Here is a 101,108-nt window from a genome sequence, read left to right as displayed (position 1 = left end):
GTCCCGACGAGGCCCACCCCACCCTCCTCCCGGCGCAGCAGGAACACCCTGGCGCCGGCGGCCTCGAGCTCGGCCACGCGACCTTCGACCCCCTCCTCGTGCCTCATCGCCCTGACCCCGCCGGAGCGCGGGCAACCGTACCCCGCCAGCACGATGACCGCGACGTAGATGCCAGAGGCCCTGAGCCGGCCCACACAGGCAGCGAGCCCATCATCCCCGCCACGCGAGACGACTATCACGCCGTCCCCCGGCTCCCGTTCCCCCGAGGCCAGGAAGGAGGAGAGAGGCTTCGATCCATCGGCCACCACCCCGGCCAGAAGCCTCATGTGTCCCTCGTACGGGGTACCAAAACCCGTGCGGGAGGCCCGCCCATCGTTGCAGAGCAGCCTGAACGGAGACCCCATCGCGTGCAGGGCTGCAGCGACGGAGGCCGCCGTGGAGATCGCATCCTCCACCTCCCGCTCCGGCGCCCGCAACCCGCGTCGCTGCAGGTCCAGGGCCACCGTGTAGCGGGCGGGCACAAGTTCCGAGAACTCCCTCACGTAGAGCTCACCGGTCTTGGCCAGGCTCTTCCAGGACACATGCCGCAGATCGTCACCGGCCCGGTACTCCCTGAGCCCGGTGAACTCGCCCCCGGGGCTCGTCCGCCGCGGGTGGGCCGGCCCCCCACCATCATCACCCTCGAGGAGCACACCCGGCACCTCCCACGTCCGCGGGTAAACGACCACCTCGCCGCCTGCAGTAAATCTCCAGGAAAAGCGCAGCATCCCGAAGAGGTCCTCTGAGACCACCTCCGCCGGTCCCAGCCGGTATATCCCACGCCGGCCGAAGGTCACATCCACCTCGAGCCGGCCACCGTCCCCGTTCTCCCACCTGAAGACCTTCCTCTCCGGCAGGAGGTCTCTTACCTCCACGACCCGATACCAGGCCTTACGCCCACCCTCTACCAGCAACCCGACACGCGCCGTACGACCGGCAACGAAGCTCCCCCCGGCCGGGAGCGCGCGGAGGTAGCGCAGGCTGGCACCCCCCCAGAGCCCGGTCAGCAGACCCGCGAGCAGCACGGCGAGGAGGGCGTAGGCGAGCTGGAAGAGCTGGGTGGTCCCGAAGGTCACCGCGAGCCCCAGGACCGTCCCGCCCGCAACGAGCGCCTGCCAGCCGCGGGCCGTGGGGCGCACCGAAGGCCTCGCCCTCTCCCTCCCGGCCGGCACCCCTCCCCCTACACCGCCTCGGTCACCGGCACCGAGCGGAGTACGTCTTCGACTATGGCCCGGCTCACGCCCTCCACCCCACCGTACCCGTTCACCCGGGAGGAGACGGGGATGATCCTGTGCCCGAGCACGCTCTGTGCCATCTCCTTCACGTCGTCCGGGATGCAATAGGAGCGCCCGAGGCAGGCCGCCCGGGCCCGGGCCGCCGCGAGCAGCATCCTGCTCGCCCTCGGTGAGGCACCCAGGTGGGTGGATTCGTGCTCGCGGGTGGCCGAAGTCACGGAGACCACGTAGCGCAGCACGGCCTCGCTCGCGTGCACCGCCTCGACCATGCGCCGCATCTGCAAGACCTCCTCCGGGCCCACCACCGGCTCCACCTCCATCACCGGATCTCCGGAGAGCCGGAGCATCCTGCGTTCGGCCTCCTCGTCGGGGTAGCCGAGCTCCATCTTCACCATGAAGCGGTCGAGCTCCGCGTGCGGCAGCGGATAGGTACCCTCGTGCTCGATCGGGTTCTGGGTCGCCAGCACTCCGAATGGCTCGGGCAGCTTGCGCGTCCTGCCGTCCACGGTCACCGACCTCTCCTCCATAGCCTCAAGCAGGGCGCTCTGGGTCTTGGGCGAGGCACGGTTTATCTCATCGGCGAGCAGTACGTTGGCGAAGACCGGTCCGGCCCGGAAATCGAAGCTGCCGGTCGCCTGGTTGTAGACGTTGAGCCCGGTCACGTCGGTCGGCAGGAGGTCCGGCGTGAACTGTATCCTGCGGAAGGTGCCCCGAATCGCCCGGGCCAGTGACTTGGCCAGGAGCGTCTTTCCCACGCCAGGCACGTCCTCTATCAGGACGTGTCCACCGGCGAGCAGCGCCGCCACCGCCAGCTCTACGTTGGATCGCTTGCCGCTTACGGCACGCTCGACGCTCTCTACTATACGTTCTACTCTCCCGGCGAACGCCTCGTAGTCCAAGAGAACCCCGCCACAATATCTAGGGATAACACGGGAGAGATTATACAGCAGCCACCAGATGCCCCTCCCTCAGAGGGCCGCTTCTTCGGAGAGGCGCTCCCCGTAGAACTGCTCGACGTAGCGCCGCTGGACGCTGTTGAGTTCCCGCGAGTACCACACCATGACCACGTACCGCGGCTCCTTGGGGGTGCTCCTGGGGTACATCCCGCACTCCATCGGGAGCTTGTTGCCCTTCCTGGCGTTGCATTTGGTGCAGGCAGCCACCACGTTGTCCCAGGTGTTCCCCCCGCCGCGCGAGAGGGGCTTGACGTGATCCCTGGTCAGCCGCTCCCCGCGGCCCAGCTCCTTCCTGTGCCGGCCGCAGTACTGGCAGCGGTACCCGTCGCGCGCGAAGAGGACGGCGTTGGTGACGTGCCTGCGCAGGCGGCGCGGGATCTCGACGAACTTCACGAGGCGTATGACCAGCGGGTAGGGATACTCGCTCTTCTCCGAGCGGAACTTGCGCTCCAGAGATGCCTCGACTATCTCGGCCTTCTCCGAGACCACGAGGATGATGGCCCTCTTGACGGGCACGAGGGCCAGCGGCTCGTAGCTGGCGTTCAGGGTCAGGCACCGCGCCACGAATAGTATTCTAGCATACCCCACTACCGGCTCGTGCTACATTATCTCCGGTACGCGGCACACCCCGAAAGGAGGCAGGAGGTCAGAAGGTTTCGCAGGTCCGCGCTGCCTGCTCTCGCCTTCCTGATGGGCGCTGCGATCCTGGCGGGCGTAATCCGGGCGCGCAGACATCCTTCGGAGTTCTCCTACGGGCTGGGTCGTCTCGTGCTGAAGCTCCCCCGCCCCTTCGTCGACAGAGACCGGCTGCGCCTTCTACTCGATCCCAGGCCCGGCGAAAGGCTGCTGGAGGTGGGTCCGGGAACGGGGTACTACACGCTCGATGTCGCCGGACTCTTGAAACCAGGCGGTACCCTCCACGCGCTCGACGTCCAGCAGCGGATGCTCGACCATACGCTGCGTGCGGCCCGGGAGCGGGGGATCGACAACATCGTCGCCGGCTGCGGAGACGCGCGCTCCCTTCCCTACGGCGACGACACCTTCGACGGAGCCTACATGGTGGCGGTGCTCGGCGAGGTCCCGGACCAGGAGGCGGTCCTGCAAGAGCTGCACCGGGTTCTCAAACCCGGCGGGCGCCTCGTGATCGGCGAGTCGCTACCCGACCCGCACATGGTCCCTCCCGACGCCCTCCGCCGCCGCGCCGAGGGAGCGGGTCTGCGATTCGAGCGGCAGCTCGGGGGCAGGGGCGCCTATCTGGCCCGCTTCACAGCCCGATAGCCTTAGTCTTCGGCGCCGCGAGGACGGCCTCGAGGATCGGCGCGGCGGACCACCTCAGCGGATCGGCGGCCGGAAGCCCGGTCTCGTCCGAGAGAGCACCGAGCGCTTCTTTAGCCTCTCTCTTGGAGAGAGCAGAGGTATTGGCGCTTATGGCGACGACGGGGGCAGGCTTGACCAGCGCGGCGACCTCCTCGTAGAGCCGCGCCGCGCGCGAGACCTCCGGCCGCGGGACGCCGGGGACTATCTCCCCGCCCGAGAGGTCGGCGCAGAGGATCAGGCAGTCCGGGCACGAGCCGTGCAGAAGCCCTAAAGTGACCCCCGAGTAGGCCGGGTGCGCGAGCGAACCTTGACCTTCGACCAGGATCAGGTCGGGGTCGCTTCTCGCGGCCTCGAGCACGAGCTGCTCGGCGGCGCCGGCGATGAAGTCCGCGACGACCGCATCGACGCAGATCCCCCATCCGGAGACGACGATCCCCGTCTGTCCCGTCGCGGCGAACTCGGTCTTCACCCCGGCCTCCCTCGCGGCCCGCTCGACCTCAAGCGTCGCGGTCATCTTGCCGACCGCGGCATCGGTGCCCACGGTGAGCGCGACCTTCGGCTCGACCGAGAAGCCCTCGCCGGAGAAGAGCGGGATGTCCTCTGGGGGCTCGCGCACGTCCCAGACCTTTGCCCCGGGGAGCTCCCGGCCGAGGCGCTGGTGCAGCCCGCTCACGATCTCGACCCCGGCCGCAGCGGCCTCCTTCAGGCTCTCCATCCACTCCTCAGGCAGCCTCCCCCCCGCCGGGGCGAGCCCGACGAGGACCGAGGTCGGAGAGAGCTCGAGCGCCTCGCGGATCGAGGCGACTATCGGGGCGTCGCGCCGGGCGTCGGGCAGCACCTCGAGCACCCGCCTCCCGGCGAGCGTGGAGTCGACGACGCAGACGACCTCGTCCGAACCGTAGCGCAAAACGCCATGGGCGGTCTTCGCGTGCCGGTCGGTGAAGCAGCCCTCGGCGAAGAGGGCGTAGCGGCGCTTCCTTTGCTCCCGACGCAGCCTCATCGGAGCTCCACCCCGAGCCCCGGCACATCCGGGACGATCAGACGCCCCCTCTCGAACACGAGCCCCTCGAAGGGGTCGTCGGCGAGGAGCATCGGCCCGTCGAGGTCCACGTAGTCCACGAGCCCGGAGAACTGGGCCGCCGCGGATATGCCGAGCGAGGTCTCGACCATGCAGCCGACCATCACCCGCATGCCGCAGGCGCGGGCGGTGTGGATCATCTCGAGCGCCCTGCGGATGCCGCCGCACTTGGCGAGCTTGACGTTGACCCCCGAGACGCACCCGACGAGGGGCGGGACGTCGGCGGCGACGAGCGCGCTCTCGTCCGCGATCACGGGGACCGGGTAGGCCGCCCGGGTCACCTCTTCGAGGGCCTCCCTGCCCTCAGAGGCGGCGACCGGCTGCTCGATCATGGCCACCCCGATCTCCCTGAGCTCCCGCACGGCTTCAACGGCCTCCTCCGGCGGGAAGGCCTCGTTGGCGTCCGCCCAGATCTCCGCCTCCGTCTCCCCGGAGAGGGCCCGCAGCGTCTCGATGTCCCGCCAGCCGCCGAGCTTCACCTTGAAGATCGGGTACCCCGCCCGGGAGTGGGCCCTGGAGAGCGTGGTCTCCCTGTCCGCTATCGCCAGGGTGTAGGCGCTCGCCGGGCGCGGCCGGGAGAGCCCCAGGAGCCTCCAGACCGGGATTCTGAGGCGTTTCGCCGCCAGATCGTGCAGCGCGGCGTCCAGGGCGGCGAGCGCGCTCGCGGAGAGGTCTTCGTTGAGCCGGAGCGTTCCCTCTATGTCCCAGGGATCCTCCACACGCACGGACTCCAGGGCGGCACGGTCAGCATCGGGGTCCTGGCCGTAGTAGCCGGTCGAGGCCGCCTCGCCGAGCCCCACCATCCCGTCTTCCTCCAGGCGCAGCACAGCCCGCCGGAAGGTGTCCGAGGAGCTGCGGGCGATGGCGAAAGTCTCCCTGGTGTGTACCGTCAGTATCTGTGTGGATATCTCCAAGGGGCTTCGGATCTCCTTTCAGGTGGTTCCGGTCGTTTCCGCGGCCCGGCGCCATTTTATCCCCACCGAGATGACGTCTTCCAGAAGGATCGTGAAGAGGATGCGACCACGGTTTATACTTTCTTTTCGTAGCATACGTTTTCCGCTATGCCATCCGAACAGGAGCAGGACGCTTGGCTGAGAAGAAGGCAGAGATCCTCGTGGTGGAGGACGACCGGGTCATCCTCGACACGCTCGCGTACAACCTGGCGCGGGCCGGCTACTCCGTAAGCAAGGCGATGACCGGGGCCGAGGCGCTCAAGCTGGCCAGAAGCCGCCGTCCGGACCTGATCCTGCTGGACATCATGCTCCCCGGGGAGTCTGGGATAAACGTGTGCCGCAGGATCCGGGAGGAGGACGAAGAGGTGGTCATCGTCATGGTCACCGCAAAGGACGCCGAGCGGGACAAGGTCAAAGGTTTCGAGGCCGGAGCGGACGACTACGTCACCAAGCCCTTCGGGATGAAGGAGCTTCTGGCCCGGATAAACGCACACCTCAAGCGCAGCGGTGTCATCGGCAGCCGGGGCAGGATCATCGAAGCCGGAGACCTGCAGCTCGACACGAAGAACTTCATCGCCAAGGTGGCCGGCGAGCCGGTCTCGCTCAGGCTCAAGGAGTTTGAGCTCCTGGCGGCTCTCGCGGCCTCCCCTGGAGAGCTCAAGAGCCGGGAGGAACTGGCCAAGGAGGTCTGGGGGCACGCCGGGGTGGGCTCATCACGCACGATAGACGTGCACATCCGGAGGGTCAGGGCGGCACTCGGCAAGAGTTCTTCCTACGAGTATATTCACACGGCCCGGGGGCTCGGCTACCGCTTCGAGGCCAGGCCCCGCCAGGAGAGCGTGCAGCGGGCAGTCAAGGAGGACTAGGCACGGGCATGCTCAAGGACGGACCCAGAGAAGACGAACTCGAGGTAAGCGCGCGGGAGCTCCGGCGGATCAACAAGATCCGCCGGGACTTCGTCGCCAACGTCTCCCACGAGCTCAAGACCCCGGCGACCAGTCTGCGGCTCCTCGCGGAGAGCCTGGTGGAGATCATCGACGAAGACCCGGATCAGGCGCGCTACTTCGCCCTGCAGCTCAAGAGCGAGACCGATCGCCTGAGCCGCCTGATAAGCGATCTCCTCGACCTGACGCACCTGGAGAGCGAGGAGAAGGTGACCGACCCGGAGCCGGTCGACGTGCGCGGAGTCCTGATGGGGGTGCTCTCCCGCATGAGACCCTCCGCACGGCGCAAGGGCCTGGCGCTGCGCTGGCGCAGGGCAGGCGACGCCGCGGACTACACGGTCATGGGAGACGAGACGCAGCTCGGCTCGATGTTCGCCAACCTGGTCGACAACGCCATAAAGTACACCCCGGAGGGCGGGAGCGTGGAGGTCTCCGCCGAGGCGGACGAGAAGTCGGTGCGGGTACGGGTCGCCGACACCGGCATCGGCATCCCCGAGAAGAAGCTCCCGCGCATCTTCGAGCGGTTTTACCGGGTGGACAAGGCCCGCTCCAAGGAGACGGGCGGCACGGGGCTCGGGCTCTCGATCGTGAGGCACGTGGCCGAGAACCACGGCGGGAAGGTCACCGTCGAGAGCACCGAGGGAGAGGGAACGACGTTCACCGTCTATCTTCCACGCGAGGACCAGACCCGCTAAAGCACTCCCCCGCAAGATCCGATAACGGGTTCGATGGGGCTCTGAAGCTCGGGGAGATGAATTGGCAACAGAGGAGAGCTTCCGCAACCTGATCGACGTCTCCTTCGAAGGCATCGTCATCACGCGCGGCGAGCGGGTGATCGAAACCAACCGGGCCTTCGACGAGATGTTCGGCTACTCTCCCGGCGAGACGGCGGGCATGCCGGTCTCGGAGTTCGTAGCCCCGGAATCACGCCAGACCGTGCTGGAGCGTCGGTTCAGCGGACACACCGAACCGTACGAGGCGGTCCTCAAGCGCAAGGATGGCACGACGTTCCCGGCCGAGGTAAGGGGCAGGAGCGCGCTCTACCGGGGGGAAGAGGTCCGGGTCACGGCGGTCCGGGACATCACCGAACACAAGAGGGCCAAAGAGAGGCTCCGGCGAAGCGAGGAGCGCTTCAGACGGCTCTTCGAGCACTCCTCCGACGCGTTGGTGGTGCACGACGAAGAAGGCAGGATCGTCGACTGCAACCTGACCGCTTGCCGCTCGCTCGGCTACACCCGCGAGGAGCTCCTCGGCATGCGGGTGCAGGACTTCGCGACCAACCTGGTCGGTCGTGAGCAGAGGTCCGGGCAGACGCTCTGGGAACGCGCGCTCGCGGGAGAACCCGGGGCCCCGGTCGGCGTGCACATCGGGAAGCACCGCAGAAAGGACGGCACGAGTTTCCCGGTCGAAGTGAGGGTGGCCCCGATAGACTACGAGGGAAGGCGCCTCATCTTCGCCTCGGCCCGGGACATCACGGAACGCGTCAAGGCGGAGGAAGAACTCAGGCATCGGACGCGGCTCCTGGAGCTCGCGCGGGACGCCATACTCGTGCGAGATCTGCAGGGCAGAATCTCCTACTGGAACCACGGGGCCGAGGAGACCTATGGCTACAGCCAGCAGGAGGCCACAGGAAGGATATCCCACGAGCTGCTCGAGACCCGCTTCCCGGAACCGCTGCAGGAGATAGAGGCCTCCCTGCTCGAAAAAGGCCACTGGGAGGGAGAGCTCTTGCATACCGCACGCGATGGCACCGAGCGGGTGATCATCAGCCGGTGGACCCTGGAACGAGGAGACCCGCCGCGCGTGCTGGAGATAAACAACGACATAACCGAACGCAAGCGGGCTGAGGAAGCTCTCAGGGAGGCCGAGGCCCGCTATCGGGCACTTATCGAGCAGATGCCAGCCATCACCTACATAAACCCGCACAACCCCGGCGGCCCAAGCGCCTACATAAGCCCGCAGATAGAGAAGATCCTTGGATACTCCGTCGAGGAGTGCGAGAAGGACCCGGACCTGCTCGACCGGGCTCTGCACCCCGAAGACCGCGAGCGGGTGGAGGCGGCAGAGGCCCGCGCCCGGGCCACCGGCGGACCACTGAGCATGGAATACAGGATGTGCACCCGCGACGGCAGAGAGGTGTGGGTGCAGGACGAGCTCGTGCTCGTCAGAGACGAGGATGGCAGGCCGCTCTTCTGGCAGGGCATCCTGCTGGACGTGACCAGGCGCAAGCGGGTCGAAGAAAACCTCAGAAAGAGCGAGGAGCGCTACCGTTCGATCCTGGAGCAGATACAGGACGTCTACCTCGAGACCGACCTGGAGGGCAACTTCAAGTTTTTCAACCACGCGCTCGTCGAGGGTCTCGGCTACACCGAGGAGGAGCTCCGGGGGATGAGCTACCTCCGGTGCACGGAGAGAAGCTACGTGCCGAAGATCAAGGAGGCGCTCCAGAGAGTCTACACGACTGGCGTACCCGTCAGGAACCTGAGCTGGGAGATCATAAGGAAGGACGGCAGGAGGCGGCACGTCGAGTCGACGGTATCCCTGATCACCGACGAGGACGGCCGCGGGAGGGGCTTCCGGGGCATCATACGCGACGTCACCGAACGCGAACGCCAGCGGGCCCAGCTCGCCCGGCTCGCCTCCTTCCCGGAGCAAAACCCCAACCCGGTGCTCGAGATCGGCCTCGACGGCAGCGTCACCTACATGAACCCGGCGGCCAGAAGCCAGTTCCCGGACCTCGTACAGGCTGGATCCGGACACCCGCTGCTCGAAGGGGTGGATGAGCTCGCCGCGCGCCTCAAGAACTCGGAGGAAGGCGAGATCAAACGCGAGGTATCGGTCGGGAACGCGGTCTACGAGCAGAAGGTTTCGATCTCCCCTACCGGAGAGACCCGGGTGTACGTCAGCGACATCACCGAGCGCAAGCGGAACGAAAGGGAGCTGGGAAAAGCCCGCCGCGCTGCAGAAGAGGCCAGCCGGGCCAAGAGCGAGTTCCTCGCGAACATGTCGCATGAGATCCGCACGCCGATGAACGGCGTGATCGGGATGGCCGAGCTACTTCTCGATACGGATCTCACCCCCGAGCAGCGCGACTACGCGGAGACGATCCGCTCCTCGGGAGAGACGCTGCTCGCCGTGATCAACGACATCCTCGACTTCTCGAAACTGGAGGCCGGCAAGGTGCAGCTCGAGACGCTGGAGCTCGATCTCCACGAGACCGTCGAGGAGGTGACGGCCCTGTTCGCCACGCTCGCCCACAGGAAGGGCATAGAGCTGGCCGGTTTCGTCGAGCCCGACGTCCCGACGAGGCTGCGCGGGGATCCCTTCCGGCTGCGTCAGATCCTGACGAACCTGATCAGCAACGCCGTGAAGTTCACCGAGGAAGGGGAGGTCTTCGTGCGGGCGAGCCTCGCCCGGGAGCCCTCCGAGAGGGTGCGGGTGCGTTTCGAGGTGAAAGACACTGGCATCGGGATGAGCGCCGGAGAGATCTCGAAGCTCTTCCAGCCCTTCACCCAGGCGGACTCCTCGACGACCCGCCGTTACGGGGGCACGGGGCTTGGGCTGACGATCTCGCGACGCTTCGTCGAGATGATGGGCGGCAGGATCGGGGTGGAGAGCGAGCCCGGGAAGGGCAGCACCTTCTGGTTCGAGGTGCCCCTCGAGAGAGCCGGAGAGACGAAGGATCGGCAGGTGATCCCCGGCGACCTGAGCGGCGCCCGGGTCCTCATCGTCGACGACAACGCCACCAACCGCACCATCCTGCTCAAGCAGACCACCGCCTGGGGACTGGAGAACGCGAGCGCATCCGATGGTCGGCAGGCGCTCGCCATGCTCGGCGACGCCGCGGCGGCGGGGAAACCCTACGATCTGGCGATCCTGGACATGCAGATGCCGGGCATGGACGGGCTCGAGCTCGCCCGCAGGATAAAGTCTGAACCGTCCCTCTCATCGACCCGGCTCGTACTGCTCACCTCCCTGGTACAGGGGGGGATGGGACCCAGGGCGCGTGAGTGTGGGATAGACGCCTGCCTCACCAAGCCGGTGCGCCAGTCGCAGCTCTACGACGCGCTGGCCACGGCCCTCGGCAACAAAGAGGTACAGGATCATCAGCGGACGGAACGCCCGGAAGTCCGCAGAATGGCGGCACTCCCGGTCCTCGTCGTCGAGGACAACCCGGTCAACCAGAAGGTGGCGCGGAGGATGCTGGAGAAGCTCGGGTACGACGTCGAGGTCGCCTCCGACGGCCAGAAGGCGCTCGAGGCCGTCTGTGGGAACCGCTACGCCGCCGTCCTCATGGACTGTCAGATGCCCGTCATGGACGGCTACGAGGCGTCCCGGGAGATCCGCCGCCGCGAGCAGGAGGGGGAACGCTTCAACGAGAGCGGGCACCTGCCGATCATCGCGCTGACCGCGGGCGCGCTCGCCACCGACCGCGAGAAGGCGCTCGCCGCCGGAATGGACGATTACATCCCCAAGCCAGTAAAGCCCGATGAGCTGCAAGAGGCACTCGAACGCTGGCTCCCGGACGAAGGAGAACCCCCGCTCGACCCCACCATCCTCGACAACCTGCGCGAGCTGGCCGGCGAGGACGACCCAGACCTCGTCTCGGAGCTGGTCGAGATGTACCTGGAGGACGCCCCGCGCAGGATCGAGGAGATCCGACGCGCCCTGCACGCCGGCGACGCCCACGCCCTGGCACAGGCCGCCCACACCCTGAAGGGCAGCTCCGGCAACATGGGCGCCACACGCGTGCAGGAGCTCGCCGCCGGGCTGCAGGAGGCCGGCGACTCCGGCGATCTCTCGGGCGCGGAGGAGAAGCTCGCCTCCCTCGAACGGGCGTTCGATCGGGCGAAAGCGGCACTCCTCGCGCTCGTGCGGTAGGGGCTCATCCTTCAGCGGTCCATATATATAGAATAGTTTCAGAGAGCGTTGCACAGACGAGAGCGGAGGCAACATGCCCGAACCGATAGACCTCTACTACTGGCCGACCCCGAACGGACACAAGATCACCATATTCATGGAGGAGACCGGCCTCCCGTACAACATCGTCCCGGTGGACATCACCGCCGGCGACCAGTTCCGGGAGGAGTTCCTCAGGATAAGCCCGAACAACAAGATGCCCGCCATAGTCGATCCGGAGGGACCGGATGGTAAGCCCATGAGCCTCGCCGAGTCGGGGGCCATCCTGATCTACCTGGCCGAGAAGACCGGAAGGCTCCTCCCCTCCGCCCCGCGCACCCGCTACACCACCCTGCAGTGGCTGATGTTCCAGATGGGGCACGTCGGCCCGATGCTCGGCCAGGCGCACCACTTCCGCAAGTACGCCCCGGAGAAGGTCCCCTACGCCATAGAGCGCTACACCAACGAGGCTGCCCGGCTCTACGGGGTGATGGACCGCCACCTCGAAGAGGTCGAGTACTTCGCCGGGGACGAGTACACGATCGCGGACATCGCCATCTACCCCTGGCTGATCTCCCACGAAGACCAGGGCCAGAGGATGGAGGACTACCCGAACCTCGCCCGCTGGTTCGAGAAGGTCGGCTCGCGTGAGGCGGTCCGGCGGGCGCTCAAGGTGGGTAAAGACCTGAGGAAACCCCTGGAGGAGCTCGACGAGGAGCGGCGCAACCGGCTCTTCGGCATCAAGAGGGGCTAGTATGGCGGCGAAGGAACGGGGCTTCACCGCGGAGCTCTGGCGTTCTATCGAGGACATCTACGCCGCCATCCTCGCCCACCCGTTCATCGGAGGGCTCACCGACGGGACCCTCACCGAGGAGCGCTTCCGCCACTACGTGATACAGGACGCCCTCTACCTGCGCGACTACGCCCGCGCCCTCGCCCTCGCCGGGGTGCGCTCCCCCGACGAGGACGCCCTGGTGATGTTCGGCGAGCACGCGACCGGCGCGATAACCGTCGAGCGGAGCCTGCACGAAGGGTTCTTCCGGGATCTCGGAGTCTCCGAAAAAGAGCTCGACGAGACCCCCCTCTCCCCCACGAACCTCGCCTACACGAGCTACCTGCTGCGCGTCGCCTCGCTCGGTGACTACCCCGAGGTACTCGGTGCGATCCTGCCCTGCTACTGGATCTACGCCGAAGTCGGAGGCTCCCTGCTCGAGCGCGGCTCGCCGAACCGGCTCTACCGCCGCTGGATCGAGACCTACGGCGGGGAGGACTTCGGGGAGCTGGTCGCGGCCGTGCTCGACCTGACCGATCGCGTCTGCGAGGGGCTGAGCCCGGAGCGGCTGGCGGCGGTCAGAGAGGCATTCGTGACGACCAGCCGCTACGAGTGGATGTTCTGGGATGCGGCCTGGCGGCTCGAGGGCTGGCCGGTGTAGGGGCTAGCCCTTCTCCACCCACTCTCCCCGCTCGTTCTTCTCGTACTTCTGCTCCACGGCGCTCCAGGCCACCCGGTGCGCCCGGCTCTCCTCGCCGTATTGCTCCTCGGCCGAGTTGAACGCCTCCTTGTAGATCTCCTGCGCGTGCTTCGGGAGGTTGCTCCTCACGCTCTCGGGCAGGTCCGTGATCCTCTCGTAGGGCATCTTCCGTCTCCTCCTCGCCTGCAGGGACACCATCTCTTCTACCCGCGAAGAAGAGATCCAATCCTACCCGAAGTGGTCCCACCCGGAGAGTCCCTCCACGGGCTCCCCTCTCCTGATGAAGCTCACCCCCTCCTCGACGACCTCCCCGACCACGCTCACCGGCACCTCCGAGACGGAGGAGAGTTCCTCCAGCACCCGCTCCGGCGCCGCGATGAGAAGCTCGTAATCCTCACCACCCGTCGCAGCGAGAACCTCCGGGTCGCGCCCGAGTGAACAGGCCAGCTCGCGCACGTCCTCCGGGACGGGGAGCCTCTTCAGATCCACCCGGCACCCGACCCCGCTCCTCCGGCAGACGTGCCGCACGTCGGAGGCGAGCCCGTCGGAGAGGTCTATCATCGCGTGTACCCCCAGGCGGGAGGCGAGCCGGCCGGCTTCGACCCGTGGCTCTGGCCTGAGGTGGCGCCGCACGAGCCGCTCCGGCTCCCTCTTCCCGCCCTCGAGCGCGAGGAACCCCGCCGCGGAGGCCCCGAGCTCCCCGGTCACCGCGAGAAGGTCTCCGGGGCGCGCCCCGGAGCGCAACACCGGCGGATCCGGAAGCTCCCCCACCACCGCCACGTCCACCGTGAGCACATCGGCCGCGGTCGTATCGCCGCCCAAAGGGTAGACCCCGAACTTTTCGCAGGCGGCGAGCACCCCCTCCATGCAGCCGAGCGCCACCCCGGAGTCCGGCGCCCCGCCGGAGACGAGGATGAAGCGCGGCACCCCGCCCATCGCCGCCACGTCCGAGACGTTGACCGCGACCGCCTTGTAGCCGACGTCCTCCGGGGCGGCCCACCCCTTGAAGTGGTGCCCGAAGACGAGCATGTCGGAGGCGAGCGCCCAGCGAATCCCCCCGAGACGCACCACCGCGCAGTCGTCCCCGAGCGGGACCTCGACCTCCCCGGGCCGCGCGCCGAGCCGGGCGGCGATGCTCTCTATGAGCTCGAACTCGTTCATCCCCGCTCCCGCAGGAGGTGCCGCACGGCCCACCAGAGCGCATCGGACTCCCGCTCCGTGTACCAGGTGCGCAGAGAACGCCACTCATCTTCGGTGACCCAGCGGCAGGCGTCATGCGCGCCGGCCTCCGGGGTGATCTCCCCGCCGGGATGACGGGCCAGAAACCCGACCCCCGCGTAGAGTTCCGGATCGTCCGGGGAGCGCCAGGGCTCGACCCGCGCCCACCACGGCAGCTCGGGCTCGGCGCGGATGCCGGTCTCCTCGTGGAGCTCGCGGCGGGCGCAGGCTACGAAGTCCTCCCCCGGCTCGAGCGCCCCGCCGGGGTTCTCCCAGAGACCAACCGGTGGCTTCCTGCGCCGCAGCAGGAGCGCCCGTGGCTCTTCTCCCGAGAGATCGACGAGCACGGCCCCGGAGCCCAGGCGGGCGCTCACCACCCCTTCGACGGTCTCCCGCGGCGGCGGAGGGGCAGGGGCGGACTCCTCCGGCAGCGCCCGGAGGATCTCCGGGACCCTCAGGATGTCCTCGCGCGACCACCAGCTCGGGACACCGAGCCACTCCTCGACGGTGAACCACCGGGCGCCGGAGTGTTCGGGCGTGATCCGTGGTTCCTCCTCCCCGACCCGGCCGGCGTAGGTGACGCTCGCGAGCGGCTCGCCGTCCGCGCGGGTCCCGACCCACGTCGCGAGCATCATCTGCGGGGCGACGAGGAGCCCCGTCTCCTCGTAGACCTCGCGCACCGCCCCCTGCTCGAAGGTCTCGCCGGGGTGGAGCCTCCCGGCCGGCGGCTCCCAGGTCCCGGTGGCCGGGCGCAGTAACAGGAGCACCCGACCGTCGCGGCGGACCGGCAGGATCCCGGCGGCCAGGTTCGCCCGCACCATCATGGGAGTAGCGAGCGCAGCTCGCGGGCGGCCGCCTCGGGATCTTCGGCGTCCATCAGGGCCCGGACGACGGCGAAGCCGGGCGCACCGGCCTCTGCCACCTCGGGCGCGGTCTCGAGCGTCACGCCGCCGATGGCGAACCAGGGCACCGGAAGCCCCTCGCTGGCGAGCCTCCTCACGAGCTCCAGCCCGGCGACCTCGCCCTCCGGCTTGGTTGGGGTGGCGTAGACCGCCCCGGCCCCCAGGTAGTCCGCGCCCTCCTCGACGGCCTCCCTGGCTTCCTCGAGGCTCCCGGCCGAGCGCCCGACGATCGCCGCCTCCCCGAGCACGCGGCGGGCCTCGGAGATCGGGGCGTCCTCCTGCCCCAGGTGCACCCCGTGCGCGCCGCTCTCGCAAGCGAGCTCGATGTCGTCGTTGACCGTGAAGATCGCCCCGGCCCGCTCGCAGAGCTCCTTCAGCTCGAGCGCGAGCGGGAGGAGCTCCTCCCGGGAGGCCTCCTTGTCCCGAAGCTGCACGATGTCCACCCCGCCGCGCAGGGCGGCCGCAACCCGCTCGACGAGATCCTCGCGCGGCGCGGTCACGAGCAGAAGACGCGCGGATCCGAGCCTCTCCTTCATCACCCCACCTCCTCCGGAAACCAGGCGACGACCTCCAGGTATCTGGCGAAGTGCAAAAGAGGCTCCCCGGAAGGCTCCTCGAGCCCCACCTGGGAGGTCATCTCCAACCGGTCCACGTCGACCTCGGCGGGCTGCAGCGGCCAGGGGCGGTGACGGATCGCGGCGCGCACCAGCCTCCCGCCCCTCCCCGCGGAGTACAGCAGGTAGCGTCCGGTGAGAAAGTCCTCGAGCGAGCCGGGGGTGGCCTCGAAGACCGACCCTCTCGGGCGGTAGCGCCCGGCGAAGCGCGCAGGCGCTGCCCCCCGGTGGGTGCGGACGCTCTCGTAGCGGACCCACCCGCCCTCCGGGTGGCAGGACATGCGGGCGTCGAAGTACGGCAGGCCGTAGAAGGTCCTCGCCAGGCGCACGGCGAGCCGGCTCGCCGCGTCCAGGCTGAAGAACCACACCCCAGCTTCTCCGTCCGCACCGACGACGTAGGTGCGCAAATTGATCTCCGGGAAGTCGGAGATATGTTCCACGGCCGGCAACGGGCGCGGACGCACCCCGCTCATCCGGAAAGGAACCACCCCGAGCCAGGCACTCCCCCCGAAGGTATCCACCGCGAGGGAGCCGGGGATCATGGGACGCAGCACCTCCTCCGGCACCGGCCAGTGCATGAACAGCAGGTCGTGCCAGCGCATCGAGAGCGCCCACGGACCACGCGGGACCACCGGGGCACGCACCACCGCCCGGGCGCTCAAGACGAAACCTCCTCCACGCGCAGCCTGCCCTCCAGACCCTCCGGATTCCCCGCGAGCGAAGCTATCGCGTCGAGCAGGCGCGGCTCGAAGGTGCCGGGACCGTCGGCGAGCGGCGCGGCGGCCTCCCCCGCAAGCCCGAAGAAAGCCAGCGCCCCCGCGACCGTCTCCACATCTCCCCCACCCACGGCGGCGAAGCACCCGATGACCGCGGTCGAGGCGCAGCCGCTCCCCACGACCCGCCCCATCAAGGGGTGCCCGTTCGAGACGGCGAAAACCCGTCCCCCGTCGCTCACGTAGTCGGTGGGGCCGGTCGCGGCCACCGTCGTGCCGAGCGCGCGGGCGGCCCCGCGGACGGCCTCCTTCGCGTCCCCGGAGAGGCTCTCGACCCCGCGAACCTCGGCCTCGAGCCCGGCGAGGGTCGCTATCTCCCCGGCGTTGCCGCAGACGGCGGCCATCTCCACCTCCGAGAGGAGCCTGTGCGCCATCCGGGAGCGGAATGAGGTCGCCCCGGCGCCCACCGGGTCGAAGACGACCGGCACCCCGCGCCGGTTGGCCTCCTTCCCCGCCCGGAGCATCGCCTCTATCCACTGCGGGTCGAGCGTGCCCATGTTGATTACGAGCGCGCTGGCGGAGGCGACCATCTCCTCGACCTCCTCCACCGCGTGCGCCATCACCGGCAGCGCCCCGGTGCAAAGGGTCACGTTCGCGACCAGGTTGACCGTGACGTAGTTGGTCAGATGGTGGACGAGGGGCTTCTCGTCCCCGATCCTGCGCAGGACCTCCTCCGCTCTCATCCCTCTCCCTCCATGAGCGGCCCGAGCACGTTCACCGGTCCCGCCCCGCGGCCTATCCCCGTGAGACCATACTCGACGGCCTCGGAGGCGATGGCGCGTGCCCTCCGGGCCGCCTCCTCGAGGCCGAAGCCGTGCGCGAGGAAGGCGGCCAGAGCCGAGGAGTGGGTGCAGCCGGAGCCGTGGGTCGCCCCGCTCTCGTGCACCGGGCCTTCTATCTCCACGAAATGCTCGCCGTCGTAGAGCAGGTCCTCACCGGAAGCGCGGTGCCCGCCGGTGATGATCACCGCCCCCGGCCCCAGCTCCGCGAGGTCGCGGGCGCACCCGTGGACCTTCTCCGGGTCTTTCTTCCGTCCGGCGAGGACGAACGCCTCGTCGAGGTTCGGGGTGATGACGTCGGCGAGGGGCAGGAGCTCCTCGCGGTAGGCGTCCACGGCCTCCGGTTCGAGCAGCGTGGCCCCGCTCTCGGCGACCATCACCGGATCCACGACGACGTTCTTGAGCCCCAGCCGCCGGATCGCGCCCGCCACGGCCGAGACGATCTCGGCGTTGAAGAGCATCCCGGTCTTCACGGCGTCCGCCCCGATGTCCGAGACGACCGCCTCGATCTGCTCGATCACCACCTGCGTCGGCAGCGCGAATATGCTGCTCACCCCGACGGTGTTCTGAGCCGTGATCGCGACTATCGCGGTGGTTCCGTGCACCCCGCAGCGGGCGAAGGCCTTGATGTCCGCCTGGATGCCCGCCCCGCCTCCGGAGTCGCTCCCGGCTATGCTGAGCGCGGTCTTCATCTCTCCTCCCTAAGCATGCCTCGACAACTCCAGCTGCCGCCGCGAGGGCCGCGCCGCCCCGAGCGCCCGCAGCAGCACGACCACGACGGCGAGCGTGATCAGGAGACTCGGCACCAAATACCCGGCGTTGTACGCGGCGGAGTAGAGGTATGGGTTCCAGCCCTTAGGGGCGTAGGAGGCGAAGAAGGCGACCCCGCTTATGAAGTGGCAGACGAAGCGCCCGGCCACCGCCGCCACCGTGCCGGGCACCGCCCCGCGCGGGGTGGGCCGGAAGAGCCCGGCGAGCCCCATCGCGGCGAAGGGGAGCGGGTAGTCGAAGAGCACCTGCACCGGGTTGAGGACGTAGGGGTCCAGGATCAGGTCGAGGATGCCGTACGCCGCGCCCGCAACCGCCCCGACGCCGGGGCCCTGACGCAGCGCGAGCAGGACCAGCGGGATCATCTCGAAAGAGATCGAACCGCCCTCCGGCATCCTGAAGAGTTTCACCAGCCCCAGCACGAACGCGAGCGCCACCGCCAGCGCCGCCTCGGTGAGCACCCTCGTGTCCCTGAACCCGCTCACGGCCCTCCTCTCACGGGGTGCGCCAGGCTTCTCTCCCTGCGCCGGCATTACCCGGATCAGGTTCGACGGGTCGGCGCGTCCGCGCCCTCTCAGCCTCGCGGCTCCCCGGATCTCGTTCCTCGTGCTACTCTACCCCACCACTCCGTGGCCCACAACCTCCGGCAACCCACGAGATCCCGAGGACGGTGGCGGCGTCGGTTATCTCACCGGCGGCGATCTTCTCCAGCGCCTCGTCGAGCGGCGCCACTACGGAGCGCAAAAACTCCGTAGGCTCGGGAGCCGGCCCCCTCTCGTCCGGCAGCGCCCGGCAGCGGAAGAGGTGGCAGACCTCGTCCGTGCGCCCGGTGCTCGTGTGCACGGAGGCGAGGCGCTCCAGCCTCTCGGCCCGGTATCCCGTCTCCTCGAAAAGCTCCCGCCGGGCGGCCTCCTCAGGATCCTCCCCGGCGTCCACCGCTCCGCTCGGCAGCTCCAGCGTGAACCGCCCGAGCGGCTGCCGCCACTGACGCACGAGCACCACGCCGCCGTCGTCCGTGAGCGGCACCACCGAGGCGAACCCGCCGCTCTCGAGCACGCAGTAGTCTATCGTCTCCCCGTCGGGCAGCCTCACCTCGTCCACCCGCAGGGCACACCAGCGGTTGCGGTAGACGTAGCGGCTCGCGAGCGTGCTCCAGCTCCCATCGGTCATACGGAGGGAGAGTATAGACGAAGACCCCGCCCGGAACGGGCGGGGTCTCGCGGTGACGTACTCTCCGGCCTGCCGGCTCAGCCGGGCTCCTGGCCGGAGAAGTCGTACTCCTGAGCCTTGGTTATGTAGCTCTGCATGTCCTCGGGGACCTCGTCCTCCGGGAAGATCGCCTCGACCGGGCACTCCGGCTCGCACGCCCCGCAGTCGATGCACTCCTCCGGGTTGATCAGGAACTGATCCCCACCGTCGTAGATGCAGTCGACCGGACAGACCTCGACACAGCTCTGGTTCTTCTCGCCGATGCACGGCTCCGTGATCACGTAGGCCAAACCACTTCCTCCTCTTGGAGAGCCTCCCGTTTCTTCTGTGCCTTCGGCTTTATATCAACCCCGGAAGGGAGCAGAAACCCGGCGTTGATCGCCATCATCGGAGGTCATGATGCCGGTCATACCTTCATGTGACCCAGATCAAATCAGGTCCGGGCGCGCAGCTCCGCGGGTTTGAGGATGGTTATGGACTTGCTGTCCAGCTCCAGGATGCCTTCGGAGGCGAGGCGGGAGAGGGTCCTGGAGAGCGCCTCGCGGGAGATGCCGGTCGCCTCGGCCATCTCCTGCCGGGAGAGGGAGGGTGAGAACACGACGCCCCTCCTGGTCACCCGCCCCTCCTCGGCGGCGAGGTCGAGCAGCATGCGCGCGACCCGCTGGGGGGCGCTGTGGAAGACGAGGTCCCCGACGAGGTCTTCGAGCTCCCGGCTGCGGGCTGCGAGCACGCGGGAGAGGCGCACCGCCCCGGCGGGGAAGCGCTCCATTATCTCCAGGAGATCCTCCCGGAAGACGCCGTAGAGCACGCAGTCGGTGAGGGCTGTGGCCCCATGGCTCTGGGGCTGCCCCTCGAGCGCGGAGGCGAGCCCCAGGATCGCGCCGTCGCCGAAGACGCCGAGGATCTGGTCGCGGTTTTTGGGCCCGCCGGAGGAGCGATAGATCTTGACCCGCCCTTCGCGCATGAAGTACACCGCCCCAGAGGGCTCTCCCTCCCGGTAGAGGGCGGTTCCGGCCGCTATCTCGAGGACGGCCGCCGAGATGGCGAGCGCCTGGAAGAACTCCTCGCCGAGCCCCTCGAAGACCTCAAACTCCTGCAGCCCTTCGAGCTTGGAGAGGTGCTCTACCGCCCGGCATCTGGCCCCGGGCAGCCGCGCCCAGGATGGCGGTGCGTTCTCACCGTACAAGTCTGGCCCTTCCTGTCTCGACCCGCGCTCCCATCTTACCCATTTATACGCCAAGCGGGAGCTCTCTGCAGGGAAAGCGCCTTCAAAGAGGAGGATGCCGGGATACACGGGAGACACCCCAGCGGTGGTTTCCCGTGCCGGTTTTTCGGATAAGCTTAGCTCATCTCTGATGCTCGTAGAGGTTTCTTTTCGAGAAGGAGGCCTACCGCAGGATGCTCGAAGGAAAGGCAGCCATCGTAACCGGCGCCAGCAGGGGGCTCGGGCGCGCGCTCGCGCTGGCTTTCGCCCGGGAGGGGGCGAGTCTCGTGCTCAACTCCCGCGGCGAGGAGGGCCTGCGCGCCGTCGCCGAAGAGACCGGCAGGCTCGGCGCCGGGGTGGAATCCGTCGCGGCGGACGTCTCCACCGCCGAGGGGGCGCGTCGGCTCGTGGACGCGGCAATCGGGCGTTTCGGGAGGATAGACGTGCTCGTCAACAACGCCGGCATCCTCGGTCCGCGGGTACGGATAGAAGACTACCCGGAAGAGGAGTGGCGGCGGGTGCTCGACGTCAACCTGACCGGTCCGTTCCTGCTGTGCAAGGCCGCGATCCCGCACCTCTCCGGGGGTGCTTCGATCATCAACGTGGTGAGCGGGGTGAGCATCGAAGGCCGGCCCGAGTGGGGGGCCTACTCGGTGAGCAAGTTCGGCCTCGAGGGGCTCACCCAGATCCTCGCCGGAGAACTCGCGGACAGGGGGATACGCGTCAACTCCGTGGACCCCGGAGGGATGCGCACGGAGATGCGCGCCGCGGCCTACCCGGAGGAGGATCCGATGACCCTCATCACCCCGGAGGAGAACACCGCCGTCTTCCTCTATCTGGCCTCCGAGGAATCCGCCGGGATAACCGGACAGCGCTTCAAGGCGCAGCAGTTCGCGAGGAGGGGCTAGGAGACGCTCCCCGCCCCTCCTTCACCGAGACGAGCTTCCCCTGCACGATCAGACGGTGCGAGTAGTCCGGAAGGGTACAGGTCTGCAGGGTGACTATGTTTCTGCCCGGGATCGCCCGCGTGACGCCCAGGTTCGTCGGTGAGACGGTGAACTTTCGGTAGACCCTGTAGGTGTAGCGGGTGCCGCCCGAGTCGGTCAGGTAGATCCTGTCACCCTTCTTCAGGCTCCCGAGGTCGTAGAAGGCGAGCAGGCTCTTGGTCCCCACGTAACCGAGGCGATGCCCGGCGATGTAGACGTTCGCGGTCTTCTGCCAGGGGAAACCCGTGCCCTCGAGGTGGATGGCGACGTGGTCGTTCAGGGCTTTCACATCGCTGCTCGGCACCGTGGGTACCACGGCGTCCTTCACCCGGCTCATGGCGGGGATCGTAATGCGCAGCGTATGGTCCTTCGGCGCACTGGCGATTTCCGGCACCGCGTTGCTGCCCGAGGGCTCCACGCGGGGTACGTTGAACCCGCCCGGATTGTCCCCGTTGGTATCGGTGGTCCTGCTCCCGAGGAAGAAGAACCCGATGAGCGCGAGCCCGGCCGCCACCATGACGAGGCTCACAACCAGCGAAAGCAGGGTCCTGATACGTGATCTCGCTTTACGCTCCAGAGCCTCGAACACCCCTTTTCGGAAGTGCCTGACGGAGAGATTCTAGCACCGGCCGTCAGGGTTCGGCGGGCAGATCCTCCCTCTCGCCCCACTCGTTCCACGAGCCGTCGTAGTTGGAGAGGTTTCTGTAGCCGAGCCGGTGCAGAACGAAGAGCGGCACGGTCGCCGCGACCCCGCCGTTGCAGTAGGCGACGACCTCCGCGTCTTTCTCCTCGGGGACCCCGGCTCTCCGCACCCGCTCCCGCAGCTCCTCCTGCGACAGGAAGGTGCCGCTCCCGGGGTCGAAGAGGCTCTCGGAGTGCAGGTTGCGCGCACCGGGGATGTGTCCTCCGCGCCTCCCCCGGCGCACCGCACCCGTGTACTGTCCCTCGTCGCGGGCGTCGAGGATGACGGCCCTCCCACCGCGGCTCGCCTCCAGCACCTCCTCCGCGCTCCTGCGCCACTCCGGCCTCGGGCGCGGGACGAACCTGGCGGGCTCGACCCGGGGCACCTCGCCCGTGACCGGGCGCCCCTCGGAGACCCACTTCCTCCACCCGCCGTCGAGCACCGCCACCGCATCGTGCCCGTAGTAGACGAGCGCCCACCAGAGACGGGTGGCGAACTGCCCCCCGGTGTGGTCGCAGGCCACCACACGCGTATCCTCCCCGACGCCGAGCGAGGACATCAGGTCCGCGAAACGCTCCGGAGGGGCGATCTGCACCGGTACGGGATCGTCCGGGTCCGTGATGTCGGCCGTCCAGTCGACGTAGAGGGAGCCGGGGATGTGCGCCTCCTCGTACTCCTCGTGTGCCGGAAGGTACTCGGCCCGCTGACGTCCGTCGCCGAGGTCGGTCTTCTTCACGTAACCCCGGACGTCCAGAACCCGCAGGTCGCGCTCCTCCAGGTGCTCCGCGAGCCAGGTGGTCGAGACCAGGCTGTCGAAATCCTCCATCGTGCTACCCCTCGTCCAGGATGCCGTGCTCGCGGACGAAGCGCTCGGCGAGTTCCCAGGCCCGCTCCTTGTCGTCCTGGGCGAGCCGGCCCTCTATCACCTCGCCCTCGAGGTAGTTCTTTATCGGTTTGATCCAGGGCCCGGGCCCCCGCCCGAAGTGCTCCATAAGCTCGTTGCCGTCGAGCGGGCTCTTGAGCTTCTCTATCTCGTCCTTCCTGCGCACCTCGTCCACCCGCTCGCGCAGCGAGCGCCAGGACTCCCTGGCTATGCGCCGCCGGCGCGGGGCGCTGCCTGTGATGTCCGCCCGCGCCAGGCGCAGGAGCATGTCCACGTTGGTCAGCTCCTTCTCACCCCGTGCCAGGTGGGTGTCGCGGATGAAACGCCTGACGGCCGAGTCGGTCCAGGGGTCACGCCCGGCGGCGTAGCTCATCGGACGCATGTGGTTCGCCACAAGGTGAGCCACCGCGTCGATGTCGTCCTTCGGGTAGGCCAGGCGCCGCATCGCCCTCCGGGCTATCCCGGCCCCGACGTTCTCGTGGCCGTAGAAGTGGATCTTCCTCGGCACCGTCCTGCCGCCGCAGCGCTCGCACTCGCCCTCTCCAGTGTCCTTCTTCGTGCTCCTCGCGCCGCAGTAGGTGCAGCGGTGCTCGTAGACGAGCGTGCGCGGCTTGCCGATGTCGTGGAAGAAGGCCGCCTTGCGCAGGATGGGGTCGCGATCGACATTCTTGAGCACGATCAGGGTGTGCTCGAAGACGTCTTTGTGGTGGAACTCGGCCTCCTGCTCGACGTCCACCGTCTCCATGAACTCCGGCACCACGTAGGGCATGAGATGAAGCCTCACCAGAGCCCGCACCCCAAGATCGGGGTTGTCGGAGAGCAGGATCCTCTCGAACTCCTCGCGGATGCGCTCCTTCGAGATGCTCTCGAGCCACGAGGCGTTCTCGCGGATCGCCTCCTCCAGTTCCGGGGTCATCTCGAAGGGCTTCTCGGGAGTGGTCAGGGTCGCCTGGAAGCGCACGGCACGCATCATCCGCAGGGGGTCCTCGCGCATCCTCTCCATGACCTCCCCGACCGGGCGAATGATACCGCGCTCGAGATCCTCCCTGCCGCCGAACGGGTCGAAGATCTCACCGGTGAGCGTCGAGGCCGCAACCGCGTTCATGGTGAAGTCCCGCCGGCAGAGGTCGTCCTTGAGGCTCTCACCAAAGGAGACGTCCGGGTGACGGTCACCGGCGGTGTACGACTCGCTGCGGTAGGTCGTCACCTCCACCTTGTAGCCGTCCACCGTCCCGCCTATGGTCCCGAAGCGCTCCCCGACGGTCCACATCGACCGGGCGAGCGGCCTGAGGAGGCGCTTTATCTCCTGGGGCCGCGCCTCGGTCGTGGCATCGACCTCCCGTACCTCCTCACCCGCCAGCCTGTCGCGCACGAACCCTCCGACAAGGAAGAGCTCGTGGCCGGCCGAGCGAAAACGCTCGCCGAGCCGGGCGATAGGTTCCGGTATGTCCAGTCTCTCTGCGTCTGTCACAGTCATGATATAGGTGAGTCCGTGAGATTGTAGTACGCCTGCAGGACGCGTCCAGAACCCGGCGATGAAAGTCCCGGAAGGTGCGGCTAGTTGCGGGAGATCGCCTCCTCGCGTGAGGGATAGACCTCGAAGTAGTCCCCGAAGCCAGTCACCTCGAAGATGCGCTCCACTGCCCTGGAAGGTGAGGCGAGCCGTAGCGCCACACCCTTTTCCTTAAGGCTGTCGTGCACCCGCATGAAGGTAGAGAGAGCCGTAGAATCCATGAACTCCACCCCGCTTATGTCGAGGACGATGGCGCGCACGCCGCCGTTGGCACCACGCTCTATGGCGTACTTGAGCTTTGGCGCCGTGTGAAGATCGACCTCGCCCCGCACCGCGATCACGGAGTATTCCGCAGCGTGCTCGTCCAGCGTCACCTCGAAGTCCATACCAGCCTCTGGCCTCTCTACTCTCCGATACTCCAAAAGCCCGCAAATATTATATTAGTTCGGTAATTCCTGCGGCCGTGTGGTCGGGGTTCGTCGCTTTTTCTGGTAACATTTGGTATCGATGGATGAAACGAGAAAAGAACGCGTTGCGGTCTTCGTAGACGGGGCCAACCTCTACCACTCGATAAAGAACTACTACGGCGGCATCCTGGACTACGGCCGGCTGCTGGAAGCGGCTACCGCCGGCAGGAAGCTGGTCCGGGCCACCTTCTATCTGGTCGAGAAGCAAGACCCCGAGGACGGGGGTTCCTCATCGGCCCGCTCTTTCGTCTACAACCTCAACCGTTTCGGCTACAAGGTGCGATCTAAACCCCTGATCCTGCACGAGTCGTTCACGCCGGAGGGCGAGAGGAGCGTCTCTCACAAGGGAGACTGGGACATCGGTATAGTCATCGACATGGTGCGCCTCGCCGACCATGCCGACACCTACGTGCTGGTCTCCGGCGACGGCGACTACCTGGAGGCTGTCGAGTACCTCCAGAGCGAACGGGGCATAAGGGTGGAGATCATAAGCGCCACCCAGTGCACCTCGCAGGCGCTCCTCGACGCCTGCGACCGACACACCGACCTGGGAGAGATACCGAACCTCTTCCGGGAGAAAGTGAGCACGCCCTCAGAGCGGGTCTAGAGGGGTCATCCTCCACAAGAGGTCTCTGGTACACTCTCGGCTCGCGGGCCGCCGGGCGTGGTCCGCGACCGCGCGGAAGGTTCTGATCACCCAGGCCACGAAGAGGAGCGGACGGAGATGATCGGGACGAGAGAGACCGGACAATCTGGAACGACGGCTGAAGGGCGTATGCGGCCCGGGTTGCTCGTTCGCATGGGGGGCGAGTTCTACACCAAGTCCTCCCGCACCCGCCGCAGACTGCTGCGAGCGCTCGTCTCCAACATCCGGGCGGCGCTGGCTGAGCGTGGTGTCGCGGCGCGCGTGGAGGCGGAGTGGAGCCGGGTGAGGATATACCCGGACGACCTGCAGGCCGCCCGTCGGACGCTGGTCAGGGTTTATGGCGTCTACTCGGTCGCGGAGGTCTGCGAGGTCCCCTATTCCTCGCTCGAAGATCTCGTGGCGAAGGTGGCGCCGATGTTCCATGAGAGGGTGGCCGGCCGGAAGTTCGCCGTGAGGGCGCGCCGGCGCCGGGCGCCGTTCACCTCCCAGGACGTCGGACGCGAGCTCGGTGCGGCGCTGCTCCCGTTCTCGGCTGGCGTGGACCTCGACGAACCGGAGGTCGAGGTTCGCCTGGAGGTGGCGCGGGGGAGGGCGTTCGTGATAGACGAGGAGACGCCGGGCCCGGGTGGATTCCCGCTCGGCACGGGCGGGAGGGCGCTGGCGCTGTTCTCCGGCGGGTTCGACTCCCCCGTCGCGACCTGGCGGGTGATGCGTCGCGGGATCAGGGTGGCCCTCGTGGTCTACGACCTGGGCGGCTGCGGCCAGGTGGATCAGGCGCTCGCCGTGGCGAAGGAGCTCGCGCTCGGGTGGTCGCCGGGGCGTGAGATGTGGGCCAACGTCGTAGACTTCGCGCCCGTGGTCTCGGCGCTGGTGCGCCGCGTCGACCCCAGGCTGCGCCAGATCCTGCTCAAGCGCGCGATGTACCGGGCGGGGGAGATGCTGGCCCGGGAGCTGGGCTCCGAGGCGCTCGTGACCGGAGAGTCCCTGGGGCAGGTCTCCACCCAGACGCTGAGGAACCTGGCGGTCGCGGAGCAGACCGTCGGGATACCCGTCCTCAGGCCGCTCGTCGGCTCGGACAAGCAGGAGACGATGGACGAGGCCCGGCGTATCGGCACCCACGACGTCTCCGCGGCGGTCAAGGAGCACTGCTCCATCGCGACCGGGCCGGTCGAGACGCGGGCGAACCCGGACGAGGTGCTGGCCGCGGAGGGCGAGCTCGGGCAGGAGGTGGACGATGCCTGGCTTCGCCGGGCGGTCGAGAACCGGCGCGTGGTGCGTCTCAAGCGCTGGAAGCCTTCCTCAGAGGCCCCGGACTACGTGGTGGAGGAGGTCCCGGAGGGAGCCCTGGTGGTCGACGTGCGTGAGCCGGAGGAGGGAGAACCGGTGGGAGATCTCAGGCTCCCCTTCTCCCGCGCGCTGGAGGAGCTGGACGGGCTCGACCCCTCGCGCGGGTACCTGCTCGTGTGCGCCAGCGGCCGCCGCTCAGAACTTCTGGCGCGCGAGCTGATCGAACGCGGCTACCGGGCCTACAGCCTGCAGGGTGGGGTGGACCGGCTGCGCCAGCCGGCCTCTTCCTGAGACTCTTAAGAAGGGGGCTCCCCGATGACGCGCACCTCCTGCTCGAGCTCTATGCCGAGCCTCTCGCGCACCGTCTCGCGCACGAGCTCGATGAGCCGCAGGGCGTCTTCGGAGGAGCCTCCGCCGTGGTTGACCAGGTAGTTCGCGTGCACGGGCGAGACCTCTATCTGGCCTATGCGCGTCCCCTTGAGCCCGGCCGCCTCGATGACCCGACCGGGGAAGTCACCCGGAGGGCGCTTGAACGTCGAGCCGCAGCTCGGCCTGTTGGGCGAACCGTTCATCCGCTGGGTCCTGAAGCTCTTTATCCTCCCGCGCAGCTCCTCCGGGTCGCCCTCGCGCAGCCTGTAGCGGGCCCGAAGCACGGCCCAGTCGGGATGCTCGTGCAGGATGCTGTGCCGGTAGGAGAGGTCGAGCTCGCGGGCGTCCATCCGCACCACGCCCTCGCCCGGCCGGTAGACCTCCGCCCACTCCAGCACGTCCTTCGTCTCACCCCCGTAGGCCCCGGCGTTCATGAAGACCGCCCCGCCCACGGTGCCGGGGATGCCGGTCGCGAACTCCAGTCCCGCGAGACCCCTCGCGGCCGTCGTGTTCGCCAGCACGGGGTAGAGGACCCCGGCCTCGGCGACGACCCCGTCCCCGTCGACCTCGACGCGCCCGAGCGACTTGGCGAGCCGGATGACGAGTCCCCGGACGCCGCCGTCGCGCACCAGGACGTTCGTGCCGCCGCCGAGGACCGTCACCGGGATGCCGTGTTCGCGCGCCCTCTCGAGCGCCTCCAGGAACTCCTCGACGCTGCGCGGCTCGAGGAGGGCATCGGCCGGTCCGCCTATCTTCCAGGCGGTGTACCGGCTCAGTGGCTCGTCGAGCTTGGCCGCGGGGAAGAGCCGTTGTAAAGTTCCGCTATGCACGGAGGGAATATTAGATCACGCGATGAAAGACTGCATGTTTAGAGTCAGGATCAAGAGGAGCCCCGACACATGAAGGCGATGGCGCTGGCTGCCGGCAAAGGTACCCGGCTGTTCCCCCTCACGGGTGAGACCCCCAAACCGATGGCCCCGGTCGTGGACCGCCCGATAATAGAGCACATCTTCGACCTGCTGGCCCGCCACGGCGTTGAGGAGGTCTACGCGAACGTACACTACCTGGCGGACGAGCTGCTCAGGGCCTACGGCGAGCACTCGCGCATAAACGGCATGGAGATACACCTCTCGCGCGAGGAGAGGCTGCTCGGTACGGCGGGGGGCGTCAAGCGCCTCGAGGAGCACTTCGAGGAGACCTTCATCGTGATCTCCGGGGACGCCCTGACCGACATAGACCTCGGGGAGCTCGTCGCCTTCCACCGCGAGAAGGGAGCGCTCGCCACCATTGCGCTCAGGCGCGTCTTCGACACCTCGGAGTTCGGGGTCGTGGAGATCGACGAGGAGGGCAACATACTGGGCTTCCAGGAGAAACCTGAGCCCGAAGAGGCGATAAGCACGCTGGCCAACACCGGCATCTACGTCTTCGAGCCCGAGGTGCTGGACTACATCCCCGAGGATACCTTCTACGACTTCGCGAAAGACGTCTTCCCCAAGCTGCTCGAGGCCAGGGAGAGGTTCGTCGGCTACCAGGGCAACTTCTACTGGTCGGACATCGGGACGCTGCAGGCCTACCGGGAGGCTCAGTACGACGTGCTCTCGGGCAAGGTGCGGGTGAACATCCCGGGCAGGAAGATAAACGGCACCCTCTGGGTCGGGGAGGACGCCCAGATCCACCCGACGGCGAAGCTCGAGGGCTACGTGGTCGTGGGCAAGGACGCCGTGATCGGACGCGGCGTCACCCTCTCCGGGGACGTGACCGTGGGTACGGACTGCTGGATCCGTCCGAACGCGACGATAAAGAGCAGCATCCTGCTTCCGGGCTCGAGCGTGGGCGAGGGAGCATACCTCGAGGACTGCATCGTCGGGCACAGCTACGACGTGCGCCCGGGCGAGACGATCCGGGGAGGCGCCCTGATCCGGGCGGCCCGCTAGCCGGAGAGGAGCTCAATCACCTCCTCGTCCTCCACCGGGTCGAAACGCTCGTAGTAGTAGCCCACCGCCCCCATATCCTGGACCACCTGAGGACAGACGATCTCGTCCACCATGCCCCTGAGCCTCAGGCAACCCTGATCGCTCGCCACCGGCACCGCGAAGACGATCTTCCCGGGGTTCCTCTCTCGGAGAGAAGCGGCCGCCGCCGCCGCCGTGCTCCCGGTCGCGAGCCCGTCGTCGACCAGGATGCACACCATCCCATCGACGGGGACTGGCTCCCTTCCCCCCCGATATAGCCTCAGCCTCTCCTCCAGGGTACGCCTCTGGCGCTTCACCTCGCCCTCCACGTACTCTTCGGGGACCCGCAGGCGCTCGATGAGGTCCCTGTCGAGCAGCACCTTCCCTCCCTCCGAGACGGCTCCTATCGCGAGCTCCGGTTGCATCGGGGCGCCGAGCTTGCGTACCGCGACCATGTCCAGCGGAACTCCCAGCCGACAGGAGATCTCCGCCGCCACCACGATCCCGCCCCGCGGAAGCCCGAGGACCACAACATCCGCACGCCCGGAGTATTCCGCCTCCAGAGCCTCCGCGAGCCTCTGGCCCGCCTCTGACCGGTCGCGGAACCTGATCACATGAATCCTCCTCAGGAAGGAGGCGGGGAGATGAAGCGGTAGCCGAAGCCGCGCACGGTCTCGATGAGCTTGGGGTTGTTCGGGTTGTCCCCGAGCTTGGTTCTGAGCCTCTGGATGTAGACGTTGACCGTGCGCTCGTCTATGTACTCGTCCTCGCCCCACACCTGGCGCAGCAAAGCATCGCGCGGAAAAACCCTCCCCGGACTCTGCGCCAGCGTGTGCAGCAGCTTGAACTCCCTGGGGGAGAGCAGGATCTCCCTGCCCCCCTTGCGCACCTCCACCCGCTCGGGATCGATCTCGAGATCTCCGACCCTTACCCGGCCGGAGATCTCCGAGATGCTGCTCGCCAGCTCCCGCTTGCGGAAGATCTGCTTGACGCGCGCCACCAGCTCCCTCGGGTTCACCGGTGAGCGCATGTAGTAGTCGGCGCCGAGCTCTATCCCGACTATGCGCTCCATCGTGTCCTCGTCCCGCAACAGGGCCACCGTCGACACTCCGGGCTTCTGGACCGCGGATATCACGCGAAAGCCCCGCTCATCAGGGAGCCGGTTGTCCACGACCGCAACGTCGAAACTCTGGTTTTCGGCCAGCTGGCGCGCCTGCGCCCCGCTCCCGGCCGGAAGAACCCTCCAGCCCTCACCCGCAAGAGCCCGCCGCAACCGCAGCCTCTCCTCATCATCGCCGATAACCAACAAAACTGAGGCGTCCAAGATACTAGAGCAGCCCTCTCCTTCGTCCATCCTCCAACCGCTCCCTCAAGTATACCCGCAACCCCCTCCCCAAAGAAACACCCACCTTGAGCAATTGTGGATCGGAGGTTATCATTGGGGACGTGCGCTCGTAGCTCAGCTGGATAGAGCGTCTGACTACGAATCAGAAGGTCGCAGGTTCGAGTCCTGCCGAGCGCGCTCCTATCCCCTATTTGCAGTGCGCTTTGCTTTTCAGGGCAACTCTCGGGGCTTCCCCTCCTTCACCCGGCGGTTTTTGCTGAAAGATGGGAAGCTGAAGCAAGGAGACAGAAAAGCAACCCGGGGTCTGTACGCCGTTGCACTCGTCGAGAGGCGCACGGGGAATGGCCGGTTCCGCCGGGGGTGAACACCAACCATCCCGTGAAGGCCCTCGGAGTGCCCCGCCATCTCTGCTACGAGATGGTGAACGGGAGAGGGCTCCTGGCCGAGATGGCTCCGAAGCTCGCCGGCCAGGAACAGCCGCTCGCCAACACCCTGGCGAGGATATACATGGAAGAGAGCAGCCCCATGCAAGCAGGGGTGTGAAAGGGCTGCCCTGCCAAACGCAATGCGACGATATCGATATCTTCTGGGCTGGCCGGCGCCCTGGCAGTAGACGAACACTCCCCGGCAAGAGATCCGGATGACACGGGTGATGCCATCCGTCCGGCTCCCCGAGGGTCCGGCTCGAACCTCCCGGAGCGCTGGTCCCTCCATCGGGTGCTCTGCGGCAGGTTTCAAGGGGGTCTAACGGCGGTAAAGAGGGCTGGATGCGGCCCGACGCCAGGCCTCCAGGGAGGCGGAGGACGAGTTCACGCGCCAGTCAGTCTCCTTGTCCGCGTCGAACCACACGATGGCCTTCACCCTCGGGAAACGCGATGGGATCTCCTCGAGAAGCGCCCTCTCAATCCAGCGTGCCTTGTTCCCGCCAAGCTCGGTCGAGGCTACCTCAGGGATCATGATGGGTTTACTGCTCAGTCTGGCTGCCATCCGGTAGGAGCACGAGAAGATCTCACCCGCGCTCTGCCATCCCGACCAGGGGTGCAGGCTGCCCCAGTTGTAGCCGTCGAGCCCGATCCAGTCGACGTAGGAGTCGCCGGGGAAGACCTTCTCGAACGGCGTGGAGCCCGCGTAGTGTACTATCGGACACCACACCCAGCGTACGTTCGTCGCACCGGCGCGGCGGAACATGGAGTGGAGCTTTCTCCAGACCTCCACATACTGGCGCGCGGTGTTACCGTTGACCCCCGGACTCCAGGGACGCCAGTCGCCATTCATCTCTGGCGCGAAGCGCAGGTAGAACCTCCTGCCCCAGGCCGCAGCTCCCCGCGCCCAGCTCATGATGTAAGCGTCGTGTGCACCGGAAAGTATGCGCCTCAGAGAATAGCGAGGCTGGTTCTTCTCGCTCCCGTCCCAATCCCACGGTTCCCAGGTGATGAGCGGCATCGCGCCCCTCGAAGATGCCTGATCCAGGTAGGAAGGGTCGAAGTCCATCTTCCAATCCTGGAACCAGTGGATTATGGCGGGGGCGTGCCCGGTGAGAGCGGCGTATGAATCGATGTTTTCGAAGCCCCATGGCAGACCCGCTGTGAAGGCGCCGAGCTTTATGCGGGGGCTGAGGCCCCCGGCCTCGGCATCCCCGTCGGCCAGAAACCCGAAAGAGGTCATCGATAGAATGCCAGCCATCAGCATCCCGGTCCCCAACCTCACAAACTCCCGTCGGTCCAGCCTGCTGTCCCGGCAGTATATACCCCAGGCGTTATCGCAGGATGCACCGGCAACTCTCCCTGTACCCTCCACCTCTCCGCGCCTCCTCTAACAGAACCCGCCCAGAGGAGGAACGCGCAGGCCCGCGCCGTACAGGCTCACTTCGGCAGCCCGGCTGACTCCCGGGGGAGACCCGTGGCTTTGCGTCCCCGCCTCGCGACGGGTTTGCCTTTTCGGTTGCAAAGGTGTTTTCGGCCCGGGGAATCGCGAACTTTAATCCCTGGATAGAAGGCGAATAAACCATCGATAGATGGCAGACGGCCGGCCCTCGACTAACCTTGAATTCCCGTGAGACTAGAGATTCATCCACAAGAGACAGATTATCCTGCGATCGAAGAGGCTGAAGCCTCTGTCGTCGCCCTCATACCGGCCCACGACGAGGAGGAGCTCATAGCCCGGGCGGTCGCCTCTCTGAAGAACCAGAGCCGGGTTCCGGACAGGATCGTGGTCATCGCTGACAACTGCACGGACCGCACCCCGGAGATCGCGCTTGAGGAGGGAGCCGAGGTCTTCTTCACCTCCGGCAACACGCAGAAGAAGGCCGGAGCCCTCAACCAGGCGCTCGCGAAGGTACTGCCATCCCTTGGCGAGGCGGATTTCGTCCTGGTCATGGACGGAGACTCGGAGCTGGGTGAGCGCTTCGTGGAGGTGGCGCTCGCCAGAATGGCTGAGGACGACAGGATCGGGGCGGTCGGGGGAATCTTCCTCGCCGCACGCCGCTCCAGCCTGGTGGAGAGGTTACAACACGCCGAGTACGTCAGGTACGCGCGTGAGATCGCCCGTGGTGGGGCGAAGGCCAAGGTGATAACCGGGACCGGAGCCCTGTTCAGGGCCGAGGCCCTGAGAGAGGTCGCCTCAGCCAGGGCCGAAGGCAGGATACCGGGGGGGATCAGGCAGGTGTACGACACCCTTGCCCTGACCGAGGACAACGAGCTCACGCTGGCCCTGAAGTCCCTCGGCTGGCGCTGTGTGTCGCCCAGAGAGTGCACCGTGATGACCGACGTGATGCCAAGCTGGAGCAGGCTCTGGCGACAGCGCGTAAGATGGCAGCGGGGTGCCTTCGAAAACCTCCGCGCATACGGGATCACGCCCACCACGCTGCCGTACATCCTGCGGCAGGCTTTCATGGGTGTGGGAACGCTGGCGGTCTTTCTCCTCGTCCTGGTTACGGCCCTCTCCATCGCGGTTGGTGAGGTCAGCTTCCGCCCGTTCTGGGTGGGCCTGGCAGGGATATTCCTATTGGAGAGGATCGTGACCGTGTGGCGGGCCGGGTATGTGGAGGTGGCCATTGCCTCGGTGCTCGTGATCGAATTCGCCTACGATCTTTTCCAACAGGTCATCTACGTGAAGTGTCTCTGGGACATGCTCTTCCGGAAGCCTGAAAGCTGGGGTACGCACCTTTTCGAGGAAGACCCCATCTAGGGGCCCGGGCAGCACACGAGGGCAATAGGAAGTCTTTCAAAGGAGGTCTTGATGTACGGTAAGCTTGCGTCGGGAAGCGCTGTGGCAGGAGGAGCCGCCTCTGTACTGCCGGAGACGGGTGGTTTCCTGCACCTCGGGTCGATCTGGATGGCGGTGTTGCTGTTCGTGGCGGCGTTCACCCTCATATCTGCGGGGCTCGCCATCCTGAGGATCATCCCCTGGCAGGAGAAGTAGCCAGCCCTCCGGAAGGGAAGCCAGATCCACCGGACTACGTAGAGACCATACCGAGCTGGACGGCGAGCACGGCGGCCTGGGTTCTGTCGGAGACGCCGAGCTTGGAGATTATGCGGTGCACGTGGGATTTGACGGTGCCGACGCTCAGGTACAACCTCTCGGCGATCTCCTGGTTGCTCAGGCCCATCGCTACCAGCGTGAGTATCTCCCGTTCCCTGTCGGTTAGTTTCTCCAGCAGAAAGCCGGTACGGACAACCTCATCCCCGTCCGGTGAGTGCGCCCCTCTCTTCTCCGAGATGCCCTTCAGAACCCGCATGGCGAGCTCCTGGTCGAGCGGAGACTCCCCGTTCATAACCCGCCTCACGGCCCCGGGAAGGCGCTGGACCGCCTTCTCCTTGAGGAGATAGCCGGCAGCCCCGGCGCGTACGGACTCGACAAGATACTCGGTACTCTCATAAGCCGTCAGTATCAGGACGGCGGTGTTGGGAAACTCGCGCTTGATGAGGCGGGTCGCGGTGATCCCGTCCACGCCGGGGAGCCTGATGTCCATCACCACAATATCCGGCTTCAGGGAGCGGCAGAGTTCGAGCGCCTCCACGCCGCTCGACGCCTCCCCCACTACCTCGATCCCCGGCTCGGCCTCAAGCATCTTCCTGAGCCCGAACCTGACGATGTCGTGGTCGTCCGCCACCAGGACCCTTATCGTGGCCCCACTCTTCTCGCCAGAGCTGCCCATTCGCCCCTTCTCAGCGCACCCGGACCCGTCCGGTCGAGATCAGACGAATCCTGGCATGTCAGACGATCTTAGTATACCTTTCCTCGATCTTAGCACGGCTCGGAGATGGGGACTCAGCGCGTGGCATACCCCCCATCCACCAGATGGTAACTGCCTGTGATAAACGAGGCGTCGTCGGAGGCGAGGAACGCCACCAGACCGGCCACCTCCTCGGGTGAGCCGAGCCGGTTGAGGGCGTGCAGCGCGGCCACCTGCGCCCGGGCTTCGGCGGAAAGGTTCTGCTCCAGCAGGGGGGTGGAGATGAAGCCCGGGCCGACCGCGTTGACGCGTACGCCCTGAGCGGCGTGCTCGAGGGCAGCAGACCTGGTGAGCCCCACCACACCATGCTTGGCCGCCACGTAGGCAGGAGAGTTGGCTATGCCCACGCTACCCAACACGGAGGACATGTTGATGATCGAACCGCCCCCGGCTCTGGCCATCGGCCCGATCTCTGCCCGCATGCAATAGAAGACGCCGTCGAGGTTGACGGACATCACCCGGCGCCAGGCCTCGAGATCATACTCGCCGGTCGGCTGAGAGGTTCCACCGATGCCGGCGTTGTTCACAGCTATGCGCAGCGGGCCGAACTCGGCCTCCGCTCGCGCGACCATCGCCTCCACATCCTCCGGGCGGCTCACGTCGACCACGTGGGCGATCGCAACGCCACCTCCATCGGAGATGTCGCCTGCGACCCGCCGTGCGCGCTCTCCGTCGAGGTCGGCCACGAGCACTCGGGCGCCACTAGCGGCGAGGGCCCGCGCACAGGCTTCCCCTATACCGGCTCCCGCCCCGGTCACTATCGCCGCGCGGTCCTGCAGGTCGTATCTGGTCATCTCTTCTCCTCCCCTGGATAACCCGCACCCGGCGGGACGTGTGACTTCCGGAAGAATATAAGCTCCCAGCCGGGAATCCCCGGGCGCTCACCTCGCGGCATCCGACGCCGCCCGGACCCGAAGCCCCGGGAAATCACGCGGACAGAAGTGTAGGTACAACAACCAGAGCCGGTCAAGCGCTGCGTGTAAACTTCCCTCGAGATCCAAAGAACCAAGAAAGGAGCCCGGGGGATGTCGTCCGGAAGCAGGGAAGGCTGGGGACCAGGGGGCGTCTACCATCTGCTCTCGGCCCTCGGCGGTGCGGGGCTCGCCGGGATCGGGGTGGCGGGTATGCTGCGGCCCGGCTACATGGCGCGCTGGTTCGGACTCACTTCCGACCGCCCTCCTGAGGATGGGGGGTTCGTGCGGGTGGCCGCGGCGAGGGACCTGGGGCTGGGGCTCTCCACGCTCACGATGCTGAAGCTCGGGATGCGCCGGCCACTGGGCATACTCTGGGTTACCGGGGCGGTGATACCGGCACTCGACGCCACACTGGTTCTGCTGGAGGGTGGAAAACCCTGGCAGGTCGCCCAGCACGCGGCTTCCAGCATGATCCTGCTGGCGCTCGGGTCGGCCATGATCCGACAACAAGACTCCTGAGATACGCCCCGACTTTCAAGCCGCCTGCTCGTCATCCCGCACCTCCTGCCCGGCGATGATGCTCCCGGAGATGTCCCTGCGATAGGTCTCCCCGGCCAGCCAGGCCGAAACGAGGCTGACGGTCGAAACGACGGCGACCAGGAGAGCTACAGGCCAGGGACTGCCTCCGGACCAGGCGAGTAATCCCGCCGCCACGAGTGGGGCGGGCCCGCTGGCGACAACCCCCGAGAGCTGAAAGGCGATCGAAGCCCCACTGTAGCGTACCCTGGGATCAAACATCTCGGAGAAGAAACACCCCTCAACAGAACCCATCACGTAGGTGCCGAAGGCGAGCCCCAGAACTATCGCCAGGGTTATGAGCAGCTGCTCTCCAGAATCGACCAGCAGGAAGAATGGAAACGAGAACAGGGCGCTGAAGGCCGCCCCGAGCATGTACACTGGACGGCGCCCCACCCTATCGGAGAGGCTGGCGAAAGCGGGTATGACACCCACCGCCACCGCAGACGCAGCGACTATGGCACCGAGTGCCACGTTCCTGTCGATCCCGAGATCCCCGCTGATGTAGTCCAGCGACCAGATGGCATAGAGGTTGAACGTAAGACCTTCCGCCAACCGGGCCCCCATCGCGAACAGCAAGCTTCTGCGATGATAACGCCAGAGATCGGCGACCGGCCGGGCAGAGATGATACCCCTCCTCTCCATCCCGGCGAAGACAGGAGACTCGGCGACCCTTAGCCTTATATAAAGGCCTATGCCCACCAGTACCACGCTCAGCAGGAACGGCACCCGCCACCCCCACTCGAAAAACTGCCTGTCCGGCAGCAGGGAGAAAGCCATGAACACCGCCGTCCCCAAACCGAGCCCCACGGGAGACCCGAGCGCCTGCCATCCCCCATAAAAACCGCGCCGCCTCCCGCCAGCGTGCTCGACGGCCATCAGGATCCCCCCACCCCATTCACCACCGACGCCTATGCTCTGCAGCACACGCAGCAAGAGCAGGAGAACCGGCGCCCATATCCCAACCTGTTGGTAAGTCGGCAACAATCCAACACCCAGCGTGGCCACACCCATTATGAGCAGCGTCATCACCAGCATGGCCTTGCGCCCGATCCTGTCACCATAGTGCCCGAACAGAACTCCACCCACGGGCCGGGCAACGAACCCTACGGCAAGCGTGCCGAAGGACGCCAGCGTGCCGAGCGCCGGATCCACGTTCGGAAAGAAAAGCCTCCCGAAGACCAGCGCAGAAGCCGTCCCGAAAAGGAAAAAGTCATACCACTCCACCGCAGTGCCTATGAAGCTCGCCAGCGCAACCCTCCTCACCAGAGAGCCACCAGCCTCCACCCCTGCGGAATCTTCCCGAAAAACACCCAAGAGAAGCCCTCCTTCAAATATTTTCTACTCAATTAATAGGGTAAGTAGAAAATACAATCCAGCTCGCCGGATGTCAAGGGAGGCTGGGGATTCTGGGGAACGGGCTATCTGCGGTGGTCTCTCTGGAGTTGTGGGAGGATCTCCTTCTGCCAGAAGGGCCGGCTGGTATACCAGAATCCGCTGCGGGTACCCAGGAGGTAGACGAGCAAGGAGATCGCGCCCATAACGACGCTATCCCAGGGAGCATTGAGGAGCCCCCGGCCGCCGAAGGAGCCCAGGTAGCTTACGATCAGCATGGACAGGATCAGCATGACCAGCCATACACCGCCCCGGAGATCTTCTCTGGGTTTCGGGTAGTGAATGCAGGATATCGCGTAGACTACAGCGCCGGCCAGCAGCATTGGTATTGCGATGTGCAACCGCTGCCATCCGGCCCAGTAGCTGATGAGGGTAGAGATGATGAAACCCGCGGGTGCGAGCATGCGCATCGCCGGTATGCGTATTCCGCCGACGATACCCTGGTGGCGGAACACGGTGATGGAGACTGCACCGGTCGCGTAAGCGAAGCCCACCAGGACGCCCATGACCGAGACAAGAGACTGCCAGCTGGGCAGAGGCAGCAAGAATGCGAGCCCCACCAGGAAGTTGAGTAGCAGAGCGTAGTGCGGGACGCCGAATCGGGGATGCAGCCTGCGGAAGATCCCCGGGAAGAACCCATTCTCTCCCATGGCATAGACCAGCCGGGCGCTGGAGGCAGTAAAGGAGAGGCTGGAGCCCGAGGGAGAGATCACGGAATCGACGAAGAGCAGCCAGGAGAGCCAGGTAAGATTCGCCGCCACGGCGAGGTCCGCGAACGGCGAGTTGAGTGAGACGTGATCCCAGCCCCTCGAGAGCATGCGCGGGGTGACGCCACCCAGGAACGCGACCTGCAATCCCACGTAGATCACGATTGACGCCCCCATGACCGTCAGCACGGCCCTCGGGACGTCCCGCACCGGCGAGCTTCCCTCCTCGCCGAGCGCTATCGCCTGTTCGAAACCGGTGTAGGCGAAGAGTATCCCCGCGGTGGTGATAGCACCCAGCGCCCCGCTTATCCCGTACGGTGCGAACCCTCCCGATTCCTCTCCAGTAAAGTTCGCGGGGTGGAAGGATGTGAAGATCAGGGCCAACACGGTCAGGAGCGGAACGAAGACCTTTATCGCCGTGATGCCGTTGTTAAGCCGGGCAAACCAGCGCACGCCGAAGTAGTTGACGACGACGAAGAGCACCATGAGCCCAATGGCCACGGCCACACCCGCCCCGGAGAGCGCACCATCCACGTAGAGACCGGGCCAGAAGTAGCTCAGGTACTGCACGGCGGCCGAGGCCTCAGTCGGGGGGTTGGCGGTGTAGAGGAGCCAGGTGCTCCACGAGACCAGAGACGCCGCCAGAGTGCCGTTGGTGTAGGCTGGATAGCGTATTGTCCCACCGGCCTCCGGCCTGGCTGCGGAGAGCTCCGCGTAGATCAGGGCTATCACCAGAATCGAGGCCCCGCCTATGAGCCAGGAAAGGATCGCGGCGGGTCCGCTGGCGCGCGCGGCGTACATGCCGGCGAAGAGCCAGCCGCTGCCGATCACACCTCCCATCGAAGCAGCCATCAGGGACCAGCGTCCGAGATCCTTACGAAAAGAGGCCCGCTCTCCGCTTCTCGACTCCGTCCGATCGTCGCTTATGTCCGCTCAACTCCTTTCAGCCGAACCAACATCCGAAAACAAGGCGCCCTGAGGGCCTCCCACCCCGGTTCAGCGACCAGAGCAGGCCGGTGCCCGCTCACCGGGGAAGGCTTCACGTGCCCGGGCGAGGGCTCTGTGCACACGCCATCTGATGAACTCGATCTCGAGCCTCCTGAGCCTGCCGCAATGAGGAAGCTCTTTTTCGGTCATGCGCATCAGCTCCAGCAGGTCGTCCAGACAGTTGCTGTAGCCCAGACGACACATTTCGATCTCCTCCGGAGAGCCGGCACGTTCGGGAATGCGCAGGACCACCCGGATGTATCTGGCCCGCCACACTATCTTCCGGCAGAGCTCTCCGGGCCCCTCCCTACCCGAAGACTCGCTACCACGGGCGAAACCGTGCGCGAGGAGCGAAAGGTATCCCTCCCTCAACCGGCGCAGTATCGCGTGGCGCCTGTAGAATCCGTAGAGGGCACCGAGGAGGACGAAGATAGCGAAGGCCGTCACCCCGAGCGCATATCCGAAATAGTTGGCCTCACGCTGGATCTGTGATCCGGAGCTGCTCGACGGGTCGAAAAGATACCCTCCATAACCGTAGGAATGAAGCGCAGAGCCCGCGGCGAACATAGGGCTCAACCAGCAAACCTCTCACGTACCATACCGGCAGGTACACCGGAACTACAACACCATACGTACCCTTTGTCCAGGCTCCCGCTCTTCGCTATCGACCACACCGGCAACCGCCTCCGTAAAAGGCTCGTTTCGGATTCTCAAGACTATATGCATTCTACACACGCATCGGGGACGATCAAGGCGAAAACCCGCCACAGGCGGGCCGGGTTGGTGAACCCTCCAACAAAATGGGCTTTCTTCCCGAGCAGCCCGCGCGTTAGCCTCCGGGGAGGCTAACGCGCGGGCCTGTGGTCGTTGGCTATGGTCTCACCGAACGGGCCGGTGTTGGCCGGGCGGACCTCCAGCGGCGACCCCTCGCGCCGCAACGGGAGCAGCGGCATCACCAGCTCCGCGAACCGGTAGGCCTCTTCGAGGTGGGGATATCCCGAGAGGATAAAACTATCTATGCCGAGCTGCATGTACTCCCGCATCCTTTCGGCAACCGTCTCCGGATCGCCGACCAGCGCGGTTCCGGCACCGCCGCGCACCAGGCCCACCCCGGCCCAGAGGTTGGGGCTCACCTCGAGACGGTCCCGTCTGCCGCCGTGCAGCGCGCTCATCCGGCGTTGCCCCTCGGAGTCCATGCGGGAGAAGACCTTCTGAGCCGAGGCTATCGTCTCGTCGTCAAGGCGAGAGATGAGATCCTCCGCCGCGGCCCAGGCCTCTTCGTTCGTGGGCCGCACGATGACGTGCAGCCGGATCCCGAACGAAACCCGGCGTCCCTCCCCCTCGGCGGCAGCCCTTACGTTGCCGATCTTCTCGGCTACGAGGTCTGGAGGCTCGCCCCAGGTGAGGTATTTGTCTATGGTCTTCGCAGCCACGTCGATGGCATCCCTCGAAGAGCCGCCGAACCAGAGCGGGGGCCCCCCTGTCTGCACCGGCGGGAATAGGAGCTGCGCCCCCTCGACGTTCACGTGCCTTCCAACGAAATCCACCCGCTGGCCGGAGAGCATCCTGCGATAGACCTCGAGGAACTCCCGGGTGGCCTCATAGCGCTCCCCGTGATCGAGGAAGATTCCGTCCCCCCTGTTCTCCACCGGGTCACCACCGGTCACGACGTTGATCATCAGACGCCCCCCTGAGAGCCTGTCGAAGGTGGCCGTCATGCGGGCGGCGAGGCTCGGCGGCTGGAGCGCCGGGCGCACGGCCACCAGATAGCGGAGCCGACGCGTGAGCGGGATCATCGCCGAGGCCACGACCCAGGCATCCTCGCAGCTCTTCCCCGTAGGGAGCAACACGCCATAGTAACCCAGGTTGTCCGCAGCCTGGGCGATCTGGGCGAGGTAGCCGAGATCCACGGCGCGCCCTCCCTCGCCGGTGCCGAGATATCTTCCGTCACCGTGGGTCGGCAGAAACCACAGGACTTTCAGCTCCTCTCCGTCACCGTTGTGCTCGAAGCTCAAGATCCACCTCCGCTCTCCAGCAGGTCTGCATAGGGGACATCGCGCAACCCAGAAGTCACCCCACGCTCCGTTCGCAGTAATTCAGCCGCCAGCCGGGCGGCCTGCTCACGGATCTCGGGGATGGCTATGGTCTCCCAGAGATCCCCCTTGCGCAGCGGCCCGAGCGTGTAGAGGATCCTGGAAACCGAACCATCGGCCTCCACCAGAGCCCCCTCGCCGTCGGTCTCCAGCCCGATCCCGAGCGGGCCGGGCCTCGCACGCCCGTCGCGGAGCAGGCCCGCGATCAGGGGATGCCCGACGCGCCGCAGGTCCATCTCCGGCGCCGTACAGTTGACCGTGCAGAAAGCCCGCAGCACCCACTTCCCACCGCCACGCAGCGTGATCTCGATCTCCACCCCACCCGGCACCTTCCGAAGACGCCTGATCCTGCCGGCGATCACGACGAACTCTCCACTCCGGCGCATGCGACGCACGACCTCTCCGACCTGAGGCGCCACACGGTGGCGGTGCACCTCCCAGTAAGGCTGCAGGTGTCTGAGGAACCGGCGGCGCTCATTGACGGGCATCGACTCCCACAGCCGTTGCGCTAGGGGCCGGATCGCCTCGATTACCGGGTGCCAGTCGGTGCCCAGCCCGGTCGCCCGGCGCACCTCGGAGCGCACCTTCCGGATCAACCCCGTAAGGTCATGCGAGTCCGCGGGGCTCAGAAACGGCGGGTACGGGGGCGAGCTCACCCGGTCCGCGTAGGGATTCGGGACCAGCCCGCGCCGCGAGACCGCGTAGATCCTGCCGGTGTGCCCGCGCGCTCTGAGGCTCATCGCGACGTCTATGGCGGTGAGGCTCGTCCCCACCAGCAGGATCGGGGCTTCATCAGGGATGCCGTCCAGGGCTCCATCTTCCCAGGCGTCGGGGACATGGCGCGGGTCATGCGGGGCGAAAGGAAGCCGGCGCGGAGGGAAGTTCCCGAGCGCGAGGACGGCTCGCCTCGCCCGCACCTCGCGCCTGTCCCCGAGGCGCACGCGCACCCACCCGGACCCGACATCTACGCCGGTAGCCTCTCCCCGCAGCCGGACAAGCTCCGCCCCAGAGGCACGCTCTGCCTCCTCCAGCACCTTCTGCAGGTAGCGCGCGAAGAGAAACCTGGGAGCGAACGTCTTCTCGTTTGCCTCCGGCATGTGACCGCCCCTCAGCCAGCGGACGAAGTGCGAAAGGTCTTCGGGCAACGCGCTCATGTTGCCCGCCGGGACGTTCAGCAGGTGCTCCGGCGAGCGTGTCGAGTAGGCCACGCCGCAGCCGATCTCGGCGCGGCGCTCTATGAGGGCGATCCTCCCTCCCCGCGCCCGCCGCAACAGATGCGAGGCTACGAGCGTGCCGCTCGCTCCTCCCCCAATCACGGCGACCTCACTCCTGACGTTCGTCTCGCGAACGTCTCCGCCTTTACTCCGGGATATATCCATCACCAGGAGGAGGCTCTCTCGAGCAGTTCGTGCCAGCCGGCGAAGCGCCGCTCCCCGTAAACCAGCGTATGCTCCCCGTCCCTGCGTGCCCCTCCCTGCACCCGTCCCAGGAGCACCCAGTGGTCTCCGGCCTCGATGGTACGCCACACGCGGCAGACAACATAAGCCGCGCTACCCTCCTCGAGCACCGGGCCTCCATCCGATCCCGGGGGGCGGTGGGAAACTCCTTCGAACTTACCGTCTCCCTTGGATGCGAAACGCAACGCCATATCCTCGCCATCCGCGGAGAGAAAGTTCACCGTGTAGGCTCCACGCTCCCTGATGGCCGCAAGCGTGTCGGATCCCCTGTCCAGGCACACCAGAACCAGCGGCGGGCTGAGAGAGACCGAGCAGAACGCACTCACCGTGAGCCCCCTCGGAAACCCCGCACCGTCGTAGGCCGTGACGACCGTGACCCCGGCCGGGAAGCGAGACATGATCTCGCGAAACTCCTCCTGCGGCAACTCCCCGGTCCTGAACCCTTCTTGGGGCATGATCTCTTCGCACCTCCTCTACTTTCTCCGATCTCACGCCAGCCCGTCGTAGGGGGTCTCGGTATCGAACCCCACGCCCCCCATCTCCCTGGGGAAGGCGTTGACGATCCCCTGGTGTTTCTCGGGCAAAGCTTCGTAGAGGTTCCGTGCCTCTCCGGCAGAGAGCGCCCGTATCTCGTCCCGCTCTGCATGACGCTGAACGAAGTAGCCAGAGCTGTGCGCCCGGAAGAGGAACACCCCGTTCTCCTCGTCCGATGCCAGAAGTCGGGCCAGCGCCGTCCTGTAGCGCTCACCGTCGACCACCACGTCCATGTTCTTCGGTCCAGCCAAAGCTCTCATCCTCCCTTCCGGAAGGTATCCTCCAGAGACTGCCTTTCGATCCGCGGGACTGGCGCCCCGACACCTACGCGCCCCCTCTCACAGAAGTCGACCACGGCGTCTGCGAGCCTTTTCAGGGACTCGATGATCCCTTCGTCGACCAGCCGCCCTTCGGAGAAGTGTTCGTTCCTGGCATAGACTGCCCCCGGCACCACGTGGGCCTGAAAGAACCCGAGCAGTGGTTTGAGCTCGTGCTCAATGGCCAGGAAGTGATGATCGCTGCCCGCGGTGGCCACCAGCCCGACCGGCTTACCGTACAGGGCGTCGTTCGGGATCAGGTCGAATACGTTCTTCAGGATTCCGGTATACGAAGCCCGGTAGATCGGGGTCCCCACGATCAAGGCGTCAGCCTCGATCATCCTGTCTATGAGCCAGCGGGTATCCCCCTCATAGAGGGAAGGGTCACGCCCATCGCAAAATCGTATGTCGTGGTCGCGGACGTTGATCACCTCTGCCTCGACCGCAGGATGCTCGCGTGACGCGTGCTCGATCGCGGTCTCGACCGCGATAAGTGTCTTCGATCTCGCCGTGGGGCTGCCGGAAAGCCCGACAAGCCTGACGCTCATGAACCCACCTCCTCCTTCCTTCGCCCTCAACCGCCGACGGCGAAGGTCTTTCTCTTGCTCCTTCGTGCCGCTTCTCGCTCACGCACCAGCGGGATCACACGCTTTCCGAACTCCTCGAGCTCCCAGTCGTAATGCAGAAAGCCGCACAGGACGACGTCCACCCCGAGATCCTTGAGCTCGATGATACGGTCGGCTACCTGCTCAGGCGTGCCGATGAGGCCGGTCTTGAATCCGTCGTTGTACTGGACGAGATCCTCGAAGGAGGAGTCGGCCCACATCCCCTCCCCCTCCTTGCTCGATCTCCCGGCAGCCTTGGTGGCCTCACCGAACCCCTTGACCGCCTCCACGTCGGCGTTCTCGATGATCTCGCGCAGCGTCTCGACGGCTTCCTCCTCGGTGTCCCGCACGATCGCGAACCCGTTGGCCCCGAACTTCAGCTCGCCCGGGTTCCGCCCGGCGCGCCGTGCCGCCTCTCTGGCATCGGAGATGATCTGCCGAAAGCCCTGGTTGGTGTTGCCGTTCATGAACAGAACGTCGGAGACACGCCCGGCCATCTCTCTCGCGGCCTTAGAGTTGCCCCCCTGGAAAACGGGGATGCGATGCACAGGCTTGGGCAACAGCGGCGCCTCGTCTATCGTGTAAAAGGCTCCATAGAAGCTGAACGTCTCCTCAGCCCACATGCCCTTCACCACCCGGACGAACTCCTCCGAACGCCGGTAGCGCTCGTCGTGCTCGAGCCAGGGCTCCCCATAACCGGTGAACTCACTCTTGAACCACCCGCTTACCACGTTGATAGCGGTGCGCCCCTCGCTCACTACGTCCAGCGAGGCCTGCATCTTCGCCACGACCGCCGGATGCCAGAGCCCGGGATGTACCGCGGTGATCAAATGCAGCCGCTCGGTATGCGCGAGGATCTGCGAGGAGATGACGAAAGCCTCGTGCTGGTGGTCGGCACCATAACTGGCGAACCAGCGGGTCTGCGCCAGCGCGGCCGCAAACCCGTTCCGCTCCGCCACCCTCGCATATCTGACATTGGCATCTCTGTCCCACTCGGTCTGCATGGGCAGCGTGGTGATCACGAGCCCACCCGAGACGTTGGGAACCCAGTAAGCGAACTGCACCTCTCCCTCATCGCTCTTCCGCCACCATTCCGCCTCGGGCAGCGGATTCTCGTCGTTGGGCAAAAGCCTGGGATAGACAGGCGGCATTGATTCCTCCCTCCTCGTATCCACTGAACGAGGCTCAGGTCCAGATCCTCTTCGGTCCCCCGATACCTCGCTCCTTCAGGTACTCGACGGCCTTTTCGACGTCTCCTCCCATAGCCTCGAGCGCCTTCCTGCAATCAATGGTCCCGGCACCGGTCTTCTTCCTTACCAGCCTGATGTCAGACGCCGTGACCGCCTCACGCTCCCCACCCCGGCTCACGAAACACCTCCCGGGATCACAAGAGAGCCCAACTGCGCCCCCCCGTCCCGGCATACATCTTGCCGGTCGGACCAGAGCCCGTATATAATCTTCGTTGCAGACAGGGGATACCTCCTTTGTCTCGCTCTAGAGTGGCCTGCCCGAACCCGGCAAATCGGCTCAGGCCACTCCCTTCTTCCTCCAGCCTTGCCGCAAACCTCCTCGTCAGCGTTGGCCATTAAATCTACTTTTTAGATTGACAAAATCGTCAAAGATCTTACTCCGGGTTGGGGAGGTTGTCAACTACGATCATGGTTCGGTACAAGATGATGTCGTCTCTGCGGTGAAAGATGCCTCTCTCCGAGCTTGCGCACCGGAGGAGTACCGGAGCAAAATCCCTTTCGTGTCAGGAAGACGGTCAGGAGGCAAGGGAGGGCTGAGTCCGAGGGCGGGCGGCATCGTGGTGACGCTCGGGGCACTCTCAGCCTTCGGTCCGCTTTCGATCGACATGTACCTGCCCGCCCTGCCCTCGATGACACGTTCGTTTGGGAGCACCGCTTCGCTCACCCAGCTCACGCTTACGGCGTGTCTGGCCGGTCTGGCGTTGGGGCAGATGTATGCGGGGCCTGCGAGCGACGCCCTGGGACGCAAGCGGCCGCTTCTCTTCGGGGTTGCACTCTACGCCGTCGCCTCTGTGCTGTGTCTGGTGGCGCCTTCGGTGTATGTGTTGATAGCCATGAGGTTCGTGCAGGGGATAGGAGGAGCCGCGGGCATCGTGATCGCCCGTGCGATGGTGCGGGATCTGAGGTCCGGGGTCGAGGCGGCGAGGATGTTCTCCACGCTGATGCTCGTCAACGGGTTGGCCCCCATACTGGCCCCTCTGATCGGGGGGCAGATACTGCGCATCGCCAGCTGGCGGCTGGTCTTCGTCGTTCTGGCCGGGATAGGATTCGCGTTGCTCGCCGCGGCGAGCCGCCTACCGGAGACGCTTCCGGCTGAGAGGCGCAGACCAGGGAGCATCAGGACGGAGACGGTCGGTGCTCTGCGTACCCTGGTCTCAGACCGCGCCTTCGTTGGTAGAGCCATGGGGTGTGGGCTCGGTTTCGCCGCGATGTTCGCCTACATCTCCGGCTCCCCCTTCGTGCTGCAGGACATCTACGGGGTTTCTCCCCAGACCTTCAGCCTGCTCTTCGGCATCAACGCCCTCGGTCTCGCGCTGACCAACCAGCTCAACGGCAGGATAGTCGGGAGGGTGGCTCCGGAGCGGCTGTTGACATTCGGGCTCTCGGCCGCCGCGTCTGGAGGTGTCGGGCTGCTCGCGGTGGTGGCCTCGGGGAGGCTGGGGATGGTGGCCGTGCTCGCATGCCTCTTCGTGGTCGTTTGCAGCCTGGGATTCGTGATGCCCAACGCCACGGCGCTCGCCCTCACCAACCACCCGCACGAGGCGGGAACGGCATCTGCCCTGCTCGGCGTCTTTCAGTTCGCGGTGGGGGCACTCGCGGCACCGCTCGTGGGTATAGGCGGCGCACACACGGCGCTGCCCATGGGTCTGGTCATAGCCCTGCTCGGGACGATGGCGCTGCTCTCGCAACGCATAGTGCCCTCCGCCCGGCGAAGGGCGATCTGAGAGGAGGTCTGCCTATCTGGTCGTCACAGTGTAGGTAACGACGGAACTGAAGGTGCCGGGAGCGTTGGTCCACAGAACCCTCAGCGCATAGTCAAAGTTGTAGGTGCAGCTGCCCGCCTGCAGCGTCGCCCCGCTCGAGCAGGAGCTCGCCGTGTTGAAAACACTGGTGTCCGGCGTGGTGCTGAAGGGCGTCGCACCCTGCGCCTGAGCCAGGCTGCTTATGTCCCCAAGAGCCCACCTCAGGCTCCCGCTGGCTATCTTCATCCCGGAGGTTCCGGTGTTCTCCGCTGCGGAGACCGACCCGCTCCAGGGTGCGTTGGAGCTCACCTTCACCGTCTCTGCGTACCCCGAGATCGACTTCACGTAGTAGGCTCCGTTAGCCCCATCGACATAGGCGGTGACATCCTGCTGGTTGGAGGGCGCACCGCTCGGGTCCACGTTCCCAAAGTCGACCGAGTTGGTCGAGAGCGAGAGGCTGAATTTGGCGGCGTTCGATGCGGTGACGGTCACGCTACCCGAGTCAGCATAAGCCCCCCTGGCCCACAGCCCGAGTACCAGTAGCCCGGCCAGAACCGCCACGCACAAAACCTTCACATGCATCCCTCTGGTTACGGACACGAGGATCTCCCCTCCCTTCGCATACTCTTGCCGTCTCCGATTTACCCGGGATATGCCATTGCGACCCAGTCTCTCACCGGCATGATCGCTCCACGCGCTATCCGATCACCTCCCCCTCTTCGTCCAAAACAAAGACCACCTGGAACCACACCGCACGTTCCAGGTAGCCGGTTGCACCACTGGCTCCCCCCGTCCCAGGTGCCCACGTACGGGAAGCGGGGCTCTACGCCTCTACCTGCAATCCGGGGACCATCCGACCCGAGCCAGGCGGCCCCCTCGTATCTGGTTTTTCTTTGTTTGAATTTTAGGTGCAAAAAACGGAATGTTTCAACTGTCCAGGTGGACAAATCACGGGTCGGTGTCATATCTCCTGCTCACTCTCGCCGTCGGGAGCTTCGATCCGCTTGAGCACGACGTGTTCCATGAATCGGGCGTTGGGTATGACGTACACGACCCCCTCTCTGACGTTGCGTATGGTGGTAGTCGCGAACCCTATGCTCTCGACCCTGCCGCGGACGGTATCCAAGACCACCTCCTCTCCCTCTGCGATCCTCTCGGAGATGTAGCGGCTTGCCGCTATGTTGCGAGACAGGTCTCTCAGCCCAAGTCCGAAGGCCAGAGACGCAGTAAGCCCCACGCTGCCGAGGACGACCACGGCTATGGCTATGAGGATGGAAACGTTTATCCCGAGCATCGCGGCGGCCAGGATTACTGCGACCGTCACCACCCCGACGCGCACTATGCCGGAGAGCGCCCCGGTACGCCTCACCCCCGCGCTCTGCAGTCCCCGGGCGGTGAGCTCGGCCAGAAGCCCCGAGGCGGAGGTTCCCAGGAAGAGTATCAGGACCGCAGCGAGTGCCTTCGGTGCGTACAGGAGCAGTTTGTTGAGCGTGGTGGCGAGGAAGTCCAAACCGAGCGGCCCAAGGGCAGCGAGGACCGCTATGAGGATTATGGCGTAGAAGATGATCAGGGCGACGAGCTGGCTGGGAGTACGCCTTACGCCGCCCTCGCGCATGATCGAGCTTATACCGACCCGTTCACAGGCGTCATCGAAGCTCAGCTTTTCGAGCACCACCCTCGAGCCACCCCTCGCCAGGGTGCCGAGCACGATCCCGGCCACGAGGATCGCCAGCGCACCGAGGACGTGCGGTATGTAGGCCAGAAGGGTAGATCCCGCTTCGTTCAACTTTACCTCCTCATCTCATGAGAGCCCAAGGTAATAGATAAGTGCACGTCCGTAGTTTCCTGCAAGTCCTTCGACTATCTCGAAGGCTGCCTTGAGGTAGGCTCTCATGGCCACCTGGGCCCTGATGCGCACCTCCAGGTCCCAGGGAGGCTCTATCTCCTGCGCCGCCGCTGCAGAGAGCAGAACGAACAGCCTCTCGTAGCGTTCCAGTTCATGCCTGAGCCACCGGGAACTCTCGAGCGCCCGCTCGACCATCCTGGCCTCCTCCTCCGAGAGCTCCCCAGCGAGATATGAAGGGATCATCTCGTAGATTTCCTCCTCTTTCATGGGCTTATGAGATCCTTCAGCTTCGCCCGACCCCTGAAGGCCCAGACCCGCGCCGTGCCCTCCGCCACGTCGAGCACCTGCGAGATCTCGGCGTACGAGAGCCCTTCGAGATCTCTCAGAACCACGGCAGCCCGGTGGTTGTCATCGAGGTGGGATAGAGCCTGGTGCAGCTGCTCGAGTTGCTCGGAGCTCACCGCACTCTGCTCGGGTCCGGGGGCGGGATCCACCCCGAGCAGCCGCTCTTCCGATGGCAGCTGCTGCGCCCGCTCTCTCCTGTTTTTCTTGTTAATGTTCAGGCTCACGTTCAATGCCACGCGCAGCAGCCACGTGCGGAAAGCGCTGCGCCCCTCGAAGCTGTCCAGTTTCTCGTACGCCCGGATGAAAGCCTCCTGGGTCGCGTCTTTTGCATCCTCCGGGTCTCCGAGCACCCTGTAGCAGACCCTGTAAACCGCCTTCTCGTGGCGCCTGAGGAGCCGGGTGAAAGCCCCTCTGTCTCCAGAGAGCGTGCGCGCCACAAGTGCATGGTCACTTAACTTTGTATCACCGGTATTAGACAGCTCTGACCCTTCTCACGTTACCGGATGACGAACGTTTCCCGATCGGCTGGCGGTATGTTGCCACATGCGGCAACGTCAGGCCTCTGTAAAGGTGCCCAAATCCTCCCTCCATCACCCTCCTCCATGCTCGTCGTGCGGAGAGCTTTCGTTGCTGCACCCTATCTCGTCGGAGCGCATAAAGAAATCCTCCCAAGCGGCGCGCCCTATCTCTTCCATGCTGGCACCGAGCGCGGAGAACCGCCCGACGACATGCCCATCCTCCGCCAGGAGCAGGATGACGTCCGGGTCGCTCATGTCGGCTCTGTAACCATGAGGTAACTCCAAACAGAACACCCCTTCCATTCCAGAAAGATTCGCCTGTGAACCGGCCGGGAGATCCCGGTGACAGAATCCCTCTTCTGGAGATGACAACCATCACACACATTTCATTACGCCCGGACCGGCGTCTGGATCAAACCCGCAAACGAAATTTTGCTCCCAGGTGTAACGCCAGCCGGAGATGCCCTGTCATATGGGATGGAAAACGAAAACGAAAGACGAGGAGGTGCAGAACTTCTCTTGGGCATCATATCCTGGATAGTGCTGGGGCTCATAGCCGGCGCCATAGCGAAGTGGATCATGCCCGGCAGGGATCCCGGCGGGCTGGTGGTTACTGTCGTGATCGGCATCGTCGGGGCGATCGTAGGAGGGGCGATAGTCGGTGCTCTGGGCGGTCCCGGGGTGAGCGGGGTGAACGTGGCCTCGGTGATCGTCTCGGTGATAGGAGCGGTGGTACTGCTCGTGATCTACCGGCTGGTGGCCGGCAACAGGGGCTATTCCAGCCGCAGGCGCTGATACCTCCGAACGACGACAGCGAGATGATGGGGGTGACAAGAAGACACTTTTAAAATGAAGTGACATCCAAGAAGTTAGTAAAAACAATGTCGGGGTATATACTGCTTCATCCTTGAAACGGTTGAGGATATAAAAATTTGCCGATAGAGCAACGAAAGGAGAGACTGATGGCCAGCGACAGCCAGCGCGACAAGGTGGAGGGTCTTGTGGACAAGGCCAAGGGCAAGCTCAAGGAGGCGGCCGGGGCCGTGACGGGCGACGAGGCCAAGAAGAGCGAGGGCAAGGCCGAGCAGAAGGAAGGTGAGCTCAAGGAGAAGAAGGGCGACGTAAAGGAGAAGTTCGGGAAGTAGCACCGTACAAAGAGACGAATCCGGCGGAAAGAAAAAGCTCACAAGGAGGGAAGATGACCGAGCAGCGAGAGAGGAACAGGCAGAGCCAGCAGCAGTCGGGTGGGCTGCAGAGCGGCCGGGGCTCGACCAGGATAGAGGACAACGTGGTAGCCAGGATAGCCGGCATCGCCGCCCAGGAGATAGACGGCGTGAGGATGGGCAGTGGTGGTGCTGCAGGAGCCGTTGGCAACCTCATCGGCAACGTCCCTGGAGTCAGCGGTCAGACGCGGGGGGTTTCCGTTGAGGTGGGCCAGGAGGAGACGGCGGTGGATCTGAAGATGACCACCGAGTATGGCAAGCCGATACCGCAGCTTGCCGAGGCTGTGAGAAGGAACGTCATAAGCCGCATAGAGAGCCTTGTTGGGCTTAAGGTCAAGGAGGTCAACATAGAGGTTGACGACATCTACTTCCCGGGTGAGGACGAAGGCGAGGAGGATCGCCGTCAGATAGAGCAGGGCCGCGGCGGCAGAGTGCAGTAGGTTCTCCAGGGTGTCCGAGACAACGAACAACGAAGAGCGACACGGGGGAGCGTTTCCTGCCGGAGATGATGCCCTTCGTGTGGCGAGGGCGGCCTCGGAGGCCGCCCTCGCCGTGGAGGGCGTCGTGCGCCTCGGTAGCGGAGTCTATGCCGAGGCGGCGACCTACGGGGCCAACGACAAAGTCGTCGGCGTCGTAGTCGGCAGCGGTGGGGAGCTAGAAGTACACGTGGTCGCCGGTTACCCGCCGCCGAAGTCCCTACCCGAACTCGGGCGAGAGGTCAAGGACGAGGTATCCCGGCGGGTCGGGAACGGCCGCCGCGAGGTGAGCGTCGTCATAGACGACGTGGAGGAGGTCGTGGAGGGATGAGAATATTCAACCGCGTCCTCATGGCACTAGTCTTCGCGGCACTCACGTTCTGCGGCGCCTTCCTCTTCATCTACTGCTTCGGGCTCTTCGGGTACAACCTCTCCGAGATACCGCTGAAGGGGCCCCTCTCCGGGACACCCTTCTACTCCGGGCTGAAGGCTTTCGTCCGAGACGTGGGCGGGCAGAGTCCCACGGTGCTCGAGACGGTCGTACTCGTGGTCATCGCCCTTATAGGGCTGCTGCTGCTCTTCGCCGAGCTCAAGCCGCCGAGACCGCGCTACCTGAGGGTGGGGCAGGGACTCTACACCAGCCGCTCCGCTCTGGAAGATGAGCTGGTCGAAGCCGTCGAAGAAGACGGCAGGGTGCTCGAGTCCTCCGCGAGCGTGAAGCCCAGGCGCGGAGGCGGCGCGAAGGTCAGGGTGGAGGCTAAGATGCGTGAAGGCGCGGCGAATCCCACTGAGCTCAAGAACACGCTCGGGAGGAAGGTCAGGGAGAAGATCCGTGCGCTCGGCTACCCACAGAAGGTGGCGAACGGGGTGAAGATCGACCTCAAGGAGACCGACCCCCGTAGCGTGAGAAGGAGGGTGAGGTAGGGCGGTGAACTTCTTCAACCGGCTGGTTCTGATCATATTCGCCCTGATAATCATAATCATCCCCGTGCTCCTGCTCCTCATCGGCTATGGTGTGATACCTCAGAGTCAGATAAGCTCCTACTTCGACTACCAGGCGGCGGTCAACGCTTTGGGGAAGCTCTCCATCTCGTCCATACAGAGCGCGAAGAGCGCCTACGGAGTGGGGGGAATCGTGGCCGCGGTGATCTTCTTCGTGCTGTTTCTGGCCGAGATCCTGCCCAGGATAAAGCGTCCCGACGACGTGATAATAGAAGATACCCCAGGCAAAGAGGTGCGCATCCAACCACGTGCCCTGAGGGCGCTCGCCGAGGGTGCCGCACTGGAGGCCGGAGCCCTTTCGGCAAACATCACCCTGCGAAGCGGGGACGAAGTCAACCGGGTACGCTGCGTCATAGAAGCTCCCTCCGGAACGAACCTCTCCAACCTGGCGCAGAAAGTAAAGGAGAAGATCAGGCAGGAGTACCAGAAACAGAGGGTGCGGGCGGACGAGGTAGAGGTGATAGTGAAGCGGACGCTCGAGCCTTCCGAGAAACGCTCTGTCAGGTAGAAGCCGGAAGACCAGCTAAAGAGAAAGGAGAACGAGACTTTGAGTTCCTTCAGCTACAGGGAGTGGGGAGCGATAATCGGTGTGGGGCTCGTGATAGTAGGCAGCACGCTCGGGGTCGGGATCACCGTGGTGGCGATCATCCTGGGCATAGTGGGATATCTAGTGGGCAGGTTCCTCGAAGGTGAGCTCGACGTTGAAGAGATCCAGGAGCGGGTGCGCGGGCGCAGCAACCGCCTCTGAAGCCGGCATCCGGGCCGGCAAACCCTTTCTTTTCGTACCATCCGCGTCACCATTGCATCCAAGCCCCTCCCATTCAGAGGAGGGGCTTTTCCATAACCCTCATCACTAAAGTTTTCGCCCTCCGTGCCGATCAAAGGAACAACCATTCCAGATCTTCGAGAAGGAGCTGAAGCAGGTCTTGAGGGAGAGCGTGCGGGAGCTAATCGAGGGACTCATCGAACGTGGGATCATACGTGACGTGGAGCGGGCCAGGAGGAGGCTGGAGCTCGGATATCCTTCCTGGCTGGTAATCGAGGAGCTGGGTCCCGCCGGCGCGGTGGAAGTGCTCTCGGAAGCCTCGGGGATTCCCCCGCTTGGCAGGCCGCTTGAGGGGGGCGAACTCGACCTGGAAGCAGCACGTCTCGCGGGACCGGAGCTGCTCAAAGCCCGGCGCTGGGCCCCGCTCGCGTCCGGTGAGGTGGTCCTAGCGGATCCATTCGGCCCGCTCCCGGGAGGCGCGCTCTCCAGCAGGCCCCTCCGACTCGCCCCCGGCAGGGAGATAGACGCCCTGCTCACGGCGGCCTTCCCCCCCGCCGAAGACGAAGCCCGGAAGTTTCGCCGTCTGGGGAGGCTGCTTATCGACCGGGGGGCAATCGGGGAGGAAGACCTGCTGCTGGCACTACGAGAACAGCGCCGCAGCGGAGGAAGACTCGGGGAGATACTGCTCGCGGAGGGTGCTATCGATTCGAGGACCCTGATAGATGTCCTCTCAGAGCAGCTCGGCCTGCCCTCCACATCGCCAGCCGAGCGTCCCGCTCCCCTGCTCCCCCCGGAACTGGCACGCAGGAATCGTGCGGTGGCTCTCCGCGGCGAAGCCCGGGGCTCCATCCCCGTCGCTTTTGCGGATCCGTCGTCAGAGAAGGTCGCGGCGGTAAGGGATTATCTCCGGAGGCCCATCGAGCCGAAGCTCGCCGACACGGAGACCATAGAGGCGTTGCTGAGCGCCCTGTACGCGAGGAGCGACGTGGACGAGGTCGTCGCCAGCCTGCTCGAGCGCACGCCCCATTTCTCCGCCTTCGGCAACCGACTCTCTCGATTCCAGCTGGCGGGGGCGGTCCTGATCCTCGCCGCGCTGGTGGGCTGTATCATCCTGCTCCCCGCCACCGTGGCCGCGACGCTCGCGGCGATCGGCACCCTGCTCTACGTCGCCTACGGCGCCTATCGGATGTACACGGCCTGGCAGGGCTGGCGTTCCGGATCGAGCCTGAGCCCTACCGAAGAGGATCTCGCTTCCCTGGACGAACGTACACTCCCTGTCTACACGCTGCTACTGCCGGTCTACAAAGAGAAGCCCTCCACGCTGCGCTCGCTCTTCGAGGCACTCTCTCGGCTGGACTATCCAAAACACAAGCTCGACGGGTTGCTGCTGGTCGAGGAGGACGACGAACAGACCCTCTCGGCAGTCGAAGAGGTTGACAAACCGGGGTGGCTCAGGATGCTCCAGGTTCCGGAGTCGTCCGGGCCGGTCGCGGTCCCGAAAAAGGGTGCGCGGCCGGGCTGGCTGCGGGTCCTCAAGGTACCACCGGGCGAACCCAGAACCAAACCCAAGGCGATGCTCTACGGTCTGCTGTACGCCCGGGGTGAGCTCATCACCATCTACGACGCCGAGGACCAGCCGGACCCGAAACAACTCAAGGCGGCGGCGTGGGGATTCGAACACTGCGGCGAAGAGGTGGCCTGTATACAGGCCAAGCTCAACTACTACAACCCACGCCAGAACATCCTGACCCGGTGGTTCTCGCTGGAGTACGCCGCATGGTTCGAGATGTTCCTGCCCGGTTTGCACAGGATGGAGGCACCCATACCGCTGGGCGGCACCTCGAATCACTTCCGGGCGGACGTGCTCAAAGACACGATGAGCTGGGACCCCTACAACGTCACCGAGGACGCCGACCTCGGCATCCGACTCGCCAGGATGGGTAAAACCACCAGGATGCTCGACTCCACCACCTACGAGGAGGCCAACAGCAAGCTGAAGAACTGGCTCCGGCAGCGTTCGCGCTGGATCAAGGGCTACATGCAGACCTTCCTCGTCCACACCCGACATCCGGTCAGGCTCTGCCGGGAAGTCGGTGCGAAGAACACCCTGCACCTGCTCGCGACGGTGGGTGGCCTGATCTACACCGTCCTGGTCTCGCCCGTTTTCTGGCTCCTTCTCGCGCTCTGGATACTACTCAGGCCAGGCTGGATTCCCGCGCTGTTCCCCGGTCCGGTCTACTATCTGGCACTCGCGAGCCTCCTCATCGGGAACTTCTTCTTCATCTTCCTGGGCCTTATGGGAACAGTGGCCAAGGGAGAGGACGACCTCTCGCCCTACACGCTGCTGATCCCGATCTACTGGTTGCTCATGAGCATTGCGGGGTATATGGCGCTCTATGAGCTGATCGTCCGCCCGCACTACTGGCAGAAGACCGAACACGGGCTGCACTTTGAGAACGTCGGGGAGCAGCCCTCCTAGAGAAGCCCGTCCGGATCACGCCCCACCCTCCTCAACCCGGTACAGCCGCCAGCCCTGCATCGTCTCGGGGAACTTCTCAACCAGCTCGAACCCCGGCTGTCTCCCCTCCCAAAGGCTCGGGTAGGTCTGGTTTATGAGATCCCCCCGGTATTTCCGGGGGTCGGGCACGAGGAGATAGGAGACGTGGTACCTCTCCGGTTCGGCTACCGCCCGCTGGAACCTCCTGTCCGGGGTGAGGATCAGCAGGTGACCCAGGTCTGCAGGATCCATCTGGGCGGCCAGGGGCCATCCCTGCAACGCATCCACGGCGACAACGGCTCCCCTCCGCATGACTCGATCCTCGACGTAGCGTGCGACGGGAGCCTCATCCTCCAGGTAGTTCGTGAACCCCACCTGAGAGGCGTCCTCCCCGGTAGTCAGGGCGCGGATGACCGGATGTTCGTCCTGACCGATGGAAGGGGTTTCCATCGCCCACAGCACAGCCGGGAAGGCGGCGACCCACCCCGCAAGGACCAGCACGCAGCTCAGCAGCCTCTTCCTCCCGGATGCGATTTCGTACAGGCCCCATCCAGCCGCCGCGAACAGCGGATACATGAAGTAGCGCAGCCACCCGAAAGAACTGCCAGAGTAGACCTGCGGCACCATCATTCCGAGCGGCACGCTCAGCGCGAGCAGGATTATTGCGAGGGTGCCCGGGCCCCTGAACCTTCCCTCGAGTACCCGGATCACAACGAGGAAAACAGCGGGGATCAGGAAGGGAGCGGTACGCTCCCCGACGTAGAGCACAGACGACCAGAGGTCCCCGGAGGCCCTGGCTGCGAGCCGGGCCCCCGCGTATGCGCTCACCACCCCCTGATTCGAGTACTGGCTGTGCGCGAAATATAATGGGTCGCCCATTATCGTCCAGTTCGCCACCACCCACACAAAGCCCACGTAGACGCTCGGGACGATGAGAAGCAACCCCAGCGCCTCCAGCGCCCGCCACCGCCCCTGCGGGGTCGAGGGTCTGGCCTCGTCGCCGTACAGGATGCCGAGCGCCAGCACCAACAGAAGGGCGCCGCCATACTGTACCGCCTGGTAGAGGGAGGCGAAGCCCAGGGCGAGCGCGAGCGCGGCCATCGCCACATACCTGCGCTGCCCGGTATGCCAGAACAGCGCGATACAGACGGTGGCGCCGATCAGAAAAGGGGCGGCGACCCCCTCGCTCATACCGTTGGAGGCGAAAAGGAAGAGCATGGGATCCAGGCAGACCACGAGCACGAACGCCCACCCGATGAATGGACGGATCCCAAACCTCCGGGAGGCCGCCATGAGCAGCGCCGCCGTACACCCTCCACACAGCGCCGTCGTCAGGGTGGAGGCGAAACCACTCGAGACGACCCCGGGCCACAGCGGATATATCGAGACCCAGGCGAGCTCCACGAGCGTGGGCAGTGGCATCCAGACGAAGCCTATGGCGGCCAGGTGAGGATCCGTGCCGTAGAGCGCCAGTAGCGCGCTCGTAGCCCGGCTGAGGGCGTCCCCCCAAAGAAATCCCCGGCCATCCATCCACATCCCGAAGGCAAACTGCAGCGCGGATACAAGCGTGAAGGCCGCCAGGACGTGGACGAGCCCGCGCCGCCTCTTCCCGGTTCTCTTTACTGCTGTCTCTGCAGAAGCGTCGCGTTCGGTCACATACCGTTTGTCGGTCGACGCGGCACCGTTCTTTAACGTTCTTCAACCAGCGGGGCCGTTTCGTAACCCCGGAGGAGAAACCCCGGGTCCGCCCTCAGCCGGCGGCAGGTACGGCCATGCCCTCCAGGAGCTTGCGTGCGCGGTCGAGCGCCTGCGGTATGCCCCGGCGTACGGGCGGTGAGAGTTCGAGGCAGCAAGCGGCGCCTCCCCCGCACGGTTCCAGAGCACGCAAGATCTCCGCGAGCGGCAACCCACCCATGCCCGGCGGAAGGTGGAGATCCCCGCACCCCATGGCCCAGCGCTCCGAGACGAGGGGTTCGGCGTGGTAATCGGGCACACCGAGGTTGTCGTGCAGGTGTACGTGGCGTACGACCGGTGCGGCGGCCCGGCACTCCTCCACGAGGTCGAATCCGCAGGCACCCGCGGCGATCGCGGCGTGCCCGACGTCCAGGCACATGCCAACAGCCGGGTGATCGAGGACGGCCAGCTGGGCCGCGAGCGCGGAGGGACGCGCCGCGTAGGCGTAGAGCTCACCGCGCAGCACCGAAGGCTCCGGATAAGAATTCTCGACAGCTATGTTGACCCGGAGACTCTGGGCTAGATCTCCAGCTTCGGCGAGCGCGCGCCGCTCGCCTTCGAGCTGTTCCTCGATGCCCACGCCGGCGTCGCGCGCGTTCCTGCGCAACCCGGCGTGGCACACCACGACCCGGGCTCCGATCTCGGAGGCGAACCTCACGCTGGATTTCAAAACCTCAAGGTAAAGCCCGCGCTCCGCCGGGTCGGGGGTCATGAGGTTGATCCTGTGCGGAGCGTGCACGGTATAGGACGGCCCCGCCTCGAGGAGCACCCGGTGCACCTCTCTTACCCTGGCCCCATCCAGCCGACCGCCGAGAATAACCCCGAGCAGGTGCGGCGCGACCTCGATGAAGTCCGGACCGGTCTTCCAGAGCTCTCTCGCGGCATCCGAGAGTTCCTCACATCCCACCATGAACACGCCCTCGAGGTTTACGCCTACGGCCCTCATTAACCCTCCTCGTCCTCGCAACGGCCTCACCGAGTATAGGCCTGAGCCGGAGACAGCAGGTGAAACCCGGGTTAAAAGAGGGATAACTCGTCCTTAAAAAGCGCCCCTCCTGCTGGAGGAGTTGTGCGACAGAAGTACGGGGGCTACGGAGCGTGTCCGTGCCCTCCGCAGACCGTGCCACCCGCGGGCGGGGAACTTCAGGGGTGGGCCTGCCTGGACTCGAACCAGGGACCTCTTCCTTATCAGAGAAGCGCTCTAACCGGCTGAGCTACAGGCCCGAAGGATCGGCGCAACTAATGTACAACACCCCGGCCCTGCTGACAAGCTGATTGAAGAGAAAGGGGGCCGGAAGTAAAATCTGCTCGATGTTGGGTGTGAGATCAAGGCTTCGCAGCTTGAGAGGAGCATAGCCAGTGAGCGCCGACGGCTTCACCAGGATGTCCATCTACGGCATAAACATGGACCTTTTCAGCTCCACTCCGATCGTCATCCTCAAGGTCGAGAACGACAACCGCTACCTTCCGATCTGGATCGGGCAGGACATAGCCCGTGCAATCCTCATGAAGCTCCAGAACCAGGAGTTCCCGCGCCCGCTCACCCACGACCTGACGGTCAACCTCGTGAACGAGCTCGGTGCCCGGATGGAGCGCGTCACGGTCACCAAGCTCGAGGACTCGACCTTCTACGCCACGATCACGCTCGAGATCGACGGCCGGACCGTCGAGGTAGACTCCAGGCCTTCGGACGCCATAGCCCTCGCCGTACGCTCGGGGGCAGAGATCTTCGCGGCAGACGAGGTGATAGAGGAGGCGGCCGTGGTCTTCGAGGAGTCGATGGAGGAGACCGCAGAAGAGGAGATCGTGGACAAGTTCAAGGAGTGGGTCGAGCGGGTCTCCCCGGAAGACTTCAGGGAGAAGTAGGCTCAAGGTCCGCGATCCTCTGCACGAGACCGGCCTCCTCCCAGGGCCACTTTCCTTCTCGCTCCGCGACGCCGAAGGGAGGCGCGCTTCGCAACATAGCCCCGAGAGAGGCGGTCGCGAACCTGCCGGTGCAGAGTATCTGCCCCTCGCCTGCGACGGCGAGATGACGCCGGTGCACCAGATGGCCCTCTTCCTCTCTCAGCCCCCCAACGCCCCACGAGGCGACGGGCACCAGCTCCGGCAGATCCTCCCGCAGGGCTCTGCGCAGGGCCCAGAGCCGTAGCGCGGCGCGTCCCCCGGCGAAGGCGGTGGCGGCTCCGACCGCCGCGAGCAGGTCGCACGTCTCCTCCCCGTCCGCGGGAGCGGCGGGCAGGTCCTCGCGCCCGTCGAAGACGCCGCTCCTCACGCGGCTCAGTATCCGCCCGCGATGCGCTTCAACGGCGAGACGCCCGAGGTCCCCGCTCCCGGCGCGCACCACCACGATGATCTCTCCCCTCTCGATCCCGACTTCTTCGGCCCTTTCGGCGTCGAAGACATCCCCGACCACCCGGACGTCGACCGCTGCGGGTTCCTCCCAGTCCCGTTCCGCGGCAGCGAGGGCGCGCCGGCCCAACGCGTCAGGGGCCCCTCCAGAACGCCCGAACACCTCGAGATCCTCCTCCTCGATCAACCCCTCCTCGGCGGCGAAGGCGGCCCCCGCCTCGCAGAGCCTCCCCGCGGCGGAGGCGTTCAGCGGCGGCGGGACGACTTCGGAGAGGCGGCGCAGGATCACGGGCACGAGATCCCCGGGCGACACGTCGAGGCTGTCGGAGCGCACGCCGGTGCGCAGAAGGAGCCCGCAGGAGGGCGCGGAGAAGAGGTCCGGCGCGGCGAAGCGCGCGGCGAGGACCCAGCCGAAACCCTCCCCCGAGTGGACCGCGTAGACGGGGCTCTCGCCCCCCTCCAGAGATGCAGCGGGGAGTACCCTCCCGGCCGCCGAATCGTCCGGGGCGTAGAGGACGATCTCGGCTTCCTCCCCTTCCAGCCGCCACTCGAATTCAGAAGCCCGCTCGGCCATCTCCTCCCTCGACGCATCCAAGGAGCATGCTCATGCATCCGAGCGGGCATGATAGCATGCAAGGCGTCGCGCCGCGCGCCCGACCCTCCCCCGCCGATAGTAGAATCTCTTCCCGGACAGCGTTCGGGAAAGGAGGAAAGATGGAGATCTTCGCGGAGCTCTCCGAACACCGCTACGAGCAGGTCGTCTTCTGCCACGACAGGCAGACGGGGCTGCGGGCGATCATAGCCATACACGACACGACGCTCGGACCCGCGCTCGGCGGCTGCCGGATGTACCCCTACGCGAGCGAGGACGAGGCGCTGGTAGACGTACTGCGACTAGCCAGGGGGATGACCTACAAGGCCGCCGCGAGCGGCCTCAACCTCGGGGGCGGGAAGTCCGTGATCATCGGGGATCCCCACACCGACAAGTCCGAGGCGCTCTTCCGCTCCTTCGGGCGCTACGTAGAGACGCTCGGCGGCCGCTACATCGTCGCAGAGGACGTGGGCACATCGACCGAGGACATGGCGCACATCCGGGTCGAGACCTCACACGTGGTCGGCGCGGACGTGACCCACGGCGGCTCGGGCGACCCCTCGCCGTTCACCGCGCTCGGCGTGCTGCAGGGGATGCGTGCCTGCGCCGAGGAGGTCTTCGGATCGTCCTCGCTCGAAGGGCTGACGGTCGCCGTGCAGGGCCTCGGGCACGTGGGCTACAACCTCTGCCGGCTGCTGCACGAGGAGGGCGCGAACCTCATCGTCACCGACGTGGAGGACGCGGCGATAGAGCGTGCGATCTCCGAGTTCTCCGCCAAGCCGGTGGAGCCGGATGAGATCCTCTCGGTCCCCTGCGACATCCTCGCCCCCTGCGCGCTCGGCGCCGTGATCAACGACGAGACGCTCCCACGCCTCCGCTGCCGCATCGTCGCCGGGAGCGCGAACAACGTCCTCCTCGAGCCGCGTCACGGGGAAGAGCTGGCCGGGCGGGGCATCCTCTACGCCCCCGACTACGTCATAAACGCCGGCGGCCTGATAAACGTCGCCGACGAGCTCGAAGGCTACAACCGGGCCCGGGCGACCCAGCGCGTGAAGCGCATCTACGACTCGATGAAGAGCATAATCGCCATATCCAGGCGGGACGGCGTCCCGACTAACGTCGCCGCCGACACCTTAGCCCTGGAGCGCATCCAGGCGATAAGCTCGATAGAGCGCCTGCACACCGGACACCCCTACGGGGAGAGGCCGCGCCAGCGCGAGGTCCTCTGAGGATTCCCTAGCCGCCGAAGCGCCCCTCGAGCTCCCTCACCTCGGGGAGCCCGATGAACTCGACGAACCCGGAGAACGAGGGGGACTCCCCGGAGAGCGCCCTGGGGGTCCCCCTCTCCCGGATCTCCCGCAGGACCCGCCTCATCTCCCGGGTCGCCCCGAGCAGGGTGCTTATGGGGAAGATGACGAGCGAGTAGCCCATCTCCTCCAGGCATTCCGCGGATACCGGCGGGGTCTTGCCCCCTTCGACCCAGTTGAAGAGCAGTGGCGTACCGGCGAGCTCCCGCGCGACGGTCTCAGCCTCCTCCTCGCTCTCGACCGCCTCGACGAACAGCACGTCGGCCCCGGCCTCCCGGTAGGCGCGGGCACGTTCAATCGCCCTCCCGAGCCCCTCGACGGCCCGCGCGTCGGTACGCGCGATGATGACGAAGTCCTGATCCTCCCTCGCGTAGATTGCGGCCCGGACTTTCTGTACCATCTCCTCCACCGGGACGACCTGCTTGCCGGAGAGATGCCCGCACTTCTTGGGGAAGACCTGATCCTCGATGTGGATCGCGGCAACGCCTGAGGACTCGTAGCTTTTGACCGCCCGGATGACGTTCAGCGGGTTCCCGTACCCGGTGTCCGCGTCAGCGATCAGCGGGATGTCCACGGCCTGCGCGATCCTGCGGGCGTTCTCGACCATCTCGCTCATCGTGAGGAGCCCCACGTCCGGCATCCCGCCGAGCGCGGCCGCGCTCCCGAACCCCGTCATGTAGACCGCGGGGAACCCCGCCTCCTCGACGAGCCGGGCGCCGAGCGCGTCGTACACCCCCGGCGCCGCCACCAACCCGCCGCTCTCGAGCAGCTCGCGCAGCCTCCGCCTCCTGTCGTTCCCGCCTCCACGGAGAACGCCCACAGCAAAACCTCCTCTCGAAAGCACTCCCTCCGTTCACGAACCGCGTTTTTCAGAGGTGCAGCGTCTTCTCTTTACCCTCCCAGCGGACCACGAGCTCGAGCGGCGTGCTGGATGAGGCCTCTATCCGCGGCTCCTCCAGGGGCGAGGAGCGGGCCCTGCACAGCAGATCTAGCGTACCCCGCGCCCCGAACGGGTAGCGCAGTACGCCGTGCTCTTCGAGCAATCGCACGTCCCAGAGAAGACGCCCCGCGGGGGCGTCGGGGTGCAGCCCGAGCACCTGCTCCAGCAGCACCGCCACCGGCCCGAGCCCGCTCCAGCCGACGAAGTCGTCGCGGGCCGGGTTTCCAGGCTCCTCGCGCTCCGGGGCGTAGTTCTCCCAGAGGGTCCCGGTGCGCTCGAAGACGCGGGTGACGTTCTCGAGGTGGTTGCGTCCGATCTCGTGCGCGAGATCCCAACGGCCCACCCTCTCGAGCCCGCGCAGCAGCATGTAGTTCGTCGGAGGCCAGACCCCGCCGAGCCAGTACCCGCCGTCCGCGCGGTACTCCGGGTGGTCCGCGGAGAGCGAGGGCACCCGGTGCGGCCTCGAGAACTCTCCCGGGTTCTCCAGGTGTCCGACGAACCGCTCCAGCCTCTCCCGCGGTACCGCGCCGGCGAGAAGCGCCCAGTACGCCCCCACGCTCTTCATATTGGAGAGCGAACCGTCCGGCAGCGCGTCGTGGTAGAAGGCGCTGCGCTCGTCCCAGAGCCTCTCGTTCGCGTAGCGGACGAGGCGCTCCCTCTCGGCCGGCAGATCCGGGGCTTCACGACCGAGGATGCGGGCCATCTCCGTCAGGATGCCGGCGGCGAAGGCCTGCTGCAGGCAGGCGTCGGCCCAGACCAGGTGGCCGTGGGTGAAGAGCCGCTCCTCGCGCGTGCCGGCGAAGCGCGGCTGGTTGTCCATCCCGGAGCCGAGCCCCGAGGTCCAGTGGGAGCCGTCACGCCAGGTGCGGAAACGCCGCGTCCAGCGGTGGTAGGCGAGCAGGGCCGGGAAGACGCACGCGAGCCTCTCCACGTCTCCCGTGTCGCGGTAGTACTCCCACTCGGCCCACGGCAGCACGTTCGGCCCGGTGCTCGCCGGGTCGAAACGTTCGAAGCGGTCCTCGCCGGTGTGGGTGTCGATCTCGCGGCAGATGAACCCGTCGGGGTGCTGTTTCGCGTAGAGGTTGTCCAGGGTGCGCTGGAAGCCGAAGGCGCGCCTCCCGTAGCGGCAGAAGAGCACGATGAACGCCGAGTCCCACATGAAGAGGCACTCGTTGAACGCCGTGTCCACGAAGCTCGAGACGAACCCGCTCGCCGGCTCGGGGGTACGCAGGTTGGAGAAGGCGAGCTCCCACGCCCGCCGGTAGCAGGCGAGGACGTCCTCACTCCCCTCCCAGACGGGTTCGGGCAGGGCGGAGCGCGCCTCCTCGAAGGCGCGGATGGGCTCCGGGTCCGGGCCGGCCCCGCGGAAGGGATTCTCCTTCACGAGCGGCTCTTCGAGGTGGGTGTCGAAGCGAGGCGTCACCACAGGGATGGTTTCACGGAAAGGATCCGGTTGCAAGAGGGCTAGCCGGTGTTCACGTGCACCTGCGCGTAGAGCCGCCGGAAGGCGAGCGGGTTCATCCCCTCGTAGCGGCGGAAGATCCTGCGGAAGTACCTCGCGTCCTTGAAGCCGCACTCGCGGGCGATCTCCTCGACGTTGTGGTCGCTCTCGATGAGCATCCGGCGGGCGTGACGCGTCCTCCGCCAGTGGATCGCCTCGGTCATCGTCTGGCCGTAGACGGCCCGGTAGGCCCGGCCCAGATAGTCCGGGTTGTATCCGAGCTCTCGCGCCACCGTCGAGGTGGAGAGCGCCGGGTCGTGGAAGTGGGTGCGGATGTAGGAATCGGCCCGGCAGGCGAGGAGCGTGGCGTTCCCATCGGTGGTCCGGGTTGAGGGGCCGGCCCCGGAGACCTCGCAGAGCATCAGCATCAGGAGCAGGGCGGCCCGCACGGAATCCAGCCACCGCGACTCCTGGTCGTCGAGGAAGCGCCGGAAGAGCTCCGCGAGGTGGTTCGGACGTCCGACCGTGGCGTGCTGGGGCACCTCCAGCCCTCCATCACCCGCTCCCGCCTCGCGGACCTCGAAGTGTATCCAGTAGAAGGAGAGATCCGGGGGGTAGGGTGCGGCCCCGTAGTGCCGCCTCCCGGGCCAGAGGACGAGCGACTGTCCCGCCCCCACCTCGAAGAGCCGCTCCTCCTCGAATATGGAGAGCGTCCCCTCGCGCACGAAGATGAGCTCGTAAGAGCCAAGCACCCGGTCCGGGTGCACCCCGCGTCCGCGCGAGACGAAGAGCCCCGCGTTCTGCGCCCGCACCGGTAGCCCCGATCCCAGCCTGAGCCTCTGCACCTTTCCCACCGGGTCGCAATCGTACCCTTTTTCTACACCATCCTCACGTTGACCCCGGCCGCCGACGTGAGAAGGTTGGGTGTGCCGGGAAGGGTGGCGCACAGCAGAAACCAACGCCCCGGGCGATCAAAAACGTTCGATCCGCACGTATACTTGGGGCCGAAGAGAGGAGGAGGAGATGAGCGAAGGCAAGAGGGCGGACATCTGCACGGTCGGGGTGGACTTCGGGACCGAATCGGGCCGGGCGGTGGTGGTGCGCACCTCCGACGGGGAGGAGCTGGCGAGCGCGGTCTGCGCCTACCCGCACGGGGTGATGGACCGGGAGCTGCCCGACGGCAGGGAGCTCCCCCCGGAGTGGGCGCTGCAGGACCCGGAGGATTACATCGAGGTACTCAGGCGGGCGGTTCCCGAGGCCGTGCGCGAGAGCGGGGTGGACCCGGCGTCCATCGTCGGGGTCGGGATAGACTTCACCTCCTGCACCATCCTGCCGGTGAAGGAAGATGGCACGCCGCTGTGCACGCTGCCGGAGTGGAGGGACGAGCCCCACGCCTGGGTCAAGCTCTGGAAGCACCACGCCTCCCAGCCGCAGGCGGACGAGGTCAACGAGCTCGCCCGGAGGACCGGTCAGAGCTGGCTCGCCCGCTACGGCGGCAAGATCTCCTCGGAGTGGTTCTTACCCAAGGTGTTACAGATCCTGGAGGAAGCCCCGGAGGTCTACCGGGAGGCCGACCGGATCATCGAGGCGGCCGACTGGATAGTCTGGCGGCTGTGCGGGGTCGAGACGCGCAACACCTGCACGGCCGGGTACAAGGCGATCTACCAGGACGGGCGCTTCCCGGACGACGAGTTTCTCGGCGGGCTGCACCCCGGGCTCGCGGGCGTGGTGGACGAGAAGATGAAGCGCGAGCTCTCGCCGCTCGGGTCGCGGGCCGGGGGGCTCACGGCGGAGGCCGCGGGGTGGACCGGGCTCAGGGAAGGCACCGCGGTCGCCGTCGGCAACGTCGACGCCCACGTCTGCGCCCCCGCCGCGGGCGTCGTAGAGCCGGGGAAGATGGTGATCATCGCCGGGACGAGCAACTGCCACCTGGTCCTCGGCGATCGTCTGGTCGAGGTGCCGGGGATGTGCGGGGTGGTCGAGGACGGCATAGTCCCCGGATACTACGGCTACGAGGCCGGGCAGAGCGGGGTCGGGGACATCTTCGGCTGGTTCGTGAGGCACGCCGTCCCGCCCGAGTACCACGAGGCCGCCCGCAGAACAGGGATCGACCTGCACGGCCACCTCGAAGAAGAAGCCGCGAAACAACGCCCCGGCGAGCACGGCCTGCTCGCGCTCGACTGGTGGAACGGCAACCGCTCGGTGCTCGTCGACGCCGGGTTGAGCGGCGTGCTGGTCGGGGCGACGCTCGCCACCCGGGCCCCGGACATCTACCGGGCGCTCATCGAGTCCACCGCCTACGGGACGCGCAAGATCATCGAGACCTTCAAGCAGAGCGGGGTGGCGGTGGACGGGCTGGTCATCGCCGGCGGCCTGATGAAGAACCGGCTCCTGATGCAGATCTACGCCGACGTGACCGGCTACCCGCTCGACGTCATCGCGAGCGAGCAGGGACCGGCGCTCGGGAGCGCGATGCACGCTGCCGTCGCCGCCGGGGTCTACAGGGACATCGCCGAGGCCTCGCGGCACATGAGCCGGGTGCACGAGGACGTCTACCGGCCCATCGAGGAGAACCGGCGCGTCTACGACGCGCTCTACCGGGAGTACGAGACGCTGCACGACTACTTCGGGCGCGGCGAGAACGACGTCATGAAGCGCCTCAAGAAGATCCAGCGCGAGAGCAAGGGAGGAGAGCGTGAGGCTGAGAGAACTGCGTGAGGAGGTCGCCAGGCTCCACCAGGAGCTCCCCAGAAACGGCCTCGTCGCCTGGACGAGCGGCAACCTGAGCGGGCGCGACCCGGACTCCGGGCTCATCGTCATAAAGCCGAGCGGCCTCAGGTACGAGGAGCTCACCCCGGAGTCGATGGTCGTCGTCGACGAGGAGGCGAACGTCATCGAGGGACACTACAACCCCTCGTCGGACACCGCCTCCCACTGCTACATCTACCGCGAGATGCCCGATGTCGGCGGGGTGGTGCACACCCACAGTCCCTACGCGACCGCCTGGGCCGCCGTCGGGAGGGAGATCCCCTGCTTCCTGACCGCGATGGCCGACGAGTTCGGGGGGCCCATCCCCTGCGGCGGCTTCGCCCCGATCGGCGGCGAGGAGATAGGCCGCGAGGTCGTCCGGACGCTGAAGGGGCAGGAGTCCCCCGCGGTCGTGATGCAGAACCACGGGGTCTTCGCCGTCGGCAAGAGCCCGCTGGAGGCGATAAAGGCAGCCGTCATGTGCGAGGACGTGGCCCGGACGAGCTTCCTCGCTGTTCAGCTCGGCGAGCCCATCCCCCTCTCCGAGGAGGACATCGCGAGGCTGCACGAACGCTACACCACGCAGTACGGCCAGAAGAAGAGTTAGACGGAGGTGAACGAGGTGACATCCAGACCCAGGATAGGGCTGCTCGGGATCATGCAGGCCCTCTACGACGAGATGCTCCCGGGCATAACCGAGCGGCAGGCGAACTACGCGCAGGAGGTTGCCTCGCACCTCTCGGGGGCGGCGGATGTGCGCTTCCCGAAACCCGCCCGCTCGCGCGAGGACATCGAGGAGATAGTCGAGCTCTTCGAGCGGGAGAAGCTCGACGGGATCATGATAGTCATGCTCACCTACGGCCCCGCGATGCGCGCGACCCGCGCCCTGGCGAACACGCGCCTGCCGGTGATGCTCGCCAACATCCAGCCCGAACCGCACGTGACGGCGGAGTGGGACATGGGCGACATGACCTACAACCAGGGGGTGCACGGGGCCCAGGACACGGCGAACGCGCTGGTCCGCGCCGGGGTCCCCTTCCGGGTGGCGAGCGGCGACTGGCGCTCGCCGGAGTTCGGGCGGGCCTTCGAGGAGTGGGCGCGGGCCGCGGCGGCGGTCACCGCCTGGCGACGCCTGAAGGTCGCCATCTTCGGATACGCGATGAACGGGATGGGCGACATCCGCGTCGACGAGACGACGATGCTGCGGGAGCTCGGGCCGGAGATAAACTTCCTCGCCACCGGCGACATCCACCGCGCGATGCAGCGGGTTTCGGCGGAGGAGGTGAAGGCCGCCCTGCGCGCGGAGGACGAGCGCTTCGAGATCGACGAGAACCTCACCCCCGAAGAGCGCGAGGACTCGGCCCGGATGCAGCTCGCGATAAAGAGCATCCTCGACTCCGGCGGCTTCGGCGCCTACTCGACGCACTTCGACGCGATCGGGGAGGACGGCCGCTTCTCGCGGCTGCCGCTCGCCGCCGCGTCGAACCTGATGGCCGAGGGCTACGGCTACGGGGCCGAGGGGGACGCATGCAGCGCGGCGCTCGTCTCCGCCGGGCACATCCTGGCCGACGTCGCCCACTTCACCGAGATGTACGCGCTCGACTACGAGCGGGACGCGATCCTGATGAGCCACATGGGCGAGGGGAACTGGCGCATCGCGAGAGACGACGAGAAACCCCGCCTCATCCACCGGGAGCTCGGGATCGGCCGCCTCGGCCCGCCCCCGACGGTCCTCTTCCGCATCCAGCCCGGCCCCGCGACCATCGCCTCGCTCGCCCCGATCTCCGGCGGGCGTTTCCGCCTCGTCGTCTCTGAGGGCGAGGTCATAGACAGCGAGGTCCTCCCCAACCTGGAGATGCCCTACGGCTTCTTCCGGCCAAAGACCGGCGCGAGGGCGTGCCTCGACGGCTGGCTCGCCGCCGGGGGCACCCACCACGAGGTGATGACCCCCGGCCACCACGCCTCCCTCTGGCGCACCTTCGCCGAACTCCTCGGGATCGAATACCGCGAGGTTTAGAAAAGAAGAATCCCTCTCTCCGCGGCCGGTGCGCAGATGATGCGCACCGGCCCGTACCTTTACCGCCCCACACAAACATCTCCCGGCCCAAAACCGCCCTCACCAGATGTCTCTTCTCCGAGTCGGAATAGTTTCCTTTTTCTACGAAATCGACACGTTGACCCTTGTACCAGGCCATGCAAAGCTGTGACGGGCAGAGAATTCAGGGAAAACGGGCAGCGGGTGTTTATGCTGGAAATTCGGTCAGAGACTACGACGAATCGGTTGGCATTGTAATCTGGCGGGACTCGAGAGGAGGAGATCGTGGCGAACAATGACGGTGTCGGCAAAGTAGCCATCAGCCGCAGGGACCTTTTGAGGAAGGGAGGAGTGGGGTTTGCAGGGGCCATGCTCTTCGGGACCTCTGCGTGTGGTGGAGGTTCGTCGGGGAGTAGTTCCACCGCGGGTAGCTCGCAGAAGCTGAGCAAGAATATGTCCGGTACGTTGACCGTCTGGCACTACTTCAGCGTAAAAGCGCAGGTAAAGGAACTAAACGACTTCGCCAAGCTGTTCAACAAACAGTATCCGAACGTCAAGGTGAACTACGTCTACGTACCCTATGATCAGATAACGAACAAGGTCATAGCGGCGGCCAACGCCAAATCCGGCCCCGATGTGGTCGTCTACAACGGCACGAGCATCCCACAGTTCGTAAAGTCCGGGGTTCTGTACGATATGAGCAAGTTCTGGGCCTCATACCCCGACAAGGGGCAGTTCCCGAGCAGCCTGGTCAAAAAGTCCGCTGGCAAAGTCTACGGGGTGCAGGGGTACGTGAACCTGCTCGGGCTCTGGTACAACAAGGACATCCTGGATAAGGCTGGGGTCAAGCCACCGAGGACGTTTGATGAGCTCGGGGCCGCTCTCGAAAAGACGAAATCCCACAGCGAGGTGGGGCTGACGCTGACCGGCAAGCCCAACGACCAGGGAGAGTGGCAGGCGTATCCCTGGCTGAGCGGGTACGGGTTCTCGTATGGCAAGCCCAGCGCGCAGGCCTTGAAGGGGGCGTTCGGCTTCATCCAGTCGTGGGTCAGAAAGGGGTACGTTCCGCAGGAGGCTGCGAGCTGGGACCAGACGGAACCCTTCCAGAGGTTCATGGTGGGCAACGTGGCGTTCGCCGAGAACGGCAACTGGCAGCTCGGGACGATAAAAGGTGCGAAGTTCAGATACGGCGTGGTTCCGATGCCCAAAGGGCCGAAGGGCGGCAGCGTCTACCTTGGTGGTGAGACCGAATCCATCGGGGCGTTCTCCAAGAACCCGAGGCTGGCGTGGGAGTACCTCAAAGCCACCTACCTCAGCAAAGAGGGCCAAATCATCGCGCTCAAGGACGTCGGCAGCATACCAGCACGCTCCGATGCAGCCAAAGATCCGGCCATTCAGAACGACCCCATCCTCAGAGCCTTTGCCTCCGAGGTGAAGGGTGGTTCGACCTACCCGCCAGCCGGGTTTGGAGCCGGCATAATCAGCGCCGAGCTCGACGTGGCTCAGGGCTGGAGCGCGGTGATAGCCGGGCAGAAGAGCGCAGCAGCGGCGGCCTCGAGCGTCGTAAGCAAGGTCAGGAAAGATCTCGGGTAGGAAGACCTGAATTACGGCCAAGACTATGAAAAGCAAAAGACATCCGCTGCAGAGACTCAGGAGCTCTCCCACGCTCTTCGCGGTGCCCGCCGCCCTGTTTCTACTCGCGACGGCGATCTACCCCCTGATCGAGCTCATCCGCATGAGCCTGAGCCGGGTGACGGTCTCCAACATACTGCGCACCTGGCCGTTCGTAGGGCTCGCCGAGTTCAAACAGCTCATATCCTCAGCACAGTTCATCGAGGCGCTGATAAACACCCTGATCTACACGGCGGTCGTCCTGATCGTGGGGATCGCGGGCGGGCTTCTGGCGGCACTCGTGCTGAGCTCCACGCCGCGGTCCCGGGGCTCCGGCAGACTCGAAGTGAGGTTCTCCCGCTTCGTCTTCGGGATGATGGTCTTCATCTGGATGCTACCGCCGGTGGTGGCGGGGAGCCTCTGGAAGTTTTTGCTCGACAAGGAAGGTGTGGTCAGCTACGTCCTGGCCAACCTCCACGTGATCGCGCAGCCGGTGCCCTGGCTGGTGCAGGCGCAGAACCACACGGCGCTTCTGGCCGTGGCGGTGGTCAACGCCTGGGTCGTCGTACCCTTCGCGGCGCTGGTCTTCCGGGCAGCGATCCTGGACATTCCTCCCGACCCCATCGACGCGGCGCAGATAGACGGAGCGACGCGTCTGCAGGTCTTCCGGCACATCACGCTGCCCATGTTGCGCTCGACGTTCCTGATACTCGTGGTCCTGACCATTGTCTACGCTTTCAGGAGCTTCGACTTCATTTACGTGATGACCTCCGGAGGTCCCGGGACCGCGACGACGACGCTCCCCTACCTCAGCTACCGGCTCTCGTTCGAGAACTACAAGTTCGGGCTGGGGGCGGCTACGGCGGTGATCTCGATAGTCATGGTGCTCGCCACCGCGCTGCTCTACATCCGGGCCAACAGAGAGGAGGTCGGTTGATGTCTACCTGGCGGCACGTCCCAGCCTGGGGTTCCAGGGTGGGGAGCCTGGTGCTCCTGATCGTCTACGGGTTCCCCCTCTACTGGCTGGTTGCCACCTCTTTCAAGACCAACGTGGAGATCTTCGCAGACCCGGCGGGTATCGTCTTCTCGCCCTCGACCTCGGCGTATCACCGGGTGCTGAACGCCTCGCTCGCCCACGCGGCACTAAACTCGGGGATCATAGCCGTCTGCACCACCGCACTCACGCTTGCGCTGGGGGTGCCCGCGGCCTACGGGCTCGCGCGCACCAGGACGGTCCTTTTGCCCGTGGGGCTGGGGTCCCTGATCCTGCTGCAGATGATCCCGCCCACCGCCTCGGTCATCCCGCTCTACAAGGTGCTGGCGGGCTGGAACCTGCTCGGCACCCTCGCCGGGGTGATAATCGCGGACTCCGCGATGCTGATACCCTTCGCGGTCCTCCTCCTGCGGCCCTTCTTCCAGACGATACCGGAAGTGATGGAGGAAGCCGCGGCGGTGGATAGAGCCAGCCGGCTGCGCACGTTCGTGACGATTTTGCTCCCCCTAGCCCGCAACGGCATAGCGACGGTGGGCACCCTGATCTTCATCATCGCCTGGGGTGAGTTCCTCTACGCGATAAGCTTCCTCACCAACCCGGAGGCCTACCCCATAAGCGCGGTGATAAGCCAGCAGGTCTCCGCCTACGGCATAGACTGGCCCGGGCTGATGGCCCTGGCGACCGTTACCTCGATCCCGGTGCTCGTGCTCTTCGCCGCCACCCAGCGAAGGCTCGCCGAGGGGCTCTCGCTGGGATCCGTGAAGTAGCAGAAGAGCCCTTCCGGGTACCGTTCGCACATATAACAGAGCTGGCAAGAGAAAATTCCTGGATCGGAGAACCAGATTGGACCACTCCAGATACGATCTCTCTTTCACGGTGGACGTCTCCGGCAGCCCACACGCCCGCCTCAACCCCGTACCGCTCGGGGACGTGCGTCTCTCGGACGAATTCTGGGAACCACGGCGCGAGATCAACCGCAAGGTGACGCTGCGGGAGCAGTACGAGCACCTGGAGAGCTCCGGCACGCTGGACAACTTCCGGCGGGCATCGGGCAGGATTGAGGCTCCCTTCCGCGGGATGTACTTCGCCGACTCCGACGTGTACAAGTGGCTCGAAGCAGCCTCCTGGACGCTGGCCGCGAACCCAGATCCGGAACTCGGGGAGATGGTCGAGCGCGCGATCGACGAGGTAGAGGCGGCCCAGGAGCCCGACGGCTACATAAACACCTACTTCACCTTCGAACGAAAACGGGAACGCTTCACCAACCTGAGGGACCTGCACGAGCTCTACTGCGGGGGGCACCTGATCCAGGCGGCCATAGCCCACCACCGCGCGACCGGAAGCGAACGCCTCCTCGATGTGGCTCGCCGCTTCGCAGACCTCGTCTGCGGGACCTTCGGCCCGCAGAGCGAGGGCAAACTCGAGACCGCCGACGGACACGAGGAGATCGAGATGGCCCTCGTCGAGCTGTTCAGAGAGACGGGCGAGCACAGATACCTCGAACAGGCCCGCTTCTTCCTCGACGTCCGGGGCCGCGGCAGGGTCAGCGGCAGTGAATACCATCAGGACCACCTGCCCTTTCGCGAGCAACAGAAGATAACCGGCCACGCCGTCCGCGCCACCTACCTGAACGCAGGAGCAGCCGACGTCTACGCCGAGACCGGCGACGAAGACATCCTTCATGCTCTTGAGCGTTTGTGGCATAACATGGTAACGAAACGGATGTACGTGAGCGGCGGGATCGGCTCCCGCTACGAGGGGGAGGCGTTCGGGAAGGACTACGAGCTTCCGAACGAGAGGGCCTACGCGGAGAGCTGCGCGGCGATAGGCAGCGTGATGTGGAGCTGGCGGATGCTGCAGATCACGGGCGAGGCGCGCTACGCGGACCTGATCGAACACACCTTATACAACGCCGTATTGCCGGGCGTCTCGCTCGACGGCCGGCGCTACTTCTACCAGAACCCGCTCGCCGACGACGGCACGCACCGCCGGCAGGAGTGGTTCGGGTGCGCCTGCTGCCCGCCGAACATCGCCAGGACGCTCGCCGCGCTGCCCGGCTACTTCTACAGCACCTCGGAGGGGACCGTATGGGTGCACCTCTACGCCGAAGGCGAGGCGAACCTCCAGGGCCCGAAGGTCCGTCTCAGGCAGCGCACCGGCTACCCGTGGGACGGGGATGTCGAGGTCGAGGTGGTCTCCGGCGAGGGTGAGTTCTCGCTCATGCTGCGCGTGCCGGCGTGGTGCGAAGAAGCGCGCATAGAGGTGAACGGGGCTGAAGCAGACATCCCGGCGAAGCCCGGCTCCTACGCCGGGATACAACGCCGCTGGCGTCCCGGCGACACCGTGAGGCTGCACCTGCCGATGCCCGTGCGCCTCCTCGAGAGCCACCCCTACGTCCTCGAGAACACAGGGAGGGTCGCGGTCATGCGCGGTCCCATCCTCTACTGCGCTGAAGGTGCGGACAACCCGGACGCGGCAGACCTCCGCGACGTCGTCCTCACACCAGACGCGGGCTTCTCCGTCGGTCCCCACCCAGAACTCGCCGGGATGCCGGCGCTGCACGCCCCAGCCAGCATCGAATCCCTCGACCCCGGCTGGCGGGGGAGCCTCTACCGCACCCGAAGACTCCCCACGCCCAACAGACGCCCCTACAGGCTCACCCTCGTCCCCTACCTCGCCTGGGCCAACCGCTCCCCCGGTCCCATGCAACTCTGGCTCCGCTCCGGCTGACCCCAGCCCCGGGAGTTGACAAATCCCACCCCTTGATTTATTTTCCACTTTGGTAACTTTTATAATCGACAAAACATATAAAACCACGAGAGGAGCGTGAGGTGATGCAGGCCCGGGTCAGGGATCTAGAGGAGCGGAGGCGGGCGCGCAAGGCGGCGGTGATAGACACCGACGTACACGAGATGCTGGTTTCGGAGCGGGATCTGGTACCGTATCTGGCGGAGCCCTGGAGGAGCAGGGTGGCTGCGGTTGACGGGTGGAAGGAGCCGGCCTTCCCCTACTCCTATCCGCAGGTGGCCGGGGTGGCGATGGCTGATGCGGTGATGGACGATGGGAGGCCTGCGGGTTCGGATCTGGGGGTGATGAGGCGCCAGCTTCTCGATCCGTATGTGGTGGAGCGGGCGATACTGGTCAGCTCGTTCCATCCTACCAACATGAAGGTGCAGCCGGAGTTCGCCGGGGCGCTCGCCTCGGCTTACAACGACTGGCTGATAGAGAACTGGCTGGACAAGGACCGGAGGCTGCTCGGGTCGGTGACGGTCGCGGCGCAGGACCCGCAGGGTGCCGCGCGCGAGATAGACCGGGTGGGGTCGGACCGGAGGTTCGTGCAGGTCATTCTGCCGGCGGTGCCACACCATCATTTCGGCCGGTCCTTCTACCATCCGATCTTCGAGGCCGCCGAGCGCAACGGCCTCGCCGTGGCGTTCCACCAGTCCAACGCCACGGAGACCGCGATAGGGTTGCCCACGTATTACATCGAGTGGCACACGGCCATCTCTCAGACCTGGCAGTCACAGCTCATTGGGCTCATCGCCCACGGCGTCTTCGACCGCTTCGAAGAGCTCAGGGTCGCCATGATCGAGTCGAGCTGGACCTGGGTTCCGCACCTCATGTGGAGGTTCGACCACAACTACCGTTCGCTCCGGCGGGAGGTTCCCTGGGTGAAGAGGATGCCTTCAGAATACATCCGGGAAAGGGTGCGTTTCTCGACGCAGCCGATGGAGTACCCGGAAGATCCCGAAGATCTGTGGCGGATGTTCGAGATGATCGGCTCCGAAGACTTCCTGATGTTTTCCAGCGACTACCCGCACTGGGACTTCGACTCGCCCTATCATGTCCTGCCTGGAAGCTTCCCGAAGGAGATCCGGCGCAGGATCCTCTACGACAACGCGAAGGAGTTCTATGGACTATAGAAGCGTGGAGGCGCCGCGCAGGCGGCGTTACGTTCTCTGCGCGAGGGAAGAGCTCGCACCCGGTGAGATGAGACGCTTCAGGGCCGGCAGCCGCAGCGTCACCCTCGCCCGCCTCGACGACGGCTCCTATCGCGCCGTCTCGAGCACCTGCCCGCACGAGGCCGCAGACCTCTCCAAGGGCAGGGTCGAACGGATGTGGACCGCGAGCCGCACCGGGGAGCACGTAAGCTCGAAGCGGTGCGTAATCGTATGTCCCTGGCACAACTTCGAGTTCGACCTGGCCAGCGGCCTCTCTCCGTGCGAGCCTCACCGCCGGGACATGCGCCTCAGGGTCTATCCGGTGGCGCTAGAGGGCGAGGAGGTGGTCGTATATGTTTAGCAGGACCCGCGAGGAGAACGAACCCGGCACGTCGTTCTCCGGGATCGCGAAATCTCTTCCGGAGGAATCCTTCGTCGACCACCGGCCGCTGCTGAGGCGCCTCGGCGACGACCCCACCGGTGATCTCTCGCTCAACGCCGAGACCCGGTGGGAGGCGATGGCCGAGAGCCCTTATACCACCCCGAACGATCTGTTCTTCGTGCGCAACCACGCCCCCACCCCGCGTATAGACCCCCTCGGGTGGACCCTCGTCGTGGAGGGCCCCGGAGTCGAACGCACGCTGCGGCTCGGCTACGGCGACCTGCTGCGCCTGCCCCAGACGACCATCGTCCGGGCCCTGGAATGTGCGGGCAACGCTCGAGTCTTCTTCGCCGAAGAACAGGGCAGGGAGGCGCCGGGTACGCAGTGGCGTCTCGGGGCCATCGGGGTCGCGGAGTGGCGGGGCGTGGCCCTGAGAGAGGTGCTGGAGCGAGCCGGGCTCAGGAGCGGGGCGTGCGAGGTGATGCTCGAAGGGCTAGACGCGGTGAGAATGCGCCGCCCGATACCGATCGGGAAGGCGCTGGAAGAGGACACCATACTGGCCTACGCGATGAACGGAGACCCCCTGCCCGCGGATCACGGGTTCCCGCTGCGCGCGGTGGTCCCGGGATGGGCCGCGGTGGCGAGCGTGAAGTGGCTCGGGCGCATCTTCGTCTCTCTGCAGCCCCTCTTCTCGCCGTGGAACACCTCACGATACGTCCTCACCGGAGGACACTATGGCAGAGGAAGGATCCCGGTCACCTCCCAGGTGACCAAGAGCGCCCTGGAGCTCTCCTGGCCCGCCGTGCTCCCGCGCGGCCGGCGCACCATCACCGGCAGGGCCTGGTCGCCGGGAGAGCGGGTCGCGAAGGTCGAGTACTCGATAGACGGCAAAAGCTGGCAGCAGGCCGCCCTGTACGGCCCGAACGTCGAAGGGGCGTGGGCCCGGTTCAGGATCCCGTGGGAAGCCACACCCGGCCGACACGAGATCCGGGTACGCACTACCGGCGAGAGCGGCCGGACGCAGCCGGAGACGGTTCCCTTCAACGAGCAGGGCTATCTGTACGGTGCCGTCGTCTCCCACCCGGTGGAAGTGCTGTGATGATCAGACCCGTCCTCTCCTACATGATCTGCGCAACCCCCCGGAGCGGCAGCACGCTGCTGTGCGAGGCGCTCACCTCCACCGGCATCGCCGGTCGGCCGGCGGAGCACTTCGAGGTGCTGCTCGAGACCGGACGCCCCCGGCGGCCGCGGGACTACTTCCAGCGCTCCAACGACCCCGACGTATGGGCGCTCCTCGACGACCCCGCGTTCCGCGACATCCTGGGTGACTACGGGGGGAGGTTCGCGGAGAAACAGGAGGAGAAAGACCCCCACTGGCGGCCGCCGGACTTCGAGGCCCTGCTGCGGAATGCGCTCGAAAGGGGGACCACCGACAACGGGGTCTTTGGCACCAAGATCATGTGGGCCTACTTCAGGGACTTCGTCCGACTCGCCCGCCGGGCCGGTCGTGAGGGCGTAGCCCCCTGCGACATCCCGCCGGCGGTCTTCCCGAACCTGAGGGGATACGTCTGGATCCGCCGGGAAGACACCGTCCGGCAGGCGATCTCGCTCTGGAGGGCGCTGCAGAGCTGGGAGTGGCGCAGGGAGGGAGATCAGACCCGCAAACAAGTACCCCTGCGCTACAGCTTCGCAGCCATCGACCACCTGCGTCTGCGGGCCGAGGAGCACAACGCCGCCTGGCGGGCGTTCTTCGAGCGCTGCCGCATCGAGCCGGTGGAGGTCGTCTACGAAGAGTTCGTCCAGGACTACGCTGGCACTGTAAGGCGGGTGCTCGAGGGGGTCGGCATCACCCTTCCCAAAGACTTCTCACCGAAAGAGCCCGGGATGCGCCGCCAGTCCGACGAGCTCTCCGAGGAATGGGCAAAACGTTATCATGAGGAGAAAAAAGTGAGAGACGCACCTTGAGGACCCCGCCCAACATACTCTACCTACATTCCCACGACACCGGTCGCTGGGTGAGTCCCTACGGGCACCCGGTGAGAACCCCCAACATCCAGCGCCTCGCGGAGGAGGGCGTCATCTTCCGCAATGCGTTCTGCGCCGCCCCGACCTGCTCGGGCAGCCGGGCGTGCCTGCTCACCGGTCAGTACGCCCACTCAAACGGGATGGTCGGGCTCGCCCACCGTGGCTTCTCCCTGAAGGACTACAGCCAGCACATCGTCCACACCCTGCGCCGGCGCGGCTACTGGTCCGCCCTTATCGGGGAGCAGCACATATCCAAGAGGCCGGACATAATAGGCTACGACGAGGTATTCAAGATCCCTACAACCCGCACCGACGACGTGGTGCCGGTCACCCTGAGGCTCCTCCGCCAGGATCACGGAAGGCCCTTCTTCCTCTCGGTCGGCTTCTTCGAAACCCACCGTGAGTTCTTCAACCCCTCCTCACCGAAGGAGGCAAACTACGTCCTGCCCCCGCCGAACCTGCCCGATACCCCGGAGACCCGCCTGGACACGGCCTCCTTCTACGAGAGCATAAGCTCGCTCGACCGCGGGGTGGGGGCGGTGCTCGATGCACTCGACGAGACCGGCCTCGCCGAAAACACGCTCGTCATCTGCACGACGGACCACGGCATCCCTTTCCCCGGCGCAAAGGCGACCCTCTACGACCGGGGTCTCGGCGTGATGCTGATCCTGCGCGGTCCGGGCGGTTTCACCGGTGGTCGGGCCATAGACGCTCTCGTCTCGCACATAGACGTCTACCCGACCATCTGCGACCTGGCAGGCATCGACCACCCAACGTTCCTGCAGGGTGAATCCCTCCTGCCCCTGGTACACCGAGAGGTGAGAGAGATCCGCAAAGCCATCTTCGCCGAGAAGACCTACCACGTCGCCTACGAGCCCGAACGCTGCGTCCGAACCCACCGCTGGAAATACATCCGGCGCTTCGACCCGACCCATCCCACCCCCGTCCTCGCCAACATAGACGACAGCCCCAGCAAAGACCTCCTCCTCGCACACGGCCTCGCGGAGACCCTGATACCCGAAGAGCGCCTCTACGACCTGCTCTACGACCCGAACGAATCGAACAACCTCGCCCAAGTACCCTCCTGTCAGGATGTCCTCGAAGAGATGCGCTCCCGCCTGGATTCCTGGATGAGAAAGACGAACGACCCACTGCTCGAAGGCCCCATCCCCGCTCCTCCTGGCGCCGAACTGAACACCCCCGACCAGATCTCTCCCAAAGAACCAACGATTACCGCCTGACCCCCACCAGAAAGTCCTTGACAGCCTTCCTCCCAGAAGCCATACTTTCACACATTGTTAAGTAAATTAACAGAAAAAGGAGGCAAAGTTGAGAAAAGTCGAGGTTCTGGTGCTGGTGGCTGGGCTTCTGGCCGCCGCCGCGATCGTGCTCTCGGGGTGCGGGGGGAGTGCTTCCGGATCTGCGAGGAGCGGCGGGGGCGGGAGCGGGAAGGTGACGCTAAACGTGGTCGGGTACTCCACCCTGGAACAGGTATACGACAAGCTGATCCCGGCGTTCCAGAAGACGGAGGTGGGTAAGGGGGTCGACTTCCACACCTCTTATGGTGCCTCCGGGGATCAGAGCCGGGCGGTGGCGGCGGGACAGCCGGCGGACGTGGTCGAGTTCTCGCTGGCGCCGGACATGGAGAGGCTGGTGCAATCCGGCACCGTGAGTCCGGACTGGGACAAAAACCGCTACCATGGGATGGTCACCGACTCGGTGGTCGTGCTGGTGGTCAGGAAGGGCAATCCCAAGCACATCCACGGTTGGGACGACCTGGTCAAACCCGGCGTAAAGGTGATAACCCCGAACCCGTTCTCTTCGGGCAGCGCGCGGTGGAACGTGATGGCCGCCTATGGAGCGCAGCTCAAGGAGGGCAAGAGTCCCGCGGAGGCGGAGGCCTACCTCAAGAAGCTCTTCTCGCACGTACCGGTCGAACCCGCGAGCGGCAGGGAGGCGCTGCAGACGTTCACGGGGGGCGAGGGGGACGTTCTGATCAGCTACGAGAACGAAGCCATACTCGCCCAGCACGAAGGCGAGGACGTACAGTACATCATCCCGAAGCAGACGATACTCATACAGAACCCGATCGCCGTCACCAAGGACAGCAAGCACAAGAAGCAGGCCGAGGCGTTCGTCAGGTTCCTCTACAGCCCGGAAGGGCAGAAAATCTTCGCCAGGGAGGGATATCGCCCCGTGGACAAGAACGTGCTCGCACGGTTCAAGGACGAGTACCCAAAGCCTGAGGGCCTCTTCACGATAAACGACCTCGGACTCGGCGGCTGGGACAAAGTCCAGAAGAAGTTCTTCGACCCGAACAGCGGCATCTTCGCGAAGATCAGCCGCCAGCTCGGGAAGCCGACCCAATGAGCGTGTTGCAGGACAAAGGCGTGGCCGCTCCCCCGCGCGGCCACGCCGCCCGCGGAACCGTCGTGATCTACCTGAGTCTGATCGTCCTGATCCCGCTCGCGGCGGTGGTGTGGAGGGCGACCGGGGAGGGAGTCTCGGGGTTCGTGCGGGCCGTCACCAACCCCGAGGCCGTCGCCGCGCTGCGGCTGACGTTCGAGGTCTCGCTCGCGGTCGTGGCCCTGAACGTCGTGAGCGGAACGCTCATAGCCTGGGTTCTGGTGCGAGACCGTTTCCGGGGAATGGGGGTGGTCAACGCGCTAATAGATCTGCCCTTCGCGCTGCCGACGATAGTCGCCGGGCTCACGCTGCTCGCCCTCTACGGGCCGAAGAGCCCGCTCGGGATCAACGTCGCGTACACCAGGGCTGCGATAATCATGGCGTTGCTCTTCGTCACGCTCCCGTTCGTCGTGCGTTCCGTGCAGCCGGTCCTGGCCGAGCTCGACCGCGAGGTCGAGGAGGCCGCGGCCTCGCTCGGGGCCGGGCCGCTCCAGAGCTTCCGGCGCGTCATCCTGCCGAACCTCCTGCCTGCCATCCTCTCCGGCGCGGCGCTCGGCTTCGCGCGGGCGATAGGAGAGTTCGGATCGGTCGTCATCATCACAGGGAACATCCCCTACAAGACGGAGGTCGCCTCCGTCTACATCTACGGTCAGATACAGTCCGACAACCCCTCGGGGGCGGCCGCGGTCTCGGTCACGCTGCTCGCGCTCTCGCTTTTGGTTCTCCTCGGGATGAGGCTCATCGGACGCTGGGGGGCCCGGCATGATCTCTAGGCTCGCGCTGCGCGCGGTCGCGCTCGGGTATCTGGCTCTGCTGCTCGTCTTCCCGGTGGCGATGGTCTTCCGGAAGGCCTTCGAGGAGGGGGCGGGCACGGCCTGGCGGGCCGTGACGAATCCGGCGGCGCTGCACGCCCTGTGGCTCACCCTGCTGGCCACCGCGATCGCGGTGGTCGTGAACACCCTCTTCGGCATCCTGTGCGCCATCGTGCTGGTGCGGCACCGGTTCCCGGGCAGGGGGTTGCTCAACGCGATCCTGGATCTGCCGCTCGCGATCTCACCGGTCGTCGTCGGACTCGCGCTCTACACGCTCTACGGGCAGGGTTCACCCGTCGGCGACTGGCTTTTGGCGCACGGGATCAAGATCATCTTCTCCGTACCCGGGATCGTGCTCGCCACGATCTTCATCTCCCTGCCCTTCGTCGTACGCGAGGTGATGCCCGTACTGCAGGAGATAGGGACCGAGCAGGAGCAGGCGGCGGCCACCCTCGGAGCCTCGCCCACGCAGACGTTTTTGCTGGTGACGCTGCCCGCCATCCGCCAGGGCGTAGCCTACGGCGTGGTCCTGACCACCGCCCGGGCCATCGGCGAGTTCGGGGCGGTGAGCGTGGTATCGGGGAGGATCTCCGGCCTCACCGAGACGATGACCGTCTACGTCCAGGACCGCTTCCAGAACTTCGACCTCGCGGGGGCGTACGCCGCCTCGGTGGTGCTCGCCCTGATCGCGGTGGCGACGCTGCTCCTCACTAACGCCTTCAAGCCAGAGGAGGAGAGATGAGCATCGAAACGAGGGGTGTTGCCAAGCGCTTCGGGGAGTTCGTCGCCCTCGAAGGCGTCTCGATCGAGGCCCCATCCGGCTCCCTCACCGCGCTGCTCGGGCCCAGCGGGAGCGGCAAGTCAACCCTCCTCAGGGTGATCGCCGGGCTCGAGGAACCGGACGAGGGCCGGGTCTTCATCAACGGTGAGGACAAGACCGCTCTGCCGCCCCAGAGACGCGGGGTGGGCTTCGTCTTCCAGCACTACGCGGCGTTCAAGCACATGACCGTCTTCGACAACGTGGCTTTCGGGATGAAGATAAGGCGCCTCCCCAGGAAGGTCATCCGCGAAAGGGTGCAGGAGCTCCTGGAGCTCGTCCAGCTCGAGGGGTTCGCCGGACGCTACCCCTCCCAGCTCTCGGGCGGTCAGCGTCAGCGCATGGCCCTCGCCCGCGCGCTGGCCATAGACCCGGAGGTCCTGCTCCTCGACGAACCCTTCGGGGCACTCGACGCCCGGGTACGCCAGGAGCTCAGGGCGTGGCTCCGGAAGCTGCACGAGGGGATGAACGTCACCACCATCCTGGTGACCCACGATCAGGAGGAGGCCATGGAGGTGGCAGACCGGATCGTGGTGATGAACCACGGCCGGGTGGAGCAGACCGGCAGTCCCCGCGAGCTCTACGAGAATCCCCACAACGAGTTCGTTATGGGGTTTATCGGCCCCGTCAACCGGCTCGGGGACACCTTCGTACGCCCGCACGACATAGAACTGCTGTCCTCCCCGGAGACCGGGACCACCGGTGCACGCGTGGACCATCTGGTCTATCTGGGCTTCGAGGTGCGTGCAGAGCTCACCCTCGAAGATGGGCGGAACATCTGGGCCCAGCTCACCCGCGGTGAGGCCGAAGACCTCGGGCTGGCCCCCGGAAAGGAGGTGTACGCCCGCATGAACTCCGCGAGAACCTTCGGCGAGAATGAGCAGCATAAGCCGTGAGGGAGGACGGGAAGAAAAGCCGGAGGAGAGAACTCGCGAAGGACGTGGCCCTCTATCTGCTCCTGCTCGCGCTGGCCTTCTCCGCCGCGGCCGGTCGTGAATCGCTCTTCCTCTGTGTCGTGGCGGCGGGCTGGCTCTCCCTCCCGCTACTCGTCGGCAGGGACACCGTGCTCGACGCAGGGCTCTTGTTCATGCTCGTCGCGCTCGGCACCTTCCTCTCGGCTGCACTCGCCCGGCTCGTGCTCGCGGGGAGCTAGAGCACCTCGCTCTCGGGAGTGTAGCCCTCCAGCCGACGCTTCACCGCGTTCAAAAACCGCAGCGCAGCCCCTCCGTCGAGGATGCGGTGGTCGAAGGAGACCTCCAGGTTCATGATGCTCCGGATCGCGATCGCGTCTCCCACCACCACCGGGCGCTTCACGATCGCCTCGGCGGAGAGGATCGCCGCCTGCGGGTGGTTGATGATCGGGGTGGAGACCACCGAACCCAGCGCGCCCGGGTTGTTGACCGTGAACGTCCCGCCGGAGACGTCCTCGGGGGAGAGCCGCCGCTCGCGCGCCCGTCTGACCAGGTCGTCTATCCTGCGGGCGAGCCCGACGATGCCGTAGTCGTCCGCGTCCCGGATCACGGGCACGATCAGGGCGTCATCCAGGTCCACCGCGATCCCGACGTTTATCCGCCGTCTCAGCACGATCCTCTCCTCATCCCAGACGGAGTTGAGGATCGGGTGCTCCTTGAGGCTCTCGACGGCGGCCCTGACGATGAACGGCAGGTAGGTGAGCCTCACCCCCTCCCGCCGGGCGAAGTCTTCCTTGATCCGCTCGCGCAGCGCCACCAGCCCCGTGACGTCCACCTCGACCATCGTCCAGGCGTGCGGGGCCTCGCGCTTGCTCAGGCTCATGCGGTTCGCGATCGCCCGCCGGACGCTGTCGAGCTCGACGATGCGGTCTCCTTCGTGGACCTCGACCCGCGCGCGGGCCGGCTCCGGCGTGGGGGTGGGCCCGCGCGCGGCCTCCCGCTCGCGCACGTAGGCCTCGATGTCCTTCCTGGTGACCCTGCCGCCGATGCCAGTACCCTTGATCTCGGAGATGTCTATCCCGTGCTCGGCGGCGATCCTGCGCACCACCGGCGAGGAGCGCCTGAGCCGCAGCTCCCCGGCGTCCGGCACCCCGACGCGCCCGTTCCCGCCGGATGCGCCGGGCCTCCTGACGCGTTGCGCGACGGCCGGTTGGGCCACGGTTCCGGCGGCCGGGAACTCCTCCGTCGGTCCCTCCGAGCGCATGTCTTCCCGCGGCGGGCCTTCGGACTCACCCTCGACGGCGACGAGCGCGATCTCGGTGCCCACCTCGACGGTCTCGCCCTCGGAGACGAGAAGCTTCTCTATCCTGCCGGCGATCGGGGAGGGCAGCTCGCTGGAGACCTTGTCGGTGTCCACCTCGCAGAGGGGCTCGTCCTTCTCGATCTCCTCCCCCTCGGACTTGAGCCAGCGGGCTATCGTCCCTTCGGTCACGCTCTCCCCGAGCTGGGGCATGGTAACGGGTTTCGCCAACTCTCCCCCTCCCTAGTAGCGGGCCAGCTCGAGCATGGCCGACTCTATCAGCGCGGCATCGGGCACGAAGGCGTCCATCATCGGCCGCGCGAAGGCGGCGGCGGGTATGTCCGGCGCCCCGAGGCGCATCACCGGCGCGTCCAGCCACTCGAAAGCCTCGCGTGCCACGAGCGCGGCCATCTCCGCCGTCACCGAGCCGGTGATGTTGGCCTCGGAGATCGCGAGGAACTTCCCGGTCTTGCGCGCCGAGTCAAGGATCGTCTCCCTGTCCAGCGGGTAGAGGGTCAGGGGCTCCACGACCTCGGCCTCGATGCCGTGCTCCCCGGAGAGCTTCTTCGCGACCTCGAGCGCGGTGTGGAGCACCAGCCCGTAGGCGACGACGGTGATGTCCTCACCCTCCCGGTGTATCTTCGCCTCCCCGATCGGGACGGTGTAGTCCTCCTCGGGAACGTCCTCCTTGAGCAGCCGGTAACAGCGCTTGTGCTCGAAGAAAAGCACGGGATTGGGGTCCCGGATCGCACTCTTCAAAAGCCCCTTGGCCTCCTTCGGGAAGGTCGGGGCGACGACCTTGAGACCGGGGGTGTTGCAGAAGTACGCCTCCACGGACTGGGAGTGGTAGAGCGCCCCGCCGGGCACCACGCCGTAGGGAGCGCGGATCGTGATCGGCACGTTCCACGCCCCGTTGGAGCGGTAGTAGAAGCGGGCGGCCTCGGAGACGATCTGATCGAAGGCCGGCGGGATGAAGTCCGCGAACTGTATCTCGGCGACCGGCCGCATCCCGTTGACCGAGAGCCCTATCGCGGATCCGACGATGAGGCTCTCGGCGAGCGGGGTGTCGAGCGCCCTGTCGGGGCCGAACTCCTCCTGCAGCCCTTCGGTCACCCGGAAGACCCCCCCGGCCCTCCCCACGTCCTCGCCCAGGATCATGACGGTCTCGTCGGCGCGCATCTCCTCCTCGAGGGCGTCGTGGATGGCCTGCAGCAGGTTCCTGACGGCCATCTCCTCAGGCCTCCGCGTAGACGCGCTCGAGCGCCTCCTCCGGCCCGGCGAAGGGCGCGGCCTCGGCGTACTCTACCGCCTCGTCGATCTCCGCTTTGATCTGCGCGGAGATCTCCTCCTTCTTCTCCTCGTCGAGCAACCCGACCTCGAAGAGATAGCGCTCGAAGCGGAGGATCGGATCCTTCTGCCGCCACTCTTCGATCTCCTCGCGCTCGCGGTAGCGCCGGTCGTCGTCGTCGGAGGAGTGGGCGGTCAGGCGGTAGGTCTTCGCCTCGATCAAAGTCGGCCCCTCGCCCCGCCGCGCCCGCCCGAAGGCCTCCTTTGCGACCTCGTAGACGGCGAGCACGTCGTTGCCGTCCACCGCCACGCCGGGGAAGCCGTACCCTTCGGCGCGCTTCGCGATCGAACCCGCGACCTGCAGCTCCTCGGGCACCGAGATGGCATAGGCGTTGTTCTGCACCAGGAAGACGACCGGGAGCTTCCTCACCCCGGCGAAGTTCATCGCCTCATGCCAGTCGCCCTCGCTGGTCGACCCCTCGCCGCCGGAGACGAGCACCACACCGTCCTCCCCGCGCAGCCTGAACGCCAGGGCACTCCCGACCGCCTGCGGATACTGCACCCCGACCGGCGCCGAGGCGGTGACGATCCTCAGCTCGCGGCTGGAGAAGTGACCCGGCATCTGCCGACCCGCACTGTTGGGATCCTCCTTCTTCCCGAGCAGGCTGAGAAGATGGTCGCGCGCGCTCTGCCCGAGCACGGTGGTCATCGCAAAATCCCGATAGTACGGATACAGGTAGTCGTACCCGGGCCGCAGGTTGTACGCCGCCCCTACCTGCGCGGCTTCATGCCCCTGGCAGGAGATCACGAAAGCCGCCCTGCCCTGACGGTTCAGGATCCACATGCGCTCGTCCGTCCGCCGCGCCAAGAGCATGGCACGGTACATCCTGATTAGGTCACCCTCGTCGAGACCTAGCGCCTCGTGCCTGGTGCGGGTCTTCTCCACATCCACTCCTCCTGCCTCGACCTCTCGCTGAACACAAGCGGGACAGGATGCCCTTTTCCGATTCTACCAGAGCCCCGGAGCACCCGGCCCTCTCCCCCTCCTTGAAATATCGGGCGTAACTTGTAAGATCGATTCGCATAAGCGAATCAATTTTGGGAGGAAGCGCGGATGGCGGAGAGGTTCGATGTCGTGGTGATCGGGATGGGTCCCGGTGGCGAGGTGGCGGCGGGTCGTTTGATCTCGAGCGGCAAGAGGGTCGCCGTGGTGGAGCGCGAGCTCATCGGGGGCGAGTGTGCCTACTGGGCGTGCATCCCCTCGAAGACGCTCCTCAGGCCGCCGGAGGTGAGAAACGAGGCGCGGCGGGCCTTCGGGACGGGCACCCCCGCGCTGACGCTCGAAGAGGTCTTCGACTACCGGGACTACATGATCCGCCACCTCGACGACGCCGCGCAGGTCGAGGGCTACGAAGAGAAGGGTGCGCGGGTCTTCAAGGGCGAGGGACGCATCGCCGGACCCGGACGGGTGGAGGTGAACGGTGAAACCATCGAGGCCGGGCACATCATCGTCGCGACCGGCTCCTCCCCCAACATCCCCCCCATCGAAGGTCTCGATGATGTCACCGTCTGGACCAACCGCGAGGTGACGACGAGCCGCGAGGTCCCCGGACGCGCCCTCATCGTCGGCGGGGGTCCCAACGGCATAGAGGCCGCCCAGTGGCTCACCCGCTTCGGCTCGGAGGTGACGATCGTCCAGTCGGCGGACCACCTGATAAACCGCGAGGACCCTCAGGTCGGCGAGCTCGCCCGGCGCTACCTCGAGGAGGAGGGCGTGCGGGTGCTCACGGGCCGGAAAGCGGTCCGTGCCCGGAGAAACGGGGAGGCGGCGACCATCGAGCTCGACGACGGGACGCAGGTGGAGGCGGACGTGGTCGTGATCGCCGCCGGGCGCACCCCGCGCACGGAGGGGATAGGCCTGGAGAACGTCGGGATCGAGCTCCAGGGCGGAAGGCTCCCGATAGACGATCGCTGCCGGCTCGCCGAGGGGGTGTGGGCCCTGGGGGACGTGACGGGGGTGGCGCTCTTCACCCACGTCGCCAAGTACCAGGGCCGCGTCGTCGCGGACAACATCCTTGGCAGAGAGCGGCGGGCGGACTACCGGGGCATCCCCCGTGTGGTCTTCTCCGAGCCGGAGATCGCCGCCTGCGGCCTCACCGCCGATCAGGCCCGCGAGAGGGGCATCGACGCCGCCGTCGCCAGCATAGACCTCGCGGAGTCCATCGCCCGCCCCTACACCTACGAGGAGAATCCCCGCGGCACGCTCTCGCTCGTCGCCGACAGGGAGCGCGGGGTGCTCGTCGGGGCGTGGGCCGTCGCGCCTTTGGCGGGTGAGTGGATCCACGAGGCCGCACTCGCGATCCGGGCGGAGATCCCCATCGAGAAGCTCCTCGATTCGGTGGCCCAGTTCCCGACCTACTCCGAGGCGTACCTCGAGGCCCTGGAGAAGCTGGAGCTCTAGAGCGCCCCGTCGGATAGTGGCTCCCCTCCCACTGAAAGATTTGCCCATTCGAATATTATTTGCTTGAGCGAATTTAATGGAGGTGGATCGATGAGCCGGAGGCGGATGAAGATCGGTGGCATGACGTGCTCCCACTGCGAGGTTGCGGTGAGTCGGGCGCTGGAGGGCGCCGGGGCGCGCGAGGTTTCGGCGGACTTCCGCCGGGGCGAGGCGGTCTTCGAGGATCCGGAGGGGGTGGACGAGGAAGGGCTGCGGGGAGCCGTCCGGGAGGCCGGCTACGAGCCCCGTTCGCTGGAGGACGTCCGGGAGCGCCGGGTCCGGGTGGAGACCGGAGGTGGCGGTTACGACTACGATCTGGCCGTGATCGGCTCGGGCAGCGCGGCGTTCGCGGCGGCGATCCGGGCCTCGGACGAGGGGGCGCGCGTCGCGATGGTCGAGCGCGGGACTGTCGGGGGGACGTGCGTGAACGTCGGGTGCATCCCCTCCAAGAACCTGCTCGCGGCGGCGGAGGCTTACCATCGGGCGGGGAGCAACCCGTTCCGGGGCGTCGAGACCACGGCCGGGGCGGTGGACTTCGGGGCGCTCGTCGGGATGAAGTCGGAGGTGGTCTCGAAGCTGCGCAGGGAGAAGTACGAGGATCTCGCCGCGGAGTACGGGTTCGAGATCGTCCGCGGAGAGGCCCGCTTCGTCTCGCCGGAGGCCATCGAGGTCGGGGGCCGAAGGATCACGGCGCAGAGTTACCTGATCTCGACGGGGGCCAGGCCGTGGGTTCCCCGGATAGAGGGTCTCGAGGAGGCCGGCTACCTCACCTACGAGGGCGCGATGGAGCTCGATGAGCTCCCCGGGTCGCTCGTCGTCATCGGCGGCAACTACATCGGGCTCGAGATGGGCCAGCTCTTCGCCGACCTCGGGAGCCGGGTCACCATCGTGGAGATGCTCGACCGGCTCGCCCCCGGCGAGGAGCCGGAGGTCTCGCGCTGGATCGAGGAGGTCCTGCGGGAGCAGGGCGTGGAGGTCATCACCTCCGCGCGGGTCGAGCGCGTCGAGGGCGGCGAAAACAACAGGCTGGTGATCGCCTCCTCGGGCGGCGAGGAGCGAAAGATCGCGGCCTCCGAGATCCTGGTCGCCACCGGCCGCCGCCCGGTGCTCGACGGGCTCGGGCTGGAGAAGGCCGGGATAGAGCGCGACGAACGCGGCGCCCTGGTGCTGGACGACGAGCTCCGGACGACCAACCCCAGGGTCTTCGCGGCGGGGGACGTAACCGGGGCCCCGCAGTTCGTCTACGTCGCCGCCGCGCAGGGCACCCTCGCCGCCGGGAACGCCCTCCTCGGCGCCGGACGCGCGATGGACTACGCAGCACTGCCGCGGGTCACGTTTACCACGCCGAACATCGCCGCCGTCGGCCTCACCGACGCCCAGGCGCACGAGGAAGGATACGCGTGCGAGTGCCGGATGCTGGACCTGGAGAACGTCCCCCGGGCCATCGTCAACCTCGACACCCGCGGGATGGTCAAGCTCGTCGCCGAGAAGGAGAGCGGGAAGGTCTTAGGGGCGCACGCCGTCGGCGAGAACGCCGGGGAGATCATCCTTGCGGGGGTGTACGCGGTAAAGTTCGGCCTCACCGTGCAGGACCTCGCCGACACCTGGGCGCCGTACCTGACGATGTCCGAGGGAATAAAGCTCGCCGCCCAGTCCTTCGGGCGCGACGTCTCGAAGCTCTCCTGCTGCGCGGCATAGGAAGAAGGAGAACGATGGGCTACGAAGATACAAGGCTGCCGGAGGAGATGCGGGAGCGGTTGCGGGAGGTCTTCGGGCTCCCGCATCTCGCGGAGCTCGAGACGCCCGGCGACCTGAGCGGCGCCTTCGCCCGCGAGCTTGCGGTCCCGCGGGTGGAGGATCTCGTCTCGCAGGAGAAGACCCGCCACGAGACGCGCCTGCCCGGCGAGACCCTCCACACCCACTGCTTCATGGACGCGCTGATGCTCCCGTTCGCGCTGCGCGGCGAGCCGGTCGAGGTCCGCTCGCAGAGCCCGGCGGGCGGTGAGGTCACCGCGTTCGTCACCGGGGACGGCGTCGAGGCGAACCCCGAAAGCGCGGTCGTCTCCTTCGGCGTGGCGAGGAGAGGAGCCGGGCCGGTCCAGGAGGTGCTCTGCCCGTACCTGAACGCCTTCCGCTCGCTCGAGGATTATGAACGGTGGGCGAAGGAGAAGGAGCCCGAGGCGATCACGCTCGCCCTGACGCTGGAGGATGCGTTCGCCCTCGCCCGGGACTGGTCCGGCGAGGGGGCGTGCTGCTAGAAGAGGAGGTGGAGACGAAGTGCCGGAAGAGAGAATAGAGGAGAGCCCGCCGCTCGCGGGGGCCAGAATCGGGAAGGAGAGCCCGGACATGAAGGTCGCAGCCAAGCTCTTCGACGGCTTCGCCGACCCGACGAGGATGTCGATTCTCGCGTACCTGGCACGCCGCGGCGAGGCGAGCGTCTCGGAGATCGTCGAGGCCGTCGGGGCGACCCAGCCGCGGGTCTCGGTACACCTGCAGTGCCTTTCGTGGTGCGGCTACGTGCGGGCGCGGCGCGAGGGGAGGCGGGCCTACTACGCGATATCCGACGAGCGGGTGCTCGAGATCCTCAGGCTCAGCGAGGAGCTTCTCGCGGACAACCGCGAGCACGTCGAGGCGTGCGAGATCACCGGCGAGTGCACCTGGACCGGGGAGCGGGGCCGATGAAGCGGAAGATCGTGGGCTACGTGCTGGCGGCGAGCGCGATCGTCGTCTGCCCCTGCCACCTGGCCATCACCCTCCCGATCCTGATCGGGCTGCTCGGCGGCACCGCGCTGGGAGCGGCGCTCGCGGCCCATACGGGACTCGTCGTCGCCGGGGCGAGCGCGTACTTCGTCGCCGCGCTCGCCGTGGGCCTCTACCTCGCGGGACGCAAGAAGGAGCAGGGGCGTACGGAAGCGTGCCGCCGTCCGGTCCGGCGACCGGCACAACCGATAAACGGCCGGGAGGATCCCGCCCTCGCCGCTAAGGAGAGCGGGAAGCGGTGAGAATGGGACGCAGCACCCTCCTTGCAGCCGGGCTGGTGCTCCTCGTGCTCACGCTCGCAGGCTGCGGCGCGCAGGCGAGCGGCGGCGCCCCGGCCCCGCGGAGCGCCCCCCCGGCATCGGCTGCCGCGCAAGCCGCCCCCGGCAGGCAGGCCCCGAACTTCAGCATAAAGACCCTGGACGGCAAGACCTTCGAACTCTCGAAGGAGCAGGGCAGGGTCGTCGCGCTGTACTTCATGGCCGGCTGGTGCGGTTCGTGCATCCCCGAGAGCAAGGCCTGGTCCGAACTCTACCCCCGCTACCACAAGAAGGGACTCGACCTCCTCATCATCTCGGTCGACCCCAGGGACGACGCGAAGACTATAGCCGCCTTCCGCCGGGCCGGGAACATAAGGCCGCTGCCCTGGGCGGTGGACAGGAGCGGTAAGGTCGCCCACCGGCTCGGGGTGAGCTCCCTCGACACCACGATCATCATCGACCGCAAGGGTAAGATCGTCTACCGCGACGCCGCCCCCACCCCGAAGAGCAAGCTGGAGCAGGTGCTCGAGAAGGAGGGTCTGTGAGCGGGCTGCAGTCGCTTGTGGCCAACTGGTTCTCGGGGATCGGCGGCGCCCTGCCGTTCGGTCTCGCCTTCGCCGCCGGGATGGTCGCCGCCGTGACCCCCTGCGGGTTCGCGATGCTCCCCGCCTACCTCTCGCTCTACCTCGGCTCGGGAGAGGATCTCGACGGGCGGTCCCTGCCCTCGCGGCTGGGGCGGGCGCTTGTGGTCGGTGCGGTCGCCTCTTCAGGGTTCGTGCTCCTGTTCACCGCGATAGGGGCCGTGATCTCCGCCGGCGGCGCCGCGGTGCTCTCGGCGATGCCCGCCGTCGGGGTCGCGATCGGGGTGGCGCTCGTGCTGGTCGGGCTGTGGATGCTCGCCGGGCGCAGCCTCTACGTCGGGACCTTCGAGCGGCTCGCCCCGAGCCCGGCGAAGGAGGTCAGCGTGAGGGGGTTCTTCCTCTTCGGGGTGGCCTACGGTCTCGCCTCGATGAGCTGCGCCCTCCCGCTCTTCCTCGTCCTCGTCGGGAGCAGCCTCGCCTCGGGCGGGACGCTCACCGGCATCGGGCGCTTCCTGGACTTCGCCCTCGGGATGGCGGTGGTGCTCGTCGGGCTCACCCTGGCTCTGGCTCTCTTCAAGCAGGGGATCGTGAAGTGGGTGCGCGGGGCGCTGCCCTACGTCCGGTTCGCCTCGGCCGCGCTGCTCGTGCTCGCCGGGGCCTACATAATCTATTACTGGGCCGTGCAGGGAGGGGTGCCCGCCGGCCGGCTCCCCTGAGAGCTCAGTAGCGGCGGCCCCGCTGTCTGTCTATGTCGAAGCGGGCCGAGGAGGCTACGGCCATCACCGCCATCACGCCGCACTGCACCGGGTCGCTCACGACGAGGTCCGCCGCCTCCGGAACGCTGCCGGCCATGTTCAGCGAGAGCACGATGATGCCCCGCTCCCTTATCTCGTAGACCGCCCGCGCCACGTCCCCGCCCATGAGCGCCCCGGCCAGAACCAGCGCCACCGCCCGCGGAAGGCGCGCCACCGCGCGCACCGCGGCCGCCAGGTTCTCCTCCCCCACGAGCGGGATGGTGTCCACCGAGATCTTCTCGCCCCGGATGTTGTGCCGGTCGGCCTCCGCGACCGCCCCGACGACGACCTGCCCCACCTGCGCCCCGCCGCCGACGACGATGATCCTCTTGCCGTAGACCTTGGCGAACGAAGGGGCCCGCTCGACCTCCCGGACTACCGGCAGCCCCTCGATGTCCGCCACGAGCACCTCCGGGGAGGGTACGTCCTCCAGCTCGAGGTAGATCCTCGACTCCCCTCCCCGCCGCTCGGAGATGTCTATGTAGGTGATGTTCGCCCGGTGGTCGAGTATGACGCTGGTGAGCGCGTGCAGTATTCCCGGCTCGTCCGGGGTACGCACCACGAGCGCCAGGGGTGCCTCCTCGACCCCGCTCATCCGTCCGCTCCAGCAATGCCCATGACGGCAGGACATTCTAACCGAGCAACCCTGCGGAGGGAATCATCTGCTAACATACCGCGCGTGGCACCAGTAGACGACGTCGAGCCGAGGAGCTGAGCTTGCCCGGGAGATCCCTCCCCCGTCTGCTCGCCGACGCCCGCGCCGAAGGCCGGCGCCTCGCCATGGTCTCGATCTACGACGCCCCGACCGCGGCTCTCTGCTGCGAGGCGGGGGTGGACATGATCCTGGTCGGGGATTCTTTAGGCAACGTCATCCTCGGCTACGAGAGCACCATCCCGGTCACGATGCAGGATATGTTGCGGCACACCGGGGCGGTGGTCCGCGGGGTAGCGAGCTCGCCGCGCCCGGACGTCCCGGTGGTCGCAGACCTTCCCTTCGGGAGCTACGCCACGCTGGAGAGCGCAACCGAGAACGGCGCCGCCCTCGTGCGGGCCGGAGCGCAGGCGGTAAAGCTCGAGGGTGCCGACCGGGCCGCCCTGGAAGGCATCCGGGCGCTCGTCGGGATGGGCGTCCCCGTCGTCGGGCACCTCGGGTTCACCCCTCAGTCCTCGCTCAGCTTCGGGAGCGTCGTGCAGGGCAAAAGCGCGGAGGCGGCCCGGAGGTTGCTGGAGGACGCCAGAGCCGTCGAGGAAGCCGGCTGCTGTGCGGTGGTTCTGGAGGCGGTCCCCTCCGAGGTCGCCCGGCGGATCACCGAAGAGCTCTCCATCTCCACGATCGGCATCGGGGCCGGGGCGGCCTGCGACGCGCAGGTGCTCGTCTGGCACGATCTCGTCGGCCTCTCTGCTGGACCGCCGCTGCGCTTCGTCCGGCGCTACGCCGAAGTACGGGAGGTTCTCCAGCGGGCCACCGGAGAGTTCGTCGCGGAGGTCCGCTCCGGCGCGTTCCCCGCGCCGGAGCACGGCTGGAACCTCGACGAGGAGGAGCGCCGCCGGTGGGAGCAGGGCTAGAGACGGCCTCGACCCCGGAGGAGATGCGCGACCTCTCGGAGCGCTGGCGCGCCTCCGGGCAGACCGTGGGGCTCGTCCCCACGATGGGCGCGCTGCACGAGGGACACCTCTCGCTCGTCCGCCGGGCCCGTTCAGAGTGTGAGAGGGTCGTGGTCTCGGTCTTCGTCAACCCAACCCAATTCGGACGGGGGGAGGACTTCGAGACCTACCCCCGCGACCTCGAGCGCGACCGGGCCCTGCTCGCCCGCGAGGGCGCGGACGCCGTCTTCTCCCCGACCATCGAGGCGATGTACGGGGAGGAGGACCCCGACCTCTCCTCCGGAGGGCGTGCCTCGGTGGATCCGGGCAGGCTCGGTCAGATGTGGGAGGGGGAGGTGAGGCCGGGGCACTTCCGGGGCGTCGCCACGATCGTCACGATGCTCTTCGCCGCGGTGAGGCCGCACCGGGCGTACTTCGGGGAGAAGGACTACCAGCAGCTCGTCATCGTGCGCAGGATGGCGCGGGAACTTCAGCTCGGGGTGGAGGTGGTGGGCTGCCCGACGGTGCGCGAGGAGGATGGTCTCGCGATGAGCAGCCGCAACGTCTACCTCTCCCCCGAAGAGAGGGAGGCGGCGCTCTCCCTCTCCAGGGCGCTCGGACGGTGCGCCGAGCTGGCGCGGGAGGGCGAGCGCTCGGCGAAGAAGCTGGAGGCGGCGATGCTGGAGGTCTGTGGCAGAGAGCCGCTCGTCGGGCTGCAGTACGCCGCGGTGGTCGACGCGGAGAGCCTGGAGAGGCTCGAGAGGCTCGGAGAGAGGCCGGCCCGGGCGATCATCGCCGCCCGGGTCGGCCGGACCCACCTCATAGACAACGCCGGGATACCCTAGATCACGGGGGTCTCGGTGTAGGTGCCGAAGACCTCCTTGAGCGCGTCGCAGATCTCCTGCTCGGTGGCGTAGGCGCGGACGCACTCGAGTATGGGATACATCGTGTTCCCGTCGCCGCGGGCCACCCGCTTGAGCTCCTCGAGGCGCTGGCGCACCAGCCGGTTGTCGCGCCTCCTCTTGAGGTCTTTGACGCGCTCTATCTGACGCTCCGCGACCTCGGGCGGGATGCGGTGCAGCTCGACGTCGGTCTCCTCCTCGGGCTCGTAGACGTTCACGCCCACCACCCGACGGCGCCCCTCCTCCATCTCCCGCTGGTAGCGGGCGGAGGCCTCGGCGATCTCGCGCATCTGGAAGCCCTGTTCGATCGCCGGGATGACCCCGCCGAGTTCGTCTATCTGCCGGAAGTACTCGTAAGCCTGCCGCTCCATCTCGTCGGTGAGGGCCTCGACGAAGTACGAGCCGCCGAGAGGGTCTATCGTGTTCGCCACGCCCGTCTCGTGCGCCGCTATCTGCTGGGTGCGCACGGCTATGCGCACCGCCTCCTCGGTCGGCAGCGCCAGGGCCTCATCCAGCGAGTTGGTGTGCAGCGACTGGGTGCCGCCCAGGATCGCCGCCAGCGCCTCGAAGGCCGTGCGGACGACGTTGTTGTAGGGTTCCTGCGCCGTGAGCGAGCACCCCGCCGTCTGGGTGTGGAAGCGCATCCTCATGCTCCTGGGGTCCTTCGCCCCGTAGCGCTCCTTCATCTCGCGCGCCCAGATGCGCCGCGCGGCGCGGAACTTGGCGATCTCCTCGAAGAAGTCTATGTGCGAGTTGAAGAAGAACGAGAAGCGGGGGGCGAACTCGTCCACCCCGAGCCCCGCCTCGATGCCGGCCTCGACGTAGGCGAACCCGTCGGAGAGGGTGAAGGCCAGCTCCTGCGCCGCGGTGGAGCCCGCCTCCCGGATGTGGTAGCCCGAGATGGAGACCGTGTTCCACTTCGGCATGTGCCGCGTGGCGTAGACGAGCATGTCCTTGAAGATGCGCATCGAGGGGCCGGGCGGGTAGAGCCACTCCTTCTGCGCGATGTACTCCTTGAGGATGTCGTTCTGGTTGGTCCCCCCGAGCTTCTCCGGCGGGATCCCCTTCTTCTCGGCCGCGACGACGTACATAGCCAGAAGCACCATCGCCGGGGCGTTGATGGTCATCGAGGTCGTGATCTCGTCCATCGGGATGCCCTCGAAGAGCCGCTCCATGTCCTCGAGGGAGTCTATGGCGACCCCCTCGGTCCCCACCTCGCCCAAAGAGCGCGGCGAGTCGGAGTCGAGCCCCATGAGGGTGGGCATGTCGAAGGCGACGGAGAGCCCGGTCTGGCCCTGCTCGAGCAGGTAGCGGAAGCGCCGGTTGGTTTCCCCGGCGTCCCCGTAGCCGGCGAACTGCCTTATCGTCCATAGCCTGCCGCGGTACATCGTGGGGTAGACCCCGCGGGTGTAGGGGTACTCGCCGGGGTAGCCCAGTTTCTCCTCGTAATCGAAGTCCCCGAGATCCTCCGGGGTGTAGAGCGGTTTGATCGGCACGCCGGAGATGGTCGAGAACTCCGCGTCACGCTCCGGGCTCTTCGAGTACGCCTCTTCCCAGCTCTCGCGGGCGCTCTTCTTCCTGGTGTCCAAGGCGCTCCTCCTGCAGGTCGCTTCCCTCTTCCCTCTGTACGGGCGGTCAAGCATGACTATACCATCCCACACCACTTTGTATACTTGCTCGCATGAGCCTGCTGGAAGTCCTGCTTTTGGCCGCGAGCGCGCTGTTCGCGTGGAGCATGGGCAGCCACTACACCGGCTCGGTGATGGGTACGGCCTACGGCGCGGGGGTGCTCACGCTCCGGCGGGCGCTCGGGCTCGCGGCGGTCTGCGTCGTCATCGGGGCGACGGCCGCCGGGCTCAACGTCATCGGGACCTACGCGGACCTCATCGAGAGCGCCCCGGCGGAGGACGTCGCGGCCTCGCAGATAGCCGCCTCGCTGGTGACCATAGCCTCCACCTACTACAGGCTCCCGGTCTCGACGATCCAGATCTACGCGTTCTCGCTCCTCGGGGCGGCGCTCGCCGCGGGCCTTCCGGTGCGCGGGGGGCTCTTCGGGCTCGTGGTCCTGGGTTGGGCCGCGGGACCGGTGCTGTCGCTCGTCCTGGGGTTCGTCCTGGCGCGCGCGGGGCTCGGCATCGCCCGGCGGGGCCGGGGGGCGCTCGCGGCGTTCCTCGTCGTGACCGCGCTCTACAGCTCGTTCACGATGGGTTCGAACGACGTGAGCAACGCCGCCGCCTCGCTCGCCGACGCCGGGATCTTCTCCCCCAGGGTCGCGGCGCTCTGGGGCGGGGTCTTCATGGCTTTGGGGGTGGTGAGCTGGGGCAGAAGGCTCCTGGAGCGTATCGGGCACGAGATCCTGCCGCTGGACGTGCCGCTCGCCGCGACGGCCCAGTTCGCCAAGGCCGCGGCGATCTCGACGCTGAACGCCTTCGGGTACAACGCCTCGATCAACCAGAGCGTCGTCGGCGGGCTCGCCGGGGTGGGGCTCGCGACCGACCGCAGCAAGCTCAACCGCGGCGCGCTGCGCAACATCGCCCTGAACTGGATCCTCTCGCCGCTGCTCGGGACCGTCTCAGCCGCGGTGCTGGACCTGCTGCTGCACGCCCTTCTCTGAGGAGACCCCGCGCAGGATGGAGCGGGAGATGACGATGCGCTGCACCTCGCTGGTGCCCTCGTAGATCTCGGTGACCCGCGCGTCCCGGTAGAGCCTCTCCACCGGCCCCTCGTCCTTCATGTACCCCCTGCCGCCCAGGATCTGCACCGCCTCGTAGGCGATCTCGTTGGCCACCTGCGAAGCGTAGAGCTTGGCCCGCGCGCCGGCCTCGGTGACGCTCATCCCCCGGTCCTTCATCCAGGCGGCCTCGTAGGTGAGAAGCCGCGCCGCCCTTATCTTCACCTGCATGTCGGCGAGCTTGAAGGAGATAGCCTGGTGCCCGGCTATGGGTTTGCCGAACGCGCTCCTCTCGACCGCGAAGCGCGATGCATACCGGAAGGCGGCCTCGGCGATCCCGAGCGCCTGCCCGGCGATCCCGATCCTCCCCGGGTCCAGCGTCCCGAGCGCGACGTGCAGGCCCTTCCCCGCCTCCCCGAGCACGTCCTCCTCCGGGACGAAGACGCCGTCCAGCAGGACGTCGTCGGTGGTGGCGGAGATGACGCCCATCTTCCTCGCGTGCCTGCCTAAAGAGATCCCTTCCGCGTCCATCGGCACGATGAAGGCGGTCACGCCCTCCGGGGCGCGGGCGAAGAGGATCATGGTCCCCGCGACCCGGCCGTTGGTGATCCACTGCTTGTGCCCGCTTATGCGGTAGCCGCCGGGGGCCCGCTCGGCTTTCGCTTCGATCGCAGCGGCGTCGGAGCCCGCCCCGGGCTCGGTGAGGGCGAAGCAGCCCACTCTCTCGCCGCGGGCGAGCGGCGGCACCCACCGCCGCTTCTGCTCCTCGGTGCCGTACTGCAGGATAGGGAGCGTTCCGGCGCTGGTGTGCACCGCGAGCGTAACCCCCACCCCGGCGTCGGCGCGGCTGAGCTCCTCGATGGCGAGCACGTAGGAGAGGAAGTCCTTCCCGGCCCCGCCGTACTCTACGGGCACGCAGAGTCCCATGAAGCCCATCGCGGCGAGCTTCTCGAAGATCTCCTGCGGATAGACGTCGTTTTGGTCCCGCTCGGCCGCCCCCGGCGCCACCACCTCGTCGGCGAAGCGCGCCGCCTCCTCCCTCACCTCCCGCTGCTCCCTGCTCAGCTCGAAGTTCATGCATCACCCCCGTCTTCGCGCCTGCTCAGAAAACGATTATATGCAACCCGCTCACGCAGCGAGCACGCGGTAGCGCCCGAGCCCGAAGACGGCACGCCGCCCGACGTGGGTGAGCTGGCCCAGACAGAGCAGCGGCAGGAACTCCTCCAGGGGACCGGCGTACTCCACCCGGCCCGTACTCCATCCTCGTCTCCTCCGGTGGCTCGAAGACGTAGGGGCGGGGGATCTGCTGGTTCTTCAAAAGTTGCAGGCCCAATCACGTCAGCCAGGAAACTGAAATATACTCCGATCGGAATGGAGTTTGTCTCTCACAAAAAGGAGAGTCGGGTGACGGGACGGCGCAGGATGATGGGGCGTGGGGCCTCCATGAACCCCACCAATCGATTCGAGAGGATCGAAGTCGTGCCGGAGCCTGTCGAAGACGAGGCTCCCGACAGACCAGAGACCGTATACCTGCGCGATCGTTCGCGTTCCGTCATTACTCGCAACGCCAGCCCGGACATCGGCTTCGAGGCCAGCATCAACCCCTACCGGGGTTGCGAGCACGGCTGTGCTTACTGCTACGCCCGCCCGACCCACGAGTACCTGGGGTTCTCGGCCGGGCTGGACTTCGAGAGCCGGGTCCTCGTCAAAGAAGATGCCCCTGAGCTTTTGCGAAAAGAGCTCTCCTCACCCCGCTGGAAGCCGAAGGTCCTCTCCCTGAGCGGGGTCACCGACCCCTACCAGCCGGTCGAGAGGAAGCTCGGGATCACCCGCCGCTGCGTCGAGGTGCTCGCGGAGTTCCGCAACCCCCTGGCCGTCGTGACCAAAAACCACCTCGTAACCCGCGACATAGACCTCCTCGAAGAGCTCGCGAAGCACGGCGCGATATCCGTCGCCGTGAGCCTGACGACCCTCGACGAAGACCTGAGACGTCGCATGGAGCCGAGAACCTCGAGCCCCCGGCGACGCCTGGACGCGATGAGGAAACTCTCCGAAGCCGGCATCCCGGTCGGGGTGATGACCGCCCCTATCATCCCCGGTCTGAACGACCACGAGCTGCCCGCGCTGCTCTCCGCCGCCGCGGAGGCCGGAGCAACCTTCGCCGCCTGCGTCCCGGTGCGCCTGCCGGGGGCGGTCGCGAAGGTCTTCGAGGACTGGCTCTCACGCAACTTTCCGGAGCGCAGGGAGAAGGTCTTAAGCCGCATAAGGTCCATGAGGGGCGGCAGCCTCAACGATCCGCGCTTCGGGTCGCGCATGCGGGGCGAGGGACCCATCGCGGAACACATCGCGCAGCTCTTCCACATAAGCCGGCGCAGGGCCGGGATCTCCGATCGATTCCCCGAGCTCTCGGTCGCCGCCTTCCGGGTGCCAGGAGATCAGCCGACGCTCTTCGATCGTCCCTGAGAGGAACCTGTACGGAGGGCCAGGACCAGAACCGTACCCCCTTACGATGCAAATCTGCCATCCAGGCCTCAGACTCCGACGCATGGACAGAGCCCGATGAGAAAATCGCTGTGTCCGGGCTTCGACACGAGGGTCACCTGAGAGGAGGAAAGGTAAAACAATGCGGGTGGTTTACGCGACACGGTTCGGAGGCCCCGATGTACTCGCGGTGGAGGAGGCGCCGGATCCGAAAGCCGCCGCGAGGGAGGTGGTGGTCGGGGTCTCGGTGGCTCCGGTGCTCTTCCTCGAGACCCAGCTCCGGCGCGGATGGGGTACGGAGTGGTTCCCGGTAGAGCCGCCGTACGTGCCGGGAGGCGGGGTTGCGGGGGAGGTTGTCTCGACCGGCGAGGGCGTGGACCCCGGCTGGATCGGGCGGCGCGTCGTCGCCAGGACCGACGGCGGCGGCTACGCGGAGCAGGCTGCGGTCCCGGAGGGGGCTCTGATCCCGGTGCCGGACGGGCTCGGTCTGCCCGAGGCTGCGGCGCTCCTGCACGATGGGGCCACAGCGCTCGGCCTTGCCGACGAAGCCCCGATCGAGCCGGGGACATGGGTGCTGGTCGTGGCCGCGGCCGGCGGCCTGGGCACCCTGCTGGTGCAGCTGGCGCACGTGGCGGGCGCCCGGGTCATCGGGGCGGCTCGCACGGAGCGGAAACTGGCCCTCATCCGGAGGCTGGGGGCCGATGCGGCGGTAGACTACTCGCAGCCGGGCTGGCCCGAGCGGGTACGCGAGATGACCGGCGGCGCGGGACCCGATGTGGTATTCGACGGGGCCGGAGGGCATCTCGGCAGGGAAGCGTTCGAGGTCACAGCTCGCGGTGGGTGGTTCTCCGCCCACGGGACGCCCGGCGGCGCCTTCGCCGGGATAGACCCCAAAGAGGCGCAGCGGCGCGGGATAACCGTCTGCGGGATCGAACGGGTACAGTTCGCCCCCACAGAGGCGAAGCGCCTGGT

107 protein-coding genes, 2 tRNA genes, 1 pseudogene and 3 riboswitches (1 of these 113 only partly in view) are annotated in these 101,108 nt (G+C 66.4%); of the genes and pseudogenes, 55 read left to right on the top strand and 55 right to left on the bottom strand.

Annotated features, from left to right (window positions below; genetic code table 11):
* The 3 genes from PJB24_RS07035 to PJB24_RS07025 all read right to left on the bottom strand — a co-directional run.
* On the bottom strand, nt 1–1,211 hold a 1,211-nt coding region (locus PJB24_RS07035), incomplete at its 3' end, for a DUF58 domain-containing protein (RefSeq protein WP_273844183.1).
* Nucleotides 1,212–1,219: 8 nt separating this feature from the next.
* Nucleotides 1,220–2,173 (bottom strand): AAA family ATPase, encoded by a 954-nt coding sequence (locus tag PJB24_RS07030; RefSeq protein ID WP_273844181.1) that lies wholly within the window; start codon nt 2,171–2,173, stop codon nt 1,220–1,222.
* Between the two features lie 69 nt (nt 2,174–2,242).
* On the bottom strand, nt 2,243–2,794 hold the full coding sequence (locus PJB24_RS07025; protein ID WP_273844179.1) for an HNH endonuclease: 552 nt from the start codon (nt 2,792–2,794) through the stop codon (nt 2,243–2,245).
* A 126-nt stretch (nt 2,795–2,920) separates the two neighbouring features.
* Here PJB24_RS07025 and PJB24_RS07020 point away from each other — a divergent pair, with 126 nt between their 5' ends.
* Nucleotides 2,921–3,508 carry a class I SAM-dependent methyltransferase gene (locus PJB24_RS07020; protein ID WP_273844177.1) on the top strand — a complete coding sequence of 196 codons (588 nt, stop codon included), beginning with the start codon at nt 2,921–2,923 and terminating at the stop codon, nt 3,506–3,508.
* Here PJB24_RS07020 and PJB24_RS07015 read toward each other — a convergent pair.
* Both PJB24_RS07015 and PJB24_RS07010 read right to left on the bottom strand, forming a co-directional pair.
* Nucleotides 3,495–4,547, bottom strand: a complete 1,053-nt coding sequence (locus tag PJB24_RS07015) for an N-acetyltransferase DgcN family protein (protein WP_273844175.1) — start codon at nt 4,545–4,547, stop codon at nt 3,495–3,497. The two genes, PJB24_RS07020 and PJB24_RS07015, sit on opposite strands and share 14 nt — an antisense overlap.
* On the bottom strand, nt 4,544–5,539 hold the full coding sequence (locus tag PJB24_RS07010; protein WP_273844173.1) for a dipeptide epimerase: 996 nt from the start codon (nt 5,537–5,539) through the stop codon (nt 4,544–4,546). Before PJB24_RS07010 ends, PJB24_RS07015 begins: the two co-directional genes overlap by 4 nt.
* A 173-nt stretch (nt 5,540–5,712) precedes the next feature.
* Between PJB24_RS07010 and PJB24_RS07005 the strand changes: the two genes are divergently transcribed.
* The 5 genes from PJB24_RS07005 to tenA all read left to right on the top strand — a co-directional run bounded on the left by PJB24_RS07005 (nt 5,713) and on the right by tenA (nt 12,854).
* Nucleotides 5,713–6,444 (top strand): response regulator transcription factor, encoded by a 732-nt coding sequence (locus tag PJB24_RS07005; RefSeq protein WP_273844171.1) that lies wholly within the window; start codon nt 5,713–5,715, stop codon nt 6,442–6,444.
* A gap of 8 nt (nt 6,445–6,452) precedes the next feature.
* Nucleotides 6,453–7,217: a sensor histidine kinase gene (locus tag PJB24_RS07000; protein ID WP_273844169.1), complete on the top strand. Its 765-nt coding sequence runs from the start codon at nt 6,453–6,455 to the stop codon at nt 7,215–7,217.
* 61 nt (nt 7,218–7,278) lie between these two features.
* On the top strand, nt 7,279–11,403 hold the full coding sequence (locus PJB24_RS06995; RefSeq protein WP_273844167.1) for a PAS domain S-box protein: 4,125 nt from the start codon (nt 7,279–7,281) through the stop codon (nt 11,401–11,403).
* A 73-nt stretch (nt 11,404–11,476) separates the two neighbouring features.
* Complete coding sequence (locus tag PJB24_RS06990) at nt 11,477–12,175, top strand: glutathione S-transferase N-terminal domain-containing protein (protein ID WP_273844166.1); 699 nt, start codon at nt 11,477–11,479, stop codon at nt 12,173–12,175.
* 1 nt (nt 12,176) lies between these two features.
* Nucleotides 12,177–12,854 (top strand): thiaminase II, encoded by a 678-nt coding sequence (tenA, locus tag PJB24_RS06985; RefSeq protein WP_273844164.1) that lies wholly within the window; start codon nt 12,177–12,179, stop codon nt 12,852–12,854.
* 3 nt (nt 12,855–12,857) lie between these two features.
* Here the strand turns inward: tenA and PJB24_RS06980 are convergent, their stop codons facing one another.
* The 11 genes from PJB24_RS06980 to PJB24_RS06930 all read right to left on the bottom strand — a co-directional run bounded on the left by PJB24_RS06980 (nt 12,858) and on the right by PJB24_RS06930 (nt 20,342).
* The gene (locus PJB24_RS06980) at nt 12,858–13,058 is read right to left on the bottom strand and encodes a ChaB family protein (RefSeq protein ID WP_273844161.1); all 201 of its coding nucleotides are present in this window, start codon (nt 13,056–13,058) and stop codon (nt 12,858–12,860) included.
* Nucleotides 13,059–13,121: 63 nt separating this feature from the next.
* Complete coding sequence (thiL, locus tag PJB24_RS06975; protein ID WP_273844159.1) at nt 13,122–14,054, bottom strand: thiamine-phosphate kinase; 933 nt, start codon at nt 14,052–14,054, stop codon at nt 13,122–13,124.
* Nucleotides 14,051–14,929, bottom strand: coding sequence for an NUDIX hydrolase (locus PJB24_RS06970; RefSeq protein WP_273844157.1), 879 nt, complete (start codon nt 14,927–14,929; stop codon nt 14,051–14,053). The genes thiL and PJB24_RS06970 overlap by 4 nt, the downstream gene beginning before the upstream one ends.
* Nucleotides 14,930–14,931: 2 nt before the next feature.
* Nucleotides 14,932–15,549, bottom strand: a complete 618-nt coding sequence (gene thiE / locus PJB24_RS06965) for a thiamine phosphate synthase (protein ID WP_273844155.1) — start codon at nt 15,547–15,549, stop codon at nt 14,932–14,934.
* On the bottom strand, nt 15,549–16,289 hold the full coding sequence (locus PJB24_RS06960; protein WP_273844153.1) for a YqjF family protein: 741 nt from the start codon (nt 16,287–16,289) through the stop codon (nt 15,549–15,551). The genes thiE and PJB24_RS06960 overlap by 1 nt, the downstream gene beginning before the upstream one ends.
* Nucleotides 16,286–17,083: a hydroxyethylthiazole kinase gene (thiM, locus tag PJB24_RS06955; protein WP_273844152.1), complete on the bottom strand. Its 798-nt coding sequence runs from the start codon at nt 17,081–17,083 to the stop codon at nt 16,286–16,288. Before thiM ends, PJB24_RS06960 begins: the two co-directional genes overlap by 4 nt.
* A complete protein-coding gene (gene thiD / locus PJB24_RS06950; RefSeq protein WP_273844150.1) occupies nt 17,080–17,871 on the bottom strand; it encodes a bifunctional hydroxymethylpyrimidine kinase/phosphomethylpyrimidine kinase in 792 nt (263 codons plus the stop codon). The genes thiM and thiD overlap by 4 nt, the downstream gene beginning before the upstream one ends.
* Before the next feature lie 9 nt (nt 17,872–17,880).
* A complete protein-coding gene (gene thiT / locus PJB24_RS06945; protein WP_273844148.1) occupies nt 17,881–18,432 on the bottom strand; it encodes an energy-coupled thiamine transporter ThiT in 552 nt (183 codons plus the stop codon).
* A 31-nt stretch (nt 18,433–18,463) separates the two neighbouring features.
* Nucleotides 18,464–18,542, bottom strand: a riboswitch (TPP riboswitch).
* Nucleotides 18,543–18,556: 14 nt separating this feature from the next.
* The gene (locus PJB24_RS06940) at nt 18,557–19,117 is read right to left on the bottom strand and encodes an NUDIX hydrolase (RefSeq protein WP_273844146.1); all 561 of its coding nucleotides are present in this window, start codon (nt 19,115–19,117) and stop codon (nt 18,557–18,559) included.
* 77 nt (nt 19,118–19,194) lie between these two features.
* On the bottom strand, nt 19,195–19,446 hold the full coding sequence (locus PJB24_RS06935) for an indolepyruvate ferredoxin oxidoreductase subunit alpha (RefSeq protein ID WP_337959008.1): 252 nt from the start codon (nt 19,444–19,446) through the stop codon (nt 19,195–19,197).
* Nucleotides 19,447–19,589: 143 nt separating this feature from the next.
* Nucleotides 19,590–20,342, bottom strand: coding sequence for a Crp/Fnr family transcriptional regulator (locus PJB24_RS06930; RefSeq protein ID WP_273844143.1), 753 nt, complete (start codon nt 20,340–20,342; stop codon nt 19,590–19,592).
* Between the two features lie 212 nt (nt 20,343–20,554).
* Between PJB24_RS06930 and PJB24_RS06925 the strand changes: the two genes are divergently transcribed.
* Nucleotides 20,555–21,268: an SDR family NAD(P)-dependent oxidoreductase gene (locus tag PJB24_RS06925; protein WP_273844141.1), complete on the top strand. Its 714-nt coding sequence runs from the start codon at nt 20,555–20,557 to the stop codon at nt 21,266–21,268.
* Here PJB24_RS06925 and PJB24_RS06920 read toward each other — a convergent pair.
* From PJB24_RS06920 to PJB24_RS06905, 4 genes are all read right to left on the bottom strand, one after another.
* Nucleotides 21,237–21,935, bottom strand: coding sequence for a class E sortase (locus PJB24_RS06920; protein ID WP_273844139.1), 699 nt, complete (start codon nt 21,933–21,935; stop codon nt 21,237–21,239). The two genes, PJB24_RS06925 and PJB24_RS06920, sit on opposite strands and share 32 nt — an antisense overlap.
* A 43-nt stretch (nt 21,936–21,978) precedes the next feature.
* Nucleotides 21,979–22,854 (bottom strand): sulfurtransferase, encoded by an 876-nt coding sequence (locus PJB24_RS06915; protein ID WP_273844137.1) that lies wholly within the window; start codon nt 22,852–22,854, stop codon nt 21,979–21,981.
* A 4-nt stretch (nt 22,855–22,858) separates the two neighbouring features.
* Nucleotides 22,859–24,388, bottom strand: coding sequence for a tRNA nucleotidyltransferase/poly(A) polymerase-related protein (locus tag PJB24_RS06910; RefSeq protein ID WP_273844135.1), 1,530 nt, complete (start codon nt 24,386–24,388; stop codon nt 22,859–22,861).
* Nucleotides 24,389–24,468: 80 nt separating this feature from the next.
* The gene (locus tag PJB24_RS06905; RefSeq protein WP_273844133.1) at nt 24,469–24,810 is read right to left on the bottom strand and encodes an STAS domain-containing protein; all 342 of its coding nucleotides are present in this window, start codon (nt 24,808–24,810) and stop codon (nt 24,469–24,471) included.
* 121 nt (nt 24,811–24,931) lie between these two features.
* Here PJB24_RS06905 and PJB24_RS06900 point away from each other — a divergent pair, with 121 nt between their 5' ends.
* Together PJB24_RS06900 and PJB24_RS06895 are read left to right on the top strand one after the other, a co-directional pair.
* Complete coding sequence (locus tag PJB24_RS06900) at nt 24,932–25,498, top strand: LabA-like NYN domain-containing protein (RefSeq protein ID WP_273844130.1); 567 nt, start codon at nt 24,932–24,934, stop codon at nt 25,496–25,498.
* 168 nt (nt 25,499–25,666) lie between these two features.
* A complete protein-coding gene (locus PJB24_RS06895) occupies nt 25,667–27,115 on the top strand; it encodes a tRNA sulfurtransferase (RefSeq protein WP_273844127.1) in 1,449 nt (482 codons plus the stop codon).
* 5 nt (nt 27,116–27,120) lie between these two features.
* Here the strand turns inward: PJB24_RS06895 and murB are convergent, their stop codons facing one another.
* The gene (murB, locus tag PJB24_RS06890) at nt 27,121–28,023 is read right to left on the bottom strand and encodes a UDP-N-acetylmuramate dehydrogenase (protein WP_273844125.1); all 903 of its coding nucleotides are present in this window, start codon (nt 28,021–28,023) and stop codon (nt 27,121–27,123) included.
* 69 nt (nt 28,024–28,092) lie between these two features.
* Here murB and PJB24_RS06885 point away from each other — a divergent pair, with 69 nt between their 5' ends.
* Nucleotides 28,093–29,127, top strand: a complete 1,035-nt coding sequence (locus PJB24_RS06885) for a nucleotidyltransferase family protein (protein ID WP_273844122.1) — start codon at nt 28,093–28,095, stop codon at nt 29,125–29,127.
* Here PJB24_RS06885 and PJB24_RS06880 read toward each other — a convergent pair.
* Nucleotides 29,124–29,759, bottom strand: coding sequence for a phosphoribosyltransferase (locus PJB24_RS06880; protein ID WP_273844120.1), 636 nt, complete (start codon nt 29,757–29,759; stop codon nt 29,124–29,126). The genes PJB24_RS06885 and PJB24_RS06880 overlap by 4 nt on opposite strands.
* A gap of 11 nt (nt 29,760–29,770) precedes the next feature.
* Complete coding sequence (locus PJB24_RS06875; protein WP_273844118.1) at nt 29,771–30,499, bottom strand: response regulator transcription factor; 729 nt, start codon at nt 30,497–30,499, stop codon at nt 29,771–29,773.
* Nucleotides 30,500–30,593: 94 nt separating this feature from the next.
* Here PJB24_RS06875 and PJB24_RS06870 point away from each other — a divergent pair.
* Nucleotides 30,594–30,667, top strand: a tRNA-Arg gene (locus tag PJB24_RS06870).
* 216 nt (nt 30,668–30,883) lie between these two features.
* Nucleotides 30,884–31,033, top strand: a complete 150-nt coding sequence (locus PJB24_RS06865; protein WP_273844117.1) for a hypothetical protein — start codon at nt 30,884–30,886, stop codon at nt 31,031–31,033.
* 201 nt (nt 31,034–31,234) lie between these two features.
* On the opposite strand, the gene PJB24_RS06860 is transcribed toward PJB24_RS06865, so the two are convergent.
* Complete coding sequence (locus tag PJB24_RS06860) at nt 31,235–32,173, bottom strand: glycoside hydrolase family 26 protein (RefSeq protein ID WP_273844115.1); 939 nt, start codon at nt 32,171–32,173, stop codon at nt 31,235–31,237.
* A 183-nt stretch (nt 32,174–32,356) separates the two neighbouring features.
* Nucleotides 32,357–32,434: riboswitch (cyclic di-GMP riboswitch) on the bottom strand.
* Nucleotides 32,435–32,542: 108 nt separating this feature from the next.
* Here PJB24_RS06860 and PJB24_RS06855 point away from each other — a divergent pair.
* Both PJB24_RS06855 and PJB24_RS06850 read left to right on the top strand, forming a co-directional pair.
* A complete protein-coding gene (locus PJB24_RS06855; protein ID WP_273844113.1) occupies nt 32,543–33,676 on the top strand; it encodes a glycosyltransferase family 2 protein in 1,134 nt (377 codons plus the stop codon).
* Nucleotides 33,677–33,727: 51 nt separating this feature from the next.
* Entirely contained in the window at nt 33,728–33,910 is a 183-nt protein-coding gene (locus tag PJB24_RS06850) for a hypothetical protein (protein WP_273844111.1), read from the top strand.
* 34 nt (nt 33,911–33,944) lie between these two features.
* On the opposite strand, the gene PJB24_RS06845 is transcribed toward PJB24_RS06850, so the two are convergent.
* Nucleotides 33,945–34,646, bottom strand: a complete 702-nt coding sequence (locus PJB24_RS06845; protein ID WP_273844110.1) for a response regulator transcription factor — start codon at nt 34,644–34,646, stop codon at nt 33,945–33,947.
* Nucleotides 34,647–34,759: 113 nt separating this feature from the next.
* Nucleotides 34,760–35,518, bottom strand: a complete 759-nt coding sequence (locus PJB24_RS06840) for an SDR family NAD(P)-dependent oxidoreductase (RefSeq protein WP_273844108.1) — start codon at nt 35,516–35,518, stop codon at nt 34,760–34,762.
* Nucleotides 35,519–35,749: 231 nt separating this feature from the next.
* On the opposite strand from PJB24_RS06840, the gene PJB24_RS06835 reads away from it, so the two are divergent.
* Nucleotides 35,750–36,157, top strand: coding sequence for a DUF4267 domain-containing protein (locus PJB24_RS06835; RefSeq protein WP_273844107.1), 408 nt, complete (start codon nt 35,750–35,752; stop codon nt 36,155–36,157).
* A gap of 15 nt (nt 36,158–36,172) precedes the next feature.
* Here PJB24_RS06835 and PJB24_RS06830 read toward each other — a convergent pair whose 3' ends face one another.
* From PJB24_RS06830 to PJB24_RS15895, 10 genes and pseudogenes are all read right to left on the bottom strand, one after another.
* Complete coding sequence (locus PJB24_RS06830) at nt 36,173–37,531, bottom strand: MFS transporter (RefSeq protein WP_273844103.1); 1,359 nt, start codon at nt 37,529–37,531, stop codon at nt 36,173–36,175.
* 104 nt (nt 37,532–37,635) lie between these two features.
* Nucleotides 37,636–39,243: an APC family permease gene (locus tag PJB24_RS06825; RefSeq protein ID WP_273844193.1), complete on the bottom strand. Its 1,608-nt coding sequence runs from the start codon at nt 39,241–39,243 to the stop codon at nt 37,636–37,638.
* A gap of 69 nt (nt 39,244–39,312) precedes the next feature.
* Nucleotides 39,313–39,879 (bottom strand): hypothetical protein, encoded by a 567-nt coding sequence (locus PJB24_RS06820; protein WP_273844102.1) that lies wholly within the window; start codon nt 39,877–39,879, stop codon nt 39,313–39,315.
* 269 nt (nt 39,880–40,148) lie between these two features.
* On the bottom strand, nt 40,149–41,318 hold the full coding sequence (gene ssuD, locus PJB24_RS06815; RefSeq protein ID WP_273844100.1) for an FMNH2-dependent alkanesulfonate monooxygenase: 1,170 nt from the start codon (nt 41,316–41,318) through the stop codon (nt 40,149–40,151).
* Complete coding sequence (locus PJB24_RS06810) at nt 41,315–42,775, bottom strand: FAD/NAD(P)-binding protein (protein ID WP_273844190.1); 1,461 nt, start codon at nt 42,773–42,775, stop codon at nt 41,315–41,317. The genes ssuD and PJB24_RS06810 overlap by 4 nt, the downstream gene beginning before the upstream one ends.
* On the bottom strand, nt 42,775–43,308 hold the full coding sequence (locus tag PJB24_RS06805) for a flavin reductase family protein (RefSeq protein WP_273844098.1): 534 nt from the start codon (nt 43,306–43,308) through the stop codon (nt 42,775–42,777). Before PJB24_RS06805 ends, PJB24_RS06810 begins: the two co-directional genes overlap by 1 nt.
* Before the next feature lie 33 nt (nt 43,309–43,341).
* Complete coding sequence (locus PJB24_RS06800; RefSeq protein ID WP_273844097.1) at nt 43,342–43,638, bottom strand: hypothetical protein; 297 nt, start codon at nt 43,636–43,638, stop codon at nt 43,342–43,344.
* 5 nt (nt 43,639–43,643) lie between these two features.
* Nucleotides 43,644–44,252 (bottom strand): NADPH-dependent FMN reductase, encoded by a 609-nt coding sequence (locus tag PJB24_RS06795; protein WP_273844095.1) that lies wholly within the window; start codon nt 44,250–44,252, stop codon nt 43,644–43,646.
* Between the two features lie 26 nt (nt 44,253–44,278).
* Nucleotides 44,279–45,460, bottom strand: coding sequence for a dimethylsulfone monooxygenase SfnG (sfnG, locus tag PJB24_RS06790; RefSeq protein ID WP_273844092.1), 1,182 nt, complete (start codon nt 45,458–45,460; stop codon nt 44,279–44,281).
* A 61-nt stretch (nt 45,461–45,521) separates the two neighbouring features.
* Nucleotides 45,522–45,635, bottom strand: a pseudogene (locus tag PJB24_RS15895) (translation elongation factor Ts); the annotation flags it as partial.
* A gap of 424 nt (nt 45,636–46,059) precedes the next feature.
* Between PJB24_RS15895 and PJB24_RS06780 the strand changes: the two are divergent.
* Nucleotides 46,060–47,283, top strand: coding sequence for a multidrug effflux MFS transporter (locus PJB24_RS06780; protein ID WP_273844088.1), 1,224 nt, complete (start codon nt 46,060–46,062; stop codon nt 47,281–47,283).
* A 12-nt stretch (nt 47,284–47,295) separates the two neighbouring features.
* Here PJB24_RS06780 and PJB24_RS06775 read toward each other — a convergent pair whose 3' ends face one another.
* The 5 genes from PJB24_RS06775 to PJB24_RS06755 form a co-directional block, all read right to left on the bottom strand.
* Complete coding sequence (locus PJB24_RS06775; RefSeq protein WP_273844085.1) at nt 47,296–47,901, bottom strand: hypothetical protein; 606 nt, start codon at nt 47,899–47,901, stop codon at nt 47,296–47,298.
* A gap of 156 nt (nt 47,902–48,057) precedes the next feature.
* Nucleotides 48,058–48,143, bottom strand: a riboswitch (cyclic di-GMP riboswitch).
* 119 nt (nt 48,144–48,262) lie between these two features.
* Nucleotides 48,263–49,087, bottom strand: a complete 825-nt coding sequence (locus PJB24_RS06770; RefSeq protein ID WP_273844084.1) for a mechanosensitive ion channel family protein — start codon at nt 49,085–49,087, stop codon at nt 48,263–48,265.
* Nucleotides 49,088–49,102: 15 nt separating this feature from the next.
* Nucleotides 49,103–49,414 (bottom strand): anti-sigma factor family protein, encoded by a 312-nt coding sequence (locus PJB24_RS06765; RefSeq protein WP_273844082.1) that lies wholly within the window; start codon nt 49,412–49,414, stop codon nt 49,103–49,105.
* The gene (locus PJB24_RS06760; RefSeq protein ID WP_273844080.1) at nt 49,411–49,929 is read right to left on the bottom strand and encodes an RNA polymerase sigma factor; all 519 of its coding nucleotides are present in this window, start codon (nt 49,927–49,929) and stop codon (nt 49,411–49,413) included. The genes PJB24_RS06765 and PJB24_RS06760 overlap by 4 nt, the downstream gene beginning before the upstream one ends.
* Before the next feature lie 153 nt (nt 49,930–50,082).
* Nucleotides 50,083–50,265, bottom strand: a complete 183-nt coding sequence (locus tag PJB24_RS06755; protein ID WP_273844079.1) for a hypothetical protein — start codon at nt 50,263–50,265, stop codon at nt 50,083–50,085.
* A 264-nt stretch (nt 50,266–50,529) separates the two neighbouring features.
* Here PJB24_RS06755 and PJB24_RS06750 point away from each other — a divergent pair, with 264 nt between their 5' ends.
* The 8 genes from PJB24_RS06750 (at nt 50,530) to PJB24_RS06715 (ending at nt 55,956) form a co-directional block, all read left to right on the top strand.
* Nucleotides 50,530–50,805 (top strand): GlsB/YeaQ/YmgE family stress response membrane protein, encoded by a 276-nt coding sequence (locus PJB24_RS06750; protein WP_273844078.1) that lies wholly within the window; start codon nt 50,530–50,532, stop codon nt 50,803–50,805.
* A gap of 167 nt (nt 50,806–50,972) precedes the next feature.
* Entirely contained in the window at nt 50,973–51,155 is a 183-nt protein-coding gene (locus PJB24_RS06745) for a CsbD family protein (protein WP_273844077.1), read from the top strand.
* A gap of 53 nt (nt 51,156–51,208) precedes the next feature.
* The gene (locus PJB24_RS06740; RefSeq protein ID WP_273844075.1) at nt 51,209–51,673 is read left to right on the top strand and encodes an Asp23/Gls24 family envelope stress response protein; all 465 of its coding nucleotides are present in this window, start codon (nt 51,209–51,211) and stop codon (nt 51,671–51,673) included.
* A 79-nt stretch (nt 51,674–51,752) separates the two neighbouring features.
* On the top strand, nt 51,753–52,040 hold the full coding sequence (locus tag PJB24_RS06735; protein ID WP_273844073.1) for a hypothetical protein: 288 nt from the start codon (nt 51,753–51,755) through the stop codon (nt 52,038–52,040).
* Nucleotides 52,037–52,633, top strand: coding sequence for an Asp23/Gls24 family envelope stress response protein (locus tag PJB24_RS06730; RefSeq protein WP_273844071.1), 597 nt, complete (start codon nt 52,037–52,039; stop codon nt 52,631–52,633). The genes PJB24_RS06735 and PJB24_RS06730 overlap by 4 nt, the downstream gene beginning before the upstream one ends.
* Before the next feature lie 4 nt (nt 52,634–52,637).
* A complete protein-coding gene (locus PJB24_RS06725; protein ID WP_273844069.1) occupies nt 52,638–53,219 on the top strand; it encodes a hypothetical protein in 582 nt (193 codons plus the stop codon).
* Between the two features lie 39 nt (nt 53,220–53,258).
* Entirely contained in the window at nt 53,259–53,459 is a 201-nt protein-coding gene (locus PJB24_RS06720) for a hypothetical protein (protein WP_273844067.1), read from the top strand.
* Between the two features lie 178 nt (nt 53,460–53,637).
* Nucleotides 53,638–55,956: a glycosyltransferase family 2 protein gene (locus PJB24_RS06715; RefSeq protein WP_273844064.1), complete on the top strand. Its 2,319-nt coding sequence runs from the start codon at nt 53,638–53,640 to the stop codon at nt 55,954–55,956.
* A 15-nt stretch (nt 55,957–55,971) separates the two neighbouring features.
* Here the strand turns inward: PJB24_RS06715 and PJB24_RS06710 are convergent, their stop codons facing one another.
* From PJB24_RS06710 to PJB24_RS06700, 3 genes are all read right to left on the bottom strand, one after another.
* A complete protein-coding gene (locus PJB24_RS06710; protein ID WP_273844061.1) occupies nt 55,972–57,630 on the bottom strand; it encodes a hypothetical protein in 1,659 nt (552 codons plus the stop codon).
* Between the two features lie 94 nt (nt 57,631–57,724).
* Entirely contained in the window at nt 57,725–58,654 is a 930-nt protein-coding gene (locus PJB24_RS06705) for a sugar phosphate isomerase/epimerase family protein (protein WP_273844058.1), read from the bottom strand.
* A gap of 204 nt (nt 58,655–58,858) precedes the next feature.
* Nucleotides 58,859–58,932, bottom strand: a tRNA-Ile gene (locus PJB24_RS06700).
* 135 nt (nt 58,933–59,067) lie between these two features.
* Between PJB24_RS06700 and PJB24_RS06695 the strand changes: the two genes are divergently transcribed.
* A complete protein-coding gene (locus tag PJB24_RS06695) occupies nt 59,068–59,574 on the top strand; it encodes a bifunctional nuclease family protein (RefSeq protein ID WP_273844056.1) in 507 nt (168 codons plus the stop codon).
* Here the strand turns inward: PJB24_RS06695 and PJB24_RS06690 are convergent.
* The gene (locus tag PJB24_RS06690) at nt 59,561–60,652 is read right to left on the bottom strand and encodes an RtcB family protein (protein WP_273844055.1); all 1,092 of its coding nucleotides are present in this window, start codon (nt 60,650–60,652) and stop codon (nt 59,561–59,563) included. The two genes, PJB24_RS06695 and PJB24_RS06690, sit on opposite strands and share 14 nt — an antisense overlap.
* Nucleotides 60,653–60,771: 119 nt before the next feature.
* Here PJB24_RS06690 and PJB24_RS06685 point away from each other — a divergent pair, with 119 nt between their 5' ends.
* The gene (locus PJB24_RS06685) at nt 60,772–61,878 is read left to right on the top strand and encodes a Glu/Leu/Phe/Val family dehydrogenase (RefSeq protein ID WP_273844054.1); all 1,107 of its coding nucleotides are present in this window, start codon (nt 60,772–60,774) and stop codon (nt 61,876–61,878) included.
* A 7-nt stretch (nt 61,879–61,885) separates the two neighbouring features.
* Here the strand turns inward: PJB24_RS06685 and PJB24_RS06680 are convergent, their stop codons facing one another.
* The 3 genes from PJB24_RS06680 to PJB24_RS06670 are packed head-to-tail and all read right to left on the bottom strand — an operon-like array spanning nt 61,886 to nt 65,182.
* Complete coding sequence (locus PJB24_RS06680; RefSeq protein ID WP_273844053.1) at nt 61,886–62,776, bottom strand: isocitrate lyase/PEP mutase family protein; 891 nt, start codon at nt 62,774–62,776, stop codon at nt 61,886–61,888.
* 49 nt (nt 62,777–62,825) lie between these two features.
* Nucleotides 62,826–64,322: an MGH1-like glycoside hydrolase domain-containing protein gene (locus PJB24_RS06675; RefSeq protein WP_273844050.1), complete on the bottom strand. Its 1,497-nt coding sequence runs from the start codon at nt 64,320–64,322 to the stop codon at nt 62,826–62,828.
* Between the two features lie 38 nt (nt 64,323–64,360).
* On the bottom strand, nt 64,361–65,182 hold the full coding sequence (locus tag PJB24_RS06670; protein ID WP_273844048.1) for an AraC family transcriptional regulator: 822 nt from the start codon (nt 65,180–65,182) through the stop codon (nt 64,361–64,363).
* Nucleotides 65,183–65,360: 178 nt separating this feature from the next.
* Between PJB24_RS06670 and araB the strand changes: the two genes are divergently transcribed.
* The 17 genes from araB (at nt 65,361) to PJB24_RS06585 (ending at nt 83,261) form a co-directional block, all read left to right on the top strand.
* The gene (gene araB / locus PJB24_RS06665; protein WP_273844046.1) at nt 65,361–67,055 is read left to right on the top strand and encodes a ribulokinase; all 1,695 of its coding nucleotides are present in this window, start codon (nt 65,361–65,363) and stop codon (nt 67,053–67,055) included.
* The gene (locus PJB24_RS06660) at nt 67,039–67,692 is read left to right on the top strand and encodes an L-ribulose-5-phosphate 4-epimerase (protein ID WP_420541904.1); all 654 of its coding nucleotides are present in this window, start codon (nt 67,039–67,041) and stop codon (nt 67,690–67,692) included. Before araB ends, PJB24_RS06660 begins: the two co-directional genes overlap by 17 nt.
* A 51-nt stretch (nt 67,693–67,743) precedes the next feature.
* Complete coding sequence (locus PJB24_RS06655; RefSeq protein WP_420541903.1) at nt 67,744–69,102, top strand: L-fucose/L-arabinose isomerase family protein; 1,359 nt, start codon at nt 67,744–67,746, stop codon at nt 69,100–69,102.
* 471 nt (nt 69,103–69,573) lie between these two features.
* Nucleotides 69,574–70,713, top strand: coding sequence for an ABC transporter substrate-binding protein (locus tag PJB24_RS06650; RefSeq protein WP_273844042.1), 1,140 nt, complete (start codon nt 69,574–69,576; stop codon nt 70,711–70,713).
* A 25-nt stretch (nt 70,714–70,738) separates the two neighbouring features.
* On the top strand, nt 70,739–71,668 hold the full coding sequence (locus PJB24_RS06645) for a carbohydrate ABC transporter permease (protein WP_273844039.1): 930 nt from the start codon (nt 70,739–70,741) through the stop codon (nt 71,666–71,668).
* Entirely contained in the window at nt 71,668–72,492 is an 825-nt protein-coding gene (locus PJB24_RS06640; RefSeq protein ID WP_273844037.1) for a carbohydrate ABC transporter permease, read from the top strand. Before PJB24_RS06645 ends, PJB24_RS06640 begins: the two co-directional genes overlap by 1 nt.
* A 76-nt stretch (nt 72,493–72,568) precedes the next feature.
* A complete protein-coding gene (locus tag PJB24_RS06635; RefSeq protein WP_273844035.1) occupies nt 72,569–74,455 on the top strand; it encodes a glycoside hydrolase family 127 protein in 1,887 nt (628 codons plus the stop codon).
* Between the two features lie 104 nt (nt 74,456–74,559).
* Nucleotides 74,560–75,648 carry an amidohydrolase family protein gene (locus tag PJB24_RS06630; protein WP_273844187.1) on the top strand — a complete coding sequence of 363 codons (1,089 nt, stop codon included), beginning with the start codon at nt 74,560–74,562 and terminating at the stop codon, nt 75,646–75,648.
* On the top strand, nt 75,638–76,027 hold the full coding sequence (locus PJB24_RS06625) for a Rieske (2Fe-2S) protein (protein ID WP_273844034.1): 390 nt from the start codon (nt 75,638–75,640) through the stop codon (nt 76,025–76,027). Before PJB24_RS06630 ends, PJB24_RS06625 begins: the two co-directional genes overlap by 11 nt.
* Nucleotides 76,020–77,147 carry a sulfite oxidase gene (locus tag PJB24_RS06620; protein ID WP_273844031.1) on the top strand — a complete coding sequence of 376 codons (1,128 nt, stop codon included), beginning with the start codon at nt 76,020–76,022 and terminating at the stop codon, nt 77,145–77,147. The genes PJB24_RS06625 and PJB24_RS06620 overlap by 8 nt, the downstream gene beginning before the upstream one ends.
* Nucleotides 77,147–78,013, top strand: a complete 867-nt coding sequence (locus tag PJB24_RS06615) for a Stf0 family sulfotransferase (RefSeq protein ID WP_273844030.1) — start codon at nt 77,147–77,149, stop codon at nt 78,011–78,013. Before PJB24_RS06620 ends, PJB24_RS06615 begins: the two co-directional genes overlap by 1 nt.
* A complete protein-coding gene (locus PJB24_RS06610) occupies nt 78,010–79,314 on the top strand; it encodes a sulfatase family protein (RefSeq protein ID WP_273844028.1) in 1,305 nt (434 codons plus the stop codon). Before PJB24_RS06615 ends, PJB24_RS06610 begins: the two co-directional genes overlap by 4 nt.
* Nucleotides 79,315–79,402: 88 nt before the next feature.
* Nucleotides 79,403–80,443: a sulfate ABC transporter substrate-binding protein gene (locus tag PJB24_RS06605; protein ID WP_273844026.1), complete on the top strand. Its 1,041-nt coding sequence runs from the start codon at nt 79,403–79,405 to the stop codon at nt 80,441–80,443.
* A complete protein-coding gene (gene cysT / locus PJB24_RS06600) occupies nt 80,440–81,252 on the top strand; it encodes a sulfate ABC transporter permease subunit CysT (protein WP_273844024.1) in 813 nt (270 codons plus the stop codon). Before PJB24_RS06605 ends, cysT begins: the two co-directional genes overlap by 4 nt.
* The gene (locus PJB24_RS06595; RefSeq protein ID WP_273844022.1) at nt 81,242–82,033 is read left to right on the top strand and encodes a sulfate ABC transporter permease; all 792 of its coding nucleotides are present in this window, start codon (nt 81,242–81,244) and stop codon (nt 82,031–82,033) included. The genes cysT and PJB24_RS06595 overlap by 11 nt, the downstream gene beginning before the upstream one ends.
* Nucleotides 82,030–83,004: a sulfate/molybdate ABC transporter ATP-binding protein gene (locus PJB24_RS06590; RefSeq protein WP_273844020.1), complete on the top strand. Its 975-nt coding sequence runs from the start codon at nt 82,030–82,032 to the stop codon at nt 83,002–83,004. Before PJB24_RS06595 ends, PJB24_RS06590 begins: the two co-directional genes overlap by 4 nt.
* Nucleotides 83,001–83,261: a hypothetical protein gene (locus tag PJB24_RS06585; RefSeq protein WP_273844018.1), complete on the top strand. Its 261-nt coding sequence runs from the start codon at nt 83,001–83,003 to the stop codon at nt 83,259–83,261. The genes PJB24_RS06590 and PJB24_RS06585 overlap by 4 nt, the downstream gene beginning before the upstream one ends.
* On the opposite strand, the gene PJB24_RS06580 is transcribed toward PJB24_RS06585, so the two are convergent.
* The 3 genes from PJB24_RS06580 to PJB24_RS06570 are packed head-to-tail and all read right to left on the bottom strand — an operon-like array spanning nt 83,258 to nt 86,492.
* Complete coding sequence (locus PJB24_RS06580; protein WP_273844016.1) at nt 83,258–84,550, bottom strand: dihydrolipoamide acetyltransferase family protein; 1,293 nt, start codon at nt 84,548–84,550, stop codon at nt 83,258–83,260. The genes PJB24_RS06585 and PJB24_RS06580 overlap by 4 nt on opposite strands.
* Before the next feature lie 12 nt (nt 84,551–84,562).
* Nucleotides 84,563–85,549 (bottom strand): alpha-ketoacid dehydrogenase subunit beta, encoded by a 987-nt coding sequence (locus PJB24_RS06575; RefSeq protein ID WP_273844013.1) that lies wholly within the window; start codon nt 85,547–85,549, stop codon nt 84,563–84,565.
* 4 nt (nt 85,550–85,553) lie between these two features.
* Complete coding sequence (locus PJB24_RS06570) at nt 85,554–86,492, bottom strand: thiamine pyrophosphate-dependent dehydrogenase E1 component subunit alpha (protein WP_420541902.1); 939 nt, start codon at nt 86,490–86,492, stop codon at nt 85,554–85,556.
* A gap of 228 nt (nt 86,493–86,720) precedes the next feature.
* Here PJB24_RS06570 and PJB24_RS06565 point away from each other — a divergent pair, with 228 nt between their 5' ends.
* The 7 genes from PJB24_RS06565 (at nt 86,721) to PJB24_RS06535 (ending at nt 92,420) form a co-directional block, all read left to right on the top strand.
* Nucleotides 86,721–88,067 (top strand): dihydrolipoyl dehydrogenase family protein, encoded by a 1,347-nt coding sequence (locus tag PJB24_RS06565; protein ID WP_273844009.1) that lies wholly within the window; start codon nt 86,721–86,723, stop codon nt 88,065–88,067.
* A gap of 90 nt (nt 88,068–88,157) precedes the next feature.
* Nucleotides 88,158–89,804 (top strand): mercury(II) reductase, encoded by a 1,647-nt coding sequence (merA, locus tag PJB24_RS06560; RefSeq protein ID WP_273844007.1) that lies wholly within the window; start codon nt 88,158–88,160, stop codon nt 89,802–89,804.
* 14 nt (nt 89,805–89,818) lie between these two features.
* Nucleotides 89,819–90,364 carry an alkylmercury lyase family protein gene (locus PJB24_RS06555; protein ID WP_273844005.1) on the top strand — a complete coding sequence of 182 codons (546 nt, stop codon included), beginning with the start codon at nt 89,819–89,821 and terminating at the stop codon, nt 90,362–90,364.
* Nucleotides 90,365–90,383: 19 nt separating this feature from the next.
* Entirely contained in the window at nt 90,384–90,788 is a 405-nt protein-coding gene (locus PJB24_RS06550) for an ArsR/SmtB family transcription factor (RefSeq protein WP_273844004.1), read from the top strand.
* Nucleotides 90,785–91,108, top strand: coding sequence for a hypothetical protein (locus PJB24_RS06545; RefSeq protein ID WP_273844002.1), 324 nt, complete (start codon nt 90,785–90,787; stop codon nt 91,106–91,108). The genes PJB24_RS06550 and PJB24_RS06545 overlap by 4 nt, the downstream gene beginning before the upstream one ends.
* A 2-nt stretch (nt 91,109–91,110) precedes the next feature.
* A complete protein-coding gene (locus PJB24_RS06540) occupies nt 91,111–91,668 on the top strand; it encodes a peroxiredoxin family protein (RefSeq protein ID WP_273844185.1) in 558 nt (185 codons plus the stop codon).
* The gene (locus tag PJB24_RS06535) at nt 91,665–92,420 is read left to right on the top strand and encodes a cytochrome c biogenesis CcdA family protein (RefSeq protein ID WP_273844001.1); all 756 of its coding nucleotides are present in this window, start codon (nt 91,665–91,667) and stop codon (nt 92,418–92,420) included. Before PJB24_RS06540 ends, PJB24_RS06535 begins: the two co-directional genes overlap by 4 nt.
* A gap of 4 nt (nt 92,421–92,424) precedes the next feature.
* Here the strand turns inward: PJB24_RS06535 and PJB24_RS06530 are convergent, their stop codons facing one another.
* Nucleotides 92,425–93,093: a DUF5612 domain-containing protein gene (locus PJB24_RS06530; RefSeq protein ID WP_273843999.1), complete on the bottom strand. Its 669-nt coding sequence runs from the start codon at nt 93,091–93,093 to the stop codon at nt 92,425–92,427.
* Nucleotides 93,094–93,215: 122 nt separating this feature from the next.
* Here PJB24_RS06530 and panB point away from each other — a divergent pair, with 122 nt between their 5' ends.
* Together panB and panC are read left to right on the top strand one after the other, a co-directional pair.
* Complete coding sequence (gene panB / locus PJB24_RS06525) at nt 93,216–94,064, top strand: 3-methyl-2-oxobutanoate hydroxymethyltransferase (RefSeq protein WP_273843996.1); 849 nt, start codon at nt 93,216–93,218, stop codon at nt 94,062–94,064.
* Nucleotides 94,049–94,927, top strand: a complete 879-nt coding sequence (panC, locus tag PJB24_RS06520) for a pantoate--beta-alanine ligase (protein WP_273843994.1) — start codon at nt 94,049–94,051, stop codon at nt 94,925–94,927. Before panB ends, panC begins: the two co-directional genes overlap by 16 nt.
* Here panC and PJB24_RS06515 read toward each other — a convergent pair.
* Nucleotides 94,924–96,627, bottom strand: coding sequence for an acyl-CoA mutase large subunit family protein (locus tag PJB24_RS06515; protein WP_420541900.1), 1,704 nt, complete (start codon nt 96,625–96,627; stop codon nt 94,924–94,926). The two genes, panC and PJB24_RS06515, sit on opposite strands and share 4 nt — an antisense overlap.
* 38 nt (nt 96,628–96,665) lie before the next feature.
* Here PJB24_RS06515 and PJB24_RS06510 point away from each other — a divergent pair, with 38 nt between their 5' ends.
* Nucleotides 96,666–97,598, top strand: coding sequence for an inorganic phosphate transporter (locus PJB24_RS06510; protein ID WP_273843990.1), 933 nt, complete (start codon nt 96,666–96,668; stop codon nt 97,596–97,598).
* Here the strand turns inward: PJB24_RS06510 and PJB24_RS06505 are convergent.
* Both PJB24_RS06505 and cas6 read right to left on the bottom strand, forming a co-directional pair.
* On the bottom strand, nt 97,557–98,732 hold the full coding sequence (locus tag PJB24_RS06505) for an acyl-CoA dehydrogenase family protein (protein WP_273843988.1): 1,176 nt from the start codon (nt 98,730–98,732) through the stop codon (nt 97,557–97,559). The genes PJB24_RS06510 and PJB24_RS06505 overlap by 42 nt on opposite strands.
* Nucleotides 98,733–98,783: 51 nt before the next feature.
* Nucleotides 98,784–98,900 carry a CRISPR system precrRNA processing endoribonuclease RAMP protein Cas6 gene (cas6, locus tag PJB24_RS06500; RefSeq protein ID WP_273843986.1) on the bottom strand — a complete coding sequence of 39 codons (117 nt, stop codon included), beginning with the start codon at nt 98,898–98,900 and terminating at the stop codon, nt 98,784–98,786.
* A 177-nt stretch (nt 98,901–99,077) separates the two neighbouring features.
* Here cas6 and PJB24_RS06495 point away from each other — a divergent pair, with 177 nt between their 5' ends.
* Together PJB24_RS06495 and PJB24_RS06490 are read left to right on the top strand one after the other, a co-directional pair.
* On the top strand, nt 99,078–100,118 hold the full coding sequence (locus PJB24_RS06495; protein WP_420541901.1) for a PA0069 family radical SAM protein: 1,041 nt from the start codon (nt 99,078–99,080) through the stop codon (nt 100,116–100,118).
* A gap of 160 nt (nt 100,119–100,278) precedes the next feature.
* A protein-coding gene (locus PJB24_RS06490; RefSeq protein ID WP_273843984.1) for a zinc-binding dehydrogenase crosses the window boundary here: on the top strand, nt 100,279–101,108 show its 5' portion. 148 nt of this gene lie beyond the right edge of the window; 830 of the gene's 978 nt are visible here — the first part of the coding sequence; it begins with the start codon at nt 100,279–100,281; the stop codon falls past the right edge of the window.

Source organism: Rubrobacter calidifluminis (assembly GCF_028617075.1).
Classification (GTDB): domain Bacteria; phylum Actinomycetota; class Rubrobacteria; order Rubrobacterales; family Rubrobacteraceae; genus Rubrobacter_E; species Rubrobacter_E calidifluminis.
This window is presented reverse-complemented; position numbering and strand designations above follow the sequence as displayed.

What these genes read in the sequence shown, in the direction of transcription:
- PJB24_RS07020 (WP_273844177.1), top strand. Translation starts at nt 2,921, where the DNA reads ATGGGCGCTGCGATCCTGGCGGGCGTAATCCGGGCGCGCAGACATCCT.
- PJB24_RS07015 (WP_273844175.1), bottom strand. Translation starts at nt 4,547, where the DNA reads ATGAGGCTGCGTCGGGAGCAAAGGAAGCGCCGCTACGCCCTCTTCGCC.
- PJB24_RS07000 (WP_273844169.1), top strand. Translation starts at nt 6,453, where the DNA reads ATGCTCAAGGACGGACCCAGAGAAGACGAACTCGAGGTAAGCGCGCGG.
- PJB24_RS06990 (WP_273844166.1), top strand. Translation starts at nt 11,477, where the DNA reads ATGCCCGAACCGATAGACCTCTACTACTGGCCGACCCCGAACGGACAC.
- tenA (WP_273844164.1), top strand. Translation starts at nt 12,177, where the DNA reads ATGGCGGCGAAGGAACGGGGCTTCACCGCGGAGCTCTGGCGTTCTATC.
- PJB24_RS06980 (WP_273844161.1), bottom strand. Translation starts at nt 13,058, where the DNA reads ATGCCCTACGAGAGGATCACGGACCTGCCCGAGAGCGTGAGGAGCAAC.
- thiL (WP_273844159.1), bottom strand. Translation starts at nt 14,054, where the DNA reads ATGAACGAGTTCGAGCTCATAGAGAGCATCGCCGCCCGGCTCGGCGCG.
- thiE (WP_273844155.1), bottom strand. Translation starts at nt 15,549, where the DNA reads ATGAAGGAGAGGCTCGGATCCGCGCGTCTTCTGCTCGTGACCGCGCCG.
- thiM (WP_273844152.1), bottom strand. Translation starts at nt 17,083, where the DNA reads ATGAGAGCGGAGGAGGTCCTGCGCAGGATCGGGGACGAGAAGCCCCTC.
- thiD (WP_273844150.1), bottom strand. Translation starts at nt 17,871, where the DNA reads ATGAAGACCGCGCTCAGCATAGCCGGGAGCGACTCCGGAGGCGGGGCG.
- PJB24_RS06940 (WP_273844146.1), bottom strand. Translation starts at nt 19,117, where the DNA reads ATGACCGATGGGAGCTGGAGCACGCTCGCGAGCCGCTACGTCTACCGC.
- PJB24_RS06925 (WP_273844141.1), top strand. Translation starts at nt 20,555, where the DNA reads ATGCTCGAAGGAAAGGCAGCCATCGTAACCGGCGCCAGCAGGGGGCTC.
- PJB24_RS06915 (WP_273844137.1), bottom strand. Translation starts at nt 22,854, where the DNA reads ATGGAGGATTTCGACAGCCTGGTCTCGACCACCTGGCTCGCGGAGCAC.
- PJB24_RS06910 (WP_273844135.1), bottom strand. Translation starts at nt 24,388, where the DNA reads ATGACTGTGACAGACGCAGAGAGACTGGACATACCGGAACCTATCGCC.
- PJB24_RS06905 (WP_273844133.1), bottom strand. Translation starts at nt 24,810, where the DNA reads ATGGACTTCGAGGTGACGCTGGACGAGCACGCTGCGGAATACTCCGTG.
- PJB24_RS06900 (WP_273844130.1), top strand. Translation starts at nt 24,932, where the DNA reads ATGGATGAAACGAGAAAAGAACGCGTTGCGGTCTTCGTAGACGGGGCC.
- PJB24_RS06895 (WP_273844127.1), top strand. Translation starts at nt 25,667, where the DNA reads ATGCGGCCCGGGTTGCTCGTTCGCATGGGGGGCGAGTTCTACACCAAG.
- PJB24_RS06885 (WP_273844122.1), top strand. Translation starts at nt 28,093, where the DNA reads ATGAAGGCGATGGCGCTGGCTGCCGGCAAAGGTACCCGGCTGTTCCCC.
- PJB24_RS06875 (WP_273844118.1), bottom strand. Translation starts at nt 30,499, where the DNA reads ATGGACGAAGGAGAGGGCTGCTCTAGTATCTTGGACGCCTCAGTTTTG.
- PJB24_RS06860 (WP_273844115.1), bottom strand. Translation starts at nt 32,173, where the DNA reads ATGGCTGGCATTCTATCGATGACCTCTTTCGGGTTTCTGGCCGACGGG.
- PJB24_RS06850 (WP_273844111.1), top strand. Translation starts at nt 33,728, where the DNA reads ATGTACGGTAAGCTTGCGTCGGGAAGCGCTGTGGCAGGAGGAGCCGCC.
- PJB24_RS06845 (WP_273844110.1), bottom strand. Translation starts at nt 34,646, where the DNA reads ATGGGCAGCTCTGGCGAGAAGAGTGGGGCCACGATAAGGGTCCTGGTG.
- PJB24_RS06840 (WP_273844108.1), bottom strand. Translation starts at nt 35,518, where the DNA reads ATGACCAGATACGACCTGCAGGACCGCGCGGCGATAGTGACCGGGGCG.
- PJB24_RS06835 (WP_273844107.1), top strand. Translation starts at nt 35,750, where the DNA reads ATGTCGTCCGGAAGCAGGGAAGGCTGGGGACCAGGGGGCGTCTACCAT.
- PJB24_RS06810 (WP_273844190.1), bottom strand. Translation starts at nt 42,775, where the DNA reads ATGGATATATCCCGGAGTAAAGGCGGAGACGTTCGCGAGACGAACGTC.
- PJB24_RS06805 (WP_273844098.1), bottom strand. Translation starts at nt 43,308, where the DNA reads ATGCCCCAAGAAGGGTTCAGGACCGGGGAGTTGCCGCAGGAGGAGTTT.
- PJB24_RS06795 (WP_273844095.1), bottom strand. Translation starts at nt 44,252, where the DNA reads ATGAGCGTCAGGCTTGTCGGGCTTTCCGGCAGCCCCACGGCGAGATCG.
- sfnG (WP_273844092.1), bottom strand. Translation starts at nt 45,460, where the DNA reads ATGCCGCCTGTCTATCCCAGGCTTTTGCCCAACGACGAGAATCCGCTG.
- PJB24_RS06765 (WP_273844082.1), bottom strand. Translation starts at nt 49,414, where the DNA reads ATGAAAGAGGAGGAAATCTACGAGATGATCCCTTCATATCTCGCTGGG.
- PJB24_RS06755 (WP_273844079.1), bottom strand. Translation starts at nt 50,265, where the DNA reads ATGAGCGACCCGGACGTCATCCTGCTCCTGGCGGAGGATGGGCATGTC.
- PJB24_RS06745 (WP_273844077.1), top strand. Translation starts at nt 50,973, where the DNA reads ATGGCCAGCGACAGCCAGCGCGACAAGGTGGAGGGTCTTGTGGACAAG.
- PJB24_RS06740 (WP_273844075.1), top strand. Translation starts at nt 51,209, where the DNA reads ATGACCGAGCAGCGAGAGAGGAACAGGCAGAGCCAGCAGCAGTCGGGT.
- PJB24_RS06730 (WP_273844071.1), top strand. Translation starts at nt 52,037, where the DNA reads ATGAGAATATTCAACCGCGTCCTCATGGCACTAGTCTTCGCGGCACTC.
- PJB24_RS06705 (WP_273844058.1), bottom strand. Translation starts at nt 58,654, where the DNA reads ATGAGGGCCGTAGGCGTAAACCTCGAGGGCGTGTTCATGGTGGGATGT.
- PJB24_RS06685 (WP_273844054.1), top strand. Translation starts at nt 60,772, where the DNA reads ATGGAGATCTTCGCGGAGCTCTCCGAACACCGCTACGAGCAGGTCGTC.
- araB (WP_273844046.1), top strand. Translation starts at nt 65,361, where the DNA reads ATGAGCGAAGGCAAGAGGGCGGACATCTGCACGGTCGGGGTGGACTTC.
- PJB24_RS06655 (WP_420541903.1), top strand. Translation starts at nt 67,744, where the DNA reads ATGCAGGCCCTCTACGACGAGATGCTCCCGGGCATAACCGAGCGGCAG.
- PJB24_RS06650 (WP_273844042.1), top strand. Translation starts at nt 69,574, where the DNA reads ATGTCCGGTACGTTGACCGTCTGGCACTACTTCAGCGTAAAAGCGCAG.
- PJB24_RS06645 (WP_273844039.1), top strand. Translation starts at nt 70,739, where the DNA reads ATGAAAAGCAAAAGACATCCGCTGCAGAGACTCAGGAGCTCTCCCACG.
- PJB24_RS06640 (WP_273844037.1), top strand. Translation starts at nt 71,668, where the DNA reads ATGTCTACCTGGCGGCACGTCCCAGCCTGGGGTTCCAGGGTGGGGAGC.
- PJB24_RS06630 (WP_273844187.1), top strand. Translation starts at nt 74,560, where the DNA reads ATGCAGGCCCGGGTCAGGGATCTAGAGGAGCGGAGGCGGGCGCGCAAG.
- PJB24_RS06625 (WP_273844034.1), top strand. Translation starts at nt 75,638, where the DNA reads ATGGACTATAGAAGCGTGGAGGCGCCGCGCAGGCGGCGTTACGTTCTC.
- PJB24_RS06620 (WP_273844031.1), top strand. Translation starts at nt 76,020, where the DNA reads ATGTTTAGCAGGACCCGCGAGGAGAACGAACCCGGCACGTCGTTCTCC.
- PJB24_RS06615 (WP_273844030.1), top strand. Translation starts at nt 77,147, where the DNA reads ATGATCAGACCCGTCCTCTCCTACATGATCTGCGCAACCCCCCGGAGC.
- cysT (WP_273844024.1), top strand. Translation starts at nt 80,440, where the DNA reads ATGAGCGTGTTGCAGGACAAAGGCGTGGCCGCTCCCCCGCGCGGCCAC.
- PJB24_RS06595 (WP_273844022.1), top strand. Translation starts at nt 81,242, where the DNA reads ATGATCTCTAGGCTCGCGCTGCGCGCGGTCGCGCTCGGGTATCTGGCT.
- PJB24_RS06590 (WP_273844020.1), top strand. Translation starts at nt 82,030, where the DNA reads ATGAGCATCGAAACGAGGGGTGTTGCCAAGCGCTTCGGGGAGTTCGTC.
- PJB24_RS06575 (WP_273844013.1), bottom strand. Translation starts at nt 85,549, where the DNA reads ATGGCCGTCAGGAACCTGCTGCAGGCCATCCACGACGCCCTCGAGGAG.
- PJB24_RS06570 (WP_420541902.1), bottom strand. Translation starts at nt 86,492, where the DNA reads ATGTACCGTGCCATGCTCTTGGCGCGGCGGACGGACGAGCGCATGTGG.
- PJB24_RS06565 (WP_273844009.1), top strand. Translation starts at nt 86,721, where the DNA reads ATGGCGGAGAGGTTCGATGTCGTGGTGATCGGGATGGGTCCCGGTGGC.
- merA (WP_273844007.1), top strand. Translation starts at nt 88,158, where the DNA reads ATGAGCCGGAGGCGGATGAAGATCGGTGGCATGACGTGCTCCCACTGC.
- PJB24_RS06555 (WP_273844005.1), top strand. Translation starts at nt 89,819, where the DNA reads ATGGGCTACGAAGATACAAGGCTGCCGGAGGAGATGCGGGAGCGGTTG.
- PJB24_RS06545 (WP_273844002.1), top strand. Translation starts at nt 90,785, where the DNA reads ATGAAGCGGAAGATCGTGGGCTACGTGCTGGCGGCGAGCGCGATCGTC.
- PJB24_RS06540 (WP_273844185.1), top strand. Translation starts at nt 91,111, where the DNA reads ATGGGACGCAGCACCCTCCTTGCAGCCGGGCTGGTGCTCCTCGTGCTC.
- PJB24_RS06530 (WP_273843999.1), bottom strand. Translation starts at nt 93,093, where the DNA reads ATGAGCGGGGTCGAGGAGGCACCCCTGGCGCTCGTGGTGCGTACCCCG.
- PJB24_RS06515 (WP_420541900.1), bottom strand. Translation starts at nt 96,627, where the DNA reads ATGCTTGACCGCCCGTACAGAGGGAAGAGGGAAGCGACCTGCAGGAGG.
- PJB24_RS06510 (WP_273843990.1), top strand. Translation starts at nt 96,666, where the DNA reads ATGAGCCTGCTGGAAGTCCTGCTTTTGGCCGCGAGCGCGCTGTTCGCG.
- PJB24_RS06505 (WP_273843988.1), bottom strand. Translation starts at nt 98,732, where the DNA reads ATGAACTTCGAGCTGAGCAGGGAGCAGCGGGAGGTGAGGGAGGAGGCG.
- PJB24_RS06495 (WP_420541901.1), top strand. Translation starts at nt 99,078, where the DNA reads ATGATGGGGCGTGGGGCCTCCATGAACCCCACCAATCGATTCGAGAGG.